This is a genomic window from Agrobacterium sp. SORGH_AS_0745, from assembly GCF_030818995.1.
Classification (GTDB): Bacteria; Pseudomonadota; Alphaproteobacteria; order Rhizobiales; family Rhizobiaceae; genus Agrobacterium; species Agrobacterium tumefaciens.
Genome location: NZ_JAUTBI010000001.1, coordinates 1,155,687 through 1,268,036, shown reverse-complemented (window position 1 = coordinate 1,268,036; position 112,350 = coordinate 1,155,687). Strand labels below are relative to the sequence as shown.

General features: G+C 58.0%; 121 protein-coding genes, 3 tRNA genes and 3 pseudogenes (2 of these 127 running past the window's edge). 54 read left to right on the top strand and 73 right to left on the bottom strand.

Translation table 11 applies throughout. The features are described from left to right. On the bottom strand, positions 1-643 hold the 5' portion of the coding sequence (locus tag QE432_RS05840; RefSeq protein ID WP_013761775.1) for a YihY/virulence factor BrkB family protein. Its footprint begins 275 nt before the window's first position; 643 of the gene's 918 nt are visible here — the first part of the coding sequence; the start codon lies at positions 641-643; its stop codon lies beyond the left edge, outside the window. Positions 644-825: 182 nt separating this feature from the next. Between QE432_RS05840 and QE432_RS05835 the strand changes: the two genes are divergently transcribed. The 7 genes from QE432_RS05835 to QE432_RS05805 all read left to right on the top strand — a co-directional run bounded on the left by QE432_RS05835 (position 826) and on the right by QE432_RS05805 (position 6,159). Next, complete coding sequence (locus tag QE432_RS05835) at positions 826-1,659, top strand: SDR family oxidoreductase (RefSeq protein WP_035199614.1); 834 nt, start codon at positions 826-828, stop codon at positions 1,657-1,659. 17 nt (positions 1,660-1,676) lie between these two features. After that, entirely contained in the window at positions 1,677-1,874 is a 198-nt protein-coding gene (locus QE432_RS05830; protein WP_003497428.1) for a twin transmembrane helix small protein, read from the top strand. Position 1,875: 1 nt separating this feature from the next. Further along, positions 1,876-2,469 (top strand): cob(I)yrinic acid a,c-diamide adenosyltransferase, encoded by a 594-nt coding sequence (locus QE432_RS05825; protein WP_065704414.1) that lies wholly within the window; start codon positions 1,876-1,878, stop codon positions 2,467-2,469. Between the two features lie 32 nt (positions 2,470-2,501). Further along, positions 2,502-3,275, top strand: a complete 774-nt coding sequence (locus QE432_RS05820) for a rhomboid family intramembrane serine protease (protein ID WP_003511318.1) — start codon at positions 2,502-2,504, stop codon at positions 3,273-3,275. Between the two features lie 183 nt (positions 3,276-3,458). Next, positions 3,459-4,205 carry an electron transfer flavoprotein subunit beta/FixA family protein gene (locus QE432_RS05815; RefSeq protein ID WP_013761780.1) on the top strand — a complete coding sequence of 249 codons (747 nt, stop codon included), beginning with the start codon at positions 3,459-3,461 and terminating at the stop codon, positions 4,203-4,205. A 25-nt stretch (positions 4,206-4,230) separates the two neighbouring features. Next, positions 4,231-5,160, top strand: a complete 930-nt coding sequence (locus QE432_RS05810) for an electron transfer flavoprotein subunit alpha/FixB family protein (RefSeq protein WP_003511321.1) — start codon at positions 4,231-4,233, stop codon at positions 5,158-5,160. Between the two features lie 117 nt (positions 5,161-5,277). Then, positions 5,278-6,159 (top strand): 3-hydroxybutyryl-CoA dehydrogenase, encoded by an 882-nt coding sequence (locus QE432_RS05805; protein WP_013761782.1) that lies wholly within the window; start codon positions 5,278-5,280, stop codon positions 6,157-6,159. A gap of 67 nt (positions 6,160-6,226) precedes the next feature. Here the strand turns inward: QE432_RS05805 and tlpA are convergent, their stop codons facing one another. Then, entirely contained in the window at positions 6,227-6,895 is a 669-nt protein-coding gene (gene tlpA, locus QE432_RS05800; protein WP_065704415.1) for a thiol:disulfide interchange protein TlpA, read from the bottom strand. Between the two features lie 24 nt (positions 6,896-6,919). Here tlpA and argH point away from each other — a divergent pair, with 24 nt between their 5' ends. The 4 genes from argH to QE432_RS05780 all read left to right on the top strand — a co-directional run bounded on the left by argH (position 6,920) and on the right by QE432_RS05780 (position 12,873). Further along, positions 6,920-8,320, top strand: a complete 1,401-nt coding sequence (gene argH, locus QE432_RS05795; RefSeq protein WP_025595424.1) for an argininosuccinate lyase — start codon at positions 6,920-6,922, stop codon at positions 8,318-8,320. Positions 8,321-8,515: 195 nt separating this feature from the next. Continuing rightward, the gene (lptM, locus tag QE432_RS05790; protein ID WP_035199619.1) at positions 8,516-8,719 is read left to right on the top strand and encodes an LPS translocon maturation chaperone LptM; all 204 of its coding nucleotides are present in this window, start codon (positions 8,516-8,518) and stop codon (positions 8,717-8,719) included. Positions 8,720-8,732: 13 nt separating this feature from the next. Beyond that, positions 8,733-10,001, top strand: a complete 1,269-nt coding sequence (lysA, locus tag QE432_RS05785; protein WP_019564865.1) for a diaminopimelate decarboxylase — start codon at positions 8,733-8,735, stop codon at positions 9,999-10,001. Between the two features lie 178 nt (positions 10,002-10,179). Further along, the gene (locus QE432_RS05780; protein ID WP_065704416.1) at positions 10,180-12,873 is read left to right on the top strand and encodes a TIGR02302 family protein; all 2,694 of its coding nucleotides are present in this window, start codon (positions 10,180-10,182) and stop codon (positions 12,871-12,873) included. Positions 12,874-13,066: 193 nt separating this feature from the next. On the opposite strand, the gene QE432_RS05775 is transcribed toward QE432_RS05780, so the two are convergent. The 3 genes from QE432_RS05775 to QE432_RS05765 all read right to left on the bottom strand — a co-directional run bounded on the left by QE432_RS05775 (position 13,067) and on the right by QE432_RS05765 (position 14,850). Beyond that, the gene (locus QE432_RS05775) at positions 13,067-13,426 is read right to left on the bottom strand and encodes a response regulator (RefSeq protein ID WP_003511329.1); all 360 of its coding nucleotides are present in this window, start codon (positions 13,424-13,426) and stop codon (positions 13,067-13,069) included. A 142-nt stretch (positions 13,427-13,568) separates the two neighbouring features. Continuing rightward, positions 13,569-14,111, bottom strand: a complete 543-nt coding sequence (hpt, locus tag QE432_RS05770; protein ID WP_003511330.1) for a hypoxanthine phosphoribosyltransferase — start codon at positions 14,109-14,111, stop codon at positions 13,569-13,571. 70 nt (positions 14,112-14,181) lie between these two features. Then, entirely contained in the window at positions 14,182-14,850 is a 669-nt protein-coding gene (locus QE432_RS05765) for a hypothetical protein (RefSeq protein ID WP_065704418.1), read from the bottom strand. Between the two features lie 200 nt (positions 14,851-15,050). Between QE432_RS05765 and ftsE the strand changes: the two genes are divergently transcribed. From ftsE to QE432_RS05745, 4 genes are all read left to right on the top strand, one after another. After that, the gene (gene ftsE, locus QE432_RS05760; RefSeq protein ID WP_003511334.1) at positions 15,051-15,710 is read left to right on the top strand and encodes a cell division ATP-binding protein FtsE; all 660 of its coding nucleotides are present in this window, start codon (positions 15,051-15,053) and stop codon (positions 15,708-15,710) included. Then, positions 15,703-16,710, top strand: coding sequence for a cell division protein FtsX (locus QE432_RS05755; protein WP_065687913.1), 1,008 nt, complete (start codon positions 15,703-15,705; stop codon positions 16,708-16,710). The genes ftsE and QE432_RS05755 overlap by 8 nt, the downstream gene beginning before the upstream one ends. Positions 16,711-16,823: 113 nt before the next feature. After that, positions 16,824-17,561 carry a YdcF family protein gene (locus QE432_RS05750; protein ID WP_003511336.1) on the top strand — a complete coding sequence of 246 codons (738 nt, stop codon included), beginning with the start codon at positions 16,824-16,826 and terminating at the stop codon, positions 17,559-17,561. 123 nt (positions 17,562-17,684) lie between these two features. Then, positions 17,685-18,482: a lysophospholipid acyltransferase family protein gene (locus QE432_RS05745; protein ID WP_025595414.1), complete on the top strand. Its 798-nt coding sequence runs from the start codon at positions 17,685-17,687 to the stop codon at positions 18,480-18,482. Here the strand turns inward: QE432_RS05745 and QE432_RS05740 are convergent. After that, a complete protein-coding gene (locus QE432_RS05740; protein WP_065704540.1) occupies positions 18,479-19,006 on the bottom strand; it encodes a gamma-glutamylcyclotransferase in 528 nt (175 codons plus the stop codon). The genes QE432_RS05745 and QE432_RS05740 overlap by 4 nt on opposite strands. Before the next feature lie 49 nt (positions 19,007-19,055). Here QE432_RS05740 and QE432_RS05735 point away from each other — a divergent pair, with 49 nt between their 5' ends. Beyond that, complete coding sequence (locus tag QE432_RS05735; protein WP_013761789.1) at positions 19,056-20,057, top strand: DUF2125 domain-containing protein; 1,002 nt, start codon at positions 19,056-19,058, stop codon at positions 20,055-20,057. Here the strand turns inward: QE432_RS05735 and QE432_RS05730 are convergent. The 4 genes from QE432_RS05730 to QE432_RS05715 form a co-directional block, all read right to left on the bottom strand. After that, a complete protein-coding gene (locus QE432_RS05730; RefSeq protein ID WP_013761790.1) occupies positions 20,054-20,473 on the bottom strand; it encodes a GNAT family N-acetyltransferase in 420 nt (139 codons plus the stop codon). The two genes, QE432_RS05735 and QE432_RS05730, sit on opposite strands and share 4 nt — an antisense overlap. A gap of 9 nt (positions 20,474-20,482) precedes the next feature. Continuing rightward, positions 20,483-21,412, bottom strand: a complete 930-nt coding sequence (locus tag QE432_RS05725; protein WP_003511341.1) for a prephenate/arogenate dehydrogenase family protein — start codon at positions 21,410-21,412, stop codon at positions 20,483-20,485. Further along, entirely contained in the window at positions 21,412-22,518 is a 1,107-nt protein-coding gene (gene hisC, locus QE432_RS05720; protein WP_003511343.1) for a histidinol-phosphate transaminase, read from the bottom strand. The genes QE432_RS05725 and hisC overlap by 1 nt, the downstream gene beginning before the upstream one ends. Before the next feature lie 84 nt (positions 22,519-22,602). Beyond that, positions 22,603-23,364, bottom strand: a complete 762-nt coding sequence (locus QE432_RS05715; protein ID WP_003511344.1) for a class I SAM-dependent methyltransferase — start codon at positions 23,362-23,364, stop codon at positions 22,603-22,605. A gap of 107 nt (positions 23,365-23,471) precedes the next feature. Here QE432_RS05715 and gloB point away from each other — a divergent pair, with 107 nt between their 5' ends. Further along, on the top strand, positions 23,472-24,242 hold the full coding sequence (gene gloB / locus QE432_RS05710; RefSeq protein WP_003511345.1) for a hydroxyacylglutathione hydrolase: 771 nt from the start codon (positions 23,472-23,474) through the stop codon (positions 24,240-24,242). After that, the gene (locus QE432_RS05705) at positions 24,242-24,682 is read left to right on the top strand and encodes a cupin domain-containing protein (RefSeq protein ID WP_065662475.1); all 441 of its coding nucleotides are present in this window, start codon (positions 24,242-24,244) and stop codon (positions 24,680-24,682) included. Before gloB ends, QE432_RS05705 begins: the two co-directional genes overlap by 1 nt. A 5-nt stretch (positions 24,683-24,687) precedes the next feature. Here the strand turns inward: QE432_RS05705 and QE432_RS05700 are convergent, their stop codons facing one another. Next, positions 24,688-25,461 (bottom strand): DUF3108 domain-containing protein, encoded by a 774-nt coding sequence (locus QE432_RS05700; RefSeq protein ID WP_013761795.1) that lies wholly within the window; start codon positions 25,459-25,461, stop codon positions 24,688-24,690. Between the two features lie 251 nt (positions 25,462-25,712). On the opposite strand from QE432_RS05700, the gene rpmB reads away from it, so the two are divergent. From rpmB to QE432_RS05685, 3 genes and pseudogenes are all read left to right on the top strand, one after another. Then, positions 25,713-26,003: a 50S ribosomal protein L28 gene (gene rpmB / locus QE432_RS05695; protein WP_003509888.1), complete on the top strand. Its 291-nt coding sequence runs from the start codon at positions 25,713-25,715 to the stop codon at positions 26,001-26,003. A 111-nt stretch (positions 26,004-26,114) separates the two neighbouring features. Beyond that, on the top strand, positions 26,115-26,753 hold the full coding sequence (locus QE432_RS05690) for a queuosine precursor transporter (RefSeq protein WP_003511348.1): 639 nt from the start codon (positions 26,115-26,117) through the stop codon (positions 26,751-26,753). Between the two features lie 116 nt (positions 26,754-26,869). Beyond that, positions 26,870-27,203, top strand: a pseudogene (locus QE432_RS05685) (pentapeptide repeat-containing protein). A 4-nt stretch (positions 27,204-27,207) separates the two neighbouring features. On the opposite strand, the gene QE432_RS05680 reads toward QE432_RS05685, so the two are convergent. The 4 genes from QE432_RS05680 to QE432_RS05665 all read right to left on the bottom strand — a co-directional run bounded on the left by QE432_RS05680 (position 27,208) and on the right by QE432_RS05665 (position 31,928). Next, positions 27,208-28,233, bottom strand: coding sequence for an esterase-like activity of phytase family protein (locus QE432_RS05680; protein WP_065704420.1), 1,026 nt, complete (start codon positions 28,231-28,233; stop codon positions 27,208-27,210). Continuing rightward, positions 28,223-30,124, bottom strand: coding sequence for a cobaltochelatase subunit CobT (gene cobT, locus QE432_RS05675; RefSeq protein WP_013761798.1), 1,902 nt, complete (start codon positions 30,122-30,124; stop codon positions 28,223-28,225). Before cobT ends, QE432_RS05680 begins: the two co-directional genes overlap by 11 nt. Positions 30,125-30,231: 107 nt before the next feature. Beyond that, positions 30,232-31,221, bottom strand: coding sequence for a cobaltochelatase subunit CobS (gene cobS, locus QE432_RS05670; protein ID WP_003511352.1), 990 nt, complete (start codon positions 31,219-31,221; stop codon positions 30,232-30,234). 68 nt (positions 31,222-31,289) lie between these two features. Further along, positions 31,290-31,928 carry a J domain-containing protein gene (locus QE432_RS05665; RefSeq protein ID WP_065704544.1) on the bottom strand — a complete coding sequence of 213 codons (639 nt, stop codon included), beginning with the start codon at positions 31,926-31,928 and terminating at the stop codon, positions 31,290-31,292. Positions 31,929-32,043: 115 nt separating this feature from the next. Here QE432_RS05665 and QE432_RS05660 point away from each other — a divergent pair, with 115 nt between their 5' ends. After that, positions 32,044-32,325: a BolA family protein gene (locus QE432_RS05660; RefSeq protein ID WP_065704422.1), complete on the top strand. Its 282-nt coding sequence runs from the start codon at positions 32,044-32,046 to the stop codon at positions 32,323-32,325. A 19-nt stretch (positions 32,326-32,344) separates the two neighbouring features. Here QE432_RS05660 and aroB read toward each other — a convergent pair whose 3' ends face one another. Further along, positions 32,345-33,478 (bottom strand): 3-dehydroquinate synthase, encoded by a 1,134-nt coding sequence (gene aroB / locus QE432_RS05655; RefSeq protein ID WP_003511355.1) that lies wholly within the window; start codon positions 33,476-33,478, stop codon positions 32,345-32,347. Between the two features lie 5 nt (positions 33,479-33,483). Continuing rightward, entirely contained in the window at positions 33,484-34,065 is a 582-nt protein-coding gene (locus QE432_RS05650) for a shikimate kinase (RefSeq protein ID WP_003511357.1), read from the bottom strand. 188 nt (positions 34,066-34,253) lie between these two features. Here QE432_RS05650 and QE432_RS05645 point away from each other — a divergent pair, with 188 nt between their 5' ends. From QE432_RS05645 to QE432_RS05625, 5 genes are all read left to right on the top strand, one after another. Then, positions 34,254-34,427 (top strand): hypothetical protein, encoded by a 174-nt coding sequence (locus tag QE432_RS05645; RefSeq protein WP_003511358.1) that lies wholly within the window; start codon positions 34,254-34,256, stop codon positions 34,425-34,427. Between the two features lie 11 nt (positions 34,428-34,438). After that, complete coding sequence (gene xerD, locus QE432_RS05640) at positions 34,439-35,419, top strand: site-specific tyrosine recombinase XerD (RefSeq protein WP_003511359.1); 981 nt, start codon at positions 34,439-34,441, stop codon at positions 35,417-35,419. Positions 35,420-35,482: 63 nt separating this feature from the next. Then, the gene (locus tag QE432_RS05635; RefSeq protein ID WP_003511360.1) at positions 35,483-36,436 is read left to right on the top strand and encodes an acetyl-CoA carboxylase carboxyltransferase subunit alpha; all 954 of its coding nucleotides are present in this window, start codon (positions 35,483-35,485) and stop codon (positions 36,434-36,436) included. 290 nt (positions 36,437-36,726) lie between these two features. Then, positions 36,727-38,025, top strand: a complete 1,299-nt coding sequence (locus QE432_RS05630) for a L,D-transpeptidase family protein (protein WP_025595405.1) — start codon at positions 36,727-36,729, stop codon at positions 38,023-38,025. Continuing rightward, positions 38,022-38,258: a sulfurtransferase TusA family protein gene (locus QE432_RS05625; protein WP_003511363.1), complete on the top strand. Its 237-nt coding sequence runs from the start codon at positions 38,022-38,024 to the stop codon at positions 38,256-38,258. The genes QE432_RS05630 and QE432_RS05625 overlap by 4 nt, the downstream gene beginning before the upstream one ends. A 107-nt stretch (positions 38,259-38,365) precedes the next feature. Here QE432_RS05625 and QE432_RS05620 read toward each other — a convergent pair whose 3' ends face one another. Next, a complete protein-coding gene (locus QE432_RS05620) occupies positions 38,366-39,505 on the bottom strand; it encodes a CobW family GTP-binding protein (protein ID WP_065704424.1) in 1,140 nt (379 codons plus the stop codon). 208 nt (positions 39,506-39,713) lie between these two features. Beyond that, positions 39,714-40,772, bottom strand: a complete 1,059-nt coding sequence (locus QE432_RS05615; protein WP_046205618.1) for a D-alanyl-D-alanine carboxypeptidase family protein — start codon at positions 40,770-40,772, stop codon at positions 39,714-39,716. Positions 40,773-40,996: 224 nt separating this feature from the next. Between QE432_RS05615 and QE432_RS05610 the strand changes: the two genes are divergently transcribed. From QE432_RS05610 to QE432_RS05585, 6 genes are all read left to right on the top strand, one after another. Beyond that, positions 40,997-42,160, top strand: a complete 1,164-nt coding sequence (locus QE432_RS05610; RefSeq protein ID WP_035199638.1) for a M20 aminoacylase family protein — start codon at positions 40,997-40,999, stop codon at positions 42,158-42,160. 711 nt (positions 42,161-42,871) lie between these two features. Next, a complete protein-coding gene (locus tag QE432_RS05605) occupies positions 42,872-43,714 on the top strand; it encodes a hypothetical protein (RefSeq protein WP_306623608.1) in 843 nt (280 codons plus the stop codon). A gap of 272 nt (positions 43,715-43,986) precedes the next feature. After that, a complete protein-coding gene (locus QE432_RS05600) occupies positions 43,987-44,211 on the top strand; it encodes a hypothetical protein (RefSeq protein ID WP_162694185.1) in 225 nt (74 codons plus the stop codon). Positions 44,212-44,530: 319 nt separating this feature from the next. Further along, complete coding sequence (locus QE432_RS05595; protein WP_306623606.1) at positions 44,531-45,628, top strand: DUF262 domain-containing protein; 1,098 nt, start codon at positions 44,531-44,533, stop codon at positions 45,626-45,628. After that, a complete protein-coding gene (locus QE432_RS05590; protein ID WP_306623604.1) occupies positions 45,628-46,242 on the top strand; it encodes an MAE_28990/MAE_18760 family HEPN-like nuclease in 615 nt (204 codons plus the stop codon). The genes QE432_RS05595 and QE432_RS05590 overlap by 1 nt, the downstream gene beginning before the upstream one ends. A gap of 233 nt (positions 46,243-46,475) precedes the next feature. Beyond that, on the top strand, positions 46,476-46,775 hold the full coding sequence (locus tag QE432_RS05585; protein WP_306623602.1) for a hypothetical protein: 300 nt from the start codon (positions 46,476-46,478) through the stop codon (positions 46,773-46,775). A gap of 117 nt (positions 46,776-46,892) precedes the next feature. Here QE432_RS05585 and QE432_RS05580 read toward each other — a convergent pair whose 3' ends face one another. The 3 genes from QE432_RS05580 to QE432_RS05570 form a co-directional block, all read right to left on the bottom strand. After that, entirely contained in the window at positions 46,893-47,321 is a 429-nt protein-coding gene (locus QE432_RS05580; protein WP_306623600.1) for a hypothetical protein, read from the bottom strand. A gap of 163 nt (positions 47,322-47,484) precedes the next feature. Continuing rightward, positions 47,485-47,739 (bottom strand): hypothetical protein, encoded by a 255-nt coding sequence (locus QE432_RS05575; protein WP_306623598.1) that lies wholly within the window; start codon positions 47,737-47,739, stop codon positions 47,485-47,487. Further along, positions 47,739-48,740 (bottom strand): glycoside hydrolase family 19 protein, encoded by a 1,002-nt coding sequence (locus tag QE432_RS05570; protein ID WP_306623596.1) that lies wholly within the window; start codon positions 48,738-48,740, stop codon positions 47,739-47,741. The genes QE432_RS05575 and QE432_RS05570 overlap by 1 nt, the downstream gene beginning before the upstream one ends. Positions 48,741-48,879: 139 nt before the next feature. Here QE432_RS05570 and QE432_RS05565 point away from each other — a divergent pair, with 139 nt between their 5' ends. Beyond that, positions 48,880-50,196: a glycosyltransferase family 61 protein gene (locus QE432_RS05565; RefSeq protein WP_306623594.1), complete on the top strand. Its 1,317-nt coding sequence runs from the start codon at positions 48,880-48,882 to the stop codon at positions 50,194-50,196. On the opposite strand, the gene QE432_RS05560 is transcribed toward QE432_RS05565, so the two are convergent. From QE432_RS05560 to QE432_RS05530, 7 genes are all read right to left on the bottom strand, one after another. After that, positions 50,193-53,174 carry a tail fiber domain-containing protein gene (locus QE432_RS05560; protein ID WP_306623592.1) on the bottom strand — a complete coding sequence of 994 codons (2,982 nt, stop codon included), beginning with the start codon at positions 53,172-53,174 and terminating at the stop codon, positions 50,193-50,195. The two genes, QE432_RS05565 and QE432_RS05560, sit on opposite strands and share 4 nt — an antisense overlap. A gap of 67 nt (positions 53,175-53,241) precedes the next feature. Continuing rightward, positions 53,242-55,362 carry a hypothetical protein gene (locus QE432_RS05555; protein ID WP_306623590.1) on the bottom strand — a complete coding sequence of 707 codons (2,121 nt, stop codon included), beginning with the start codon at positions 55,360-55,362 and terminating at the stop codon, positions 53,242-53,244. Next, positions 55,362-55,775, bottom strand: coding sequence for a DUF6950 family protein (locus tag QE432_RS05550; RefSeq protein WP_306623588.1), 414 nt, complete (start codon positions 55,773-55,775; stop codon positions 55,362-55,364). Before QE432_RS05550 ends, QE432_RS05555 begins: the two co-directional genes overlap by 1 nt. Beyond that, positions 55,760-56,326: a hypothetical protein gene (locus QE432_RS05545; protein WP_306623586.1), complete on the bottom strand. Its 567-nt coding sequence runs from the start codon at positions 56,324-56,326 to the stop codon at positions 55,760-55,762. Before QE432_RS05545 ends, QE432_RS05550 begins: the two co-directional genes overlap by 16 nt. After that, positions 56,326-57,039, bottom strand: a complete 714-nt coding sequence (locus QE432_RS05540; RefSeq protein ID WP_112392016.1) for a hypothetical protein — start codon at positions 57,037-57,039, stop codon at positions 56,326-56,328. Before QE432_RS05540 ends, QE432_RS05545 begins: the two co-directional genes overlap by 1 nt. Next, complete coding sequence (locus QE432_RS05535; RefSeq protein WP_306623584.1) at positions 57,032-57,505, bottom strand: hypothetical protein; 474 nt, start codon at positions 57,503-57,505, stop codon at positions 57,032-57,034. The genes QE432_RS05540 and QE432_RS05535 overlap by 8 nt, the downstream gene beginning before the upstream one ends. Next, positions 57,435-58,850, bottom strand: coding sequence for a hypothetical protein (locus QE432_RS05530; protein ID WP_306623582.1), 1,416 nt, complete (start codon positions 58,848-58,850; stop codon positions 57,435-57,437). The genes QE432_RS05535 and QE432_RS05530 overlap by 71 nt, the downstream gene beginning before the upstream one ends. Before the next feature lie 45 nt (positions 58,851-58,895). On the opposite strand from QE432_RS05530, the gene QE432_RS05525 reads away from it, so the two are divergent. Continuing rightward, complete coding sequence (locus tag QE432_RS05525; RefSeq protein ID WP_306623579.1) at positions 58,896-59,324, top strand: hypothetical protein; 429 nt, start codon at positions 58,896-58,898, stop codon at positions 59,322-59,324. A gap of 27 nt (positions 59,325-59,351) precedes the next feature. Here QE432_RS05525 and QE432_RS05520 read toward each other — a convergent pair whose 3' ends face one another. The 17 genes from QE432_RS05520 to QE432_RS05440 all read right to left on the bottom strand — a co-directional run bounded on the left by QE432_RS05520 (position 59,352) and on the right by QE432_RS05440 (position 70,679). Continuing rightward, positions 59,352-59,606: a hypothetical protein gene (locus tag QE432_RS05520; protein ID WP_306623577.1), complete on the bottom strand. Its 255-nt coding sequence runs from the start codon at positions 59,604-59,606 to the stop codon at positions 59,352-59,354. 62 nt (positions 59,607-59,668) lie between these two features. Further along, a complete protein-coding gene (locus tag QE432_RS05515) occupies positions 59,669-60,022 on the bottom strand; it encodes a hypothetical protein (protein WP_113138602.1) in 354 nt (117 codons plus the stop codon). Continuing rightward, entirely contained in the window at positions 60,022-60,459 is a 438-nt protein-coding gene (locus tag QE432_RS05510) for a phage tail tube protein (RefSeq protein ID WP_174027446.1), read from the bottom strand. Before QE432_RS05510 ends, QE432_RS05515 begins: the two co-directional genes overlap by 1 nt. Then, a complete protein-coding gene (gene gp17, locus QE432_RS05505) occupies positions 60,456-60,827 on the bottom strand; it encodes a tail completion protein gp17 (protein WP_113138601.1) in 372 nt (123 codons plus the stop codon). Before gp17 ends, QE432_RS05510 begins: the two co-directional genes overlap by 4 nt. Positions 60,828-60,836: 9 nt before the next feature. Next, positions 60,837-61,271 (bottom strand): HK97 gp10 family phage protein, encoded by a 435-nt coding sequence (locus QE432_RS05500; protein WP_111804356.1) that lies wholly within the window; start codon positions 61,269-61,271, stop codon positions 60,837-60,839. Then, positions 61,271-61,606 carry a phage head closure protein gene (locus tag QE432_RS05495; protein WP_111804355.1) on the bottom strand — a complete coding sequence of 112 codons (336 nt, stop codon included), beginning with the start codon at positions 61,604-61,606 and terminating at the stop codon, positions 61,271-61,273. The genes QE432_RS05500 and QE432_RS05495 overlap by 1 nt, the downstream gene beginning before the upstream one ends. Continuing rightward, on the bottom strand, positions 61,603-62,211 hold the full coding sequence (locus tag QE432_RS05490; protein ID WP_306623572.1) for a head-tail connector protein: 609 nt from the start codon (positions 62,209-62,211) through the stop codon (positions 61,603-61,605). The genes QE432_RS05495 and QE432_RS05490 overlap by 4 nt, the downstream gene beginning before the upstream one ends. A gap of 1 nt (position 62,212) precedes the next feature. After that, positions 62,213-62,416, bottom strand: a complete 204-nt coding sequence (locus QE432_RS05485; RefSeq protein ID WP_306623570.1) for a hypothetical protein — start codon at positions 62,414-62,416, stop codon at positions 62,213-62,215. Positions 62,417-62,484: 68 nt separating this feature from the next. Then, positions 62,485-63,798, bottom strand: a complete 1,314-nt coding sequence (locus QE432_RS05480; protein WP_306623568.1) for a phage major capsid protein — start codon at positions 63,796-63,798, stop codon at positions 62,485-62,487. 33 nt (positions 63,799-63,831) lie between these two features. Further along, positions 63,832-64,506, bottom strand: coding sequence for an HK97 family phage prohead protease (locus tag QE432_RS05475; RefSeq protein ID WP_306623566.1), 675 nt, complete (start codon positions 64,504-64,506; stop codon positions 63,832-63,834). Next, positions 64,478-65,758 carry a phage portal protein gene (locus QE432_RS05470; RefSeq protein WP_306623564.1) on the bottom strand — a complete coding sequence of 427 codons (1,281 nt, stop codon included), beginning with the start codon at positions 65,756-65,758 and terminating at the stop codon, positions 64,478-64,480. The genes QE432_RS05475 and QE432_RS05470 overlap by 29 nt, the downstream gene beginning before the upstream one ends. Next, the gene (locus tag QE432_RS05465; protein WP_306623562.1) at positions 65,755-66,351 is read right to left on the bottom strand and encodes a terminase TerL endonuclease subunit; all 597 of its coding nucleotides are present in this window, start codon (positions 66,349-66,351) and stop codon (positions 65,755-65,757) included. The genes QE432_RS05470 and QE432_RS05465 overlap by 4 nt, the downstream gene beginning before the upstream one ends. Before the next feature lie 163 nt (positions 66,352-66,514). Then, on the bottom strand, positions 66,515-67,465 hold the full coding sequence (locus QE432_RS05460) for a terminase large subunit domain-containing protein (protein WP_306623560.1): 951 nt from the start codon (positions 67,463-67,465) through the stop codon (positions 66,515-66,517). Continuing rightward, complete coding sequence (locus QE432_RS05455; protein ID WP_306623558.1) at positions 67,452-67,940, bottom strand: hypothetical protein; 489 nt, start codon at positions 67,938-67,940, stop codon at positions 67,452-67,454. Before QE432_RS05455 ends, QE432_RS05460 begins: the two co-directional genes overlap by 14 nt. A gap of 325 nt (positions 67,941-68,265) precedes the next feature. Continuing rightward, a complete protein-coding gene (locus QE432_RS05450; RefSeq protein WP_306623556.1) occupies positions 68,266-68,628 on the bottom strand; it encodes an HNH endonuclease in 363 nt (120 codons plus the stop codon). Between the two features lie 166 nt (positions 68,629-68,794). Further along, complete coding sequence (gene nusG / locus QE432_RS05445) at positions 68,795-69,448, bottom strand: transcription termination/antitermination protein NusG (protein ID WP_306623554.1); 654 nt, start codon at positions 69,446-69,448, stop codon at positions 68,795-68,797. Beyond that, positions 69,435-70,679 (bottom strand): helix-turn-helix domain-containing protein, encoded by a 1,245-nt coding sequence (locus tag QE432_RS05440; RefSeq protein WP_306623552.1) that lies wholly within the window; start codon positions 70,677-70,679, stop codon positions 69,435-69,437. The genes nusG and QE432_RS05440 overlap by 14 nt, the downstream gene beginning before the upstream one ends. Positions 70,680-71,017: 338 nt before the next feature. Here QE432_RS05440 and QE432_RS05435 point away from each other — a divergent pair, with 338 nt between their 5' ends. Next, positions 71,018-72,247 carry a hypothetical protein gene (locus QE432_RS05435; protein WP_306623550.1) on the top strand — a complete coding sequence of 410 codons (1,230 nt, stop codon included), beginning with the start codon at positions 71,018-71,020 and terminating at the stop codon, positions 72,245-72,247. A gap of 2 nt (positions 72,248-72,249) precedes the next feature. Here QE432_RS05435 and QE432_RS05430 read toward each other — a convergent pair whose 3' ends face one another. The 7 genes from QE432_RS05430 to QE432_RS05400 all read right to left on the bottom strand — a co-directional run bounded on the left by QE432_RS05430 (position 72,250) and on the right by QE432_RS05400 (position 75,617). Continuing rightward, the gene (locus QE432_RS05430; RefSeq protein ID WP_306623548.1) at positions 72,250-73,770 is read right to left on the bottom strand and encodes an MT-A70 family methyltransferase; all 1,521 of its coding nucleotides are present in this window, start codon (positions 73,768-73,770) and stop codon (positions 72,250-72,252) included. Then, positions 73,767-74,105, bottom strand: a complete 339-nt coding sequence (locus QE432_RS05425) for a DUF2312 domain-containing protein (RefSeq protein ID WP_373465097.1) — start codon at positions 74,103-74,105, stop codon at positions 73,767-73,769. The genes QE432_RS05430 and QE432_RS05425 overlap by 4 nt, the downstream gene beginning before the upstream one ends. After that, entirely contained in the window at positions 74,105-74,341 is a 237-nt protein-coding gene (locus tag QE432_RS05420) for a hypothetical protein (protein WP_306623546.1), read from the bottom strand. The genes QE432_RS05425 and QE432_RS05420 overlap by 1 nt, the downstream gene beginning before the upstream one ends. Further along, positions 74,338-74,493, bottom strand: a complete 156-nt coding sequence (locus QE432_RS05415; protein WP_306623544.1) for a hypothetical protein — start codon at positions 74,491-74,493, stop codon at positions 74,338-74,340. The genes QE432_RS05420 and QE432_RS05415 overlap by 4 nt, the downstream gene beginning before the upstream one ends. 8 nt (positions 74,494-74,501) lie before the next feature. After that, positions 74,502-74,978: a phage regulatory CII family protein gene (locus QE432_RS05410; protein WP_306623542.1), complete on the bottom strand. Its 477-nt coding sequence runs from the start codon at positions 74,976-74,978 to the stop codon at positions 74,502-74,504. Positions 74,979-75,302: 324 nt separating this feature from the next. Beyond that, a tRNA-Met gene (locus QE432_RS05405) sits at positions 75,303-75,378 on the bottom strand. 17 nt (positions 75,379-75,395) lie between these two features. Beyond that, on the bottom strand, positions 75,396-75,617 hold the full coding sequence (locus tag QE432_RS05400; protein ID WP_112494382.1) for a transcriptional regulator: 222 nt from the start codon (positions 75,615-75,617) through the stop codon (positions 75,396-75,398). Between the two features lie 85 nt (positions 75,618-75,702). Here QE432_RS05400 and QE432_RS05395 point away from each other — a divergent pair, with 85 nt between their 5' ends. After that, entirely contained in the window at positions 75,703-76,398 is a 696-nt protein-coding gene (locus tag QE432_RS05395; protein WP_306623942.1) for an XRE family transcriptional regulator, read from the top strand. Here QE432_RS05395 and QE432_RS05390 read toward each other — a convergent pair. Next, entirely contained in the window at positions 76,367-76,657 is a 291-nt protein-coding gene (locus tag QE432_RS05390) for a hypothetical protein (protein ID WP_306623540.1), read from the bottom strand. The two genes, QE432_RS05395 and QE432_RS05390, sit on opposite strands and share 32 nt — an antisense overlap. 231 nt (positions 76,658-76,888) lie before the next feature. On the opposite strand from QE432_RS05390, the gene QE432_RS05385 reads away from it, so the two are divergent. The 16 genes from QE432_RS05385 (at position 76,889) to QE432_RS05310 (ending at position 85,153) form a co-directional block, all read left to right on the top strand. Then, positions 76,889-77,071, top strand: a complete 183-nt coding sequence (locus QE432_RS05385; protein ID WP_045019072.1) for a hypothetical protein — start codon at positions 76,889-76,891, stop codon at positions 77,069-77,071. Positions 77,072-77,130: 59 nt separating this feature from the next. Further along, a complete protein-coding gene (locus QE432_RS05380; RefSeq protein ID WP_112494384.1) occupies positions 77,131-77,394 on the top strand; it encodes a hypothetical protein in 264 nt (87 codons plus the stop codon). A 58-nt stretch (positions 77,395-77,452) separates the two neighbouring features. Then, positions 77,453-77,653, top strand: a complete 201-nt coding sequence (locus QE432_RS05375) for a hypothetical protein (protein WP_162692406.1) — start codon at positions 77,453-77,455, stop codon at positions 77,651-77,653. Then, positions 77,650-77,811, top strand: coding sequence for a hypothetical protein (locus QE432_RS05370; protein WP_306623538.1), 162 nt, complete (start codon positions 77,650-77,652; stop codon positions 77,809-77,811). Before QE432_RS05375 ends, QE432_RS05370 begins: the two co-directional genes overlap by 4 nt. After that, entirely contained in the window at positions 77,808-78,158 is a 351-nt protein-coding gene (locus QE432_RS05365) for a hypothetical protein (RefSeq protein WP_306623535.1), read from the top strand. Before QE432_RS05370 ends, QE432_RS05365 begins: the two co-directional genes overlap by 4 nt. Before the next feature lie 98 nt (positions 78,159-78,256). Continuing rightward, positions 78,257-78,547 (top strand): hypothetical protein, encoded by a 291-nt coding sequence (locus QE432_RS05360; protein WP_306623533.1) that lies wholly within the window; start codon positions 78,257-78,259, stop codon positions 78,545-78,547. Further along, a complete protein-coding gene (locus QE432_RS05355) occupies positions 78,540-79,505 on the top strand; it encodes a DUF5131 family protein (RefSeq protein WP_306623531.1) in 966 nt (321 codons plus the stop codon). The genes QE432_RS05360 and QE432_RS05355 overlap by 8 nt, the downstream gene beginning before the upstream one ends. A 24-nt stretch (positions 79,506-79,529) precedes the next feature. Then, complete coding sequence (gene dnaN / locus QE432_RS05350; RefSeq protein ID WP_306623529.1) at positions 79,530-80,702, top strand: DNA polymerase III subunit beta; 1,173 nt, start codon at positions 79,530-79,532, stop codon at positions 80,700-80,702. A gap of 2 nt (positions 80,703-80,704) precedes the next feature. Beyond that, positions 80,705-81,181 (top strand): hypothetical protein, encoded by a 477-nt coding sequence (locus QE432_RS05345; RefSeq protein ID WP_306623527.1) that lies wholly within the window; start codon positions 80,705-80,707, stop codon positions 81,179-81,181. Between the two features lie 83 nt (positions 81,182-81,264). Continuing rightward, entirely contained in the window at positions 81,265-82,203 is a 939-nt protein-coding gene (locus QE432_RS05340; protein WP_306623525.1) for a hypothetical protein, read from the top strand. Beyond that, entirely contained in the window at positions 82,200-82,364 is a 165-nt protein-coding gene (locus tag QE432_RS05335; protein ID WP_162738415.1) for a hypothetical protein, read from the top strand. The genes QE432_RS05340 and QE432_RS05335 overlap by 4 nt, the downstream gene beginning before the upstream one ends. Then, complete coding sequence (locus QE432_RS05330) at positions 82,365-82,712, top strand: HNH endonuclease signature motif containing protein (RefSeq protein ID WP_113138585.1); 348 nt, start codon at positions 82,365-82,367, stop codon at positions 82,710-82,712. Continuing rightward, complete coding sequence (locus QE432_RS05325; protein WP_113138584.1) at positions 82,709-83,248, top strand: hypothetical protein; 540 nt, start codon at positions 82,709-82,711, stop codon at positions 83,246-83,248. Before QE432_RS05330 ends, QE432_RS05325 begins: the two co-directional genes overlap by 4 nt. A 34-nt stretch (positions 83,249-83,282) precedes the next feature. Continuing rightward, the gene (locus QE432_RS05320) at positions 83,283-83,453 is read left to right on the top strand and encodes a hypothetical protein (RefSeq protein ID WP_162632703.1); all 171 of its coding nucleotides are present in this window, start codon (positions 83,283-83,285) and stop codon (positions 83,451-83,453) included. 10 nt (positions 83,454-83,463) lie between these two features. Continuing rightward, the gene (locus tag QE432_RS05315; RefSeq protein ID WP_113138583.1) at positions 83,464-84,555 is read left to right on the top strand and encodes a tyrosine-type recombinase/integrase; all 1,092 of its coding nucleotides are present in this window, start codon (positions 83,464-83,466) and stop codon (positions 84,553-84,555) included. A 301-nt stretch (positions 84,556-84,856) separates the two neighbouring features. Continuing rightward, positions 84,857-85,153 carry a hypothetical protein gene (locus QE432_RS05310; RefSeq protein ID WP_013761805.1) on the top strand — a complete coding sequence of 99 codons (297 nt, stop codon included), beginning with the start codon at positions 84,857-84,859 and terminating at the stop codon, positions 85,151-85,153. Between the two features lie 115 nt (positions 85,154-85,268). On the opposite strand, the gene pbpC is transcribed toward QE432_RS05310, so the two are convergent. The 6 genes and pseudogenes from pbpC to QE432_RS05280 all read right to left on the bottom strand — a co-directional run bounded on the left by pbpC (position 85,269) and on the right by QE432_RS05280 (position 95,384). Then, entirely contained in the window at positions 85,269-87,347 is a 2,079-nt protein-coding gene (pbpC, locus tag QE432_RS05305) for a penicillin-binding protein 1C (protein WP_306623522.1), read from the bottom strand. Continuing rightward, entirely contained in the window at positions 87,344-92,788 is a 5,445-nt protein-coding gene (locus QE432_RS05300) for an alpha-2-macroglobulin family protein (protein ID WP_306623520.1), read from the bottom strand. Before QE432_RS05300 ends, pbpC begins: the two co-directional genes overlap by 4 nt. Positions 92,789-92,910: 122 nt before the next feature. Continuing rightward, positions 92,911-93,099 carry a Trm112 family protein gene (locus tag QE432_RS05295; protein ID WP_003511371.1) on the bottom strand — a complete coding sequence of 63 codons (189 nt, stop codon included), beginning with the start codon at positions 93,097-93,099 and terminating at the stop codon, positions 92,911-92,913. A 10-nt stretch (positions 93,100-93,109) separates the two neighbouring features. Beyond that, positions 93,110-93,782, bottom strand: a pseudogene (locus tag QE432_RS05290) (LON peptidase substrate-binding domain-containing protein). Positions 93,783-93,850: 68 nt separating this feature from the next. Continuing rightward, positions 93,851-94,820, bottom strand: a pseudogene (gene trxA, locus QE432_RS05285) (thioredoxin). A gap of 54 nt (positions 94,821-94,874) precedes the next feature. After that, a complete protein-coding gene (locus QE432_RS05280) occupies positions 94,875-95,384 on the bottom strand; it encodes a prolyl-tRNA synthetase associated domain-containing protein (protein WP_306623518.1) in 510 nt (169 codons plus the stop codon). A 256-nt stretch (positions 95,385-95,640) separates the two neighbouring features. Here QE432_RS05280 and QE432_RS05275 point away from each other — a divergent pair. After that, positions 95,641-95,715: transfer RNA gene (locus QE432_RS05275), tRNA-Gly, on the top strand. Positions 95,716-96,507: 792 nt separating this feature from the next. On the opposite strand, the gene QE432_RS05270 is transcribed toward QE432_RS05275, so the two are convergent. The 13 genes from QE432_RS05270 to tolB form a co-directional block, all read right to left on the bottom strand. Next, a tRNA-Met gene (locus QE432_RS05270) sits at positions 96,508-96,584 on the bottom strand. A gap of 135 nt (positions 96,585-96,719) precedes the next feature. After that, positions 96,720-97,916, bottom strand: coding sequence for a tRNA 2-thiouridine(34) synthase MnmA (gene mnmA, locus QE432_RS05265; RefSeq protein ID WP_035199644.1), 1,197 nt, complete (start codon positions 97,914-97,916; stop codon positions 96,720-96,722). A 205-nt stretch (positions 97,917-98,121) separates the two neighbouring features. After that, positions 98,122-99,312, bottom strand: coding sequence for an OpgC family protein (locus QE432_RS05260; RefSeq protein WP_035199646.1), 1,191 nt, complete (start codon positions 99,310-99,312; stop codon positions 98,122-98,124). A gap of 489 nt (positions 99,313-99,801) precedes the next feature. After that, a complete protein-coding gene (locus QE432_RS05255) occupies positions 99,802-100,884 on the bottom strand; it encodes a Tim44 domain-containing protein (RefSeq protein ID WP_003511377.1) in 1,083 nt (360 codons plus the stop codon). A gap of 225 nt (positions 100,885-101,109) precedes the next feature. After that, positions 101,110-102,705 carry a phosphoglycerate dehydrogenase gene (gene serA / locus QE432_RS05250; protein WP_003511378.1) on the bottom strand — a complete coding sequence of 532 codons (1,596 nt, stop codon included), beginning with the start codon at positions 102,703-102,705 and terminating at the stop codon, positions 101,110-101,112. Positions 102,706-102,788: 83 nt separating this feature from the next. Next, positions 102,789-103,967 carry a phosphoserine transaminase gene (locus tag QE432_RS05245; protein WP_003511379.1) on the bottom strand — a complete coding sequence of 393 codons (1,179 nt, stop codon included), beginning with the start codon at positions 103,965-103,967 and terminating at the stop codon, positions 102,789-102,791. A 215-nt stretch (positions 103,968-104,182) separates the two neighbouring features. Beyond that, a complete protein-coding gene (locus QE432_RS05240) occupies positions 104,183-105,028 on the bottom strand; it encodes an outer membrane protein (protein ID WP_003511380.1) in 846 nt (281 codons plus the stop codon). 188 nt (positions 105,029-105,216) lie between these two features. Next, entirely contained in the window at positions 105,217-106,569 is a 1,353-nt protein-coding gene (gene glmM, locus QE432_RS05235; RefSeq protein WP_003511381.1) for a phosphoglucosamine mutase, read from the bottom strand. 188 nt (positions 106,570-106,757) lie between these two features. After that, complete coding sequence (gene ftsH, locus QE432_RS05230; RefSeq protein WP_013761814.1) at positions 106,758-108,722, bottom strand: ATP-dependent zinc metalloprotease FtsH; 1,965 nt, start codon at positions 108,720-108,722, stop codon at positions 106,758-106,760. 154 nt (positions 108,723-108,876) lie between these two features. Then, the gene (tilS, locus tag QE432_RS05225; protein WP_035199648.1) at positions 108,877-110,214 is read right to left on the bottom strand and encodes a tRNA lysidine(34) synthetase TilS; all 1,338 of its coding nucleotides are present in this window, start codon (positions 110,212-110,214) and stop codon (positions 108,877-108,879) included. 30 nt (positions 110,215-110,244) lie between these two features. Further along, the gene (ybgF, locus tag QE432_RS05220; protein WP_003511385.1) at positions 110,245-111,237 is read right to left on the bottom strand and encodes a tol-pal system protein YbgF; all 993 of its coding nucleotides are present in this window, start codon (positions 111,235-111,237) and stop codon (positions 110,245-110,247) included. 158 nt (positions 111,238-111,395) lie between these two features. Next, positions 111,396-111,929 carry a peptidoglycan-associated lipoprotein Pal gene (gene pal / locus QE432_RS05215; RefSeq protein WP_003511386.1) on the bottom strand — a complete coding sequence of 178 codons (534 nt, stop codon included), beginning with the start codon at positions 111,927-111,929 and terminating at the stop codon, positions 111,396-111,398. 210 nt (positions 111,930-112,139) lie between these two features. Then, positions 112,140-112,350, bottom strand: the 3' portion of a protein-coding gene (gene tolB / locus QE432_RS05210; protein ID WP_003511387.1) for a Tol-Pal system beta propeller repeat protein TolB. It continues 1,097 nt past the right edge of the window; the window shows 211 of its 1,308 coding nt (coding positions 1,098-1,308); its start codon lies off the right edge, out of view; its stop codon occupies positions 112,140-112,142.

Genomic DNA, 112,350 nt, shown 5'->3' with positions numbered 1-112,350 from the left:
GAATGCCGGGCCAGACATCCCAGATGCGGCGTTTGCCGGCCGGAAGCCACAGATGCGCCGCCACCAGCCCGACCGTCAGAACGACGATGGTGCCGTAAAGTCCGAGGCTGGAAACCGTGTTCAGCGCATCCGTCAGCCAGGGAAACCGCTGTTCGGCAAAGGACGTTGCGACCGGCACCGCAACAAGTACGATACTGATGCCGGTAAAGACTACCACTGCGATCAATACATAAAGCAGACTGAGAAGACGGGTGATGTACCACCAGCGCGTTTCCGTGACGCGATAGGCGCGGTTGAGCGAGATTCTGAGCGCCTCGACGCCGTTGGAGGCAAAATATGCGGCCGCCAGCACCGAAATCGTCAGCAGTCCGCCGCGCGGAATGGTCAGGACCTGCTGCACCTGCGCAGCAAGCGGACCTGCGATCGCTTCCGGCCAGGTGTCAAAAATCAGATGCACCGCCGTCTCGGAAAACTGGTCAGCCCCCAGAAAACCGGCCAAAGCCGTGCCGAAAATCAGGAACGGGAACAGCGCCAGCAGGATGGAAAGCGCCATGTGGCTCGCCATCGCCCAGCCGTCATCCTCGGCAAAATGAGAATAGGCATCGAAGGCAACCTTGCCTGCCAGGCGCACTGCGGCAACCATGTCGCCTCCATTCATCGGCATTTCATTTGTAACTTCGCCCCGAATATGGGAAGTCAGCTCTACTTTGTACAGCGCACAAGCCCGCCTTTCGGTTCCCGCAGGCATACAGATTTTGCGCAATACAATTTTCACAGGCCGGACCATCGGGCCAGCGCAACATTCGGCTTTCCGGAGCGGCATAGATGCCTGAAAAACCCGTCATCATAATTACCGGATGTTCCTCGGGCATCGGAGCCCATTGTGCCGGCGCGCTTCACCGCGACGGCTGGAGAGTGTTTGCCACCGTGCGCCGCATCGTCGATATGGCCGCGCTCGAAAATGAGGGCATAGAAACCCTGATCATGGACTATACCAAGCCCGAAACCATCGCGGCTCTCGTGGATACGGTTGCGGCCAGAACCGGAGGCCGCATCGATGCGCTGTTCAACAACGGCGCCTATGGCCAGCCGGGTGCTGTGGAGGATCTGCCGGTGGAAGCACTGCGGCAGCAATTCGAAACCAACGTCTTCGGCTGGCACGATCTGACGCGGCGGGTCATTCCCTTCATGCGCCAGCACGGTTCAGGGCGCATCGTGCATTGCTCCTCCATTCTCGGCCTCGTTCCCTATCGTTATCGTGGTGCCTATACCGCATCGAAATTCGCGATCGAGGGCCTTGGCGTCACGCTGCGCATGGAACTTCAGGGCAGCGGCATCCATGTGAGCCTGATCGAACCGGGGCCGATCACGTCGAAATTCACCACGACGGCGCTTGCCCACGTCAGGGACAAGATCGATCTGGAAAACTCGGCCCATGCTGTGGAATACAAGCGTCAGCTGGCGCGGATGGATGGGTCCGGCCCGGTCAACCGCCACAAGCTTGGCCCCGATGCCGTTTATGCCGTGCTGAAACACGCCCTGACCGCCGCAAAGCCAAAACCGCATTATCCCGTCACCGTTCCCGCCAAACAGGGGCTGTTGCTGAAACGGCTCTTGCCTGCCGGACTGTTCTATCGTCTGCTGCGCAGATTCGATTGAGGAGGAGTACCCCCTAAATGTCCGGCTTCACCACTGTTCTGGCCCTTATCGTTATGGGCCTCGTTGTCATCGTGCTGATACGAGGCCTTTTCAACATGCTGAAGGGCCAAGACGCCAACCGCTCCAACAAGTTGATGCAGCTTCGCCTTCTGTTGCAGGCCATCGCCATCGTGCTCATCATGCTGACCCTTTGGCTCACCGGCGGTGGACGCTGACATGGTGAAGCTGAACAAGATCTACACCCGCACCGGCGACAAGGGCACGACGGCGCTGGTGTCCGGTCCCCGCCGCCTGAAGCACGATCTTCGCGTCGAGGCCTATGGCACGGTGGACGAAACGAATTCGGCGATCGGCGTGGCGCGGCTGCATACCGCCAACACTGATATTGCCAGCATGGAAAAGCTGGATTCCATGCTGTTCCGCATCCAGAACGACATGTTCGACCTCGGCGCGGATCTCGCGACCCCGGAAACCGACGAGCCGCCAGCCTACGAACCGCTGCGCATTATCGAGAGCCAGGTCACGCGGCTGGAAAACGAAATCGACGACCTCAACTCCGCAATTGAGCCGCTGACCTCCTTCGTGCTGCCGGGCGGCAATGCGGCGGCGGCCAATCTGCATCTGGCGCGCACGATCTGCCGACGCGCGGAACGGCTCATGGTGGAACTCTCGGTTGCTGAAAACGAGATCGTCAGCCCGGAAGCGCTGAAATATGTCAACCGCCTGTCCGACTTCCTGTTCGTTGCCGCCCGGTTTGCCAATGACATGGGCAAGGCTGACATATTGTGGGTTCCCGGCAAGAACCGCTAAAGCCTATCTCTCGCACAAACGAAGGGCATTCGATGTTCATACCGCTGCACGATGCGAATTCCCTCAAACATATCCGGCTGCAATATGTCACGATCGGCCTGATCGTGGTCAACGTGCTGGTATGGCTATTTACCGGCGTGCTTGCCAGTGACGTCCAGGCCAATGCCGCAGCGCTCGGCCTCGGTTTCATCCCGGCTGTGGTGTTCGACTACGCCTACCTGGAGCCCGCCTTGCAGGTGGTGCCGGATGACCTGACCGTCGTCACCTATGCGTTCCTGCATCTGGATTTCTGGCACATGGCAGGCAATATGCTGTTTCTGTGGGTCTTCGGCGACAACGTCGAGGACGCACTCGGCCACTTCCGTTTCCTTATCTTTTACATCGCCTGCGCCATAGCCGGCGCGCTGTTGCACGGCTTTGTCGCACCCATGTCAGAAGGGCCGCTTATCGGTGCATCAGGCGCTGTTTCCGGCGTCGTCGCGGCCTATTTTCTCCTGCATCCCAAGGTGCGCGTCTGGGTTCTGGTGTTCATGCGCATTCCGTTGCCCTTGCCTGCCTTCATTCCGCTGGCGCTATGGATCGGACAGCAATTTCTGATGCTGGCACTTGGCCTTGAGGAAAATGTTTCCTGGGGGGCACATGTGGGCGGCATATTGGCCGGGGCTGTGATGGTAATTTTCATGCGCCGGCCGGACGTTCCCCTGTTCGACCGCACGATTGTTCCGCCAAGGGCGGCGCAGTTCAAGAATCCGTCGCAAACGGCGGGGTTGTCGCAAATCGAACGGGGCTATGACGGGAGCAGATGAGCCGTTGACGAAGAGATAAATTATTTACGTTAACGTCAACGTAAGGTATGCCTTGCGTGCATGTGATAATGAACATTGCTCCGTTGTATTTGCGGGAAAAATGCTTATCCATGTCGCCAACCTGTTTTTGGAGGTCCGCGCGGTCTTGTCGCCTCGCGGACAGGAGTTTGAGGAAAACCGCCGATGAAGATCCTTGTCCCTGTCAAACGAGTTGTTGATTACAACGTCAAGATCCGCGTGAAGTCGGATGGTTCGGGCGTTGAACTCGCGAATGTGAAGATGTCGATGAACCCGTTCGACGAAATCTCGGTGGAAGAGGCTCTGCGGCTGAAAGAAGCCGGCAAGGCCGAAGAAGTCGTGGTCGTGTCGATCGGCCCTGCCAAGGCGGAAGAGACGCTGCGCACGGCGCTCGCCATGGGTGCCGACCGCGCCATCCTTATCGAGACCGACGAGACGGTCGAACCGCTAGCCGTCGCCAAGCTTTTGAAGGGCGTGGCGGAAGCCGAGCAGCCCGGCCTCGTCATCGTCGGCAAGCAGGCGATTGACGACGACAGTAACCAGACCGGTCAGATGCTGGCCGCCCTTCTCGGCTGGGGCCAGGGCACCTTCGCCTCCAAGGTCGTACCGTCTGATGGCAAGGTCGCTGTGACGCGTGAAGTCGATGGCGGCCTGCAGACGGTCGAACTGAAACTTCCCGCTGTCGTGACCACCGATCTTCGTCTGAACGAGCCGCGTTACGCCTCGCTGCCGAACATCATGAAGGCAAAGAAGAAGCCACTCGACAAGAAGACCCCGGCCGATTTCGGCGTCGATGTCACGCCGCGTCTGAAGGTGTTGAAGACCGAGGAGCCCGCAGGCCGCAAGGCCGGCATCAGGGTCGGCTCGGTGGCTGAGCTGGTCGAAAAGCTCAAAGCCGACGGCGTCCTCTAAGGTTTCGGAAAAGGGAGATTACAACATGGCCATTCTTCTTCTGGCAGAACACGACAACGCAACCCTTTCCGACCTGACGGCGAAGACGCTGACGGCGGCAACGCAGATTGGCGGCGACGTCCACGTGCTCGTTGCCGGCTCCGGTGCGAAGGGTGCCGCCGACGCGGCGGCGAAACTGTCCGGCGTTGCCAAGGTACTGCTTGCCGACGACGCATCCTATGCCAACGCGCTTGCCGAGCCGCTGGCGGCGCTGATCGTCTCGCTGAGCCCTTCCTATGATGTCATCATCGCACCGGCGACCGCTTCGGCCAAGAATGTCGCCCCACGCGTCGCAGCCCTTCTCGATGTGGCCCAGGTCTCGGAAATCATTGAGGTCGTCAGCCCGGATACTTTCAAACGTCCAATCTATGCCGGCAACGCCATCCAGACGGTGCAGGCAAGCGACGCCAAGAAGGTCATCACCGTGCGCCCCACCGCGTTTGCGGCAGCCGCTGAAGGCGGTTCGGCACCGGTGGAAACCATCGGCGCTGCCGAGAACCCCGGCGTTTCTGTCTTTGTGTCCGACGCGCTCGCCTCTTCCGATCGTCCGGAACTGACCTCTGCGAAGATCATCATCTCGGGCGGTCGCGCACTCGGCTCCTCGGAAAAGTTCCGCGAAGTGATCCTGCCGGTTGCCGACAAGCTCGGTGCAGCCGTCGGCGCATCGCGCGCAGCCGTCGATGCGGGTTATGCACCGAACGACTGGCAGGTCGGTCAGACCGGCAAGGTCGTGGCACCGCAGCTTTACATCGCTGCCGGCATTTCGGGCGCCATCCAGCATCTGGCCGGCATGAAGGACTCGAAGGTCATCGTAGCCATCAACAAGGACGAGGAAGCGCCGATCTTCCAGGTTGCCGATTACGGCCTCGTCGCAGACCTGTTCGAGGCTCTGCCGGAACTCCAGAAGGCTCTGTGATTTTAAGCCTTTAGCCAAAGGCGGCGCGTTTTTTGAACGCGCCGCCTTCTCTTTTTCGGCGATATGCGTAACATCGCCGCAAATGACGCAGATGAAATCCCATGAGGAGACCAGCATATGACCGCCCCCTTTAAAAACATCGGTATCATCGGAGCCGGTCAAATGGGTTGCGGCATCGCGCATGTTTCCGCCTTGGCCGGTTACAAGGTGCACATTTACGATCTTTCCAAGGACGGAATCGAAGCCGGCCTTGCCACGATCAACGGCAATCTTGCCCGTCAGGTCACCAACGGCAAGCTCTCCGACGACGCCCGCAAAGATGCACTCGCGCTCATCAGCGGTTCGACTGACGTCAACGATCTGGCGCCCATGGATCTGGTCATTGAGGCTGCTACCGAAAACGAGGAAATCAAACGCAAGATCTATGCGCAGATTTGCCCGGTACTGAAGCCCGAAGCGCTTTTGGCCACCAACACGTCTTCCCTCTCCATCACCCGCCTTGCGTCCGCGACCGATCGTCCCGAACAGTTCATGGGCATCCACTTCATGAACCCGGTGCCTGTGATGAAGCTGGTGGAGCTGGTGCGCGGTATCGCCACCAACGAAAAGACCTTCGATGCGGCGAAGGACTATGTGCGGACGCTGGAAAAGGCGATCACCGTCGCCGAGGATTTCCCGGCCTTCATCGTCAACCGCATCCTGCTGCCGATGATCAACGAGGCGATCTACACGCTCTATGAGGGCGTCGGTTCGGTGGAAGCAATCGACACCGCCATGCGGCTCGGCGCCAACCATCCGATGGGACCGTTGCAGCTTGCCGACTTCATCGGTCTCGACACCTGTTTGTCGATCATGCAGGTGCTGCATGACGGGCTGGCCGACAGCAAATACCGCCCCTGCCCGCTGCTGGTGAAATATGTCGAGGCCGGCTGGCTCGGCCGCAAATCTGGTCGCGGTTTTTACGATTACCGTGGCGAGACACCTGTTCCGACGCGCTAAGGCGCAAGAGATATTCCTCTGAAATCATTCGAGATGACGGGAGGTAAGTCCCTCCCGCACTGGACAATTATTTAGCCTTCACTGCCGATACCAACGCCTTGGCATCTTCGCTGTCCCAGGCTGCCGGACCGTTCATGGCGGCAATCAGGCAGCCTTTTTCGTCCAGCAGAAGAGTTGCGGGAAGGCCGAAAGCCAGCCCTTCCTTTTTCAGAACATTGAAGACGCCCATGGAGCTGTCGCGATAAAGTTTCAGCGCGTCGATCTTGTATTCGTCAATGAAGGCTTTCGGTTTTTCGTCCGCGCCGGTGTCGATATTGACCGCAACAACCTCAAAGCCATCGCTGCCCTTTTCCTTCTCGAGTGCGTTCAGCGCAGGCATTTCCTCCCGGCATGGCACGCACCAGGTGGCCCACAGATTGAGGAGAACCGCCTTGCCCTTGAGATCGGCAAGCGACATGTCCGACCCTTGCGGACCCTTGAAGGACAGCGGGATGCCGCGCGGCGTATCCGTGGCCGACATGGCCGCCACCTGGCCCTTCAGGAGGGGTTTCAGCGAGGCGATGCGGTTTGCCGCACCTTCACATAAACCGGCCTCGGCAACCGCTGCCCCTTGAACCGGGCTCTCAGACCCAATATGCCTGAACCAGACCGCACCCGCGCCGAACACGACACCGGCAACGGCAGCAATTGCAACCAATCTGGCGGAAGGAAGCCTGAACGGCCTTTTTTCTGTCATCGAATACTCCAGGGCACGCAGAACATGGCTGACGGCACAGATCAGAAATCCTCCAACCAGATGTGGGGCGGACGTTTCGCTTCCGGGCCATCAGCCATCATGGAAGAGATAAATGCCTCCATCGGCTTCGACAAGAAGCTTTATGCCCAGGACATCCGCGGCTCTATAGCGCATGCCACCATGCTGGCGGAAAAAGGCATTATTTCGCAGGAAGATAAAGACAAGATCGTTCACGGCCTGAACACGATCCTGTCAGAAATCGAGGCTGGCAGCTTCGAATTCTCGCGCAAGCTCGAAGACATTCACATGAACATCGAGGCGCGACTTGCCACCCTCATCGGCACGGCGGCAGGGCGTCTGCACACCGCCCGCTCGCGCAACGACCAGGTGGCGCTCGATTTCCGCCTCTGGGTCAAGGAAGAGCTGCAGAAGACGGAAGGCATGCTGACCGCGCTCATCGCCGCCTTCCTCGACCGCGCCGAGGAAAATGCCGATACGGTCATGCCCGGCTTCACCCATCTGCAGACGGCCCAGCCCGTCACCTTCGGCCATCATTGCATGGCCTATGTGGAAATGTTCGGCCGTGACCGCGCCCGCGTGCGTCACGCAATCGAACATCTGGATGAAAGCCCGATCGGTGCAGCAGCGCTGGCCGGCACCGGTTATCCTATCGACCGCCACATGACGGCAAAGGCGCTCGGCTTCCGCGAGCCGACCCGCAACTCCATCGACACCGTTTCCGACCGCGATTTCGCGCTGGAGTTCCTGTCGATCGCCTCGATCTGCGCCACGCATCTGTCGCGCCTCGCCGAAGAAATCGTCATCTGGTCGACGCCGCAATTCGGCTTTATCCGCCTGTCCGATGCCTTTTCCACCGGCTCGTCGATCATGCCGCAGAAGAAGAACCCCGACGCCGCCGAACTGGTGCGAGCCAAGACCGGCCGCATCAACGGCTCGCTGGTGGCGCTTTTGACTGTGATGAAGGGCCTGCCACTCGCCTATTCCAAGGACATGCAGGAAGACAAGGAACAGGTTTTCGATGCCGCCGAAAGCCTGGAACTGGCCATCGCCGCCATGACCGGCATGATCCGCGACCTTGAGGTGCGCAAGGACCGCATGCGTGCGGCCGCCGGTTCGGGCTATTCCACCGCCACCGATCTTGCTGACTGGCTGGTGCGCGAGGCAGGCCTGCCCTTCCGCGACGCCCACCATGTGACCGGAAATGCGGTGGCACTGGCGGAAAAGAAAGGCTGCGATCTGGCCGATCTTTCGCTGGAAGACCTGCAGGCGATCCATCCGGCCATTACAAGCGGCGTTTTCGACGTTCTTTCAGTCGAGGCATCGGTTGCCAGCCGCACCAGCTTCGGCGGAACGGCTCCTTCCGAGGTCAAGAAGCAGATCGCCTGGTGGCGTGGACGCAACTAACGCATCGGACCGATAAGTGTGAAGCGGTTTTCGGAAAATCCGATGCGCAGACAAATTAAAATGGGCGGCGGAAACGATTCCATTTTTCTCCGCCGCCCTCATAAATCTGCGTTACGCTGCGATCACAAGAAACAGGGTGCACAAGCGCCCTGTTTTTCGTTATCAGAGAAGCACATATTTCCTTTGGACAGGCTCATGCTTTCAAAAACCGCGCGCAATCTCATCGTTCCCATCGGCATGGCGCTCGCCGTCAGTCTTGCTCTCAGTGCCTGCGGGCGAAAAGGCGATATCGATCCGCCGAGCACGCCGGTCGAAATGCGCAACAAGCGCAATGCCGACGGAACCGAGACGAAGCCGGCAACGGCGGAGCGGCCGTTCATCCTCGACAAGCTTCTCTGACGGGAAAAAGCCTGTGAACCATTTTGGCTATATCGACGGCGTGCTTCACGCCGAAAACGTGCCCGTGCCTGAGATCGCCAAGGCGGTCGGCACGCCGTTCTATGTCTATTCGACCGCGACGCTGGAGCGCCACTACAAGGTGTTCTCAGGCGCTTTCGCCGATGTGGACGCCATGGTCTGTTACGCCATGAAGGCCAATTCCAACCAGGCCGTTCTGAAGACGCTGGCAAAGCTTGGCGCGGGTATCGACGTGGTATCCGGCGGCGAATTGCGCCGCGCGCTTGGCGCCGGTGTACCGGCAAACCGCATCATGTTCTCCGGCGTCGGCAAGACGGTGGCGGAAATGGATTACGCGCTGGAAGCCGGCATCTACTGCTTCAACATCGAATCCGAGCCGGAGCTTGAGGTCCTCAACCTGCGCGCCGTCAAGGCCGGAAAAAGGGCGCATGTGTCCTTCCGCATCAATCCGGATGTGGATGCGCGCACTCATGCCAAGATTTCCACCGGCAAAAAAGAAAACAAGTTCGGCATTTCCTATGAGCGGGCGCGTGCGGTCTATGCCCACGCCGCCACCCTGCCCGGCATCGAAGTCACCGGCATCGATATGCATATCGGCAGCCAGATCACAGAATTGCAGCCCTTCGAGGATGCGTTCCGCTTGCTGCGCGAACTGGTGGAATCCCTGCGCACGGACGGGCACACGATCAGCCACGTCGATATCGGCGGCGGTCTCGGCATTCCCTACCGCGAGGACAATAATCCGCCGCCGCTGCCGGATGCCTATGCGCATATCGTCAAGAACGAGCTAAAGAGCCTCAACTGCAAGATCATCACCGAACCGGGACGCCTGATCGTCGGCAATGCCGGCATTCTGGTGACGGAAGTGATCTATGTGAAGGATGGCGGCGAAAAGAACTTCGTGATTGTCGATGGCGCGATGAACGACCTCATCCGCCCGACGCTTTACGAGGCCTATCACGGCATCCGCCCTGTCGTGCAGCCCGCGGTAGACGCCCCTCGCATCAAGGCCGATATCGTTGGCCCCGTCTGCGAAACGGGTGACTATCTGGCGCTGGACCGCGAGATGGCCGCACCGCAGCCGGGTGATCTGATTGCCGTCAGCTCCGCCGGTGCTTACGGCGCCGTGCAGGCAGGCACCTATAATTCGCGCCTGTTGGTGCCGGAAGTGCTGGTAAAGGGTGACAAGTTCCACGTCATCCGCCCGCGCGGAACCTATGAAGAGCTGATCGCTCTCGATTCAGTACCCGCCTGGCTCGATTGATCCGCCATACATCCGGCTTGGTCGATCACAATTGAGCGAAGCTGCCTAAAAAATGGGGGTGAGCATCCACTTGCCCTCGTCTTCGCCACAAAGAATGTTATCCTTGCTTCTCATAATACAAGCAGCTCGCCGTTCCGGGAATGGCGTTTGACGTGGCCAGAACCGGGAGAACGGATTGATGACCACAGCCGGAGAGGACAGGACAGGCAGAAAGCGCCCTACCGGCGCATTCGCGCAGCGGCCGGATCTTGCCCGCCGGGTTGCGGCTAAACGCTTCTTCGCAAAAATCGTGTTGTTTTCGGAAAGAGTAGCACCGAAGACGCTGTGGCCGCTTTCCATCGCCGCCGCGTTTCTAGCGCTCGCATGGTTCGGCCTCTACCGGCAAATGCCTGACTTCGTGCGGCTGGGCATCGTTTTCCTGCTGGTTTTCGGTTTCATCAGCACCATCCTGCCAATCGTCCGGCTGAAATGGCCGACAGACAACGACGCGTCCCGCCTTCTGGAAGAACGCAATGGTCTCGCTCACCAGCCAGTCGGCGTGCAGGAAGACGAACCGGCGTTGGACACCCCCATTTCCCGCGCCTTGTGGAAAGAACACCAGATCCGTATGGCGGAACGCATCGCCGCGCTGAATGCCGGCCTGCCGAAACCAGATATCGCCCGTTACGACCGCTCGGCACTACGCGCCATTCCCGCCCTTTTTCTGGTTGTCGCCTTCGGTTTTTCCTATTCCAATGGTGCAGGCACGATTGCAGATGCCTTCCGTAGCCGGCCGGCAGCCGGTCCGCTCAATCCCGATATCCGTCTCGACGCCTGGGTCACGCCGCCCGCCTATACCGGCCGCGCCCCGATTTTTCTGACAGGGCGCGATGCGACTGGCCACGACGCGGTGTCCGTGCCGCAATCCTCCAAACTGACGATCCGCATGACCGGTGGCGATGGCGGCGAGGAAGTGACCTTCGAGCCTGAGACCGCCGGCGCCCTGCAGAAGCTTGCCCCCGAAGCGGCGCGCGCCGACAGCGCAAGTGGCGATGTGGCGGCACAGACAGAAAAACGCGCGCCGGATCAACCTGTCACACCGCGCACCTTTGCAATGGATGTGACCGAAAGCGGCATGATCACCGCCAATGGCGAACAATGGGTGTTCAACGTCATTCCTGACCAGCCACCGACCATCGGCTTCGACAACATGCCGCGCCGCGCCGTCAATGGTGCGCTGGAGGTGGGTTTCACCGCCAAGGACGACTATGGCATCAAGGAAGCCCACGCCATCATCGAGCCGCTTGGCGTTGCGGAGGGTGCAACAGCACTTTACCCGCCGCCGGAATTCAAGCTCGACCTGCCGCGGCAGAACAACCGCGAGATCAAGGGGCTGACCAGCCGCAACCTGACCGAACATCCCATGGCAGGTAAGCGCGTGCGCATCACGCTGGTGGCAACAGATGGTGCCGGCCAGACCGGCCGCAGCCCCGCGCATGAAATGGTGCTGCCGGGCCGCAATTTCTCTGAACCGCTGGCGGCTTCGGTTGCCGAACAGCGGCAGATATTCTCGCTCGACACGCGCCAGATGCCAAAGGCGATCGCCTATAACGAGGCGGTTGGTCTGCGTCCGGATGAAACCATTCCCAACACCACGCACTATCTCCTGCTGCAATCGGCGCAGACCCGCATGCGGCTCGCCTATAATGAGGAGATGCTGAAGAACACCGCCGATTATCTCTGGGAGATCGCGCTCGGCATCGAGGATGGTGATCTTTCGCAGGCGGAAAAACGCCTGCGTGATGCGCAGACAGCGCTTTCCGAGGCGCTTCAGCGCAATGCCTCCGATGAGGAAGTCGCCAAGCTGATGCAGGAACTGCGTGAGGCGATGCAGCAGTTCATGAGCGAGCTTGCACAGCGCATGCAGAATGCGCCGCAAGCCAACATGAACCAGCAGGCACAAAACGTCTTGCGGCAGCGCGATCTCGAAAACATGATGAACCAGATCGAAAACCTCGCGCGCTCCGGCAACCGTGACGCAGCACAGGAAATGCTCTCGCAGCTGCAACGCATGATGAACAACCTGCAGGCGGGACGGCCGCAACGTCAGGGCCAGCAGGGGCAGCAGCAAAGCAGCAAGATGCGCCAGCAGATCGACAAGCTGGGGGAAATTCTGCAACAGCAGCAGAAGCTGATGGACGAGACCTTCAAGCTCGATCAGGCGCTGCGTGACCGCATGCAGCGCGGCGACCCGCAGGATGGCGGCGAAGGTCAGGACCCGCAGACGGGTGAAAACGGTGAATCACCGCAACAGGGCCAGCAGGGCCAGCAGGGCGAGAACGGCCAGCAAGGCGGACAGCCGAGCGAGCAGATGACCGCCGAACAATTGCGCGAGGCGCTGAAAAATCTGAGGGCGCAGCAGGACGCGCTGGGCAAGCAGCTGGGCGAATTGCAGCAGGGCCTTCGTGATCTCGGCATGGAGCCGGGCGAAAACTTCGGCAAGGCGCAGCAGGAAATGGAAGGCGCCGGCGAAGCACTCGGCAAAAGCCAGGGCGAACAGGCGGTCGAAGGTCAGGGCAATGCGCTGAACGCGCTGCGACAGGGCGCGCAGGATATGATGGGCCAGATCATGCAGGCCATGCGCCAGCAGGGACAGCAGCCCGGACAGGGGCAGGAAGGCATGGCGGGCCAAGGCGGACAGAACGGCCGCGATCCACTCGGCCGTCCGCGCAGCACAACCGGCCCCGATTTCGGCGACCAGGTGAAGGTGCCTGATGAGATCGACGTGCAGCGCGCCCGCGAAATTCTCGAGGCTATCCGGGAAAAGCTCGGCAACAACCCGCCGGGTGAAATCGAGCGGCGTTATCTGGAGCGGTTGCTGGATATACGGTGAGGATGGAGGCCGCCATTCCTAGCGATCGGGCGTGTTTAACCTCGCGCATTTTTTAGGAAAGGCCAGCTTATCAAACACTCCACGTCATCCTCGGCCTTGTCCCGAGCATGACGGCGGAGAGAGTTGATAACTCCGCAACAAAAAAAGGCGGCCCAAAGGGCCGCCCTTTCTCAAATCTCTGTAGCCTTATCGCTCAGGCCGCAAGCGCCCGCGCAACAGCCTTGCGGATATCCGGAAGCGCAAAAGGTTTTGAAACCACGTCCACGATCTTTTCTGCCAGATCATCAGCGCGTTCGCGCTGTTCGGCATAACCCGTCATCAACAGGATGCGCATGGCCGGGAAGCGTTCGGCGGCGCGGTGCGCCAGCTCGATGCCATCCATGACCGGCATGCGGATATCCGAAAGAAGGAGATCGAAATTGGTTTCCTGAAGCTTTTCCAGCCCCTGCTCGCCGTCTGCCGCCTCGTGGGTCTCGTGACCGTCGAGACGCAGCGCACGGGCAACGAAAGCCCGCAATGCATCCTCATCTTCGGTAATCAGAATCTTCGCCATTAATCATTGCTCCTGGGCATCATTTCCAGCCGTGAGCAACATCGCAGGCTCCTCTTTTCAAGAGGTAAACACCCAGGGTTTCGCTGGGTGAATGGTTAATGAGGCGTCTCCGGCATGTCCCATCCCGGCACGGCAGAAATCGTCAGGCGTCGCCCGTGACGACGCCTACGAAGGGCAGTTCGCGGAAGGCGTAAGCCACATCCATGCCGTAACCCACGACGAAATAATCGGGACATTCGAAACCGACATAGTCGGCCTCCAGATCTTCCTTGCGCTTGACCTTCTTGTCGAGCAGCACGGCGATGGTGACGTGACGGGCGCCACGTTCGTAAAGCAGTTCCTTGGCGAAACGCAGCGTGCGGCCGGATTCGAGAATATCGTCGATCAGAAGAACATCGCGGTCCTTCACGTCGCTGTCGATATCCTTGACGATCTTCACCCCTTGCGAAACGGTGCCGGCACCGTAGCTCGAAAGCGTGATGAATTCGACTTCGGGGGCAAGGCCGCTGTCATGCAGCGCGCGGATGAGATCGGCCGCGAAAATGAACGATCCCTTGAGCACGGCGATGACCAGCAAATCCTTGGTCGGGCCGCTCGCTATATGCTTGGCCATGTCGCGATTGCGCTCGGCAATCTGCTCGGCGGTGTAAAGCGGCTCAATGTTTTTTCCACGGACGACGGGCATTCTTTCTCCTGTGCTGCGCCTTGCCGATTTTACCTTTCAGTAAAAATACGAAGACCACGCGTTAGCACAGTCAACGTTCGGAAGCACCCGCTTCGACGAAGGAAAGCTTGATCTCAGGCGTTTTTCCACCGGGATGGCGCAACTTTGCCGAAAATCCGTGGCTGAAACCGGGCTGCATCTGCCTGACCGGCGGTTCGATGACCATGCTGGCGACCAGTTGCCCCTTGGCAACGAAGAGGTCGGCGCGAAGTGCCGGCACCTCTTCCAGAGCGGCACCGTTGTTCTCCACAATACCGTTGATGAGCAGGACATCCATGCCGCCAGCCTCCTGCGGCGTGATGGTGACATGGGAAATGGCAAGCGGGTTTGCGGCCGCAACGATCGGCTTTTCCGGCACGACCACCGACAGGCCGCCTGAGCAGATGAAAACAAAAATGACGAGCGCCGCAACCAGCGCCGAATAGGCATCCACAGACAGGCGCGACAATTTGCGGTCCACCCAGCCGATGAACGCGTAACCAAGAGCACTGGCGGTGACGGGCGGTTTTTCCATCTGACGGCGCATCGCGCCGCGATTATCGTTTCCGGGCTGACGGACACGGTTTTCCTTGATGGTGACAAATTCCGCGTCTACCACATCGGGGCCGGTGTGGGTTGCCCGCGCCGTACGGCGCACTGGCGCTTCCGGCATCAGGAGGTCGAAATCGAATGCCGCTTGCCGGCGAGATGAACGGAACATAGCCATAGAATTCCTTGGGTGAGGTTTTCCGGCCCGCAAAACTGGGCATTGCAACGAATCCTGCCAAGTTTTAAATTTAATTGGTTAATGCTTCGCAAAAACGGCTCGCATAGGCTACCGGAACCGGGTTAAACGGCGCATCCGGGCCTCACGCGCCAGCGGTTTGCGAACCACCACGAAACGAAGAGACTGGAAGTCCGTTGATCCATTTCGAAAATGTCGGGTTGCGTTACGGCATGGGCCCCGAAATCCTGAGGGACATGACCTTCGACATTCCCAAGGGTTCGTTCCAGTTTCTGACCGGCCCTTCCGGTGCCGGCAAAACCACGTTCCTGCGCCTGCTGCTGATGTCGCTGCAGCCCACACGCGGCAATATCCGCATGTTCAACCGCGATGTGTCGCGCATTCCGCGCAGCGAGCTGCCCATGCTGCGCCGCCGCGTCGGGATCGTCTTTCAGGATTTCCGGCTGCTCGATCATCTGACGACCTATGAGAATGTCGCCCTGCCGCTGCGTGTGCGCGGCAAGGAAGAAAGCGCCTACCGCAACGACGTTATCGAGCTTCTGAAATGGGTCGGGCTTGGCGAGCGCATCAATGTGCTTCCGGCCATCCTCTCCGGTGGGGAAAAGCAACGCGCCGCCATTGCCCGCGCATTGATGGACCAGCCGGAAATTTTGCTGGCCGACGAGCCGACCGGCAACGTCGACCCGCCGATGGCCAAGCGCCTTCTCAACCTCTTTCTGGAGCTCAACCGGCTGGGTACCGCTGTGGTCATCGCCACCCATGATTTCGGCCTGATGGACCAGATCGACGCACGCCGGATGATCCTCACCGAAGGGCGGCTCGACATCTATGAATGAGATCAACCGCAAACAGTTAAGACCAGAGGCGACCGCACCGAAGCGGCCGCCGATGCGTATCCGCCCGATGGCACCCATTCTGCCGCCCTCCAACATTCAGGGCAACGCGCTGATGGTGGTGATCGCCATCATGGCCTTTCTCGCCTGCCTGACGCTTGGTGCCGTTTCCATGGTGCGTGCCACCGCCGCCACCTGGCAGAGCCAGATTTCCCGCGAAATCACCATTCAGATCAAACCCGAGGACGGGCTGGACATGAATGCAGCGCTCACCAAGGCACGTTCTCTGGCGCTCACTTTCGTCGGCACGCGGGATGGCACGATCCTCGATGACGCCGCCACCGCGCGTCTTCTGGAGCCGTGGCTCGGCAGTGGCCTCGATCTTTCCGAACTGCCGGTGCCGCGCCTCGTCGTGATTACCATCGATGAAAACCACCCGCCCGATTTTCAGGCCATGCGCGATATGCTGAAGGCTGAAATTCCACAGGCGTTTCTGGATGACCACCGTACATGGGTCGACAGGCTCGTCTCCATGGCCAGGACCACCGTCATGATCGGCGTCGGGGTCCTGATCCTCGTCTTCACCGCCATGGTGCTGACGGTGGTGTTTGCAACGCGCGGCGCGCTTTCCGGCAACCGGCACATCGTCGAGGTGCTGCATTTCGTCGGCGCCGAAAGCAGCTTCGTCGCGCGGGAATTCCAGAAGCACTTCCTGAAGATCAGCCTGAAAGGTGCGGCAGCGGGCAGCGCCCTCGCAGCGGCAGTTTTCCTTGCCGCCGGTTTCTGGCAATCGAGCACGGTTGCAACGCCGCAAAGCGATCAGGCAAGTGCGCTTTTCGGCTCCTTTTCCGTTGGCCTCAGTGGTTATATCGGCATCGCCACGACGATGATCATCATCGCGCTGCTCACCACCATCACCGCGCGTGTGACGGTCATCCGCACGATCGATGATATCGACCGCGTCCGCTCCGATCCGTCTAAAAGCGACGGTGTCGCATCGTGACGCCGTCTCCCGGATCTCGCGAGGAAACTGCACCCTTCACACGCCGGATGTAACTTGCGGACGGTGGACAAAAATGCCTGTTCCTTGCCTTAATCGGCGAGTATTCAGGAGGAATGTTTGTGAGTCGGACGGACCATGATCAGGAGCAGACGACCACGCGACAGGCAAAAAAGGGCCTGTTGTCGCGGCGAAGTCGCCTGCGCCGTTTTATTCGCGGTCTCATCCTGCTTTGCGTCATTACTCTCGGGGCTTTTTCCGGCGGTTTTTTGTGGTTCGCAGATTCAGTCGCCTCCATGCGCCCGCCCGAAGGCGCCAAGGGCGACGCGATCATCGTTCTGACCGGCGGTTACCAGCGCATCGAACAGGCGGTCGGCCTGCTGCGGGACGGCGTTGGCAAGCGCCTTCTGATTTCCGGCGTCAACCCGGCCACCACCCGCACGCAAATCCGCAAGATGACGCAAGGCTCTTCGGACATGTTTTCCTGCTGCGTGGACATGGGCTACAAGGCCATAGACACCATCGGCAACGCCAATGAGGCGGCGAGCTGGATACGCGACCACGGTTATTCCTCCATCGTCGTCGTCACCAACAATTACCATATGCATCGCAGCCTGCATGAACTGCACAATGCCAGCCCGCAGACCCAATTCATCGCCTATCCCGTTATCAGCGCCGACCTTGCCCGCACCAACTGGTTCGCGGAGCCGGATGTGGTCCGGACCATGCTCTACGAATACATGAAATTCGTGATTGCAGCAGGACGCGACCTGACCGGGCTCGGCAAGGGCGACGGGTTGCGCAAGGCGGGCGCCGATCACCCCACGATCAAGGCGGCAACCTCTTCCCCGTGAATGGAAAGAACGGAGAGAACACGCTTGCTGCGGAGCCTTGTTTTCGTGTAGGCGTCTGGCATCGGCATCCGGCATCGAGGCGCGCCTGAGCTTCGGAACGGCTGCAACCCGGGAATTCTGTCGATGCTCAAGCTGCGCTCTTTTCTTTTCAATACGCTGTTTTATCTCAATCTGATTGTCCGCATGATCGTGCTCACGCCGATCTATTTCATCCTGCCGCGCAGAATAGCCTATGAAATCCCCAAGAACTGGGCGCGATCCAACCATTGGCTGATGAAGACCATTGTCGGCACCACCTTCGAGATCGAGGGGCTGGAAAACATTCCCGAAACCGGCTGTATCTTCGCCCCCAAACACCAGTCCTTCTGGGACACCTATGCGCTGCTGCCCAACCTTCCCGATCCGGTCTATATTCTGAAGCGCGAGCTTTTGTGGATCCCGCTGTTCGGCTGGTATGCGATGAAGCAGCGCATGATCCCGGTCAACCGCGCCGCGCGCGGCAAGGTGATGCTAAAGGTCATGGAGCGGGCGAGAGAGGAGATGGCGGCTGGCCGCGAACTCATAATCTATCCCGAAGGCACACGCCGGCCACCGGGCGCTGAGCCCGAATATCGTTATGGCATCGCACGTCTTTACCGCGACCTCAAAGTCCCCGTCATTCCGGTCGCCATGCATCCCGGCCTCTTCTGGCCACGCCGCTCGACAATGCGTTATCCCGGCCATTTCAAGGTGCGGATCTTGCCGGCCATCGAGCCGGGACTGGACCCGGACGTGTTTTTCAAGACATTGATCGAGGTGACGGAAAAGGCGAGCGACGAGTTGCTGCTGGAGACCGCGCGCAACAATCCGCACCTGCCGCTGCCACCGACCGCCGTGAAGCGTATCGCAGAACTTCAGGGGCAAGACACTCCCGCCGGCTAAACCGCGATCGTGCCGACACTGGCGGCAATGCTTTCCAGCAGCGTGTCGCGAATACCCATATCCTGCAGATGCTGCACGGTATTGAAGACGTAATCGGCATTCGGGCCGGACCGGCCCGATGCGGCAGCCACGATTGTAGCCGCTTCCGCGACACCCAGACCACCAATATACTGCTCGTGGGCGGGATCGGCCACATAGGTCACGGCACTGCCGCGCGTGCCATCGGCGAGCGCAATGGCAACGACGCGTTCCTTGTAGACATTCGTTACCAGCTCGCGCTCGCGCAGATAGGCCATGACCGGACCATGGTCCGCTCCGCGCACGCGAAAGGCAACGCCGAGGCAGGAGCCGCCGCGCTCCAGACCGAGAACAAGGCCGGGCTTCTCCTCAGTGCCGCGGTACACATTTGAACTGATGCAGAGGGAGCGTCGATAACCGTGCAGCCGCGCCTGCTGCCTTTCCTCAAAGGCAAAGCCCGGGTTCCACATCAACGAACCGTAGCCAAAGACCCAAAAATCGTCCATATCCCAAGCCAAATCGAATTTATCTGAAGTCTGTTCATCGGAGATCAATATGGCATCGTCAAGCCAATCCGGCACGGTCAAAAAATTCCTCTGGCTTGGTATCGCCGTCGTGCTGGTTATCGGACTTTACACGGCCGGGTGGTTTTATGCCGCCGACAAGCTGAAGCAGACAGTTCTGAACGTCATCTCGCCTTCGCAGGCCAGAAACGTCAGCGGCGAATGCGGCGACATTGCGTTCAAGGGTTATCCGTTCCGCATCGGCCTTTTCTGCTCCAAGGTAACGGTGGACGACAAGCAGAATGGCGTTTCAGCCTCGTTCGGAGAATTGCGTTCCGCAGCGCAAGTCTACAATCCCGGCCACATTGTCTGGGAACTGGATGCACCGGCTGAAATCCGTACCGCGCACGGCCTGACGGTTTCAGCCCTCTGGCAGAACATGCAGTCGAGCATCGTCACCAAGCTTAGGGGTATCGACCGTACCTCGCTTGTCATCGACGGCCTGAAGGCTCAGGCGGTTTCCACCGTTACCGGCCAGACGATCGATTTCGATGCCGCCAAGACGGAAATGCATCTGCGCCAGAACGGCGCCGATCTAGACGGCGCGATAACGTTGACCGACTCGTCAACCGTCATCAAGGATTGGCCGCAACTTCTGCCGCGCCTCAACGCCATCGCCGATGTCACCCTTGCCGGCAAGGCGGGTATGGTAGACGGCAGCGATACGGCCGGGCTTTACGGTGCGAGCGGCGAGCTTCGCCGGCTGGTCGCTGATATCGGCGAAGGCCGCACCATGCGTATCAGCGGCCCTTTCTCCTTCGATAATGAGGGCTATCTCTCCGGCCAGTTCAAGCTGGAGATCGAAAAGCTCGACGCCTGGTCGGACAATGCCAAGCAGGCGTTTCCGCAGCTGCAATCCACCATCGATACCGCCCGCAAAATGCTCCGCGCACTCGCCGGCGGCGGCGACAGGGCGTCCGTCGACCTCGTGGTGGATCGCGGCCGCGCCACCGTCAGCGGTTTCATTCCGCTGGGGAAGATCCCGCCGATTTAACAGAGAGCTTTTGTAAAAAACACCTCAGCGGCATCCTGAATTTTTGAAAGATGCAGGATGCCGGCTTCTTTGTATCCATTGCGACGATGCCACATCTGCGGTTCCCGCTCGTCCTGCTGGCTGGACGTCATCACCAGTGAGGCACCCTGCTCACGCATCAGAGTTTCCCAAAAAACTGTAAGCGTTGCGCCGACGCCATGTCCCCGAAACTCGGGAACGACGCGGATCATGTCCATGTAGGGGATCTTACCCCAGAACATCGAGAACCGCAGAAAACCGACTAGAATCGTATCTTCTTTCGCGACGAGATATTCGCGGCGTCCGACGCAACGCCGCAACCAATCCTCATCGATCCATTTGTCTTCCCGCAGCAGCCATTCGATATCGTCATCCGTCGCCGCCGATATCAATATCACTTCAGCGCCCTACTTCTTCTGATCCAGCGCGTGACGCCCAAAGTCAGGCGTATCGACGTCCTGACCGGCCTCGATGATGGAGCGGCGGATGGAGCGTGTGCGGGAAAACAGTTCGAACAACTTGTCGCCCTCCCCCCAGCGGATCGCCCTTTGCAGCGAAGCAAGGTCTTCCGAGAACCGTGCCAGCATTTCGAGGATGGCATCCTTGTTGTGCAGGCAGACATCGCGCCACATGGTGGGGTCCGAGGCGGCGAGACGCGTGAAATCTCGGAAGCCGGAAGCGGAATATTTGATGACTTCCGACTCGGTTACCGTCTCCAGATCGTCCGCCGTGCCGACGATGTTGTAGGCGATGATGTGCGGCAGATGCGAGACGATCGCCAGAACCTTGTCGTGGTGTTCGGCATCCATTTCATCCACACGCGAGCCGAGCGCCCGCCAGAAATCCTTGAGCCTTTCCAGCGCCTCCGCATCCGTGCCCGGCAGCGGCGTGAAGATGCACCAGCGCTCGCGGAAAAGACCGGAAAAACCGGCATCCGGGCCAGATTTTTCCGTACCCGCCAGCGGATGTCCAGGAATGAAATGCACATTGTCAGGCATATGCGGCGCCATCTGCGCGATGACAGAGGCCTTGGTAGAGCCGACATCGGTGACGATGGCGCCGGGCTTCAGATGCGGCGCGATCTGCTCGGCAACCGCCCCGGATGAACCGACCGGCACTGAAACGATCACAAGATCAGCATCCCTGACCGCCTGCGCGGCGGATGTCGTATACTCGCTTCCAAGCGCCAGTTCCTCTGCCCGCTTCAGCGTTTCCGCGCTGCGGGTGGAAATCGTGACATGCCGGGCAAGACCCAGTTCCTTGATGTCGCGCGCAATGGACGAGCCGATCAGGCCGATGCCAACAAGCGCGATGCGCTCAAACATGATCTCGCCCATTACGCCTGCCCCATGAACTCGGTGAGCGCGGCGATGACGCCAAGATTGGCTTCTTCCGAACCAACCGTCATACGCAAGGCATTGGGGAAACCGTAACCGCGCACGGCACGCAGGATATAACCGCGGCGGCTCAGGAACTCGTCCGCATCTGGTGCACGCTTGCCATCCTGGTCCGGGAAATGGATCAGGACAAAGTTGGTGACTGATGGCGTGACCTTGAGGCCGAGACCGGTGAAGACCGTCGTGAGTTTCTCCAGCCAGAGCGTGTTGTGAGAGATCGCCTTTTCCAGGAATGCCTGATCGCGGATGGCCGCGGCACCCGCTGCGATCGCCGGCGCGCTCATGTTGAACGGACCACGCACCCGGTTCAGCGCATCGATGATGGCGGCCGGACCATACATCCAGCCGACGCGCAGTGCGGCCAGACCGTAAACCTTGGAGAAGGTGCGCGTCATCACCACGTTGCGGTTCCCAGACACCAGCTCGAGACCGGCCTCGTAGTCGTTCTTGCGTACATATTCGGCATAAGCCGCATCAAGCACGAGCACGACATGTTTCGGCAGACCAGCCTGAAGGCGGCGGATTTCCGCGACCGGAACATAGGTGCCGGTGGGATTGCCGGGATTGGCGATGAAAACCATCTTCGTCCTTGGCGTGACGGCGGCAAGAATGGCGTCCACATCGACGGCGCAATCCTTTTCCTTCACCGTCACCGGCGTTGCGCCCGCACCCATGATCTGGATCTTGTAGACGAGGAAACCGTGTTCGGTGATGATCGCCTCATCGCCCGTACCCAGATAGACGTGGCAGAGCAGGCCAAGAAGCTCATCCGAGCCGTTACCGCACATGATATTCGCTATGTTGAGGCCATGCACGTCTGCAATCGCCTGACGCAGCGCAATCGCCTGTCCGTCGGGATAGATTTCCAGATGGCTGGCGGTGGCGGCGAATGCCTCGATCGCCTTCGGGCTTGGCCCGAGCGGCGTTTCGTTGGAGGAGAGCTTATAAACCTTCGCGACGCCATCCACATGTTCCTTGCCGGGAACATAAGCGGCGATATCCAGAATACCCGGACGCGGAAGAGGTTGGCTAAGCTCTGCACTCATTTGATCGACCTTCGGAAATGCGCCGGGGAGCCCGGCAAAAGCAATGCCGGAGGCATTAGACCGGAATGGCCCCTTTGTCGAGGGTCAGCGCGGCTTTCCGTGCTTTGCGGCGGTGCGGGTGGTGGGCACACCCTGAGGCGCAAGGACCGGCACGAAAACCCGGCGTGAGGCGCGCTGGGTAACGGGCAATCCCTGATAGAGACGTTTCTGTGCCTCAACCACGATAACGCCGGAAAACAGCGGCCAGAGCCTGCGGCCGGTAAGCTCAAGGTATCGGCGGAATTTCAGTACCGGGCGGCTGGTGGTGGGCGGAAAGAAAAGCGCTTCGGCGCTTGCCCCCGGCGTAAAATTGGTCTCGCGCAGAAGCGCCGTCAACTGCCCGCGCGAATAGGGCCGGCCCGAGCCGAAAGGTGTGTGTTCCATGCGTGCCCAGACCCCACGCCTGTTCGGCACCACGATCACCAGACGCCCGCCGGGCGCCAGCACCCGCCAGAGTTCTTTCAGGGTTTCGCGCGGATTTTCGGCAAATTCCAGAGCATGCACCATCAACACCCGGTCTATCGACGAATCGGGTAGCGGCAGTTCCTCGTCAAACACCAGCGCCGTGGAGGAAAGCTCGCCTGCCGGCCAGTTCACCGCTCCCTGCCCCGCCGGCATGAAGGCAAAGGTGCGCTCCGTGTCATGACGGAACCGCTCCAGAAACGGCACGGCGTAACCGAGGCCGACCAGCCTTTCCTCCGGCAAAGGCGGCCAGAGCGATGAAAGCGCCATGGTGATCGCCTGCTCGGCCGAGCGGCCAAGCGGGGAATGATAGAATTCGCGCAGATCGACGATATCGGTGTTCATGGGCGAGAATGTAGCATCAGGCGGTTGGACTTCAAGGCGTCTGCGCCTACATTGAAATTCAGGCGGACAAATGCGCCGGCTAAGGCCGGCAAATGGAGAGGACCACGATGAAACCTTTGGAAATAGACGTCTTTCTTTGCCGCAGTGATAATTTTGGCGTTCTGCTGCACGATCCAGAAAGCGGGGCGACCGCCGCGATCGATGCGCCGGAGGAAGGCCCCATCCTGCAGGCTCTTCATGGGCATGGCTGGAAGCTCACGCATATCTTTACCACTCACCACCATCAGGACCATGTGGAAGCCAATCTGGCGCTGAAGGACAAATTCCAGTGCGAAATACATGGCCCACATGATGAGGCGATTGCGATCCCCGGTCTCGACCGGTCCCAGGCCGATGGCGACGAGTTCGAATTTGCCGGACGGCGCGTTCAGGTCATTGCCACACCCGGTCATACGGCGGGGCATATCTGCTACTACCTTCCCGATGACGGCCTGCTGTTTGCCGCCGATACGCTTTTCGCCATGGGTTGCGGTCGCCTGTTCGAACGTACGGCAACAGATATGTGGCACTCTTTCCAGAAGTTAATGGCGCTGCCGGATGACACGAAAGTCTATTTCGGCCACGAATATACACTTTCGAATGCCCGTTTCGCGCTCACCGTCGATCCTGATAACGCGGCTCTAATCGAGCGCGCCGAAAGCGTCGAAAAGGCGCGGCAGGCGAATGAATTCACCATTCCCACCACCATCGGGCTGGAAAAACAGACCAACCCTTATATGCGGGTGGCCGATGCCGGCATCCGCAGTCATCTTGGCCTTGAAGGGGCAACCGATGCCGAAGTCTTTGCCGAAATCCGCACACGCAAGGACAATTTCTGATGGGCGCCGATCTGTCTTCGGCAGCGATCATTCGCGAACTGGAACTGGAGCCGCACCCCGAGGGCGGCTTTTACCACCAGACATTTCGCGACAAGGCAGGTGGTGAGCGCGGCCATTCAACGGCGATCTATTATCTTCTGGAAAAGGGGACGCTCTCTCACTGGCATCGCGTCACCGATGCGGTGGAGGTCTGGCACTATTATGCCGGCGCTCCGATCACCCTGCATCTTTCCGAAGATGGCAGGGAGGTACAGACCTTTACCCTCGGCCCCGACATTCTGGAAGGCGAGCGCCCGCAGGTGATCGTACCTGCCAATTGCTGGCAATCGGCAGAAAGCCTCGGCGACTTCACCCTCGTCGGCTGCACCGTCTCGCCGGGTTTCGCCTTTTCAAGCTTCGTGATGGCCGAACCCGGATGGTCGCCGGGCGATACCCCGTAACTACATCAACCGCCATATTTGGTGGCGGTGATGTAGACTTGGCCTACCCGCGTCGGAATGACGGCGTAGACCGGGGCATAGACATCCATATTGTCGGATTTGGCGAACCATATCTCCATGGAAATGGATTTCAGGTATTCGATATCCTTGCGGCCCTGGCGATAACCCGACTTCGGCACGTAACGCGCCTTGCAGACCACGGCATCGCCGCTGAAGCCATTCGTCTTGAAGGGCTTGGTGCCGCTGGGGCTCAACACCAGATCCAGCCGCGATTCGCCGTCATAGATCGGCAGGCGCGACGGGCAGATGCGGCCGCCGGCGGGAATGATGAGGCCAGAGATTGGATCGAGGACGGAGCGCAGGTCGCCGTCCTTCACATTCACCCAATTGTCCGGCCGCGCCTTCGGCTCCGGTTTCACCGTCGTCGATGTGACGTTGCCGTTACGATAGACCACATCATAGGTCCGCACCCGCTTGCCGTCCTTGTAAACAAGCGAATATGTATTCGCCTGCAGCCGATGGCCGCGTTTGGCACCCGAAATCGTCGTCTTGCCGGAAATATCCGCCAGAACGCTTGCAAGCCCTGCTGAGCTGAAGGAACCGGAAATCGAATAGTTCGGGCCGTTCATGCGAGTCGAAAAACTCGCCTTGGCAATTGGTAGAATACCGAGATTGATGCTGTATTCGCTTGTATGGCGGGCTTCGGCGGCGAGCGAGGGAGATACGCCTGCAAACGCCATTGTCACAGCCATGAAAATGCTTTTTCCTCTGGCAATCATTTGGATATCACCTTAAAAGAGGCGCGGAAGCGGCCTTATGGGGCGATCATATACGCCGACTTGTGGCAATAAAAAAGCGGATGCCGGTTGAAAACGCCGGAATTTCCTTTCATTTGCTCGCGAGCGGCTTGACTGTTAAGTCCCGTCTGACTATAGAACCGCAACTTTCCAATCATGGCCAGTTGGATTGCCACCACGGTTTTGCCGGTGGCGAGCCAGTGGTGAAACAGACAAACGAAATAGGTGTACCCATGTCCCGTGTATGCGAATTGACCGGCAAGGGCGTCCAGACGGGCAACAACGTCAGCCACGCCAACAACAAGACCAAGCGCCGGTTCCTTCCGAACCTCTGCCAGGTTACGTTGATCTCCGATGCTCTCGGCCAGCGTTTCCGCCTGCGTGTTTCCGCAGCAGCTCTGCGCTCCGTTGAACATCGTGGCGGCCTCGATGCCTTCCTTCTGAAGTCCGGCGAAAACGAACTGAGCATGCGCGCTCGTCTCCTGCGCCGCCAGATCGCCAAGAAGACGGCCGAAGCTGCTTAATTAGCGGTTTCGACATCACTGATATTCAGAAGGCTTGAATGGCTTTTGCCGCTCAAGCCTTTTGCTTGTTCTAATTCGGCTCCAACTGGTGGCATCACCCAGGATAAAAAAATGCCCTACCTGCGCTACACGCTCATTTACGTTCTGCTGATGACACTGGTGGTCGTCGCGTCCAATATTCTGGTGCAATACCCGCTTTCCGGATCGCTGTTCGGCGTCAATCTCGGCGATCTTTTGACCTGGGGTGCCTTTACCTATCCGGTCGCCTTCCTCGTCACAGACCTTACAAACCGCCAGTTCGGCCCGTCAGTCGCGCGCCGCGTCGTACTTGCCGGTTTTATTGTTGGTGTCACACTGTCCTTCTGGACCTCGATCCCGCGTATCGCCGTTGCCTCCGGCACCGCCTATCTGATTGGCCAGCTGCTCGATATTTCCGTATTCAACCGCCTGCGCCGCCAGCGCTGGTGGCACGCACCTCTTGCCGGCTCGATGCTGGGTTCGGTGCTGGATACCGCGCTGTTCTTCTCCATCGCCTTTGCTGCGAGTTTCTCCTTCGTCGGTCCCAACGATGCCTTCGCCATTGAAAATGCCCCCGTGCTCGGCATCTTCGCTCTGGAGGCACCGCGCTGGATTTCCTGGGCGCTCGGCGACCTCTCGGTGAAGATCCTCGTCGGCCTCGTGATGCTACTGCCCTACGGCGCACTGATGAACACGCTGAAGCCGATGCCAAAGGTCGCCAAATCGGGCTGACACCATTGTCATCCAAGGTTTAAGGCTGGGGTGAGAGCGTGGATCGAATCGCGCTTGCAAACCAGCCGACTGCGTTGCAGTCTGCGGTCCGTGGCACAGATCAGAGGCAGGCAGATATGCAGATCAATGACGTTATCGATATTGTGGAGGCCGCCAGCGCCACGCTTTCAGGCTCCAGCTTCAACGACGTCAATCTGTCGGGTACGGTGTTCAACGACGTCAATCTCGCCGGAACCAGCTTCAACCAGATCAACTTTTCCGGCGCGGTCATTTACCGACAGCAACATGTCCGGCTGGTCGATCGACGACGTTAATCTTTCCGGTCTGAAACTGAGCAACGCCAACCTGTCCGGCGCGCAGATAACAGGATACCGAATGACAGGGATGAAGATCGACGGCATTCCCGTCGAGGATCTGATGGCTGCCTACAAGGCGGCGCAGCAGGTGTGAACCTTCACTCCACCAGCTTGAATTCCAACATCAGATTGCGCTGGAGAAATGAGTGATTGTCATCGGAAACGATGATGAGGCGTGTGGAACCATCAGGCCCCTTCACCACATCCATGCCTTCCATATTATCGATCTGGTAGACCATGCCCGCTTCCAGCAGGATTTCGCCATCCACCACCGCGCCCGGCCTGATATCGGCAGCCTTGATGCGGCGGATGCGCATCCCCACCCCTTCAGCGAAATTGAAGCGGCGCTCCAGAAGCAGCAGGTCGCCATTGGGCAGGAAAGCACCGTCCGTCACGTCGAATGAGGGGTGATGGGTGACCGCGAATGTGCCCTTCAACGGGCCTTCCAGTATGGCGGCGAGAAGATTGCCGTCGGCATCGATGCTTTTCTCAGCCACCACGACAAGGGCACCGGCAAGCGGCGAATCGGCCGGCGAGACCGCAAGGGCCTCCATGCCGCCATTGTGGCGCAGTTCGCTGTTGGGAATGAGATGAGGCAGGCGGCTGAGCGGCTTTGAGGTCTCGAACCCCGGATCGGGATAGGCGTCGATCCTGTGCCGCTGCTCGTAGCTGACGAATACCTTGCCATCCCGCAGCGCCAGACCTTCCGCATCCATTTCCATCTTGCGGGAGGGTTCACCGCCGCTGGCATCCAGCATGGCAGTGATACGCACGTCAGCCAACCCGGACAGCGCGCCCGACGGGCCGCGTGCGATCTTGCCCGTGAGCCAGTGGCCGGTATCCAGCACAGCAACGAATTCCTGCCCGTTTGGGCGAAAGCGGATGGAGGATATGGCACCGAATAGTTTTTCCGGCGTGCTCATCACCATGCCGCCGATAAATTCCAGCTTGCCGAAACGCCTGGCGCTGGTGCCGACCTCGAAGCCTGACAACAGACGGACGCTGACCGGAACATCGATGGTCGACGCGCCGATGGGAACCGGAACGAGCGCTGCGACCGCAAGAACTGCAGCTACCGCCAGCGATTTACAGGAAAGAAAAGCCCGGCCCCGCTTATCCCGCACGGCGAACCTTGCGGGACGAGCTGGCGGTATTGGTATCCTCGAAGAGAGCAGCAAGCTGTTCGGTCATCGCGCCAGCCAGTTCGTCCGCATCCACGATCGTCACGGCGCGACGGTAATAACGCGTCACATCATGGCCGATACCGATCGCCAGAAGCTCCACCGGCGAACGTGTCTCGATCTGTTCGATAACGGCGCGCAGGTGCCGCTCCAGATAGTTACCCGCATTGACCGACAGCGTCGAATCGTCCACCGGCGCACCGTCCGAAATCATCATCATGATCTTGCGCTGCTCGGGGCGGCCGATGAGGCGGTTATGCGCCCACATCAGCGCTTCGCCGTCAATGTTTTCCTTCAGCAGGCCTTCACGCATCATTAGGCCAAGATTGCGCCGTGCACGCCGCCAGGGTGCATCCGCCGACTTGTAGATGATATGGCGCAAATCATTGAGCCGACCCGGCGAGCCGGGTTTGCCGCTGGCCAGCCATTGCTCGCGCGACTGACCGCCCTTCCACGCCTTGGTGGTGAAGCCGAGAATCTCCACCTTCACACCCGACCGTTCCAGCGTACGCGCAAGAATATCGGCGCAGGTGGCCGCAACCGTGATCGGGCGGCCACGCATCGAACCCGAATTGTCGATGACGAGCGAAACCACCGTGTCGCGGAACTTGGTGTCGCGCTCCTTCTTGAAGGAGAGCGGCTGCATGGGATCGATGATAAGCCGCACGAGGCGAGCCGGATCGAGATAGCCCTCTTCCAGATCGAAATCCCACGAACGGTTCTGCTGCGCCATCAGGCGGCGTTGCAGCCGGTTCGCCAGACGTCCGACGGCGCCCTGAAGATGGGCGAGCTGTTTGTCGAGAAACGCGCGCAGGCGGTCAAGCTCCGCCTCGTCGCACAGTTCCTCGGCGTGGATTTCCTCGTCGAATTCCTGGGTGAATATGCGGTAGTCGACCTTCTCGTTGAAATCGTCGAAGGGGCTGTTGGGGCGGCGGGTCTCGCCGGGCGTCTCGGAATCCTCATCGAGATCGTCGGACATTTCCTCGTCCGACATCTCGGCGCCGTCCATCTCGCCTTCTTCCATCTCCTCCTGCGAGGCCTCGCTTTCATCAGCGGGCGTCGCATCGGAACCGGCTTCTTCCTCGACCTGTTCTTCTTCGGTCTCGTTAGTGCGCGGCTGCTCCTCGTCGGATTCTGCCTCCTGGCTTTCCGGCTCGTTATCGTCGTCGCCGAATTCCTCCGCCATCTGCATGGAGGTCAGCATCTTGCGCACCAGCCGCGAAAAAGCCTTCTGGTCGCCAATCACCTTGGAAAGGTCGCTCAGGTCGCCGGCGGCCTTGTCCTCGATGAAGTCGCGCCACAGGTCGAGAACCTTGCCGGCACTGGCCGGTGGCTTTTCGCCGGTCAGCTTCTCGCGCACCAAAAGGGCGACGGCTTCGGCAAGCGGTGCATCGTCCTTCGTGTTGATGCCCGAAAAATTCGCCTTGGCATATTTTTCCGTGTTCATGGCCTGAATGTTGGAGGCCATGCCCGGCATGCGCAGTGCACCGATGGATTCCACCCGCGCCTGCTCAACAGCGTCAAAGATCAACCGCGCCTCGGCACCCTGCGGCGACATCACCGCATGGGTGTCAGCGTCATGGCAGGCAAGGCGAAGCGCCATGGAATCGCCAAGGCCACGGGTGACGGCGATTTCCTGCGCGGTGGGTTTCTTGGAAATTTCCGGCAGGCGCATGCGCTCTCCGGCAAGGCCAGGCCGCTCATTGGCGAAAACGACCTCAACCTCTGCATCGCCGGCAACCGATCGCACACATCCGGCAATCGCCTGACGCAACGGTTCGGTATCGACCGCCGTACCCGGTTTTGCTCTGGAATTGTCGCCGCGCGCTGCCATTGTCTTTCCTGTCAGTTGTCGACGCTTCGGAGCCGCCCATCCAAGGATGCGCGGCCCGCCGGCGTCTTCAAGTCATCGGTGATGTTCTCCGGACAAGCCGGGGAAGATCAGGCGCTGAGAACGATGTTCGCAGCACTTTCCTTCAGCTCGACGCCGAAAGCCCGCTGATATTGTTCGGCAACCAGCGTGCGCTCCAGTTCGTCGCACTTGTTGAGGAAGGTCACGCGGAACGCAAAGGCGAGATCGCCAAAGATTTCCGCATTTTCCGCCCAGGTAATGACGGTACGCGGGCTCATGACCGTGGAAAGGTCGCCATTGACGAAGGCCGAACGGGTAAGATCGGCCACACGCACCATCTTGGAGACGGTTTCGCGACCCTTCGGATTGTTGAGGCTCTTTACCTTTGCGGCAATGATGTTCACTTCCTGCTCATGCGGCAGGTAGTTCAGCGTGGTGACGATGGACCAGCGGTCCATCTGCGCCTGGTTGATCTGCTGCGTGCCGTGGTAAAGGCCCGTCGTGTCGCCGAGGCCGACCGTGTTGGCGGTCGCAAAAATGCGGAAGGCGGGGTGAGGACGGATAACGCGGCTCTGGTCGAGCAGCGTCAGGCGGCCCGAGGATTCCAGCACGCGCTGGATGACGAACATCACGTCCGGGCGACCGGCATCGTATTCGTCGAAGACAAGCGCGACATTGTGCTGGTAGGCCCAGGGCAAAATGCCGTCCTTGAATTCGGTGACCTGCTTGCCGTCTTTGAGGACGATGGCGTCCTTGCCGACGAGGTCGATACGGCTGACGTGGCTGTCAAGATTGACGCGCACGCAGGGCCAGTTCAGGCGGGCAGCTACCTGCTCAATATGGGTGGACTTGCCCGTGCCGTGAAAGCCGGAAACCATGACGCGTCGGTTGTGAGCAAAACCGGCAAGAATAGCGAGCGTCGTATCGCGGTCGAAAAGATAGTCGGGATCAAGGTCGGGCACATAGGCGTCGCCCTGCGAATAGGCGGGAACCCGCAGATCCGTATCAATGCCGAAAACCTCCCGCACGGACACCGTCGTGTCGGGCAGGTTGGAAATATCAAGGTCGATTTTGCTCATCACGTCTCCAAGGCGGGCGGCGGCCACCCGGCCACATCATCAATCAGGCGGTAAACACGAACGTTGGCTTAGCAGAAACCTGACTGCTTTAACAATTGATATGCTTGAACAACAGCCCGAAAACGTTCTTCAGAGCCGCGATCGCCACCATTAGCATCAGGATGGTGCTTTTTGACAAGCTCCTTATAGCGCCTTTTTATCTCTTCCTGCTTTGCACCCGCAGAAAGGCCGAGCGTATCGAAGGCTTTCGCCTCCAGCGTCTTCAACTTGCGGTCCTGCTGCAGGCGCTGGCCGCCGGCCTTTGCCCCGTTTGCATAACCATTCGTGAAGCCAAAAGGATCGCGGATGCGGGCATTGGCCGCGCCCGCCGCGCCGGAACGCAGCGTGGAGTGCAGCGGGCTGTCGCGCGCAGTCTTGTTCACGCCAACCGTCCAGGTGGGACGATGGCCGGTGATCGCTTCCTTCTGGTAACGGGCGATCTCGGTGTCAGACAGCCCGGAGAAATAATTATAGCCCTTATTGTATTCCTTCACATGCTCGAAACAGAACAGGAAGAATTGCCCCTCGGCATTGCGGCCGACAGGTGCACGGTGAGCGCCCGGCTTGTCGCATCCGTCCCACTGGCAGGTCGGGGCCTGAACCTCAGGTTCCCTGTCCCTTTTTCTGCGTGTACGGATGCGGTCGAAATATTTCGAATCCAGTTTCATGATGCCCTGATTATGGGGTGCGAAAAGGCGCACAACAAGAATTGACAAAGCGGAATGTTGCAGGCTTTTAGGTAGCCCCTTTTAAAGACCAGCCAACAGGATTGGAGCCCATCGCATGTCCCTGCGAGAACGCATAGAAACAAAGCTTCGGCAAAGCTTTTCGCCGGAACGCCTGGTGGTGATCGATGAAAGCCAGATGCATGCCGGCCATCAGCCGGACATAACCGGCACCGGCGAGACGCATATGCGTGTTCAGATAGTGTCTGAAAGCTTCGCAGGCAAGTCACGCATTGACCGCCACCGGGCGATCAATGCACTTTTGAAACAGGAACTCGACGCCGGGCTGCATGCCCTCGCCATCGAGGCGGCGGCGCCGGGGGAGCCGACGCGGTTCTAGGTAACGCGCGCCTTAAGCCTCAGCCGGGATGCTTTTCCGACAGGAAAGACTGCACCTCGGACGTCGCGACATCGTCGGCCACGAAGGACTGGCCGATGCCGTGGGTGAGGATGAAGGTGAGCTTGCCGCCCTTGACCTTCTTGTCCTGCGCAATTGCCGCCATCAGCATCTCGACCGGCGGCAGTTCACCTGGAATATCCTTCATTGACACTGGCAGACCAACCGCCTTGAGGTGCGCTTCGACGCGCGCGGCATCATCAGGGCTTGCAAGGTTGAGGCGGGCGGAAAACTGGTGCGCCAGCACCATGCCGATGGCGACACCTTCGCCGTGCACCAGCCGCTTGCTGTCATAATTCGTTGCTGCCTCCAGCGCGTGGCCGAATGTGTGGCCGAGGTTCAGAAGGGCGCGTACGCCGTTTTCCTTCTCGTCGGCCACCACCACATCGGCCTTCGCCTGGCAGCTTGTGGCAATCGCCTGGATGCGGGCGGGACCGCCGGTGCGGATTTCATCCCAGTTCTTTTCCAGCCAGAAGAAGAAGTCCGGCTTGTCGATCAAGCCATATTTCACCACCTCGGCGTAACCGGCGCGGAATTCGCGCTCGCTCAGCGTATCGAGCACCGCCGTATCGGCCAGCACCAGATCGGGCTGATGGAAAACGCCGACAAGGTTCTTGCCTTGGCGGGTATTGATGCCCGTCTTGCCGCCGACGGAGGAATCCACCTGCGACAGAAGCGAGGTCGGTATCTGCACGAAACGCACGCCGCGACGCACGATGCCCGCCGCAAAACCGGCGAGATCGCCGATAACACCGCCGCCAAGCGCAATCACCGCATCGTTGCGCTCCACCCGTGCGGAGAGAACGGCATCGCAAACAGTGACCAGATGTTCGAAGCTCTTGGTCTTCTCGCCCGCAGGCAAGGTCAGCGAAACGGCCTCGATGCCATCCGTCTGCAGGCCGTCCATCAGGCCTTCGAGGTAAAGCGGTGCAACATGCTCGTCAGTGATGATAGCGGCACGCCTGCCCTTCAGCCGCGACGAAATCTCGCCGCCCGCCCTGCCGATCAGGCCCGGTCCGATCAGAATGTCGTAAGCGCGCTCACCGAGCGGCACATGGACAAGACGTTCGTCGGTGTGGATTTCGGAAGGCGTCATGATGCTCAGTCTTTCTGTTCAAGGCCGGCGATGGCGGCCAGCACTTCGGTCACGATGATCTCCTTGCGGACATCGCGGGATTCGATGGTCAGATCCGCTTCCGCATAGATCGGATAACGTTTCTCCATCAGAGCCGCCAGCGTGGCCTTGGGGTTTTCGGTCTTGAGAAGCGGGCGATGATCACGCTTGTTGACCCTTTCCCACAAAACCTCGATATCGGCCTTCAGCCACAGCGACACACTGCCGCGCGTGATGTGCCGGCGGGTATTGTCGTTGATGAAAGCGCCGCCGCCGGTAGAAATGACCTTGGGGCCACCGCGCAGCAGCCGCTTGACGACCCGCGTTTCCAGCGCCCGGAACTCCTCCTCGCCATAGGTGGCGAAAAGTTCGGCTATCGTCATGCGGGAAACACGCTCGATTTCGACATCCGTGTCGATGAAGGAGACCTTGAGCTGCTGGGCGACCATGCGACCGATCGCGGACTTTCCAGCCCCCATCAGTCCGACAAAGACGACGTTGCGCCCGGCGAGCTTGGCCCGCGCTTGCTCCCCGAGTGTGACCGGGACAGATAAATTCTTTTCATTCATAAAATTGAAAGCCCGTTTGGCATGGATATCTGCAAATGTTTACGAAGCGTCAAGCCAAATTGCTGACTGAATTGCGTTGAATCACATTCATCGCCGCATGCGGCAGCGGCGGACTACCGCTTTTTGATCTTGTCGCCGCTTTCGCTGCACCGCATATACCTTCAGACAGCCACCCTCACGGAGCCGCCATGCCAACCCTCTTCCGCTTCACGATGATACTGGCAACCATCGCGGGGCTGATCTATGGCGGCATGGTGCTGCTGGTCATGTTCGTCAAGCCCAATGATCGCGAGGTGACGGTGCGCATTCCTTCCGAGCGGCTGAACCCGCCGTCGGCGGAGCCGGCAAGGCGCACCCCATGAGTAGCAAAGAGATGAGCGGGCGGGACGGCGCGCGGCTCGAAAGTTTTCTGGAAATGATGAGCGCCGAACGGGGTGCCGCCGCCAATACGCTCTCTTCTTACGAACGCGACCTTTCCGATCTGCGTGAATTTCTCGGTGGCCGAGGCCAGTCCTTGATGGAAGCCGCCACGGCAGACCTGTCGGCCTATCTGACCCATCTTTCCACTCAGGGCTTTGCAGCCACGTCGCAGGCAAGACGCCTGTCTTCCATGCGGCAATTCTACCGGTTCCTCTATTCTGAAGGACTTCGCGGCGACGACCCGACCGGTACCATCGATGCACCCAAGAAGGGCCTCACCTTGCCCAAGACGATGAGCGTCGCGGACGTGACAAAACTTCTTGGCATCGCTGCTGAAGAGGCCGCCTTAACCGGCCCCGGCCAGCTTGCCCGCATCCGCATGCATCTCCTGCTCGAACTTCTCTACGCGACCGGCATGCGCGTCAGCGAACTCGTTTCGCTGCCGGTCAAGGTTTTGCGCCAGGAGGGACGCTTCCTGATGATCCGCGGCAAGGGCAACAAGGACCGCATGGTGTTGCTGTCTCGCGCGGCCATCGAGGCGATGGAAAAATACGACGCGGCCAGGAAGTCGCTCGTACCTGAGAAAAGCAGGACGCCCGCGTCCCCCAAAAAGGCTGACAGTCCGGAAAGTCCGTGGCTGTTTCCTTCAAACAGCAAGGAAGGGCATCTGCCGCGACAGGTTTTCGCCCGCGACCTGAAGGACATTGCCATTCGCGCGGGCCTCAATCCCTCGGCGGTGTCACCGCATGTCCTGCGCCACGCCTTTGCCAGCCACCTTCTGCAGAACGGCGCCGACCTGCGCGCCGTGCAGGAACTGCTCGGCCATTCCGACATTTCCACGACACAAATCTATACACATGTGCTGGAAGAACGCCTGCAAGAGCTGGTACAAACACATCACCCCCTTGCCAAACAGGGCAAAAACCTTGATTAGAGCGACCGGAACCGCCGGATAATCCGGCTCAAACCTTGCGCAAAACGATCGGAAACGGATCTCATGCACAATTATCTCGACTTCGAAAAACCTATCTCGGACCTTGAAGGCAAGATCATCGAGCTGAAGAAGCTTGCCGATGAAGACGAGAGCATAGACACCTCGGAGGAGATCAATCGCCTGGAATCACGCGTCAATGACGCGATGCAGGATATCTATTCCAAGCTGAACGCGTGGCAGAAAACGCAGGTCGCGCGCCATCCGCAGCGCCCGCATTTCGTCGATTACGCCAAGGCGCTGTTCACGGATTTCACGCCACTTGCAGGCGACCGCAAATTTTCCGAAGACGCTGCCATCCAGGCGGGCCTTGCCCGCTTTAATGGCCAGCCCGTCGCCATTATCGGCCAGGAAAAGGGCAATGACACCAAAAGCCGCCTGAAGCACAATTTCGGCAGCCCGCGTCCGGAAGGTTACCGCAAGGCGATCCGCGTGCTGGAACTGGCTGACCGCTTCTCGCTGCCGGTCGTGACCCTTATCGATACCGCTGGTGCCTATCCCGGTGTCGGCGCAGAAGAGCGCGGTCAGGCAGAAGCCATCGCCCGCTCGACGGAAATGTGCCTCAACGTCAAGGTGCCGATCGTCTCCGTCGTCATCGGCGAAGGCGGCTCGGGCGGCGCAATCGCGATCGCCACGGGCAACCGCGTCTACATGCTCGAACATGCGATCTATTCGGTGATTTCGCCGGAAGGTGCCGCTTCCATTCTCTGGCGCGATTCGACCCGTGCCAAGGAAGCCGCGACCAACATGAAAATCACCTCGGAAGATCTGAAGTCGCTTGGCGTCATCGACGGCATCATTCCCGAGCCGATGGGCGGCGCGCATCGTGATCCGGCGGCCGTGATTGGTGCCACCGGCGACGTTATCGCCAAGGCGCTCGCCGATCTTTCGCAGCGCTCGGGCACGCAGCTGCGCGCCGAACGCCGCCAGAAATTCCTGGATATCGGCAGAAACCTTTAGAGCGTTTCCAGTAAAAGTGCGCAGCGGTTTACGTGCGGAAATGCGCAAAAAGAGGCAGTTAGATTTTTTGGTGGATCAAAAAGAAGCCAAAACAATCTAGCTCCAGCCTTATTTTCCTTGAATCTCGCCCCAACTCGGCCATAGTCCGGTCACATCAACAGATGTATCGGCGGCCGCAGGGGCGGGTCCGATTTGAGTTAAGAAGATGTAAACGGTTAATACCGTATTTAAAATACACGCGGGACGGTGTAGAACTCCGTCGCCCGTGCCATCGTCTTTCGGATCAGATCATGCGTTTGACACATTTTGCACTTCTTGCCTGCACCGCGCTCATTCTCAGCGGCTGCAACGATACGCTCGAAACCGTCGAACGCGACGTCTCCCACGTTAAAAACAAGGTTGATTACCCGCTTTCTCCGTCCATTCTTGCCGAGATCGACAAGAAGAACATGGATCGCACCTCGCCGATCATGATCCGCATCTTCAAGGAAGAAGGCGCGTTGGAAATCTGGAAGGCCAAGCGCGACAACCGCTTCGACAAGATTGCCGAATACCAGATTTGCGCCTGGTCCGGCAAACTCGGCCCCAAGGTGAAAGAGGGCGACCGGCAGGCGCCGGAAGGTTTCTACAACCTGACGCCCGCGCACCTCAATCCCAACTCTAAATATTACCTTGCCATCAACACCGGCTTTCCGAACCGCTACGATGCCGCCAACGGCCGCAACGGCACCAACCTGATGATCCATGGCGCCTGCTCGTCATCCGGCTGCTATTCGATGACGGACGCGCAGATCCTTGAAATCTACGGTTTCGCCCGCGACGCCTTCAAGGGTGGCCAGAAGACCGTTCAGCTGCAGGCCTTTCCCTTCCGCATGACCGCGGAAAACATGGCCCGCCACCGCCAGAGCGAGCATCTCGATTTCTGGAAGATGCTGAAGGTCGGTTACGACAATTTCGAAGTCACGAAACGCCCGCCGGAAGTGAATGTCTGCGAGAAGAAATATGTCTTCAACCAGCAGACCGAAGGCGGCACGTTCAACGCATCTGCGCAATGCCCGGCCATGAGCACGCCGCCGGCACTGGTGAGCGCGCTTTCGAGCTACGAAAAGACCTATGATCTCGCCTATGAAAAGGCGATGAAGAAATATGACGGCATGGCCTGGTACGACCCGAGCGAGGCGGAGCGCAAAGCGCTGGTTGCCGAAAAGCGCAAGGGCCGCGAACCCGCTTATGCTCCGACCGGCTCGGCGCTGAAGGCCGGCAAGCTGATGAAGGAAACGGAATATGCCGCGCTGATGGAGAAGAAGGCGCAGCAGGTGACCTCGTCTTCGCCGGCGACCACCGCAACCGCGTCTTCTCTGCGGACCCCGCATCCTTCGGCAACCCAGCCCGCAGCTCCGCAATCGAACCCTGCCCCGGCGGCCCCGACAATGGTTGCCGCTGCTACGCCTGCGGCTTCGGGGCCTGGTCAGAACGGAACTGCCGCCCAGGTCCCTGTACCGGCCATGAACCCGCTCGCTTTTTCCGCAGCACCGCCAGCGGAAGCACCGGAAAAGAAGCCGTTCTGGAAGTTCTGGGCCAAGGAATGACCGACACGGCTGACATAGTTTTCGACTTGAGGGGGCTTAAATGCCCCCTTCCGGTTTTAAGAAGCCGTAAAAAACTCGCTGGCCTGCAGGCGGGCGATGTTCTTGTTGTAGAGACGACCGACCCGCTGGCGGTTATCGATATTGCCCATATGTGCAACCAGGATGGGCATAGCCTGGTTGAAACTACGACGTTGACCAAAGGACACCGATTCAGGATCGTGAAGGGAGCGTAATTACCCTCGCTGCCGAGAATACTCCACTCGATCTCCCCCTTGAGGGTGAGATACTCGACAAGGTAAAGGGGTGCCCCGCCCGCGGGTTTCAACCACCGTTTTGCGACCTAAAACCTCAACCCCGAAACCGCCAGCGGATTGTCCGTCATCGCCTGCCTGTCCGGACGGTCGATGCCCGGCGTGCCGGTGAAAGCAGCAAACAGGTCCTGCACGAACGCCTCCGGCAAATCCTTGGTAATCAGCACCATGCGCGTGCGCTGGTCAGACGGGTCCGGCCATGCCGCGAGGCGCTCGGGTGTGTGGAAAATGTTCTGTACCCCGTGCAGCACAAGGGGTCGGTCCGGATTGTCCGACAGCTTGACGACGGCCTTCATCCGCAACAACTTTTCCCCATGCGCCGAACGCAGCAAGTCCACGAACATGTCGATTGCCATCGGGGCTATCGGCTGGTCGTGAATGATCGAGAAGGAACGGATCGACGCGTCGTGCCGGTTCACATCGTGGTGGTGATGGTGGCCATCGTGGTCGCCATGATGGTGGTGGTCATGATCGTGGTCGTGGTCGTGGTGATCGTGTTCCGCCTCTTCCCCCAGCCAGCGGCCGACATCGGCATTTTTGCTGCCGGGATCGTAAAGACCGTTATCCAGCAGTGCGGCAGCACTCCAGTCGGCCCGGTCACCATCCTCGATCGTCGCGCGCGGGTTTAGCGCCTGAAGGCGGGCCGACAGCGTGGAAATTGTGGAAGCATCGGCAAGCGCGCGCTTCGTCATCACCAGCCGATCGGCCACCGCCGCCTGCTTCACCGCTTCCTCGTGATTATCGAGTGTGGACAGGCCGTTCACGGCATCCACAACCGTAATGATGCCGTTCAGAACGAAATTCTGCGCAATCACCGGGTTGCCCATGACAGACTGCATGACGGGAGCGGGATCAGCAAGACCAGTGGTTTCGATCACGACACGCTTCACCGGCTTCAGCTTGCCGGTCTGGATGCCGTCCATCAGTTCCGCTAGAGTATCCACCAGCTCGCCGCGAACGGTGCAGCAAAGGCAGCCTTCCGCCAGTTCGATGATGCCCTCGCCTGCACTTTCAACCAGCATATGGTCGATGCTGACATCGCCGAATTCATTGATGATGATCGCGGCGTCGCTCATATCGGGGTCTTTGAGAAGCCGGTTGAGCAGCGTCGATTTTCCGGCGCCGAGAAATCCGGTGATGATTGAAACCGGTATGCGATCGCGAGACATGTCTTGCCTGTATGTTGATGGCCGCTCCGGCAGATCGTTGGCCGATATTAGATCCGGAACCGCGCAATAATCACAAAAAATCGCCCGGGGCCTGAAGGCCACGAGCGACACTGTAATATCATAACAAACCGAAGCTGCGAATACAGATTCCGCGCAGCGTTCAGGCTTCGCGCGCGCCCTCATCCATAAAGAGTGCGGTTAGGCGAAATCAGAATGTCGGACGCGGGATCGGAATCGGCACGTTGGCCACTTGTCCCTTGGCGCTCGCACCCTTGGCGGTGTTGACCGCCACCGTCTCACTGCCGGGAATGAGACCCGCGAAAGAATATTCCGGCGGACGGGTCATTTCCGTAACGTAGGGCGAATGGATGACCATGCGGCCGGTCTCGTCGCGGCTTTCGCTGCGCACCTTGGCCGCCTTCGGATTGCAGATTTCGGCACTGACGTCGTTTACCTCGGCGGTATCGCCATAGGGTGCCAGCGAGGCGAGTGAAACGCCTTGGCCCGAGGGCGCCGTCAGTCCCATCTGCAGCAGATCAGCGGACTGGTCGGTTCGCCCGGCAAGGCTATCTGCCCCCAGCACCACAGTTATGACCGAACGGCCGTTGCGCACGGCGGAGGACACCTGGTTGAAACCGGATGCGCAGATGAAGCCGGTCTTCATGCCATCTGCGCCATCAAAGCGGCCAACGAGCATATTGAAGTTGGCGTAGTCCTTCTTGCCGGTGGTGACACCTTCCAGCGAGAAATAATGGGCATATTCCGGGAATTCCCGCTTGATGATCAACGCCAGAAGCGCAAGGTCACGCGCCGTCGTATATTGGCCCTTGCCGGGCAGGCCGTTGGCGTTGATGTAACGGGTGGAGCTCATGCCCAGCCGCTGCGCCTGCGCATTCATCTGCGCCACGAAATTATCGCTGGTGCCGCCGATGGTTTCGGCAATCGCCACAGCGATATCATTGGCGGATTTGATGAGCAGCAGCTTCAGCGCGCTGTCCATCGTCAGCTTCTGGCCGGGCTTGAAATACATTTTCGAGGCCGGCTGGTCGGCGGCCTTCTTGCTCATCACCACTTCCGTCTGCGGGCTGAGCTTGCCGGCCTTCATCTGCGAAAAGGCGATATAGGCGGTCATCAGCTTGGTCAGCGAGGCCGGATACCACTTGCGGAACGCTTCCTGGTGGGAAATCACCTTGCCGGTTTTGACATCGACCACCATTTTTGGATTGGCATTCGCCACGGGTGCAGCGGCAACAAGGCCGGCGGTCATGATGGCAATGGCTGCGGAGAGCCGTCGGGCGGCGTTTGGCGATTTAAGATTCTGTGGCAAGGCTTATCCTCGAATTCCCGTCTTCAGTCAGGGAATGGCAATATTCACCATATATGTCCTAGCAATGGCAAAGTACATTGATTACGTCAATTATGCGGCGCACTATCCACCGCGGAGGATAGGCTTTTACGCCATGCCGCACCGATGAACCCAGGAATGAACGAATGCCGATTTTGAACAGAGCCGCCGAACTTCAGCAGGAAGTCAGCGAATGGCGGCGTCACCTGCATGAAAATCCCGAGATTTTGTATGATGTCGACAACACCGCAGCTTTCGTTGCGGACAAGCTGAAATCTTTCGGCGTTGACGAAATCGTGACCGGTCTTGGCCGCACGGGCGTGGTCGGCATCATCAGAGGCAATATTCCAGGCAATCGCACCATCGGCTTTCGGGCGGATATGGATGCTCTTCCCATCCTTGAGGAAACCGGCAAACCCTGGGCTTCCAAAACCGCAGGCGCCATGCATGCCTGCGGCCACGACGGCCACACCGCCATGCTGCTTGGCGCCGCCAAATATCTCGCGGAAACCCGCAATTTCGCCGGGTCCATCGCGGTCATCTTCCAGCCCGCCGAAGAAGGCGGTGCGGGTGCGCTCGCCATGGTCGAGGACGGCCTGATGGAGCGGTTCGGCATCGATGAGGTCTACGGCATGCACAATATGCCGGGTATTCCGCTCGGCTCGTTCGCCATCCGCAAGGGCGGTATCATGGCGGCACCGGACAAGTTCTCGATCACTGTCAAAGGTCGTGGCGGCCATGCGGCCCAGCCGCACCGCACGATCGACCCGATCACGATCGGCGCACAGATCGTCGGCAATCTGCAGATGATCGCCTCGCGCAATGCCGATCCGATCCGATCCGTGGTCGTGTCCGTCACCCGCTTTCACGCCGGCTCCAGCCACAACATCATTCCCAACGACGCGCTGATTGCCGGCACGGTGCGTAGTCTGGACGAGACGGTGCGCGATCTCGCGCAGGATCGCATCAAGCAGATGGCGGAAGGCATAGCGCTTGCCAATGGAGCGGAAGCCGAGGTCGTCTATGAACGTTATTGCCCGGTGACCTTCAACCATGCGGACGAGACCGACCACGCCATCCACGTCGCCCGCGATGTGGCTGGTGAAAACAACGTCGACCCCGATGTCGACCCTTCCATGGCGGGCGAGGATTTTTCCTTCATGTTGAAGGAAAGGCCGGGTGCCTTCATCTTCATCGGCAACGGCGATTCGGCCGGCCTTCACAACCCTGGATACGATTTCAACGACGACGCCATCGCCTACGGCATTTCCTATTGGGTGAAACTTGCCGAGCAACGCCTGACGAACTGACTACCGGGACGCAAAGAAAGCAGAGGAACAGGTCAACCGCGATAAAGAACGCGGTTGATCCGCCGGCTACGGCAGGTTAAAGAGCAATTCAGTGTCCACGTAGCTCAGCAGGATAGAGCACAGGATTCCTAAGACAAATTGGGGGTTGCGCCCGGAAACGACGCAATCGATCTGCTCAAAGTCGGGGAAAGCTTCGCTGGTCTTCCAGCATGCCAATCCCGAGCCAAGCTCTGGAGAAATCCGGTGAAGGTGTAGAGACTGGATGGGCAGCACCTAAAAGCCGAAAGGCTCATGGTGAAGGGACAGTCCAGACCACGAACGTCCTATCCAATGGAGATGGGCGGCGGCTAAAGCCGAAGTGGTATGAATCCTGGGGTCGGAGGTTCGAATCCTCTCGTGGACACCAAAATCCTGCTTACATGCGCAGCTATGTAATTGTTTTTAAAGCAAATTGTTATTTATTTTTAGAAAAACGCCCCCTCACCTAGTCGCCCTTTGCAGCCATTGATTTTATTATGCAACCTGAAAAGAACCCCTCACCTTAGCGGCAAGTTATTTAAAAGCTGTGCGGCCGTCTTACTACTGCGATGACTTTGATCGCGGTCCGAGCTAAATAGAGAAACCTTTGTTCTTGGCTCGATAATTTTGCTCAGATATCGAAAATCTATACGCATATTCTTCGTCTCACTCCTATGCGGAGCGGCTGTGACGATGTCTTTTGTCGTGGCGTTCCTCGTCTTTGAAAGCGTATCTTCTGAGGGCGTGAAAGTCTCTGACATTACCACCTTGGTCGCCGGCGTCGTCGGCGCGGCAATTGGTGGGGCCATTTCATGGGCTCAATCCCGGCAGTCATCGAAGGAGACGTTACAACGTGACCAAGATACTCGTATGTCAATCATCGAAAACAATGCGTTATCAGCGCTCCTAAAAGTCCAAAGAATTGCGAATAGCTATCACACACATAAGATGTATTTCTGGACACAGTTGAGAGAAGCCAACGCGAGAAAGACGCTAGACCCGCAGTTGTGGCAGATTTTAAAATCTCAAGTCGGAGGCGCAGAAACGGTCATAACCTTTTCAGCTGAAGAATTTATTCCGCTTCATCTTGCTGGGAAAACCGATCTTATTAATGAATGTGGATTGTTGGCCGAGAGGCTCCAAGTCGTTGAGCGGGGCATGATCGAGTACACTCGCTTACGCAGAGAATTGGAATCGATTTTAATCGATCACACGACAAAGTTGCCAGATGGTCGGTTTCTCACCGAGGTGCCGCAAGATCTGCTGCGCCAAGTTTCCATGAAAACCGAGATGCTAGAGAACTTTATCCGCGGCCTTTACGCCGACATAAAAGCTGATGATGCGAACGCAAAAGCACTCTGCCTAAACGTCTCAGAAGCTTTCTCAGAGCATTTCGAAAAAGGATTGCGGTTCAAGATGAAATTCGTGGAAGAAGACCAAATCAATGGCCATGTACCAGACGACGGTCGCTTACCAAAGATCCACCTTATGCGGGACATCCACGGTCATCGTTTCATTCTTCGTTCCTACGAATGAGAGTGAAACCGCCTGCGATATTTCCGCGTCCCTATGTTCGCCTTCATGGACTCGCTAGCCGGTCAGTATTGGTCCCGGAGAGACTGACAAAAGAAGGCCTTTTCAGTGGGATAACCGATCGGTTAGCCATCAAATTTCTCGTTTCGTTCCACGAGGTTTGGCTAACCACTTTGAGCAAAGCGTCGCTAACGCACGCTCATTTGAGGGAAGCCTTATGGGCTACTGCAGATTTGCAGATTGACGCCGACCGGCCTGTAAATGACCTTACCGCCATGGACACCATCATTCACGCCGGATTTGAATCCGAGAATTTTACCATTGTGCGCGACATGACCGTTGGCGAACTGATAGACATCATCGTCAAGCACGTCGACAGTTTTCAGGAAGCTATGGCAGCGGCTGGCATACTCGATCCGCTTTGGACTGCCGCCAGCTACGAGGGCACCGGATGGCGCGTGTGGTACGTCAAGCGCCACCATTACCGCACACTGCATTAGGGTGTCTTTGCTGGCATATCCACGATGTAAGTAGCGCTGACCACCTGATTACAAATCCCATCGCACTTCTAATGATCTCAGGCGCGTGGGAAGGCGCAGCTTGTAAAATGTAGCTCGAATTCTCTTAACGTTTCCAGTTTTGTTAGCATCAAATTGTAAAATGAAATCCACAGAAAACGATCTCTGTGGATATCTCAGATGACGGCGTAAGGGTCGTGAATTTACCTTGCTGCGAACTTGCTCTGCAGCTGGCTGTTTAGCGGTTGAAATTTTAATTATGTTCAACCATTGTGCGACAAATTGATTTGGAGAAATGCTTGTGGCACCCAAGAAAAACCTAGAGGCCATACTCGACGAAGCTCGGCAAGTCGTAAAGACTGACTCTTATCCGATGTCTATCGGAGAACTTGCGAGCATGTACGCAAACGGCGAAATCATACTTCGACCGGAATATCAGCGCTTTTTTCGGTGGACAGCAGAACAGAAGTCAAAGCTTATAGAGTCAATTTTGATTGGTCTTCCCCTTCCCTCAGTTTTCGTTGCTCAAGACGAAAAGGGGAACTGGGAGGTGGTTGACGGTATGCAACGCCTTTCGACGATCCTTGATTTCATGGGAGAATTAAAGCGCAACGCGCAGGTCAACCAGTACTATACCCCGTTCGAAAATCTATCAAATGATCTCTTTTATCTGTCAGAATTTGAAGGGCACAGTTGGAAAGACCTGAGTCGGCGAATTCAGCTGGATTTCAAGCGCACAAAGATTCAGCTGACAATCTTGCTTCGTGAGACCGACCTAGACGCAAAGTTCGAACTATTTCAGCGCCTAAACTCCGGGGGGACAGCGATCTCTGGGCAAGAATTGCGCAACGCAATCATGGCCGGAAAGAACAAAGGGACACTTGACTGGTTTGAGAGGATGGCGGGATACGACAAGTTCCTCCTCGCATGCGGGTTGGCAGAAAGAGATGTTGCGGTGAGAATGGATGTAGAACTTGTTCTGCGCTTCATCGTCTTCCTCACAGACTCCATAAACGACCTGCCTAAAGCAAAAAGCGTTGACGTCTTCCTCACGAGTGCACTGCGAAAGATTTTGGCAGATGAAGACTTCGACTACGATCACTATGAGAAAGTCTTTAAACGGACGTTCGATGCCATTCACAGGGCTTGGGGAGCAAACGCGCTGCGGTATAAGACAAGCCCTGGTACCGGCAAGTTCTCAATTTCGTTCTTTGAAGCGGTCGCGTTGGGGATTGCCCAGAACATTGACAAGCTCCCTGCCAACGGCGAGATCAAGTCGCGGATCGATACCGTCGGGGGTCAAAGAGTCTTTAAGTCGGCATCTGGAAGCGGCAAGAACGCTCAACGCCGAATTCCAGAACTGATCGAGTTCGGTAAACGGTATTTTAGGGCTAAATAATGGAGGTGGAACAACTTCAGACAAGGCTGGACGAGATCCGAGCCTGGCGGAAGCTTGAGCTTTCTCATGCGAGAAGTCTAGCAGAGCGGCACCGCGGCAGCGCTGAATTTCCCTACCTTTGCAGAGTATGGACAATGATGATCTATGCCCACTGCGATCAGGCGGTTAAGCTAATTTCGAAGGAGTATCTTAGTTTTCTAAAAGCAACACCTCGCCAGTCTTACGATTACAAGACCGTGTGGCTCGCATTCTTCGGCAAAGAAGCTTTACGCGAGGTCGCAGACCACAGATATTTGCTTTGCCGCACGAACGACCGCAACTCCAATGACGTGATGTTGAATAACATTACGGCCGGCAAAGAGGTCTTCGACTCAAAAAACTTTAGCTTTCCATTGCTTCGGTTTTTCACAGAGTGGATCATTCAAGCAGACTTTGATTACGAGCGATTTCGCGGCTTCTGCTTTACCCTTAAGAATGAGCGGGATAAAATTGCGCACGGAGAAATGGCTGTGATCGAAGATGTGGAACGGTGCCTCGCTTGGCATGATCCTGCAATCGAGCTGCTGGACGCGATCACCGATGCAGCGATTAATGCAGCGCTGGAACATCAATAACAAACCATAAGCGGTTGCCGTCTCTCCCTGCCCGCACTGCGGCTCCAGCGCAGGCCGATCACCCCGTCCCGAACAGCGCTTTCTTCCTGAAAACCCGCCTTTTGCGGGGCAGAAGCAAGGATTTGTTCCAATTTCGCTCCAATGAATTCAACTGAAACGGTCCACAATCGGTCCGCGTGCGCGATCCGTTCCCGCACGATTGACTCTTACGCGAACAAGAACATAATAAGAACATGCTGAAAAGTGAGATCGATCAAAATTTCGAAAATTGGTGGAAGACATTAAGGGGCGCAACCGATCAAGACAAAGCGAGGATGCGCCTTGCTTTCGTCGCGGGGTGCCAATTCGTCGACAGCGCCAAGCCCAAGACCTACCGTTTTCAATCCGGCCGGTGGGTCGTGAGCGTTCAAGCGACATCGAAACGAGAGGCGAAGCTAATCGCCGCAACGAAGCTGACACAGCGCGCCGCGAAGTTGGAGTCCTCTCCGCCGCCGAGAGGCTGGCGACTGCGGGAACTGGAGGCCGATCAATGAGCGACCAGAGCAACAAGGCCGGCGGATATTCAGTTTGGGAAGCTTCGAGAACAACAAGGAGAAACAATGCGACGTGTCACTTTGTTTGGCTTGTGTCGAGTAACTCTGGCGGCCTATTTAAGGCCTCTGCCCCTTCTCCATTCGCTGCAAGATGACCTTAATCTCGCGAAGGTCGCCGGATTGCTGCGACAGCTGCGCCTGAATGTCCTTGACCGTGGAAGCCATGCCGCTGACAGCTTGCTCGCTGCTCGTCATCCGGTAATCGAGATTGTCAGCTTTACCAGAGAGACGACGCACATCAGCCTCCAGGTTCTTAAATCGCTCATCAGCTCTGGCCTCGATCGACTTGACCTCAACCAGTCGCTCCTTGTGAAGCTGCTCGTGATTGGCACGCCAACCCTGAAGCTCTTCGATGTCCCGACTTTTATCAACCCAGATAGCCAGTCCGCCGCCAATCATCCCCGCAAGCGTAAATAGCTGGATAATGGTGTTGAGGTTCCACTCCATTTTGGGCGCGCGACTTATCATGTTCGTGTTCTCCGCCATTCGGCCAGCCTGCCCTCTTATGCGCTGCAATTATTTTCGACACGCAGCATCAGCTGCGCATTGCCGATTATTCGAGTAAATTGCCGGCCCCGCCCTTTCATCCTGCGATGCCAAGCGCGCGGCCTGCGGATCCGCAAATTGGATAAACTGGTATCCAGAGCCGCTAGTCGCAGGCGCTGTCTGACAAGCCGCTATCGCGCATGAAAACAAGGCAACGATGGCGATCCGACATAGTACGGAAGGAGGCATTGTTTTTCTCCAGCGTGTTGATCCGATTGAGTGCGGCCTTTGCCGCCTCGATCTGGGCGGCGGACTTTCCCTCGCGCTTACCAATCTGAAATGAGGCAACGGAAAGAAGGGCGGTGACAGCAACAGCCGCCAAGCCAATCTTTAGCCAGCCGGGGACTAGCTTCCACATTAAGCCATCCCCCTGACCTGTTCGGATACTGCCTTAGCGTCCCCCTTCTTGCGCCAAAGAAGGAAAGCGCCAACGATGCCGAACGCTAGAAGAACAAGTGCGAGATTTTGCCATGGCATTGAGCCAACCGCTGCCAGAACAGAAGAAAGGCCCGTTCCGGTTACGGCGGGTACGATAACTTCCTTCGATTTCCACCAGGGCGCATCAAGGCTAGGCGGGGTGACAGCGACCGGCTTTTCCTCTGTCACTGGCGCAGCCTTGATCTCAACCAGCGCAACCTGCCCTTTCGGCGCGAGATCTACAAGCATTAGGTGAATGGCGGCTCGTGTCTGCTGGCCATCCAGTCCATCCAGATTGCCTTTGTAATACCCTGCGCGCTTCGCTGCACCTTGGAAGCCCCGCAAATCTTTGACATCGAAACCCAACACCACGAGACCGAGGCGGGTGTAATAGTCGAGCCGGTCGGCATAGCCGTTTAGGCCGCCATTGATGCGGCGAGTGATCATTTCGGCGTCGTTGCGATCAGCATAGCGATTAAGGCTTTTTCGGTCAGGATTGCCTTCGTCCCAGTACCAGATTGCGGAAAGCCCTTCCCACGGATCTGTATTTATCAGATCCGGATTGGAAACGAAGTCCGGCGGATTGAGATCCTTACGTCTGCACCATTCATAAAAGGCCCGAATGTTGTATCCGCCGGTCACCTGGATAGGACCGCGCCCACGGTTTTTGTAGCCGTCGCCATCTTTTGCCGGCGTGTTCCCGAGATCTGTTCGGGTGTCATATCGCTCCTGCGCCGGCGTCGGACCCCAGATCTCGCGATCGTATTTGAACGAACCGCTTTCGTGCATCAGCTGCGCGAGAAAAGCGACGATGCGGTGAGGCAGATCGAGGCCGAATGCGGACCCATACTTGCCTAGCACCATCATCACCGAGTTGAGGTTGCTTTCATTCACGCGCGTTTTTGCAGCCGCGCGCACCTGCGCGGCGGTTACAGCCGTCATTGAGGCTTCTCCTGATTGTGTTGATTGAGATCTCAAGAAATCGACAATTCGAGGTGGCGAATCATGGCAATTCCACCTGTACGAAATCGTCAATAAGTTGTATCCGATCACGACGCGGCCCATTTTAGACCGAGGTAATATGTCTCTTCAGACTCAGCTTTCGGAAGCAGTTTATCGATACATCTCTGATAAATCAGTAGCGGGCGTGGATCTGGAGCGAGAGTTGCGGATAGGTATGGCGACCTGCTCTGGTTTGACTGACCAGTATGGAGATCAGATCTTCAAGAAAGAACTCATCAGATACTTGCTTAGAACTGGCGATGTGGCCCAAGCAGAACAGATCGCTGATGGCGAGGCATTCTTCTACGTTCTGTTGGCGAGGCATTATCAAAACAGAAAGCAGAACGAACTCGCGCAGAGCGCTTGGTGGAAATTATTTTCGATAGACCCACACCATAAAGAAGCCCTAACCGCACTCTCTCCCGGATTCTCGGAGGACCTGATTGACCCGGCGCTACTTTCGTCGCACTCCGACCTGTGGTCCGATATTGGCGTCTATTCGCTAAAGAATGTGCGGGTATCTGGGGTGGGCTGTGTGCAGATGCTAGGAGGGGTCGACCACGGGTTTATGCTGTCGCCCCAGATCATACCGCCGTACTGGGCAAAAATTATACAAACCGAAAAACACCTCAAGTATGTCAGCTGCTCGCTAAAGCAGCCAATATACTTTCCGGGAAAGTCCGTCGTTCCTTTCTCCTTTGGTTGGGGTCATTATGGCCATTTCCTAGTAGAAGGCATAGCACGTTTGCTATTGCTTCGACGCCTCGAAAAAACCGGCGTACTGCCGTCAAGTACTCAAATCATTGTTCCTGACAACACGCCTCGATGGTTATTGGGAATCTTAGACCGACACTTAGGTATTGATATCGGTCGCATCGTTAGGTTCTCGCCAGAAACAAACTCTGTCGAACTCGAGGAAGGGCTATATCCATCCTTAATAGACATAGGGGATGAGCGGATCATCGATCTCCTAGACGACATCGATATTTTTCAGGAAGTCATCGAGAAGCGGCAGAAGATTTATATCTCGCGTTCTGGCGTGAAATCCGCGCGCAATGCAACTCCAGAGAATGAGATGGCATTATGCGAGATCGCAGATGGCTGTGGATACATAGTTGTCAGGCCAGAAACCATGGCGTGGGAAGAGCAAGTACGACTATTTCGTTCGGCTGCAGTTATCGCAGGCCTGTCAGGATCAGGCCTGCACAACTCTTTATATTGCGGAAGCAACGTTCATGTCATCAGCGTTGGAGACGTTGGTAATCGCGTACAGGAAAGGATCGCGCAGATCACAGGGCAAAAACTTTCCTTCTTACAGAAGGATCTCAACGTATCGCGTCAATTCTACGTTGATGAAGATACCTTCGCTTTCGCCTTACGTAATGCCACCCATTAGTCCAGGAATGCTGCCTCCAGCTTGGTCAGGCGGCTTTCGTGAGCGGAAATCATCAGCATCGCGAGTTGATCATATCTTATTGAGAGGGCTTTCCGACCGGTTGGAACCCGTTTGATGTCAACCACTCTTTTCTTTGTCATGACAGGCACTTCGACCTCTTCGAGGATCTCCCACCGCTTTACAATCCTCCCTGAGGACTCGCTCGCATCTTCATCAACGATCTCGTGCAACACAGGACTGCCATCTTCATTGCTGATTGGCTTCTTGACCGTCTTAAGGCGATGAACCTCTTTCATGGTCTTCATCACCACAACCCGATCCTCGCGCTCTTCGTGTTCCAACGTTTCTACGACGACAATTTCCACGTCCTGCACATCAATAAAGCTCTCTACTTCAACTGTCTCCATCTCTTCGTCTTCGCAGAAAACACCGAAGCGACGTGGGTCCAAACCTTCTGCCGCGAAAGCCTCCTCAACTTCCCTAGCAGATATCCCAATGTGAATGCGGGCGTCGTCACCTTTCAGCGCCACAGCGGCGAGCCATTGGTAAAGCCGTATCGGAATGCGCCGCGCCACCCTGGTCAGGATTTCCATCGTCTCATCATCGTGAATGAAGTGCTTCAACGCCGGATCAGAGGGCGAGATGACAGATACACCATAGATATTTGCCCATCTGTTGCTCGATCCGCCCAGATTAGAGACATTATCAGCTGCGGGCAGGTGATGCCTCGTGTAGAAGGTGGAAGCGTCAACGAGCATATTGCCACTGCCGGTCGCCCCTGTCCCTCCAGTGCTGTAGAGACGAGCAGTATAATCGGGGGCACCATCCCCATTCCGGAAATCAAGCGCAGGAACATTGGCGGCAGCAGCATTTCCGAGATCGATAACACCACCGTTCACCGCAAAGGTTTGAACGCCAGCGCCTGTATTTGCTCGAAAACCCGTTCCACCTCCCTCGTACAGGAACCCCATAGAAGGTGCGCCGTAACCAGAACCTAGCGCCGCTGCCTTGAAGGCAACATCCATACCGGCGGCACGATAGCCAGTCAAACCGCTGCCACGGGCCATAAAGTAAGCAGCAACTTTATAGAGGCCTAGATTGACTGCATCAATCCCCCAGAAGCGCCCCATTTCGTCAGTTTCGGCAACTGGAGCAACCTTGTTGTTAATGATGCCATATTCGTGAGCAGCACCTTGATAGCTGTACCCAGCCGTGGTCGCATATATGTTGGTATTCTGCCCCCAAACCTTGTGAAAAACGTTGAAGTCAAGGATTGGCGAACCAGTACTGTCTGGCGTCCCAGCAATAGTGCTCCCGATTGGATACCAACCCTCGACGGTGACCGTTTTGTAGTCAGCGCTTATGCTGGTCACGATGCCTCGATAAGCTGTCGCATGCCGCGTCTGAACGACCATGCCGACGCGGTATCGGTCTTTGGGGAGGGCGTCCGTGAAGGTGGCTGTTGTAGCTGTGTATGTAGCTGCGCTGGAGTGGGCTAGAGGCTGCCCGCTCACATCTGTATAGCGCCCAACAAGATCAACGGTTTGCATGCTGATATTTTGAGGCAACGTTATCCCGGTTACCTGTGGTTCGTTGTCGTAAGAGCTATTCCCGATCGTGACGGTGTCGCCCGTCGCATGAGTCATCAAGCCAAATGGGAACCCGTGTCCTTTCTTGCCTCCCCGCACAATACGACCACGGAGTCCATTTACGCTGCCCCCAGCGAAAACTGTACCCTCATCCAGGTGATAAGTAACAGATATACCTTTTGTATCGACTCCTCGGCTCAGAAAATAAGGCAGGGGAGCCGCCGGTATCCTGATCGAGACATCTGCGGCGTAAGGGACGGTACTGTAAGATGGAATATTGTTGCGGTTTGCATAAGAAGCTTGGATTGCGATCTCGACGAAATCGGCAATGTCACTTACGCCATCAGCAACGGCCCCAAACATTGCCGGAGTAACGTCAACCTCGGCTATAGCCCATCTTTTCGCCCCAGCGTTTGACAACCTATCCCAAGGGCTATCCGGCTCACCAGCCGCTTTTAATCGATAATGAGCAGAGCCGATGCCATTAGGCACAGAGAAACCGTTCGTGCGAAGGAAGTTGATGCCATCAGGGATAGACAGACCGGCAAGGCCAATTGCGGTTCCATAAATTGGGACATTCCCTTGGGATACGGCATCAGATGCGTAGCCTAAAGCAATATCACGAGCGGCCTCCGATCCCGCACGCGCAGTCTCAGACCTGTCGGCATCCTCATCGGCTTTTGCAGCCCAATGCTTCGCAGAAAAAGTCGTCGCTCCGTTGCCTCCGAGGTCGGTAGGAACTGGTACGTCTTCATCGTTGTTCGCCCACGCCTTGGCAGACCGAAAGTTACGAAGGGAGTTTAGGTCCGAAATCAGACGGTATGTCCCGCCAGACACAAAGCCAGCAACAACGTCATTTTGCTGAAGTTCGCCAGCATCAGGGTCTTCTCCCGTCCGCGTCTTGATCGTCAGAACGTCTCCGTCATCAAACCGCACGGTAACGGGCGTTGCGGTATTGGTTGCCGGAATAGCCAGCGTGACAAGCGCAACGCCGTCGCCAGACGGAAGGCGTGGCGAGGTCAATGCAACAATAGCATTGGCCGTGCTCTCACCTGTCGGAGATGCGGTGACGAACTGATATCCCGGAAGGAAAGACGTCAGTTGGGTCCAGGCACCAGCACCTGAAGCGCCGGACTTAATGTAGAGGCCGTTATTCGCGGCCGTTGGATCATTGTAGACGACGGCAATGGTGTTCGCTACGTATCCCAGCGTCATTGCTGCCTTAGTGGCAAACCACGGGCCGGAAGACAGAACACCGGATGTGACGAGGCTTTCAAGCCAGCTAGACCAAGCACGAGCATCGGACTTTTTCGGATTGTTGTTGCCGGAAGACGGAATGCCGTCCGTGACGTAATCTCTCCAGACTTCCGAACCGCGAGGTGCAGCCATCTTATTTCTCCATGCGAAAGCGGCCCGCAATTGCAGGCGCTGATCTGATCTGTTTGTTGCGAGGCCGTCAGGAGACGGTGAAAACGCCAGTCGGGACTGCGCTTGCTGGCCGTCCTGATGGGTTGATGGCGACGAGCCAGGCGTAGTAATCGCCGTCGTCGAGACCAATAATGGTACGCTGGTCTATGGCGCTCGGCGGGCCGTACTCGGTCGCGACCAGCGACGCCCCGGAGAAGCTGCTCACTGTGTTGAGATACAACCGGCAGGCGAAGTAATTGCTGCTGTTTGGCGCGGTCCATCGGAATAGCGCCTGCCCTGCGCCCTCCGTGACAGTCACGTCGGTCACAGGACCGGGTGGCGTTGGGTCAGCAACCGCCGTCAGCAGCTGATAATCCGTCCATTGCGACTTCGTGCCGCCGCCCCAGGTGCGCAGCCGCGTGCGATAATGTTTGCCATCGACCAGGTACGGCGTCCTGACATCGGTATCGCCGGCCTTCGAATAGACCGACTGCGCGGCAGCAGAACCGTCGACCGGCTCAAACTCCATCTCGTAATTGATAATGAGCGCCTGAAACGTCCATTCGCCAACAATGAGCGCCGCAGACGCACCACCGGAAACCACCTCCGTTTGCACAGAGGCGACGAAGCCCGAAGGCATTGGAACGCCGCCGGGAGCGACCGGCGTGATCGTGTTGCCCGGAGAGCCCTCCTCTGTTGCCGCATTGAAAGCGAAGATGTCGGAAGACACCACGATACCGGAGAACGATACCCGCATGTTGCGGAGATCCAGCGTCACCGTCGACGTGATTTCAATAACGGCATTCACAAGCCCGCGGCTGGGATAGTGTACGCGGATGAACCGGCGATAAGCGCAGTTCTTTGCATCACTGTAGTTCGCGGTAATCGAAACCTTGCGGGCATTTGCCCGAATGTAGGTCAGTTTCTGTTTGCGCTGACAATGGTTGTGCGACTGGATGGCCGCATTGTCGAAGGTCTTGGTTCGCTCCGTCTCGTCAAACTCGCCGTAGGGGTCGCCGTAGATCGCAGCGTCTTCCGTGACGAAATGATTGTCCGTATTCACATAGCGTCCGCGCACGGCAAGAACGGTAGCCGAAAGACGCTTGTTCTTGTCGACGCGGATGGCAAAGATATGGTCCTGATCGAGCGTGATATCAGGCTCTACAAACTGGCCAGCGTGAACGCCGATCTTTCCGTCTGCCCGCTCGTAAACAACAAGTTCCGCCGCTTCATCGAGAATGCGCCCGACTTCAATCTGATCATTGTTTGCGCGGAACCACATACCTCCATGATAACGAAGCTCAATCCCGCCGATGCGGTTTGTCACGATCTGATCGCAGACGTTGGCGGCATTCATCCAGTCCGGCATATACATCCGGTCATAGCTCATCTTACCGCCCCAAGGACTACAAAGATGACGAAGTCGCATCAGCGCCAGATTGGTGCTGAAAGACCAACTGTTGTGGTTGCTGGTCCGCTGTCCACCCGAGCCACCGGGAACGGTGGAGTCCAGGCGCGGATCATAAAGCAGCGCTCCCTCCAGAACGCAGGAATGCTCCGGCATCTGGTTTGGGTAGATTTCGAGATAGTCTTCCTGGGTGACGGTCGAGCAGGACATGCGGATGGTGGCAAGACCGTCGCCGCGATGATCATTCGTCCAGACGCCGGGAAACGCGGAGACCACATCTGAATAGGCCGTTTCGGCATCGAGGCCGGCATGCCACTGGATGAGCACCCAGTTACCGGAGCCGCGATACGGCTTTGCGAAATGCTCGGGCGCCGTTACCCATCCATTGTTTCCCGCACTCAGCGTTACGGCCTCGTCATGCAGGTAGTGTTGCAGCACACCGTTGATGCGGTGACCGGCAACGCAGGTGATGTGATAGGCGGTTCCGCTGGCCTCTTCCAGGAAGAGATAATCTCCACCCTTCTTAACGTGGCCGAAGACGATCGAGAGCGACGGAACGTTCTGCTTGAGATTGTAAGAGCCGTCCTCAGGCTTTGGCACGGCTGGCTTCTGCGCAAACGCGCCCTGCAATGCCGCGGCGCCATAGGCGATACCGCCATAGAGTGCCGCCATGGTGCCAAGGTAAAGCAGGTTGGATGCGAGAACGCTGGTCGGACCGATGAAGGCGACGACCATCAGCGCGAAGGATTCAAGGATGCCCACTATAGTCTCCAGGCCGCCAAGGTCTTTGCGGCTACGCGTGCAAATCCTTGGGGCGTTCTGGTCAGCCAGCCCGCACCGTCGTGGATGACGCCAAATTGTCTCGTGATGTTATGGCAGCTACCGACCACACCGATATCGCCCGCCTGAGGCGCATGCGTGCGGGAAAGCCCCAATCTGTCCGCGCAGCCCGCCACAAGCTGGACGGCGCCGCCGCTCTTGGCGAGAACGTCTATCTGCCCCTGCCCCGGCTGGTACGAGCCGCGCAGGTGCGCCGCAGGATCGGGATAACCGAGCCAGATCGCCCACTCGGCGAGAACAAGGCAGCAATCGACCCTGTCTCCCGGCGTCCACTGTTCGCGCACGTTAGACGCCATAAAGGCCGCCAGATGATGAGCCTTCACCAGTTCGGCCATCTGATCGTCTTGTCCCGGAGACCGGGTATGCGTTCGTTTGAGCAATCGGCCGGCGCGCCAGGGTTCAGCCGGGCGGACCTTGCCCTCTGATCAACGTCAGAAAGAACACCGCCATGCGTGCTGGTCCGCAGGGTGAATGCGTTCACAACCTCAATTGTCACGACAGACGTGGACTCTTCTGCTGCCGCCTGGTCAATAACATCGAGGTTGTCGATCGTGCCCGTGAACTTGATCTCCGGGCTGCCAACAGGCTGCTCAGCATCATCCATTTCCTGAAGCTTCAGGATAAAGGGGGATCCGGAGATGCTACTGGTCTCGTCATACTCCCAGATTGCGTCACCCGCCGACGCGCTAACATTCGTCAGGGAAAGAGACAGTGTAAACGCTTCGCCGTTGATGGCGGCCTCGATTGATTGCAGTGCATCGTCGGTGAATTGCGCTGCCCGATAGATCTCACCTTCATCATCGACATACAGGCCGCCCGACCCGTCCCAGAGGCGCACCGTGTCATTCGGCAGCATGATGTCGCAAAGAATTCGCAAGGAAGCCATCAGATCAGGCCTTTCGCAAGGCGATACCAGTAGTCCGTCGCTTCCACGAACTGCACTGATCGCCGCTCGAACTGGATAGGATCGACCCCGGCCCCCATCTGGTCGTCGGATGCAAGATGGCAAAGACATGTTGGCCGATCGAATTCCAGCTCCGCATCAGCCGGTATCGTCGCGCGTATGGTTGGCCATATCGAAACAGTTGCAATCTCCCCGTCGAGATCAATCAACGGACCGGTTTCATAGAGAGCATGACCATAGGAGAACCGCACACCCGACAGATCGAGGGCGCCGTGAATGACGCGGAGCCGAATAACGGTCTGTCCGATGCCTGTCACGCCGACGCTTTTAATCGAGATCGCTCCCTGCACATACTCACTCCCATCCGAGAATGGTGTCGCGTCCGCATGCAGCGACAAAATCTGCGGTTCAAACGCGCCGGAAGCGAACGGCGCAACGTCCTGAGACCATGCCGGCACAACAACAAGACCAGGACGCCCGCCGAGCGCCTTCCTCATCGCCAGCCATGTCCGCCTTTGCGCGACGGAATGGACAGGCACCTCCGTTAGCTCGATCGACCAGAACCCTAGATCTGTTCGGGTTGCTGTTTCAATTCCGCCCAACGTGCGCCCACCTGAGCGCGTAAATGGCACGATGTTCGGGTAACAGGCCAGAGGCGTCAGCAAGTCCTGAGGCCAGACCAGAATATCAGCCATTGCGCCAATCTCCTCCACCTCTGGTCGCCTGATATGCAGCAACCGCACCAGGCGCCATCCGGTTCGCTTGTCCTACCGCGCCCGACTGTATGCCGGGTGCGGCCTGCTGGATGCTGGTATCGACGTAAGGCTGGATGCTGCCGTTCTTCGGATCGACGCCAACCACCACTCTCGTCAGGCCACCAGAATTTGCAGCGAGAGTTTGGCCGGGCTTGGTGATATCGACGCGCTCATTTGGCGATTTGCGAAACATCACAAGCTGGCTGTCTATACCGCCAGCGCCGCCGGGCAAAATCGTGCCGCCTCGCGCGAAACCGAAGATTTTTCCGAGACCTGCAAACAAACCGCCGAACAGCCCGCCCCCACCTTTGCCGCCCCCACCGCCACCGAGAATACTATTTGCGGAAAACAACGCATCCACGAACTGGGTCTGGATCTTGTCGATGATCTTGTTCAGAACGTTCATCGCCGCATTCCCCGAACGACTTCCAGACACCCTCCCCATTGGCCAATCCCTGCCTGAAATCGGACAGGAAGCCGTTGGTCGCATCCTTGGCAAAATCCAGCGCATCGCGCATTTTCTCAGTCGCAACCTCAATCGAGGCCATCGCCTGGGCGAGGCCCGAGATTTCTGTTTTCTGAGCGGCAGAAAGCTGGATACCGCGCTGCTGTGCCTGGTTGAGAAGATCAGTTTCGTATTCGAGCGCAGCCGCCGCCTCCTCGGTCAAGCCAAGGGCTTGCTGTTCCGCCTTGAGGCTGGCGATGCGCCGGTTGGCTCTATCGATGATTTCCGAGTACTTGTCCGCCTCGGATTTACCGCCCTTCGACTTCCCACCACCCCCAGAACCTGCGGCAAGTTCCTTGTTCACTCCACCGACCGCGTTACCAAAATTGACGGCAGCAGGCGTCGCTCCCTCGAAAGCCTTGCCGAGCTGACCGATGTAGTCACGGTTCAGCGCAGCGCTCACCGATGCATTGCGTTGATCGACTGCGCCAGACAGCGCTTCGGAGAATGGATTGGCAATCTCGTCGACCGCCTTAGCGCCCGTATCAAGCGCGCCGATGTTGATGCCGGGAATATTGTTAATTGCGGAAATGAGATCGTTCACGGACATCTTCGCGCCGTTAACCATCTCATTGACCACTTTAATCACAAGGTTGGCAGCACCAATGACGGCAGCACCGATGATGTTCGGAAAAGCCTGCCAGACGAACTTGATGTCCTCGAATGCGGCAACAAAGGATCCGATGACGAAGTTGGCCGCATCCTTGGCGATCTGCACAACGTCCGTGCCCATCGCTTTCTGAATTTCATCACGGAAATGATAGACGGCGACAACAGCAGCTGTCAGGCCTATTGCGAGCGCGCCGATGGGATTGGCGACGATCGCAGCCGTCAACAGCTGGACAGCCCCAACGAGGCCCGATCCGATCGCGATAATGAGGCTGCCGACTGCCGACAAAATTGCAGGAGCAAACATCAGAGCCAACGCGCCGCCGGCCACTGCCGCATATTCCGCAACAGTTGGTAAATACTGGATCAAGCCACGGATCGCGTTTGAAAAGGCGTTTAGGCCATTTCCGATGACGACAAGAGCGGGGGCCAACGACGCCACAGCAGCAAGGGCAACATCACTGATAGCCTGCCCAACGTTTCGCATTGCCTGATTGAAGCCGCGCAGCTTGTCGCCGGTTTCCTTGGAGATGACTGAGGCACCCTCGCCAAGCTTGCGGAAACCTTCGCCACCTTTTTCAAGTAGTGGAATGAGTGCCGTTGCATCAGACGCCATGGCTTCGAGATAGAAGGTCATCTGCTGCTGGCTGGCGCCTGCTTTTTTCAGGCTGTCATAATAGAGTTGCAGCGCCTGCGGACCGGACAGGTTCTTGAACGCATCTGCGGTCAAGCCAACCTTGGGTGCGATATTTTCGAAGAAGTCTTTCATCGGACCGCCGCCGGTCTGGTTGAAATCACCAATCCGGTCATTCACATCCTTGAAGATATCAGCGAGCTTGTCTCCCTCAATGCCGACCGAGCGAGCAGCAAAAGCAAGCCGCTGGAAATCTTCAAACGTCGTGTTGGAAATCTGGGCGCGCTTTGCGATATCGTCGACTGCGCCGAGAGTACTTCCAAGAGCAACAGCGAGACCGGACAAGGCTCCGGCCGCCGCCGCGGCTGCTGCAACAAACGCCGTCTTGATTGCCGAGCCAAACTTGCCGGACTGAGCCTGGGCGCGTTTAACACCGTCCTCGAATTCAGCAGTGTTGAGACCAAGGTTGACGCGTAGGGCGCCGATGACAGCGTTTGCCATGATTTACCTGTTTTTTCGATGGCGAGAGCCAAGCCACGAGCGCATGACCGCTTCAATTTGCTCCGGCGTCATGTGTCGCCCGGTTGGGATTGGGGGCTCGCCGAGCAGCTTTTCAAGCTTTATGAACTTGCTGGATTTTTCAGGTGCATAGGCGGTCAGATAAGCCGTATGCCAAGCGAGGAAGAGGTATTCGTCTCGCTCCCGTTTGCGGGCGTTCGTGACGCCCGCTATGACGAGGCTGACCTCATAGAGCGTCAAATCCCAAAACAGATCGTACGGTTGCCCCGCCTCAATCCATGCTTCTATCAGCGACGGCCAGTTTACCCAGCCGTCGCCGTCTTGGGGCGGGCATCACCGCCCTTCGGTGCCTTCGGCTGCATCAGTTCAAACGCCTTGCCGATCAGCGTTCCCGCTTCCTCGTGGCCGATCTCGTCAATGATGTCGTCACAGTTCTCGATCGTCGCATCAGGGTGATGACGGACGAGCGAAGCGTGGAACACTTGCGTCAGGAGTGAGATCGACGCCGTGCCTTCGTTGGAAAGCTCCTTGCCGATCTGCGGGAACGTTTTCCCGGTCTCGTTTTCGACATGGCGAACAGCGCCGTTTCCGAGCTTCATCGTCCAGTCTTTGCCGAGGGCCTTGAAGCCAACTTCGCCTTTGATGTCGTTTGCCATTACGCAACCGTCCCCCACGTTTCAGCGCCGGAAACAGCGACCGTGATGGTTGCGGTCATACGGTCGTCGATCGGGATCGCCTTCGAAAAGCCGATGATGCTGGCCTCGTAAGTGACAGTGACGCGTGGCGCAGCGCCGGGAAACGTGATGCGATGATCGACGTTCTCGCCAGACTCGAAGAGTTCGCGCAACATCACGTCGGTATCGCTGCCCGGAACCCAGTTGATTTCGAACGACGCTTCGCCGTTGTCGATAAGGCCAGAGATATATTCGCGACGACGGTTCGGACTCTGCATATGGGTCGCGTCGACACGATCAGCGGTTGCCTCACCGGGCGTCACGTTGATGACTTCGGCGACCTCGACAAAGGCCGGAACGCCCAAGCTCTTGTCCCAGATTTCATAAATTGTCCCATAGCCAATGCGGGCGTCGGTCATGATGGTTCTCCATAGTGGATGGTAACGTCGATGGAATTGCGAAAGAGATTGTTGACGTCTCCCGCATCTGCGGCAGGAAGGTCTCTTTCGCTTTCGATAAAGACCGCCTGAATCGGACCCGAGGAATGGCCGGAGAGTATCCCCTTGATCTGCCGTGAAATGGCAGTCACCTCGGTATAGGTGTTTGCGTAGACGTCGATCTGGACGCGGATTGGAACGTAACCGGACGCGCCTCGCATATGATAATTCGGAGGCGCGCTGATCACCTGAAGCAGGACGTAAGGCCGCGCAGCTTTCTGGGGAGCGCGCAGCCAATATCGCCTTCCGCCAGCGACAGGCGCCAGCAGGCTCGTCAATAGTTCCTGCATGGGAATTCCCTACTTCTTTCGGGCCAGTCGGCGCGCCGCCTTCTCGATGTGAAACCAGAGAGAGTTGGCGATGCGGTTCAACGTCGGCGTTTTCTCCGCATCCCACGCGGGACGCATAAACGGTTGAGCACCATGGCGCTCGTTTCCGAACTCTTGCTGAACGCCGGCTGGATTATTTGTGCCGACAAACATTTCCTGAAACGTCGGCGTCGCCTCTTCACGATGCAGCGAGCGCTGACGAGAATTAAGCCGCGTCGAGACGTCGATGCTATCATAAAGGTGATACTCATCACGGGGCGCGAGCTGTCTGGCAGTCCGCGCCATTGGCTCGGCAGCATCCCGCAAAACATCACGGGCAACCTTTTTACCGACCGACCGAGGCAAAGCAGAAAGGGCCTGATCAAGGTCCTTCAGGCCATCAATCGTGACTGTTTGTTTTGCCATCAATCCAGACTCGTGATTGCTGTGATTTCGATGAAGCGGTTACGGCCTTCGTCGGCCTGCTTGATACCGATGATGTTCCAGATTTTATCGTCGTGGTGGATGCGATCGGTTGGAGCTACGTTGCGAGCGGCAATGCTGGACCGAATGACGAAGCGGCTCATGAGCGTAGCACCTGCCTGACCGGCTGCAACCTTTTCTCCATCGCTTGCATCGCGGCGCTTCGCCCTGACTTTTACAAGCACGGCCCATGTCTCAACAGGCTCGTTTAACTCGTTGCTCGTTTCGGTGAACCGCTCGACGGTTATCGAACGGTCGAGATCCTGCGCTGTCGTCATAACGAAAACCTGCGATATTTGCCGATCAGGGCATCTTCGACCCGGCTGAGATTTTCCGCTCCAGCGCGCGCACTCTCGTCATAGGCAAGCTGAACGCGGATCTTGATTGCCGTCTTGATATCGGCAGGGACTGTGCTTCTGCCATCAACCACCGGCCAGCCGGCCACGTAATCGACCTGCAAGGCCGCACGCTCATAGAGATCAGACGGGCGCTGATAAGCGTTTCGAAACCGGATAGAGGCCTCGCCCGACGCGCTGACATCGAGTGCGTATTCGCTTGCAGCGATCGTGGATATTTGCCCCGCGGCATTTTGATACCGTGCCGCCGCAATAGAGGAAACCGGCCCTAGCGGCAGCTTCAGGCAACCTGAAAAGCCGTCGAAAGACTGGCGCCACGTTTGCTCCGAAAGCACCATGCCAAGAATGCCCGTCCAGCCCTCGTAGTGATCCACTGCCGACTGGATTTCATTTTCGATCAGGCCGTCATCCTCGTGCGGCAGAATATTTTCATCCGCATCTCGCTCGGCGATACGAAGGGCCACCTTCATCTCGTCGAGCGTAACAGGAAGCACGGCTGGTGTCGTCACGAGGACCGGACGATGCATATCAGTCTGCCTTGTCACTCGGAACCTGTTCAGCCTTATTGGCGACAACAGGTGCCTTCTTGTTCTTCACTGCCGGAGCAGCTTTTGTTGCCGCCCGACGTACCGCGCCGAATGCCTCCAGACGCTTGAAATCTTCGGCGCTAAAATCTTGCTCTGTGCCCGGAGGCAGGCCATCCAAGGGCTTCACAAAAACTGCCTTCACCATTTTCTTTCTCCTTCGGTTCATGAAACCGGTGCTTTGGAAGAAGCACCGGTCGATATGAGCCGAAATCGTCAGGCGACACGCCCAAGATCACCATAGACGATTGCCTGAGGACGATAGATTGCCATGGCAAGCCGCTCTTCGGCACGGATCGTGACCTTGTTCTTGATGAAGTTGTCCTGATCTTCAGTCGACACGTCGACAGTGGCGTCCTGCCGGTCAAAAATCTGGGCAGCAAGATTGAAGGCACCGACAAGCGCCTTGTCGACACCCATGGCCTGCGTTTCAACAACGGGGAGGCCCCAGAGGGTTTTCTGAATGGTCCCCTGCGGATTGCCGATGATGTAGTTACCGTTATCATCCTTGGCCATCTCGATCGCGGCCATGTCGATCGGGTTCATAACGATCCCGTTCGGCGGATACTCTGCAAGCGCCGCCTGCAGGATCATTAGGCGTACCGTGTCGAGCTGAGTAGCCGCGATGAGTCCACCAGGCGCCGCGTAGGCCGTTGCTGCGGTTACGAGGCCCAGCAAGTTCTGCCCGGTCCCGGAACCATTGAGGAGCTGGTTTTCCTCGACGTAGGACAGCCCGTAACGAAGTCGCTGGTCGATGATCGAACGAAGGCCGGGAGCATCGGCCAGGATCTGGACCGATGTCCTCATCCAGTGAGCGATAGTGCGCACATTCGCGACCTTGTCTTCAAATTGAAGTTCGGATTGCGGCTTTGCGGCACCTTCCGCAACAGGCGCCGCGTTGTTTGTGAAGAGCTTCTCCTGCTCGTACTCTATGGAATTGCTGGAAGTCTGCCCCGGCATCAACAATGCACGAACCGTCATGCGACGCTGGGGTATTTCGACCTGCATGCCGCGTCTGTCGGACGGCACAAGCGCACCCGCCGAACCAGGTGCGTCTGTCGTCAACGAGGTAATATCTTTGACCTCAACGAGTACACGTCCGCGTGGGCGGTTCTGCCCGGCGAAAGCTTTGAAGTCCTCATTTTCCACAAAGCGCTCGCCTGCTGTGCGGAAATCGCCGTCCTCACCGCCACCACGATGAGCCATCTTCTGGTCGATTTCATCAAGGCGCGCCTTGGCATCATTCATGCCTTTGATGGCCTCATCTGCCAATTCCTTGGCAGTGGTGGCGAGAGGAGTGCCCTTTTCAGCCTCGGCCAAGGCTTTTTCCGCGATTTCCTTGACCTTGTCGTGCTTACTTTCAAAGTCACGCTTGAATTCAGCGGCGAGCTCCGCTGCGGTTTTTCCGCCACCGCCAGACCGATCGGGGGCATCGAAAACGATGCGGGGGCCAAAGGGTAGTGCCGACATGCAGGCAATAGCGTATGCGATCGATCCGCCAGTCACGACGGCCAACTTGTTTCCCGACATGGGAATCTCCTGATTTTGGGTTGAAAAGGATGGTTAGCCCATCAAGGCGCGCAGAAACGCGACGCCGTCATCAGCCGCGTCACCAGGTTCCCCCTGGCCTTTCAGGTGAATGCGCGCGGCGCGCTCCGCCTGCGAGTTGGAAAAACCGGCATCAAGACCCTTGAGCCACGTTTCGAACTCTCTTTCCGTCAGCCGGTCCCCGGCCTTCAGCTTTTCTGTCAGTTCGTGGACTGCCTTTGCAGCTTTCACACTCTGAACGACAGCATTCTCGTTAGCGCCGACCGAAACGACGCTGACCTCGATTAGATCTAGGCTTTCCAACGTCCACACACCGGTTTCATGATCAACACTGTGCTTTTTGATGCGATATCCGATCGACAATCCGTCAATGTCACCCGCTTTCAGCAGCGCGTAAGCTTCTCGCCCCCGCTGCACATCCATATTGAGCCTTCCGTGCATGAGGAGACCGTGATCGTCTTCCTCCGCCTTCAGCCACTTGCCAATCGGTTCGTCCCGGTTGTGCTGCCAGAACAGCTTTGGCATCGTGCCTTTCGCCTTATGCAGCGCCAGGCTTTCGGAATAGGCTCCTACGGCGATCACATCACCATAAACATCAGGTTCGCCACCGAAAGTGGAACCATAGCCCTCGAATTCGCCGCTATCCTTAAGCGACTTGATCTCAAGTATCGGAGCCGTTTTCTTGTCCATTTCGATCTCCGTTGATGGCGTTAACAAGGGGAATATCCTGCATCTGCACGGTTATGACGTCGCCACCTTCGACAGGCGGTAGATTTTCCAGCGCACGGCACTCGTTCCTTGTCGCGAGGCCCATTCTGATCGCTTTTTCGTAAGCTTCGTATCGGCTGGCGGTATCGCCGCGCAGCAATCCTTCGAAATTGAATTCGATCGTTATGCCTTGTTGGCGGCGCTCTGCCAAAGGGACTAGCTGCTTAAGAACCGACTGCTCCATCCGCTTCAATCGCTTTCGCAGCGTGAATTTTTGGAAGCCGAGGACATCAGCCTCCTTGCCGGTCCCCCAATTCGACGCCTTGTCGCCATATCCAACCATGGCCGGAGGTACTCCGAAAATCCGGCAGATCTGTTCACCGCTGAATTTACGGCTCTCAAGCATCTGCGCGTCTTGCGGATCGATAGATATCTGCTCCCAACTAAGGCCGTTATCGAGAAGCATAGGGCGACCCTGCCGGATCGACCCCATGTACTTCTCCTGCAGGTGCCTCTCCAGCTCAACGCGCTGCTCTCGCGACAACTGCGTTTCAGGCTTGGTCGACAGAACCCCACTCGGATTGACGCCGTTCTGAAAAATCGCGCCTGCCGCCTCTTCTGCCGACATTGCATCCGAAAAGACGGAGCGACAGACGGACAGCGTGGAGGATCCTGAAACTCCGTCACCAAGCGGCCCGCGAATATGGAGAACATCCGCGCTCCTTTTGATGTAACGGCGACCATTTTCCGTCCATGCATACTCAAGGTCGCCGCTCGATCTTCTCCGAACAGTCATACGCTCCGGTGGAATGGGGTACAACGCGGTAATGATACCACCCTGCCGGCGCTCTATAGATGCGTAGGCATTGCCGTGAAGCTCTATGCTGGCCGCAATTACTTCCCAGAAATCAACTGCGGTCTGGTCGAAGTTGGGACTATCATGCAGGACGAAATACAAAGGATGGTCTTTCGCCACCCTGCGAATCCCGTTTTCCGTCCGATAGATCATTAAGGGCAAAGAAGCGATCGTGCCCGCGATTAACTGAACGCACGCCCATGTGGCAGACAACCCAACAACGGCATTGCCTTGACCGTACCGGCCATCCCGCCAGTCAGCGAGCGTAACCTGATTTGTGGTGAAGTTATCGCCGTTTTCCGTCGAGGCAGCACCGCTGCGCCACGGCTCGATATCTTTCACACCATCGCGGCCCAAGATGCGGGTAAACCAATTCATGTGTAGCTCGCTATCCACGCCTCGGCATCGAAAGCCGCTGCAGCCTCAGGATTTTGGAACATCAGCATTGCTGCATTGAAAAGAGCCATGAGAAGGTCGATTTTCGCGGCACCTGAAACTTCCTTTGTGACAACATAATTGCTGCCGCGCAGTGTCTGCTTAGCATTCCCAACAGACCAAGCCATCATAGGCTGATCACCATGGACAAAACGACCATCCTCAAGCTTGAGAGGTACCGATGACACTGCGGTCTGAAGCTTCCAGCCTTGCGCGACAGCCTGAACCAGCGGTTGCTTCAGATCGACAGCCTCAAGTGCGTCTAGAAGCAGCGCCACACCTGCCGCATCGAGTCCAATCCCCCCCTGCTCTGGCAGAAGTCCGCTTTTAAATACACGAAGGCAAACTTCCGCAGCGGCCTCGGCTTGCTGTTCGCCGGATTCGGCGATTTCGAGATCCCCCACTTCTTCGAATTGCCGAAGGCGTGGTGCTATACTCTTACGCTGCTCAAAAACCGTCTTTCGCGCCCAGGCTTTTCCCCAACCCAGCCAACGTTTGGTATGCTTTTCCCTACCGATCACATAAAGACCGGCCAAGTCGTCTGCGCCGCCCCAGTCAATTCCGATGGTGCAAACCTCTGAACGCCTCAAAAGCGCGTCGAGCCCAGTCAGTTTCGGATCTACACAACCCTGCCAATGCAGCGCACCTGACCAACCATCGCCGCCTAAGCCGACACCGATCTCAATATTGAGGTGCTGACTACGCCCAGATTTGCTCTGCTTCTTTGGTGACCTTGCCGTTATTCTCGTAGTCTTCGACAAGGGCCTGCGGATCAATCGAGCGCCCCATGTTCGGAAGGATCAAACCCCAGTTTTTTGGGTTTTTCCAATACTCTTGGTCAAGTTGTTTTTCGACCGGATACTCATAGAGCACCGGTAGCATGATCGGAGAACGACCACCTTTTCCATCTCGGATCTTGCGGGCCTTATCCAGCTCGGTGCGCCAGATCCCAGCTGGCGGCTCATCAGACTGCGTGGTAATCATCAGCAGTCTGCCACGTTGCTTGGTAATTCCGCCTCCCCTGATCTGCTGCATGACAGCTGCAGCTTTTGCTTTCTTCCCGAGTTCGTGCACCTCGTCGATGATGGTCATAATCGGGATTTCGCCCGTTACGATCGATGTGTCGAATGTCTTCACATCCAGAGACGTACCCGTCTTGTAACGAGTTATCGTCTTTGTGTGATCTTGAACTTTGAATATCTCCTGAAGCTTCGGATCAAGGCGGATCATCCCTTGCGCCTGGTCGAAACAGCGTTCCGAGATATTCTGGCTCGGGCCTACTAACAGCATCTGCCGGTTTGGAGCCTCAATAATATAAAGTGCTGTCAGCGCCAGACCAGCAACATATGTGGTCTTCGAGTTTTTCTTTGGCACCATGCAGAGCAACTCCCACACGGTAGGGAGCAGCGTCTCCGGATCCTCGCTAGCCAGAAAAACGGCCAGCATGTCCCTAAACCATTCGCCACAAGCTTCGGATAACGGTGGGTTGCCGGGCACGTCTGGGAGCTTCAGACGATTGAAGAAAGCGATTGCCTTCCCGGCCTTGATTTTGTCGTACGGGACATCTGCCATTGGCGTTTGTCCAGCAAGCAACCTCTCCCACCAATCGGGGCAGGCAAATCTTGGTAAATCTTCCTCAATGTCGAGCATTCTGTGAAGCTTCCTGCTCCAGCTCCGCCATCAAGTCCGCGTCAGCATCCCGCGCACGTATTTCGTCGAGCTGTTTTTTACCGAGCCGCTCAGATGACGGCTGCTTTTCGTCTTTCTTCGGAGTAGAACCGAGCTCCCGCTCAACCTCCATACGGTCGTTTCGCTCCAAGAGGCGGCCAAACTCTTTGAACGCTCCGACGTTGCCGCCTTCCGCAAGCTCCCAAGCCAGCTCAAAGCGACGGGCATCAAGTTGATCACGAGCGGCGTCACGAGCCTTAAGCTCCTGAAAATAATTCTTCCGCAAAGTCGGCAAAGAGATCGCAAGAGCATTAGCAATCCGAGGATTTGCCCAACCGAGAGCAACCAACATCTTGACTCTATTGCGATTTTTTGTGGTCACTTCGTGCGGTGGTCGACCGGCCCCTTTTCGGGTGTCAACAATCGGGTTGCCGAAGAGGTCAATTTCTTGATCCACGAGAAAAAAATCTCCGAATGAGTGGGGCGCGGGTGCGGAGGGAGGCGACCTTCCAGACTTTCGACCGCCCCCCCTATCGAACTGAAGGTGCCGCTTGCTTCCTCCGCCCACGTTGATCCCGTGTCCCTAGTCGCTCTCGCAAGGTTGACCGCGCTTCCCGCGCTTCCGGCGTGTCCCTGCCACCCAACGCAAGCGGTCAGCAGGCCTAAGTGTGCCTTGCCCAAGGGCTGCTCAATCCTGCCATGGCGATGGCGACCGTTGACTGTTAGGTTCAAACCATCGGTCATTCACAGGCATCTGCCCAGAGCGAGGCGGGCTGGTAATCCTAGAAGCGGCGTTGCGACCGCTCCTCACGTTGCTTCAATGTGTCATGGCATGGCTTGCACAGCGTCTGAAGGTTCTGCGCATCGAAGAACAAATCTTCGTCACCCTTGTGAGGCGTTACATGGTCGCAGATGAGTTTCGATGTGTTGCCTTCGATCTTGCCGCAGCCAGCCATCTGGCAGGTGAAATGATCTCGGGTGAATGTCTGGATACGCAGCCGCTTCCATCGCACCAACTGATACCACTTGCGCCAAGGCTCTGCCGTCTGCCGATGCTTGTTGCGATCCTGCTCATCACCAGGTGCGGGACCCAGCCGAGGAGGCAACGTGCCGAGCGTCGGCTTGAGTGTCGTAAGTCTGGCCATACCTACAATGCAAAAAGGCGACCGTCTGGCCGCCTTGTGGTTCGTCGTCGCATAGCTGTAGCACTGACCCTGAATCGATGTCTCACTGGGGAGACTGTCAGGACTGGGTGCGGGCGTGAAACGTAATCGCCACTAAGAACCGCATCGACCGTGGGCAGATTTGTACTCACACTTTCTCAAGCATTGCAAGCGGCATGTTGAACACGGTCGGCTTTCCAAAGATGACGATGGTCACGACTGCGTCGCCGTATCCATCCTCGCCAAAAGCCTCAACCGCCACCTCGAACCCAATGAATGGACCGCTGGTGATCCTGACCTTGTCGCCCTTCCTGATCGCATCCGAGCGGCGCACGTAATCATATGCTCCGTCTTCGGCCAATTCCTTGAACTGATTGATGGTTTCGACGCTGATCTTAACCGCTTTCTCATCACTCATTACGATGTTCTTGACGCCGTCGAATGACAGAATGCCACGCAGGGCGTGGTTGTCTGGAAGGCAATAGACGAACACAATTCCGTTGAAGACTGGCAGTCTGGACGCTGGCAGTCGCCTTCCATGGCGCTTCCTTTCAGGCCCCAATCGCATGATGACGCACGCCTCGATACCGACTTCAATCATGGCGTTTTCAACAGCCTTTTCGCGTCCGTACTCGACGCGCGCTATCACCCAAGCCGAATCAGAGACACCATGCGCCCTCTCTTTCGACGCCGAGAACCGCTCCTCGGCGACCCTCGCCGCCTCCTGGGCGATGCGATCAAGCTTCGCAAAACCCTTCGGGGAGACGTAACCGCAAATGTCTTTGAACCTATGCTGCATCATCGTTCCGTCCCTCGTTCAGTCTGTCTTTGAAGTTTTCGATTGCGACGAACACGGCCTCGTCGAGGTCGGTGACATCAGCAGGCAACGGTGGGAACTGGGAAAATTCCAACACCTCAGGAGCAACCGGCCATGGCCAGCAACGCTCCGCATAGGCGCGCTTCCACGCATCCCATACCTCGCCGCCAACTGCTACCTTCTCGAAATCCTTGCTGATCTCTACGATCCGGTTCACGACAGTGAAGCGCCGACGCTCGATGAGCTGCACAGCCTCTGGCCAACCCTGCTTTTCCTTCTTGTCACGCCAAATCAGGTCGTGCTTTTCAGGGTTCGCATCGACGATATGCTGCTCCAACGGAGTGAGCGACAATGCCCGAACAGGCTGTAGCAGCTTGGACATCAGCATGGCGCGACCAGCTCGCGAGAACACGGTGAAGGTTTCCGAGCTTTCTGCCTGCGGAGATATCGGCTTCGGCTGCGAAAGCTTCGTCCAGCGCTGTTCCTTCAGGTATCTCGCTGCCGAGCAAAGATGCTTGCGACCAATCGAGAGCGCGGCAGCCTGGTACGCCTCGGAATGCTCCAGCGCCAAGGCGCGCTCATCAGGCAAAAGCGCGGCCCATTCCCGTCGAGCTTCCGGCTCGCTGTCGCTGATCGCTGTTTTCCAGCCGATAAAGAACCGTTTGAACGCAGCCTCCACGGCTTTCGGATTTTCTTCCTCAATCCTTCCAACCGCGCCGGCAGGCGTCTCTCTCTCTTTTCGTTCAACAGGAGGCGTTAAAGGAGAGGCGTTAATAGGTGCCGGTCCAGAACAGGCAGGGGGTGCCGACTCTGGGCAGGCAGGGGGTGCCGATATACCGGCAGGGGGTGCCTCGTTTGCGAACCCGGAAGTAGGATCAAATTCCTTTTCATCTTCCTCATCCCATGCGTCAAACGCAGAGCTTGCGACGGCAGAATCGTAGATCACGCGATACCAATGGGCACTGTCGCGTCCATTCGGGCTGACGACTTCACGCCGTTCGACCGCGCCGATTTCCACCAGCCGCGTGATTGCCGATTGTACTGTTGAGCGAGAGCAGTTGAGCGCCTGCGCAAGCTTCACCTGGCTTCGCCTGCACCATCCGTGACGCGTATTGGCGTTGCGACCGAGCATGCACAGCACTTGGAGGTCTTTCCCCTTCAGGCGCGGATCTGCGATGATCCAGCCGGGAATGATTGATAGTCTTGGCTCGTTCATCTGCCCCTTCCCTGTGATAGTGCGCAGCCGGAAGCCCCAGCGCGCTGCGTTCCATACGCCCACGAGCCGCGCCCACTTCGATGCGCATTGATTTTTCGCCGTCCGAGCCCCGGGCCCATCAGTTCTATTTCGAGATAGCCGAGGCCACCTCGAACCGGGGAAGTAAGCAGCCGTACAATTCGCTTCTGCTCGGTCCTCGCCTTCCCAAACCGCTCCACAGGATGAGAAAGGGAGCTCACTATCGCCGTCGCAGACGCAAGCTCAGCGCAGGGTTGCGTAAGTAGCTTCTCTACAACAATCGCCTGCCGGGAGGCGAATTTAAAAGCTAGCGGTGACCTATGAACTACAGCCAGTACTTGTTTATCAGTAAGCTTTTTAAATTTAGCAAAGGAGAAACTAAGGAAGTTATTGACGAGTGCATCGCGTCGCACCAGCGGCTGATCGATATAGCAAACGAAATGTTTTCCGAGAACACCCTTTTCATTCAAGAACTCCGATCCGCGGCGGAGAGGGCCATCGATTCGCAGCGAAATCCGCAGCGGATAAATAAACACTTCTACGGAAGAGCCCTGGCTACAGAGGAATTGGACAAGCTTTCGTCTATGGAGCAATATCAGTTCAACAGCTATGTCTCCCCTATACTTGCCGGATATCGCCATATATTCAGCGATTTCTCTGTTTCCGTGAATATGAGGGTGTTTGATGAGGTCATCAGCCTGATAAGCTGGGAGACGATGAGCGCTGGCCCGGAATCCATACACTCCATAATTCAGCCAAAACTCGAGATTTTTGAAAGCGACGCAGTTAAGCGCGCGCGGGAGTTGGCGGATATAGTGTTGGAGCACCGGAAACTGTTTGACGACCAACAGCTCCTGCATGCTCAAGCGTCTGAGGCCACAGCAAAGGCGCAAGTGGAACTTACAGCAGCCGGCCACATTTTCGAGCAAAAGGCTACGGAACTCGAAGATCGCAGCCAAGAGATCGATGCAAACATACGGCAGTTGCGGGCTGACCTTGACGCGCAAGTAGCGAGATTTGGTACGGAGGCGGCGCGAAAGCTCTGGGGAGAACGCGAAAAACAAAGCCGTTTCGCGCTGATTGCATCGTCGGTCGCTATTTTCCTTATGATCGCTGCTCCAATCGTGTTGGCGATTTGCATGACCCCTCAGGTTCTCCACTACCTCGCGCAGATCGTCGCGGCCTCTTCCTTGCCAGCGCTTGATGCGAGTGGGCATCCGCTTCCAACGCCCAGCGACGCTCAAGTTACAATTGCTGCAATCGGAAGGCTCGTGATCGTGACCGTGCCAATCTTCCTTTACATCTGGGCGATCCGCCTGGTCGTCAGGTTTAATTCGCGCTCTCTGATGCTGCTGGATGACGCACGATTGCGGCTCACAATGCTCGATACCTTCTTCCATCTGATTGAGAAGGAAGGTGCAGTAAAAGAAGATCGAGCACTGGTGCTGAATGCTTTGTTTAGGCCCGCTCCTGGGCACGGCGACAACGTGGAACCGCCGAATTTTACGGAACTCGTAACTAAGGCTATCGGGCAAAGTTCGGGTAAGTGAGTTCATAGATCGTCACCGCCTTCCGGTGCGCCTGCCTGATTTCCCCAAAACTCCCACGTTCCATTCAAGCGCACGTCGCCGTTCGCGAGGCTTTCACGGCGCTGGAACATTTCGAGTTTGGGCAATGATGGGTAGAGACGATCAATCTGTTCCGCAAACCAGACCGGCTTGCGACTGTGCTGCGTTTTCTTCTCGGCGTAGAGGCTGGGAGGTTGCGTACCCATTTCCGGCGCAAGCGAGATCTTGCCGCGCTTGCCAATCAGTAGCAGTTCGGCACGATCGCGGACCCACCGGCCCATGCCGATATCGATCTTGTCCCAGACGATAGCGGAAACGAACTCAAAGCCCCATGCCCGCATTACGGCAATCCCGTCGTCGAGCCGGTTCATTGGGACCCAGAAGAAAAGAACAGCATCAGGCGTGAATGGAGATTTATCCCCGGCGCACAAAGCCATAATTTCTTCCAGTGGCATCGAGGGATACATTAGCCCCTTGTCTTGCCCGGTTTCGTCGGACCACGCCTCCTGTTGCCATGGCGCATCGGCGTACCCGACAGGGAAAGCAGCGCGCGGCAACTCACCCGCCGAAACGCGCCCCTTGGATGCAATGGCGCTAACCAGCTCGTTGCGCACAGTCCGATTGATCTTCATCGTTTCCGTGCGGATCTGCTTTGCTTCATCCTGCACCCGCCGACGCTCACGCAGCGCCCCGTCGATCCAGACGATTTGTTCCTCCGGGGAAAGCCGCTTCAAGCGGTCCAAAGTCGCGCCGGTATTCAGCGGTGTGCCGGACAGCATACGCAACGCGCGCTCGCATACCTTCTCGCCGCGCTCCGCGTCGCGCTGGATTGACCGCTCCGATTGGCCGGTCGCCTCCGCCGTCGCCACTGTGAAACGCTTTGCTTCACTGGATTTCAGTTCGCCAACTTGGCGATCTGATCGACGGTCACCACCGTTTGCCGTCTCTGGATGCTTCAGCAGATAGATTTCCTTGCGCCGAAACACGAACAGCGCTCGATCGGCTGGCGTCAGGTCGCTGCGGATCAGATTTTCGTCGATTTCCCAAAGCTCGCGGTCAAGAGCGTCACCCTGATAGTGAACGCAAGGCACTGTCTCTTTGCCTAGGCGACGCATGGCCTCAAGCCGGTGTTCGCCGGCGGATAGCTCGACGGTTTCGTCAGATTCCAGCCCATAGACGGAAACCGGATTGCGCAGACCATGCTCCGGTATCGACGCCATCAGCGCCGCAACTTTGTCTTCGTCGAGCGTGCGCAGGCGCTTTCCCACGATGATGGACGAGATCTTACGCTCTATTCCGGCAGTCGCCTTTAGCGCCACGCCCGCCTCATCATATGCGGCAGTTGTCGGATAGAAGCGCCCGGACACCTTTGGATCTCGCGCCAAGTATCCCGCCATATGCAGGATTGTTGCGGATTTTCGTTCGGCTTCGCTGGCAACATCAAACTTGCCGCTGCTGCACGCCTCCGTAAGAATCGCCTGCTTTCTTTCTCCTTGAATCGTCATCGCAGCCCCTCATCCATGCCGAGGGCCACGAGATAGACGTCCAGAATCGAAAGCTCCTCGGCAAGCTTTTGCGGATCCTTCTTGCGAATGCGGAGGATGGTGCGGATCGCCTTGTTGTCGAAACCCATGGCTTTCGCTTCGGCCATCACCGCCTTTTCGTCATCCGTAATGACTTCTTTTTCTTCAGCCAGGCGCTCCATGCGCTCGATGAACGATCGCAGATGCGACGCCGCGACCGGCTCGCTTTCAAGCTTGTCGCCCGGACGATCGCCTGCGCGCTTCGGCTCCTCTGATGTGCGCCCGTGGATTGCGTAGGGATCAAACTCATCCGCCATCAGTGCGCCCTCATCAAGCGGTCGAGATACGCCTGCCCCATGCCGGTCAGCCGAAGGTCGTATCCGCTCGCGCCGATCTGGACGTAACCGGCCTTCTTCAATTCCAGCGCAAGGCTGCGCGCCTTGAACGATGCCGGTATAATCAGATTGCCGCCCGCCGCACGGACCTCGCGAAGCTGCGCCCTTGCAGCGTCGGAAATCGGCGTGAGGTTCAGTGCGCTTTCACTGGTTTTCAATGTCCTGCCTCCTCGACAATGCGGCAAACCTCGATCTCGTCGAGGCCAAGCTCCGCAGCGATTTCATGGGTGGATTTTCCAACATGCCAAAGGTCGAGAACCCGCGCGGTGCGGGCCTCTCTGACGAGTTTGGAGCGGCTGGTTTCGGCCATGCAGAGCGTCATCGGTCCGGCCTCTGCGGCGCGTTGACCATCAGATCTTTCAGTTCACGGATCAGCTCGTGCACTTCCTTTGTGATGCGCTTCGTGACGGCGGCAGTGCCAAGCGTTCCGGTCTGTTTGGCTTCCTGGACAACCTTGATCACATCGGCGAACTCCGACATCAGGTCCATCATGTCGGACTCATCAATTGGCCGCGCTTCGGGCTGGCGCTCGTCATCAACGACAAGTTTGAAACCGAGTTTGCGCGCCATGGCGCCGACGATGACGGGGCTTTTCGCGCGGCGGTCGGCCTCGACGGCAACATCGATCGGGATCAGGGCTTCGCCGTTTTCCTCGTTGAAGCTGGCATACTTGGAAAGCGTCGAGACGTTGACGCGTGTCAGCAGCGGGAAATCAGTCACGCCACCGCCGAGCTTGTAGCTGGCCTCTGTTGCACCCTTCAGGCTGCGGATTTCTTCTTCGGAAATTGTGCGCACGAAAACACCCCTGAAAACGCGTCAAGGAAAGAAAATCGGAAAAGGATTCGGTGAAGCCCGCGCGGGCGCGGCCTATTCGTTGTCCATCAGATCAACCACAGCCCCGCCACATCAGCGGCGGCGCGAACAGGAGATAAAACGATGACGACAACGAAAGAAAAAAGCCGCCGGAGCCGGGAGGAGAGGCGTCACGGCGGGTGCGCAAAAGGGAGAGGACAAACCCCTGCGCAACACGAAAGACGTTCCGGACGGAAGGGTCCGCAGGCGTGCAAAGCCTCTTCCGTCCGGTTTCCCGCTCGTCGCCTGGCCGTTGAACGGCGGGATTGGTTGCAGCGGCAGGATTTGAACCTGCGACATCGTGGGTATGAACCACGCGGGATGACCGCTTCCCTACGCTGCGGAAAAACTGGAGCGCCATCATTCTGCGGCCTCCACATCAGGAGGCCCGAACACGTCAGGCCTTTGAACATGTCTCGAAACCCCGAACGCCTTCTCAAGCCGGAGAACATATTCAGCAGGAATCGCTTTCCACTGCGCCACGGCCTGAGGTGTTACGCCTACAATCCGGGACACAGCACTGGCGCCACCAGCGTGCTGCTTGACAGCTTCCAATCCGAGTGAGTTGGGGTTCTGTTCCATGGGCGAGATTAAAAGCACAGCTTTAAATTCTATGCAAGCGATACTTAAATGGACGCGAGATGAAAGTTTGCCTTTCATCCCAAGCATGGAACAAGAAGCACTTCCCAAAAAAATTGGCCGAGCCATTCAGACTGCACGTAAGCAGAGGGGCCTCGTCATGCGCCAACTCGCCGCCGCTGCGAAAGTTTCAACTGGCGCAGTTGGCAACTGGGAGCGAGGCGCAAACGTACTCTCGATGGAGAACCTACAGGCGATCGCTGCCTACCTGAAAATAGATCCGCTTGCGCTGTCGAAGGGAGAACTACGCTACCTCGACAGCGTAGATGATCTGGGAGATGCTGAAATTATCAGCGACGCCGGTCCGGCGCCTCAAGGACCGATGGATGTTGAGGTCCTTGGCGTCGCCGTCGGCGGTGACGATGGCGACTTCACGCTCAATGGCGAGGTATCAGGTTACGTCCGGCGCCCGCCTGGTATCGCGAACTTGAGAAAAGTTTTTGCTCTGCACATACTTAGCGACAGCATGGTGCCCAGGTATGATCCCGGCGAACTCATCTATTGCGGCGGGAGAGACGCCGTGCCCGGCGACCATGTAGTGATTGAATTATTCCCAACTGATGGCGAGCCTGCCGGAAAAGCTTACGTTAAAAAGCTGAAAAGCCGGACCAAAAGCATCATTACCTGTGAGCAATACAATCCCCCGAAAGACCTTGAATTTGATCGTTACGCGATCAAAAACATGTGGCGCATCATCCCGCTACGCGAACTTCTTGGCTTCTGAGCCTCCAGGCAGCAGCACGCTCACGATCTAGATCAAAAGAGAACGCGGCCTGCACCACGATGTTTTTGCCCTGAGCCCCAGCATCCACACAACTTGAGCAAGACAACCTCTCTCCGATTCTGGAGAGGGGCGTCGATGCATCGATGCCGCGAAAGCGATACAGCTCCTCCGGCTTCCGCCAACGCATACGGCCGCAATCGGCGCATTCAATCGACAGCGAAACCACCTGCATCAGCGTCGGCTCAACCACCCTGCTCATCCCTGCTTTCTCCTGTTTGTTCTTCTTACGTTCTTATATTTGATTCTTTTAATTCGCTTGTCGAATCATTTTTGGCGCAATGGCATTTTAAAGTATCGCTTGCATTTGCTTTAAAGCCGTGCTTAACATCCGCCCATCCGAGCAAACCACATGGCTTGGAAAAGACCGGACGGCACCCTTATCCCCGCCTCGATGCCGTCCGGTCGCCCCCTTCAACGGATGGAGACCGACATGAACGTCAGTGCGATGAACGACAATGAGAAGATCGAAGCCATGGCCGCCGCAATGCGCAGGTTTGGCGAGGGCTGCACTCGTGAGCAGCTGAACCTCTATTTCCCGAACGCCGATATCGACCGCCTGCACGAACAGGCGCGCATGAAGGCGAACGACGAAGCGCTCATGGAAGCCGCCTGACGCATCCGTTCCGGTTTCCGCCTCTACGGAGGCGGTTTCCCGAATGGATGGAGACAGATATGGCAAAACCCTCACCAGCGCAGCGCCGAAAGGCAACTTGCGGACCCGCATTCAGGCAATCGTACATTGATGACGGCTGGAGAGCTGGCGCCGCTCACATCATTTCCGCCTTCGGTCGGCTGAAGGCAGCTTCGGAGATCCGCAAGGGTTACGTCGCCGGTCGAATGGCTGCGAACGACGCGCTGCGCCTTTCCTATCTCACTCTTCTCCACGCTCGTAAGGATCTGCGTATCGGACGACGGATGACGCCATTGCCAGCCTGACGATCCGCTTTGGTTTTCGCCTCTGAGGAGGCGGTTTCCAGAACGGATGGAGGCAAAGATGACCCAGATATCCCCCGCTTACCCCTTGGCCTGCAAGAACCTCGGCACCTTTCACAAGGTCGAGCCACTCCCATATTGCCGCATGATCGTCGTCAGCATGACAGCTGTCGCCTTTCTGGCGCTGTTCATGGCCGTATCGATCTGTGGTGCCCGCGTCGTCGAGGTGGAACGTAAGCTCCAGCAGGACGCGCGCATATGATCCGCCTCGTCCTTTTCCGAATCCGTATGGAAGAAGCGGCGGACGCGATGCGCGACGACATGGTCGAGCTTTTCAAGATCGACGTAATCGTCATCACCCTGAACGCGTTTCGCGCGCCGCAGATTGATCTGCGCGAGCAGGAAGGGATCTGGCAATGAGCGCCGAGATCTTCACCCTGCCCGTTCGCAAGCCGCCCGTGCGTCTCGTCTTTTCCGCCGGCGGTCCGCGCAAAACGGAAAGCGACGTGTTCGTCGAGCGCCAGCTCGCTGACGCAAACTCGCATCTGATCGGCGCGCAGTCCGACATTGCCCACGCCTTCAAGGTCATGACCAACGGCAGGACACTGCCGGAACACGACGCGACGATGATGGGCGACACGCTGGAATCAGTCCTGCGCGCCGCCGTTCCCCTTCTCAATCTTTCCGGAGCCAGCAACCGCGACCGCGATCTTTCGCGCGCCATTCGTCAATGGCTTCAGGTCAACGGGAGCCTAAACCATGACTAAATCCGCCCTCGTGCACGAAGCGCGCATCCTTCAGACGTTTGTCGGCCTCACCTTTGCCGTCACAATGGTGATGGGCATGCTGGCCGGAGTGCTCTGACATGCGCCAGAACAACAAGCTTGGCGCCGCAAAGCTTCCATCTGCCGTTATGCTCATTCGCTGCGCGCAGATGGGCATGGGCCGCACCCAGATCGCCGACCATTACGGCGCCAGCATCAAGCGCGTCACCACGCGGCTGCGAGAGTTGGGCGTCGTCGCTCCGCTTTACGGCAAGACCTGGCGCGAGGCGCGGTTCAGATTTGACACCGTCGTTGTGCGCCGTTTCAGCAGCAGCATCACCCTGCCCTGCCCTGCGATCTACGCCGCCGCGCTGGAGAATCCCCATGGCTGACACGACGGCAATATCGTGGACGGACTACACCTGGTCGCCTTGGACCGGTTGCGCCCGGATCAGCCCCGCCTGCGACGGCTGCTACGCGGCGCAGCTGATGGACACCCGCATGCATCGCGCCGAGTGGGGCGCACCGGGATCCGGTGAAGGCACCCGCAGCCTGATGTCCGAGGACTACTGGAAAAAGCCGCTCGCGTGGAACCGCAAGGCAGCCAAAGCGAACGCTGCCCGTCCGCCTTTCGTGTTCCCGTCTCTCTGCGATCCGTTTGATAATGCCGTGCCGGCGGAATGGCGCGAGCGCTTTTTCCAGCTGATTGACGACACGCCTTTTCTCATCTGGCTTTTGCTGACGAAGCGCATCGGCAACATCGAGAAGATGACGAGCGGAAAGACCCTGCCGCGCAACATCGCAATCGGCGGCACGTTCTGTAATCAGATCGAATGGAGTCGCGACTGGCTGAAGCTGCAGCGCGCGAAGGAAGCAACTGGCGCGATCTTCTCATTCGGCAGCTACGAACCGCTGCTCGGCGCAATCAGGTTCGACGGCACCACATTGCCGGACTGGCTGATTACCGGCGGCGAGACTGACCAGGGCGCGCACAAGGCACGACCCACGCATCCGGAATGGTTTCGCATGATCCGCGATGCCGCAGCAGCCGCCGAAAAGCATTTCCACCATAAGCAGAACGGCGAATGGGCAACTGGCTTCTTTGAAGATCTCGGAGACGTGGCCGTGTTCAAGCCAGACGAACCGGGCGTGAAAGTGCCTGCGCTCGCGAAGGCAGACACACACTGGTTTGACGAGCGCGAATGGCCGGACGGTTGCGGCGCTGTCCGCGTCGGCAAACGCAAATCCGGCCGCACGCTCGATGGTGTCGAGCACAATGCAATCCCTGAAATTGAAGTTGCGACAGTCAGCGTTCGGCAGAGCCGCGCGCCGTCTGCGCTTGCCCCCTAACGTCCAAAACGAAAGGCTACGGGAATGATCAGCCAAACGACGGCATCAAAATACGTCTCCGTTGAAGCCAAGGAACTGGCTTCGGCGCTCAAGCTGGCGAACTCGATTATCGAGGTGCGGAACACCATCCCGATATTGAATGATATCCGCCTCAACTACGGAAAAAAGGGATTGTCGGTCGAGGCAACCGACCTCGACTTGCACGCAACAATCCACGTTGACGAGATCGAGGGCGCGGGCACATGGTCGCTGTGCGTCCCTGCACGTTTCCTCGCAGCCGTGGCATCTGCCGCAGGAACCGGGTGGGTTCATATTGAGCCCGCTCAGGTCGAGACGAAGAACGAGAAGACAGGCGCGACGTCGGTCCGGCATAGCGCCGAAATCCGTGTTGGTGTCGCATCCTACACAGTCGAGGCGCATGCGCCTGAGGACTACCCAACCATCGCAGGCGAAAAGGCTGGCATGGTCGAGCGCTTCACCAACGGTCATTTCGCGCTTGCGCTGAAAAAGGTGTCCGGCTGCATCTGCACGGAGGAGACGCGCTACTACCTGAACGGCGTCAACTGGGCGTCCACACCCAACGGCAGACGGATGGCCGCGACGGACGGCCACCGCCTGGCGCTCTGCAGGTACGCAGCGAACGAAGACGAAACCGCCTTTAACTACATCATCCCGCGCAAGACCGTGGGCGTGATCTCGCAGTTCCTTGCCAATGCAGACGTCGAGATTTTCTCCGTCAGCAACGGCAACAAGATCATCGATACCGTCCTCGAATTCAAAGGCCCCGGTCTGGTTCTTCGGAGCAAGCTCATTGACGGCACGTTTCCTGATATCGAGCGGGTGATACCGAAAGAGTTTGCCCACCGTCTTGAGATCCGGACCGACGAGATGCTTCCGGCGATCCGGCAAGCTACCGCTATCGGCGGCTGGCGCGGTTCTGCCATTCGGCTGCACGGCGTTTCGGGCAAGCTTCATGTCGAGGTGAAGAACGAGGAGCTTGGCACGGCGAAGGTGTCCACCTCGTGCGATTGGCCGGAAGACCTCCAGCCGATCGGCGTCAACAGCCGATACATGGCCGACATGGTCAAGCGCTGCCAAGGCTCCGTTGCCATGCAGCTGAATGGCGATGGCGGCCCGATTGCCCTTGCTGATCAGGATCCAGAAATGACCCGGCTCCTCATGCCGATGAGGGTTTAGTCATGAACCAGCAAGCGTCAGCAGACAGCCGTATAGACTTCGTCGCTCTCGCGGATCGAGTTGCCGCGGGGCAGGTCAAGGCTTTGAGCATCAAGCAGCCGTATCCGCATCACATCTTTCATGACGGCAAAGACGTTGAAAACCGGGATTGGCCAACGAAAGGGCGCGGCTGGTTCATCGTTCATGCCGGCGTCTCGAAATCTGAAATCGACAAGGACGATGACGACCAGATGGCAATGCCACGTGGCGGCGTCGTGGGAATGGCTCGAATTGTCGACTGCGTTCGTGAAATGGACAGCCGATGGTTCTTTGGCAAATTCGGCTTCGTCCTTCGCGACGCATTCCCCCTGCCACTCATACCCTGCCGAGGCCAACTCTCATTTTTCAAGCTTGAGCCTGATGTGAACCAGCTTTTGGCCGATGCAATCCGCCAGCGTGCGGGCATCACGGCGGATCACTTGCGAGGAACCGAACAATGACCGGATCTAGTCAACGCCGAAGGGAGGCTGCGTTCCGGGCAGGCCGGGAAGATGGTTTGGCCGCAGCAGAGGCCGAGCGGAACGTGTTCAAGGGCAAGTATCGGTCGATTGTCACGCTCCTCAACACTACCCGCCAGCAGCTCCAGGAGATCTTCGACCACGTCGACGACGAGGGAGACAGACGGTATTTCGGCAGCACCAACCACGTCGATTGGTTGCGGGATCTCCTCGACGACATGGACGGATGGTCGATCGACGCCATACTGCCAAAGGGCGACATCAACAAGATGGAGGCAGATCCTTACGCAGAGATTCGCGCGCAGCGTGCCCGCGCCGAGGCGGCGGAGGAAGCTCGCGCCGAACAATGGCGTCTGCGCCGTGATGCGGAAGGTAGCCGGGATACAGCCCGGGCGACTGCGGACACGCTTCGTAGAGAGCGTGATGAAGTTCGTTCCGCTCTGAAACTGGCGATCGATCACATTGAACATATGGCCGCATGGTTATCCGGCAAGGGGACCGGCTACTCTTTCGAGAGCCTGGGCGAAGACATGCCGGGGATCAAAGCCGCCCTCTCCGCACAGGTGCAGGACGCCCGCAGCGACGATGACGAGGAAATTTACGAGATCGGCGTCCGCGAAGGATATGAGCGGGCCGTTCAAGAGATCGACACGAAAACAGGCGGCGACGGCGAATACCGCTATTGCACCGACCATGATCCAGAGCGCCACACGCCGGGACCGGCTGAAATGATCCAGCGCATCGTTGATCGGTTCGAAACTCTCAACCTGATCGATGATGCCGGAAGGCGCGGAGATTTTTGGGATGCTCCCGGTTCCGCACAGGTGCAGGACCTGGCGGGGTTGTTGGACGAGACTTGGAATGCTGCCGTTGAGAAAGCTGCGGCGATCGCCAACGATTGTGTCCACCTGACGCCAGATCCCGGCACGGCGATCCGGACAATGTTGAACGGTCGCACTAAGCTTCACCCCGCAGCACCCGCAAAGCAGGAGGGCGGCGAATGAGCGATCCTCTATCTCCGGAAATGATCGATGCGGCCGAGGCGAATATACGCGCTGATTATCGGTCGGGGAAAATATCCAGAGAGCAGTTCCAGAAGGAAATGCTGATCGTCGCGCGGTCTAGGCGGGATATGATTACCGACAATCAGGAGGGCGGTCAGTAAATGTCTCGCCGCCAGTCTATCCGCGAAAAGATCATGAGCCGTGTCAGCATCGACCCGGTCACAGGCTGCTGGCTATGGACAGGCCCAACGTCGGGCACCAGCGGACGTGGCCACGGCTACCCTCGCATGTCACTCGGCGGTCAGACCGTGGCGGTCCACATCGCGATGTGGACCAACGAGCACGGATATATCCCCGGCAAAAAAGAGCTGGACCACAAATGCCGGAACCGGCTCTGCGTCAATCCGGATCCCGATCATCTGGAGATGGTCACGCGCAAACGCAACGCAATGCGCCGTGAAGAGGCACGTCGGATGCGATGCGAGGAAGTCGAGGCAGGCAATCAATGAATCTCGACGAAGCCAAGCGCACGTACCGCGAAGTGAGAGAGCTTTTGCCACTCGTTTCCGATGAATGGGAGCGCACCTATAATCCCGCAACCAGCCAGGCCGAAATATGCCAGCGTGATGACATGACCGGCGAGATCTTTCCGATCGTCATCATCCGCCCGGACTGCCCATACCACGACGGCCAGCTCGTCGAAAAATCGCTGACGTATTTCCGCGCGCTGATGATGGTGATTGATGAAGCCTTCGCGAAGATCCGCAGGCTTGAGGCGCAAGAGCGACCACATCAACCACCGCAACAGACCAAGAAAAAGGACTTAGCCGCGGAATGCGCGATGCTGTGCGGAAAGCAGGATTTCCGCCGCTACCTCATGCAGTGCCACGATCTCGCAGACGCGGCAGACGACGAGCGCGTCAACACCCGCGTGCGACATATTCTCAACATCCGGTCTCGGGCCGAGCTGAACACGGACCACCAGGCCGCAGCGCGCTGGAAGCGCCTGCGCCGGGATTACTACGCATGGAAGGACGGCCGATGACACTCAATCACGCTTCGGCAAAGGGATACATTTAATGACCCAGCCAGCAATTTTGAGAAAGCAGGACATGATGAGGGCCGCCGAGGTTGCCAACGATTCCGGCTGCCGGATCGAGATAAAGGTGGGCGATACCGTCATCACCGTTATCCCAAGTTCCGAGAACGAGAAGGTGAAGGGAATTGACTACTCGCGCCCCGTACTGTGATATCTCGGGCATGCCCAGAAAACTCTACCCACATGTGCACAAGCAGAAGACCCGCCATGACAAGTGGGTCTTTTATTTTCGCCTTGGCAAAGGAAAGCGTATCCGCTTGCCGAACCCCAACGATCCGGGGTTCAAGGCGGCGTACATGGCCGCGCTTAACGGTTCGCCGGTTAAAGTCGAGACGGCGCACGAAGGTACTCTGGGTTGGCTGTGGGAGCGATATACTACGGAGAGCGCGAAGTGGGCGGGATACAGCGCCGCTACCCAAAAGCAGCAACGGCTGATCATGGCGAAGGTGCTCAAAACCGCTTCAAAGTCATCGCTAAAAGTCGTCACCCAGGACGTCATCCAGGAGGGCGTTGATAAGCGCCACGAGACGCCGGCGCAAGCCGGGAATTTCCTCAAGGTTATGCGCGGCATGTTTGGCTGGGCAAAAAAAATGCGGCTGGTGGCCGTGGATCCATCGCTTGGCGTGGAAGCCCCCGACTATAAGAAGGGTGGATTTCCGGCCTGGACCATGGACGAGGTGAAGGCGTTCCGTCAGAAATACGAAATTGGGACAACTGCGCGACTGGCAATGGAGCTTATGCTTTTGGCGGGCCTACGCCGATCGGATCTTGTAAGGGCCGGTCGCCAGCATATCAGCGGCAAGATTCTTTCAATGGATACAGAGAAGACAGGCGCGCGGATCACGGTCGAACTTTCCGACGATCTGATCATGGTCATCAATGCCACGCCACGCAAAGGCCTGCACTTGGTCGAGACTTCACGCGGGAAGCCTTTCGTTAAGGAAAGCTTTGGAAATTGGTTTCGGGACCAATGCAACGAAGCGAAGGTCTATAAATCTGCACACGGGCTGCGAAAGCTCAGTGCGACGCTTGCCGCCGAAGGTGGAGCGGCCTCACATCACCTGCTCGCCCAGTATGGCTGGACCAACCTCGCCACGGCAGAAATCTACACCCGTGGCATCGACAGGCGCCGTCTTGGGATCGAGACAAGCCGCATCGTGGCGGATCAGATCGGGAACATAACCGCCCCTCACCCTGTTTTAGGTGAGGGAATGAGCGCAGAAAGCGAAACAAAATCAAATACTAAGAAATAGGGTGGCGCACCTCTCGTGGACACCATTTTCCTGTAAATTCAGTTTAAAACAATAATATAAAAAAGAGCGGAATGTCGTGACCCGCTTCACTGCTGGCCATGCGGCTCTAGTCCTAGACAAACATAATAGCTGTCCCGTTTCGCTCAGCGTGCACACCGGCATGTTCGAACGGCGAAGCATCGATTGGTCACGTTCGTTTTACCAATTAGCTCCGGTCTTTTGCGCGTTTGATCGCAAACACATATCGTGCATCCACAAACAGCACCTATCTAAGATGCTCACACCCGATGAAGGAGACAGAATGATCAACGAATATGGCCCATACGTACAGATGGGAACGCTTGCAGAGCAGATGGCCACCCGATACCGGATGGACCCAAATCTCGCACTGGAACCGCACCTGTTGCACTATATGGAAGAAGTCGAGGTAAATATCGCCGCCGACAGCTTCGATCATGTTGGGTTCATGGACAAGATCCGCAGCCGGCTGGAAATGACACTGGCGAAGACCGTCGACCCTCGATGCAGAGAATTCCTGCATGCGGTTGTGGTCGCACTTCAGGAGCGTATCGATCGTCATTCACTCGACGTTGCGTGATCGCCGTTCCTCCTTCCACGTTGCATCAGGTCTCTGCAAATGAACTTCTATGACGCGGGCAAGAAGCTGCCTGCGACGCGGCGTTCAGCCGCGTGGTGCGCAAGCCGTAAAAAACTCACTCGATGAAAACGCGCACGCTCGAAGCGCGGCCATCGGCGTCGATCACGGTCAGCGTTGAAAACCCCTGCCCTTCCGGTCGCCATTCGCTGTTGCGGCGGAGCGAAGAATCCGGGAGCGGCCTGCCGTTGGCGAGCCAGCGGAAGGGCGCGCGGCCGCCTTGCAGCTTCAGCACTAGCGGCGAAATGCCTGACTGGCTGGAGAGCTCCACCCTAGCCCCTTCCGGTGGATAGACGATGCGCGGCGCGCTTTCGCGCCTTGAGGCCGAAAGCAGGCCGCTTGCGGTCAATGTGAAACGCCGCTGGTTGGCGGGAAGGTCGCTCACGGCCACCCGCGCGACGCCAGAGGGTGCAGCAGGCATTGGCGTGATCGCTACGCCGGATTTCTCGAAAGCCTCGAAGAGGATCGGGGCTGCCGTCGCATAACCGGCAATGCCCGGGACGGCGCCGTTATCGGCACGACCGACCCACACGCCGATGACATGCCGCCCGTCATAACCTACCGACCAGGCATCACGGTAACCGTAGCTGGTGCCGGTCTTGTAGGCGATGCCGCGCTGCTTCATGCCGAGTGGCGGCAGCACACCGGACAGGATGTCGGAGACGTTCCAGATCGCAGCGTCGGCAAACAGCCGATCTCCGGCAAGCGGTTGCGGCGCGGAGCGCACACCGTCCCCCAGCCGCACAGAGTCGCCGCCGCCGGCAAGGCCCGCATAAAGCTGCACCAGATCAACCAGCGAAATACCAGCACCTCCCAGCGCAATGGCAAGCCCAGGCGCCTCGGTGGTGGGAAGCACGAGCTTCACGCCCGCGCGGCGAAAACGCACCATCAGCGCAGACGGGCTGACAGCATCCAGAAGCTTTACGGCGGGCACATTGAGCGACAGTTGCAGTGCCTGCCTGATGCTGACATCACCCTGATAATGCATATCGAAATTACGCGGGCGGTAACCGGAAAAATCCGCCGGGCGATCCTCGATGATGGTTTCCTGCCCGATGAGACCATTTTCAAAGGCAAGGCCATAGATGAACGGCTTGAGGGTGGAGCCCGGCGAGCGCACGGCGCGGCTCATCTCCACGAAACCGCGCCTTGCAGTATCGAGATAATCAGCGGAACCAACTTCAGCCAGAATATCACCGGTCTGCGCGTCGGCCATGACGATGGCGACGGAGACCTTTTCTGTCAGTTTTTCCGCTGCATGGCGGGCAACGGCTTCCAGTTCCCGCTGGATCGGCAATCTGAGCGTCGAGTGCGCCTCGGTGGCATTGGCAAACTTCACGCGTGCGGCAGCCGCCATATGCGGTGCATAGGCCGGCAGATCACGCCGGTTGGCGGGAACGGCTGCAAGGGTCGCCCGCTCTGCTTCCCCTTCACCCACCACGCGTTCTACGGCAAGGCGCTGCAAAACCCTCTCCCGCGCCTGCCTTGCCGCATCCGGAAAGCGGTCCGGTCGGCGTTTCTCCGGCAATTGCGGCAGCGCCACCAGAAGAGCCGCCTCTGCCGTGTCGAGCCGGGCGGGCTCCTTGCCAAACCAGGCGAGGCTTGCGGCACGAACACCCTCAAGATTGCCGCCATAAGGCGCGATATTCAGATAAAGATCGAGGATTTCCGCCTTGTCGAGCCGTCTTTCGATCTGGAGCGCTCGCAATCCCTGCAGAAATTTCGCCGAAAACGACCGGTCGGTGCGCGGTTCGATCAGCCGCGCCACCTGCATGGAAAGCGTCGAGGCGCCGGAGACGATCCGGCCGTTGCTTGCCAATTGCCAGGCGGAGCGCAGCAGCGCCCAAGGGTCAATGCCGTGATGGTCGTAAAAACGCTGGTCCTCATAAGCGATCAGCATGCGCAGGAACTGCGGATCGACTTCTGCAGCGCTGGTTTCCAGCCGCCAGCGGCCATCAGGTGTCGCAAATGCGCGCAGCAACCGCCCGTCTCTATCCAGCACCTCGAAGGACCGCTGCTGCGCAGCCTCCAGCGGTGGCGGATAGGCGTTGTCCAGCGCATCGAGACCGAAGGCCGCACCGCCTACAAGCAGAGCGGCCGACACGATGCCGACGATGATCGCCTTTTTTCGCCTCATGGGGTTGCCGAACGCACCTCCATGCGGCCCGTTGCCGTGCGGGCGGAAAATTGCGGCCGGTACATATCCTCGACCGAGGCCGCCGGATGATCATAAGTGCCCGGGGTGACGGCCCGGACCACATAGGCCAGCGTGATTTCCGAACTGTCGCCAGCCGTGCGGTCGAAGGCCGCAACGAACCGGTCGTAGCGGAATTCGGTATGCGCAGCTTCGGTTTCCGGCAACCAGTCGAAATTCGAAAGGGCGGCAGAATTGACGAGGCTCGGATTGTCGATCTCGAAACCGGAAGGCAGAAGGTCAGTCACGAGAATGCGTGCTTGCCAGTCATTTTTAGGCGTGACATTCAGCACCGCCACGTAACGCTCGTTCTGCACCACCTCGCTCGCGTTCACCTCCTCGCCATCCATGGAATAATAGGTACGGGTAATGGTGAAGCCCTCGCCACCGGCGGCAAGCGGTTGTGCCGGGGGCGCGACCGTGGTGACCACCGCCGTGACCGGATCAGCCGACGCGTTGGCGATCTTCAAGGGTGCCGCCAGCAATTCGTCGCCGGTCATCCGTTTGCCGAACCCGCCGGTCTGCAAATCGCCGTTCACATCAAGACGGATATCCTTGTCCTCACCTTTGACGGCGCGGGCGGCGAGCAGCATCCATGCCTGTTCCTGGGTGCTGGTATAGGGTTTCTTTTCCCATTCCTTCGCCACGGCACCTGCAAGTTGCGGCACGACGGCAGGAACCGGACGGCTTTCCGCCGCAAGCGCCAGCGTCGCTGCGCCATCACGCAGGGCGGAACCGTAATCCGCCCTTGCGAAACTAACCTTGGTGGCACGGCTCGCCATATCGAGCGAGGCACCGAACACAGTCTTCGCGCGTGCCTGATCTCCATAAAGCGAAAGGGCTGCGGCAACCTGCGCCTTGGCAAGCGGTGTGGGGAAATCGGCAAGCGCCGTATCCGCATAATATCTGAGATCGTTGATCGCCGCCTTGCGGTTGCGCGCCAGAACGTAAAGCGAATAGGCGATCTCGTTGCCGCGATCCTTGACGTTGCTATCGTAGGAAAGACCGTTTTGCAGGTTGCTCAAAGCCTGCACCATCGCCTGTTCGGGAACATCGTAACCCTGCTCGCGCGCACGGGTCAGGAAGTCGCTGATATAGGCATCCAGCCACAGATCTCCGTAACCGGGAGACCAGAGGCCGAAACTGCCGGAACTCGACTGGAAGGACAGCACCCGGTAGATCGCCTCCTGCACGCGGCGGCGGGTATCCGGGTCCTCGGCGATGCCGCTATCCTTGGTCATTTCCGAGAGATAAAGCAGCGGCAAAGCGCGGCTCGTCGTCTGCTCGGCGCAGCCGTAAGGATATTTGTCGAGCATCATCACCAGCGCCGGAATATCGAAGGCTGGCGAGCGTGTGACGTTGACGGCGACGGACGAACCGAGAAGCATGCTATCGGCCAGAAGGTCGCCATTTATCGTCAAGCTGCTATTGGGCGCGATCTTGATTTCACGCCGCGTCGTGACCGGCAGAACGGCTGGACGCACGGGAACATTCAATACCTGCTCCAGCGAAAGACCGGCGGCATTGGAGACCTTGATGGTGATTGCGCCATTGCCCGGCTGTTCGCCTGTCAACGGCACGGTCAGCGACGACTTCCCGCCCTTTTGCAGTGCCAGGGTCTGCGACATCTCACCCTGATCGACTGTAAGCGCCGTGTTGCTGGTCACATCCAGCCGGTAGTCGCCGGCCTCGCCATCGGTATTGGCGATATCGAGCCGCAATTGCGAGACATCTCCGGGCGCGAGGAACTTCGGTGCACTGGCCGTCACCACCACGGGATCTCGAATGACGGCGTCGGAGACCACATGTCCCACGCCAGTCTTCGTCCAGGCGACAGCCATGATGCGGGCCGTGCCGTTGAACTGAGGAATATCGAAGCTCACCGTCGCCTTGCCGTCTGCGTCAAGTTCGACAGGTCCCGAGAAGAAGGCCACGAGCTTTTCGGTGGGCGGGCTGCCCTGCAGTGCTGCGCCCCCGCCATCACCGCCCGTTCTAAGGCGGCCGGTGGCGCCAAGCGAACCGTCGATCAGGCGGCCATAGAGGTCGCGGATTTCCAGCCCCAGCCGTCGCTGACCGAAATACCATTCATCCGGCTTCGGCGGTTCATAGCGGGTGAGGTTCAATATGCCGACATCCACAGCCGCGACGATGACATAGGCCTTTTCGCCCACGCCCGCGCCGGCGACACTGATCGGAATTTCAAGCGGCTGACGCGGCAGCGTCTTCTGCGGCGCGCCTAGCGTTACCGCAAGCTTGCGCTCGGCGGGATCGACGGCAAGCCACTTGATGCCTATGGCGCGCATCGGCATGCGGCTTTCCTGCGCATCGCCCGGACGGAACAGCGTGGCCGTCACATACGCCCCCGGGCCCCATTCCTCGGTAACGGGAATGTCGATCTCGCCGCCATCCTCACCGATCTCAGCATTCTGCACGGAAATCAGCTTTTCCGAACCTGACGTGACCATCAGCTGACCGGCAAAACGCGACGATACCTTGAGTTTTGCGGTATCGCCGATCTTGTAGTTTTGTTTGTCCAGCGCGATTTCCAGCGCATCCGGCGTCTCTGTCGAGCTTGCCTCGACGTAGAAACCAGCATCAAATTCGACGCTCGAAACCGGTGCGCCATTGCCGACACCTTCCACTTCCAGCCTGTAGCGGCCCCAGGTGACAGGCACGGAAATCTCACCGCCATTGGCATCGACGGAAACCGTGCCGGTTTCGGTCTGTTTGGTATATTCCACCGGTTCGTACCGCCAGGAGTTACCCTGACGATACCATTGATAGTTTCGCTCTACCTTGATGAGCTTCCAGTTAAGGCCACTCATCGCCTGTTTCGCGCCATCAGCTGTCACACCGATAATGTGGAAACGGCCAACGGAATTCTGGGCGAGATCACCCGAAAACTGCGGTTTGATGCCGATGACAGGTGCTTGCGCCTTCACCGGCAGCGTCAGAGATCGTTCGACGGCGCGGCCACCGGCCTCGCGCATCCGAACGGTGATGTTGGCGGAAAGCAGCTGCGTGGTGGAAGGCAAATCCGTCAGATCGACATTGAAGCTTGCCTTGCCTTCTTCGTCCAGCGCCGGCAGATCGGCAAGCGCGGTGCGATTTTCTTCTTCACTTTCCTCATCGGCCAGACCGAAGAAATAACCCTCGAAGTCGGTACTCGTGCGGGTCGGCTTGACGGCGACCTCACCTTCCAGCGTCAGGCCGGCTGCGGGCGCGCCGTAGAGATAACGGCCATCGACGTCGATTGGCGTTTCCGCGCCCGGCTCGATCTGTTTCACCTTGCTGGAAAGATCAAACTCGGTGCGATCAGGCACGAAATCATCGACCAGAAAGCTCTTTTCGCTGATCGCAGCCGTTTTCGGATCAGTATGAATGCGCAGCGTCCAGGTGCCGCGCATGGCATTCGCCTGCAAGGGCAGATCGACCGCATGGCCGCCGAGCGCCTTGCCGTCACTCACGAAACGCCGGTCCTCGACGCCATCAGGACGCGAGAAGATGAAGGTCAGCGGCAGATCCTCGATCGCCTTGCCGTCAACATCACGGGCCAGCGCTGCCGCGTGCACGGTCTCGCCGGCGCGGTAGATGCCGCGCTCTGTCCAGCTGAACACGTCGATGGCGCCGGGGGCCGCGCGGCCAGTCACACCACGGTCGGAAAGATCGAAACCGGCGCGCGTCATGTCCAGAAAGACGTAGTCCTTGTCGCCGTTGCGCGCTGTGAGGATGGCTGGCGCCTGCGCCGCTGTGCCACGCATCAGGCCTGCCGAAAATACTGCCCTGCCGTCTGCATCCGTCTTTGCCGTGCCGAGCACTTCGTTGTTCTTGGCGAGCAATTGCAAGTCCACCCCGCCAAGCGGTGCGGCGCTGCCGAGCGAGCGCACGAATACGTTCAGGCCATCGGTGCCGGCATAGGTGGTGATGCCCGTATCGGAAACGAGGAACCACTGCGTGGCGCGCGAATCCCATGTCTCCGGTGCGGTGCCGGGCGGTACGGCGGTCAGCACATAGATGCCGGGCTTCCGCTCCGGCAAGGCTTCGTCCACCGGAAAGCTCGTCACTACGTCCTTGTTGAGGTCCGGCTGAATGTCTATCGAACCTTGCCAGACCAGCTCGCCGATCTCGTTTTCAATACGGTCGGCGTTGTAACCGTCCATCTGCGTCAAAAACTGCGAGTTTGCCAAGACCGACGTGATGTTACGGTCGCCAATACGGTAAAGCTTCAGATCGGCCTTTTCGGCATTGACCGAAACGATGGGAATGCCGCGCCGCGCCGTGCCCGGCAGCACGAAGTTCTCGCCGGTGAAGCGGACGCTCGCTGCACGGTCACGCACGTAGATATCGAGATCGACCTGCTTTTCCAGCGGTTCTTCCACCGAGGACGGCAGGCCGGCGCGGAACGCAATCTTGTAACGCTGACCATGGGTCAGCCCCTCGACGCAAATCTCACTGCCCTTCGCCTCGATCGCCTTGGGTGCAGCACCATCCAATGTGACGAAAGAGGAATAATCGACACCGTTCTTCACCAGCGGTTCGGAAAACTGCACGCATGCGCGCGGGCTGACACTATCCGTATCAATCGTATTGTTGATGACGCGGAATCCCTGGCGCGTGCGCAGATCGGCATAGGCCGCCTTCGTCTGCGCATTATCGGAAAGTGTGAGGCTCTCCTTATAGGCATTAAGCGCCGCACGATAATTCTGGGTCTTTTCGAAAGCCTGGGCCAGCCGGTTCAACGCCTCGGTGCGGGCACTGACCGTGCGGCTCAACTGATAGGCATTGATGGCAGCGGAAGCGGCCTGGCCCGCAATCGCGTAATTGTCGGTAACCTGCGCCGCCCTTTGCGAAAATTCGGCCCAGAGAGCACCGTCATCGGGCGAAATCGCAAGAGCCGCCTTGTAGGTTTCGATCGCGTCGGCTGCCGCCTGCTGCCTTGCCGTTTGCAGCAGGTTCTCCAGTCCCTGGCTCTGCTGCTCCGCGCTTGCCGCAAGGCCCGATTTCAGCCGACGCGCTTCCTGCTGCAGGCTATCAGTCACGAAAGAAAGACGCTGCGGTGCACCGATATCGGCTTCAGCGACAACCTGCACGATCTTGCCGGCGACGGCACCGGGGAAGGCATTGAGCTGATTGAAATCCGATTTAAGGAAACACCATTGCACCTTGGGATTGTAGGTGAACGCCTTGCAGGCGGTATCGCCGACGCAAATCTCGCCGCACTGCTCAAGCGAGACATTCTGCTCGGTTCTGAGATCGAACCCGAAATAATCGCCATTTTTGGTGGTAACCACCTTGCGGGAAGGTTCCGCCGCCACAGCTGGAATAAAAGTAATGGCGGTTGAGACCGCAATCAACGAGATCCGGACGAGCGCGCGCAACGACATCAGTTTTCTCCCCGCAACAGACATGTCGGGCGGGACTCTGGTCAAATCCACGCACGGTTGTCAACGCATCATCGTCAATTTGCGACGTGACACTGTGGAGAGAGCGGCAGGCAGGGCTAACGCTAGTCTTCTAATTTGCGCGCTTCGGAAATCAGCATGATCGGCACCCCGTCGCGGATCGGGTAGGCGAGCCCTGCGCTTTCGGACACCAGCTCGTTGCGGGCGCGATCGTAGGAAAGACGTCCCTTCGTCAAGGGGCAGACCAGCAGCTCAAGCAGCTTGGGATCGGCATTGCTCATCCTGTCGTCCATGGCGGCGATCCTACTGCAGCACAGTACCGGCCTCGCCCGAGCCCTGGGCAAGAACGATCTCGGTGATGGCGATCAATGTTTCGGCCCGCGTCCTCAGGTCAGGCGCTTCCAGCAGCGCCTGCTTTTCGGCGGGACCAAAGGGAGACATCATGGAAAGCGAATTGACGAGGACACGATTGCCTGCGCGCTCCACGCTTTCCCAATCGGCTTCCAGCTGGTTCGCATCTAGAAACGCACGGAATACCCGCAGCAGATTTTCGCGGTCCACAGCGTCCTCATCATACTCGCCGGAAAGATCGGCGATGAAGGGCGCGTGCCGGAAACTGCGATAGGGTTTGCCCACATCCACCTCTTCCAGCAGGCGGAAGCGGCAGATGCCGGTGAGCGAAATGACATAACGCCCATCCCCGGTCTCCGAAAAAGGAAGTGATGCGACCAAGACATCCGACAGCGCTCAAAGGACCACCATCATGCCCCCCCTCAATGACGTGAAGGGCCGGCTGCACCATGCCGATGACCCGGTGGCCGGCCAGTGCCATATCAATCATGGCGAGGTATCTAGGCTCGAAGACATTGAGCGGCAGGTGGCCTTCCGGCAAAAGCAACGCGCCCGACAATGGAAATACCGGCACAGTTTCCGGCAAATCATTGTTCTTCACATATCTCGCATTTCCGACATGCATGGGATCAAGCCCCCTGTTCACCGCTGCCCGGCCGGCGGATCAACCGCCATGGCCGGGATATGCCCGCATTACGAAAACAAGATCGACGAAAGCTTCCGGCGCCCGGCCACACTTGCCGGATCCTTGAAGCCCCAGGCCTCGAAAAACTCCAGAAGCTGGCGGCGCGCGCCGTCATCATCAAAGGTTCTGTCCTTGCGCATGACATAGAGCAGATGATCCGCTGCCTCATCCCGCCCGCCCTTGAGCGTTGAGGACCTTGGCAAGCTTCACACGAGCCTCGTAATTATCGGGATCGAGCGCGAGATCACGTTCCAGCACCACCGGGTCGCCAATCTTGCGGGCTTCTTCATATTGCGCGATCTTTTTCGAGACGAGCTGAATGCCAGCATCTGCGGCCACTTCCGCCGGCAGGGACGAGAGGAGTTCGCTTGCCCGTTCATATTGTCCAACGGCAATCATGCATTCGGCAATACCAGCGATTGCGGCGGCGTTTTCGGGATCGGCCTGCATAACCGCGCCGAACAATTGTGCCGCGCCATTATGATCGCCATCCGCCAGAAGCTGCTTTGCCTCTGCCAAAACCGCTTCGATCTCAGCCTTCGGATCACCCGCATCAGGTCCGGCGATCTTGTCGATGAACTGCTTGATCTGGCTTTCCGGTACCGCGCCCATGAAGCCATCCACCGGCCTGCCATCCAGGAAAGCGACGATAGCGGGAATGGACTGGATGCCGAGTTGTCCCGGAATAGACGGGTGATCGTCGATATTCAGTTTCACAAGCTTCACGCGGCCATTCGCCTCGTTTACTGCCTTTTCGAGAACCGGCGTCAGCTGCTTGCACGGGCCGCACCACGGTGCCCAGAAATCCACCAGAACCGGCTGGTGGCGCGATTCCTCGAGAACATCCTTGGAGAAGGCCGCTGTTGTGGTGTCCTTGATGTGACCGGAAGACGCGCCGTTCAGCTCCCCGCTATATTGCGCGTTGCCGGACATCTGCCCGCCATAGGAACTGCCGTAAGGATTGTTCGTGCCGCTCATGCCGGTCTCCCGTAATCTCTGTCGTATTGTCTTGGTTGAAGCAAAGATCGTATCTCACTCGCTGACTTTCAAGACAAGCGGCGTGTGGCCGGTCGCCTCCAGGAAGCGAATGAGGTCTTTGTTTCCTATCGTCGTCGTCTGGTCGTTGGAAAGCGGGTGACCGTTGATAAGCTCGTTTTCCAGAAGATCGCTGTCGAGTACGAAGGTGACCTGCCCACCCGTGTCGTTGATGGCGCCGAAAACCGTGACAGATCCCGGCGCGACACCCAGATATTCAAGCATTTTTTCCGGCCTGCCGAAGGATACGCGGCTTGCCGCGCCAATCGTCTTGTGAACGCTTTTCAGATCGACGACCGCGTTCTCCTCAACGGTCAGAACGAAATATTGATCCTTCTTGTCCTTCACAAAAAGGTTCTTCGTGTGGCCGCCCGGGATTAGATCACGCAACGACTGGGATTCAGCAACGGTGTAGACCGGCTCATGCTGTTTTGTCTTATGCTCGATGGCGAGCCCGTCCAGAAACGCGAACAAGTCCGCTGCCGTCTTCGGAGAATTTTCCGCCATATCCTGCCGCCTGCCTTTGCCGATTCCGATATCCTCTCCGTCATGATTAAGGGGGCAACCGCGGCTTGGCAACGCGTGAAAAAGCGACGGCGCGAAAATTCCCAATCATTTCCGCCGCTTGTCGCATTTCTCAAAGAAATTTTCGCGTTTTTGTCATTTCCCTGTTGCATTCCAAAATCGATTGAGCGATATAGCGCCCGTCGCCGCATTGCGGTGGCCCACGGTTCAGCGTACTACCCCGGACCGATGGATTTGAGCGGGTGTAGCTCAGGGGTAGAGCACAACCTTGCCAAGGTTGGGGTCGAGGGTTCAAATCCCTTCGCCCGCTCCAAATTTCCCAGAACACAGTTATTTGCGTTATTTCGATTGCTTATGAAGACGCCGCTCCCGGTCTGTCGGCTTGGCGTGCATGATTTTTATCGGGCGACGTGTAATCAGGCGGAACTTATGGCGAGGATATCCGTTCTTGACGCGAGGCTCCTAACCTCAGTTCCCCTCTGAATTGCCCGCCGCGAGCGGGCATTTTTTTGTCACCCCGTGAAAATACCATTTGGCACAGGGAACAGCTCCCGGGCGCATCGCGTTTTCCTGCGTTGGTCAACACGAGGGGATAGCTCATGTCCATAAATCTCAGACGAACTTGTGTGGTTGCCGTATTTGCCGTCCTGTCCATCCCGGCTGCCTCTTTCGCTGCCGACATGATCACTTACGGAAGGGAAACGGCCCCGAAATACAGAGTGCACCATCATCCACGTGCCGTTGCAAATGTCTATGCTGCCGGCGCGCCCTTACGCTGCAACGATAATATCGTGTCTTACCGCTCCCCTTACGAGCGGCATACGGAAGTGGTTACTCTCTGCCATCCGCCGCTAAACTGGCAAACAGAGTCTTCTACCGCAACAATATGGTCGCCTTGATCTTGTCATAATTCATTTGATGTGCTTTTGTTCGCTCGCCCTTGTGGGAGGGGGTAAAGGTTGAGACCCGCTGGCTGTTTCGATACGGCAAGCGGGTTTCCCTTTTTTTGGCGTCCGGCCAGCCACAGGCAGTGCGAGGAATGCCGCAAATTCTCAACGTACGTCCAGAAGACGACGCAAACTTTGCTTTTCTCATTGAAGATGAATGGTAGCGGGAGAGGGACTTGAACCCCCGACACGCGGATTATGATTCCGCTGCTCTAACCACCTGAGCTACCCCGCCACAGGGAAAACGTGACAGCCATGTGACCGTCCGCTCCATCAGGATGAGCGGCTTATAAGGTGCCGCTCCCCAAAGTGTCAAGCGCATGACGCGCAAAAAATTCGCTTTCCACACGGCGGTGAAAACCGAATTGTTTCAGGCAGCAACCGGCTTTTCCAAAAGCGCCTTCAGCGAAGCCTCGGCGTCCACCGAGCGTTCCGAACGTTCGATGAAACCACCACCGTAAACGCGGGCATCAGCGCCCGGTGCAGAATAGAGCACGCAGGCCTGACCGGGAGCGACACCCGCCTCGCCGGTCATCAAATCCACGTAGATGCCGTTTTCATCGGCATGCAACATCGCTTCGGTTGGCGGGCGGGTAGAGCGCACCTTGGCGAAGCATGCAAAGCCCTGCCCGGCCTCGTCCGCAAGCGCGCCATCGCCAAGCCAGTTCATGTCTCGCAGATAGACACGGCGGGTCTCCAGCGCCTCCCGCGGACCGACGATAACCCTGCGGCCACGCGCATCGAGATGCACGACGTACAGCGGCTCTCCAGTCGCGACACCAATACCCCGGCGCTGACCGATGGTATAATGCACGATACCGTCATGGCGGCCGAGTACACGCCCGTCCAGATGGACGATATCGCCCGCCAACGCCGCATTTGGCTTCAGCTTGTTGATGATATCGGTATATTTGCCCTGCGGCACGAAACAGATGTCCTGACTGTCGGCCTTCTTGGCGACGACGAGACCCATGTCTTCCGCCAGCGCGCGTGTTTCGGCCTTTGAGAGGCCGCCGAGCGGAAACCGCAGATAGTCGATCTGCTCCTGCGTCGTTGCAAACAGGAACCAGCTCTGGTCACGATCACTGTCGATCGGGCGATAGAGCGCGCGGCGTCCCGGTTGGCCGGCAACGGGATTAGGACGCGAGCGGATGTAGTGGCCGGTCGCCAGCGCATCTGCGCCGAGTTCCTGAGCAGTGGCGAGCAGATCGGCGAATTTTACCGTCTGGTTGCAGGCAACGCAGGGGATCGGTGTTTCACCCATCGCATAGGCTTCGGCAAAGGGATTGATGACGGTTTCGCGGAACCGCGCTTCATAATCCAGCACATAATGGGGAATGCCGAGCGTTTCGCAGACCCTGCGCGCATCGTCAATATCCTGTCCCGCACAGCAGGAGCCGGCGCGGTGCACAGCCGCACCGTGGTCGTAAAGCTGGAGAGTTATGCCGAGGACGTCATAGCCCTCGCGCTTGAGGATACCGGCCACAACCGAAGAATCGACGCCACCGGACATGGCGACAACGATCCGGGTGTCTTCCGGCCTCTTGTCAAAATCGAGCGTATTCACGTTTTTTCCCATCGTCAGTCATAACGGGGGTAAAGGCCCCGCCGCCTGTCGGTCATCCGCTGCGGGAAGCCTCAGTCGAAAAAGACTGTCCGGCCTCGCCACCATGCGGATTTAAGGGCTGCATATAGAAAGGAATGGCCGCGCACGCAAGTACGGGGCGGAAAACCGCCCCGTAAAGCAATCAGAGTGAAGTGGTGACCGGTTGTTAAGCGCCCGCCGTCTTCTGGCCGCTGCTGCCAATCCACTTGTCGCGCTCCCTCCACAGGGCCGGCAAAGCCAGCAAGCCTATTGCGGTAAGGGCGATCAGCGTCTTGCTGACCTGCGAAAGTTCGGCCGTACGGCCATCCAGATAATAGACGCCATAGACGATAGCCACGTGCCAGACATAGACCTGAAGCGAATGGCGGCCGAGCAGCTGCAGGAATTTCAGCGAGAGCACCCAGATCACGCCCTGCGCAATCGAGCGGACGATCGGGCGGTGATGCTTCGGACCGGCGATCACCAGCCAAGTGAGACCCACACCAACAGCAAGGAAATTGATGAGGTAGACCGGGCCGAAATCGGCACGGATCTCCATCGTGGAGAACTTGCCCATCACGAATTCCGGCATCAGGCCCCAGGCGGTTGCAATACGAAGCGGCATGAAAAACAGGCAGATGAGAAGTGCCGCCTTCGGAAGCCATGTCTGTTGCGGTGAGAAGATCGCCTTCCACGGAATGCGGTTCTGCGCCGTCATCGCGCCCAGCACCAGCGCCGAGTAGAATACAAGCTGCCAACCGAGAAGGTTGAAGCTGACACGGATACCCTGCTCGTCGGCACCCTTGACGAGTTCATTGAGAGGCGTCGTCACGATCTGCTGAAGACCGAGCTGGCCGGCCATCCAGACCAGCAGCGAGCCTGCCATGACATAAGCCCATTTGCCGTCGAGGCAGAGTTTAACGAGGACGGGTGCGAACAGCATGTAAACAATGTACTGCGGCAGAATATCCATGAATGTCGGCTGGAAGAGGAATGTGGCGATCGCCGCCAGACGCAGCGGATCGTCGAACGAAGTCATGCCCAGCCAGTTGTACCAGATGTACGGCGCATGCGGGATGACCATGCGGAAGAACAGCACGGCGATGACGAGACCCATCGCATAGCGATAGAGCTCCATCGCCCGGTTCCAGATCATCTGTTTTCCGGCGTCATAGCCATATTTCATCATCTTGCGGGCATAGACCATGCCGATCAGCAGACCAGACAGAAAGACGAAACCCTGCGCGTCTTCCACGAAGGCAAACTGGCGGTGATTGATTTCCACCAGCCAGAAACCGCCTGCAAACACCAGATGGTTGATCAGCATGAAGACGAGGAAGTAACCACGCATCCCGTCGATCAGGTCAAAGCGTTTCATCTCGATAGCTCTCCGTTCTCGCGGGCCGTGCATTGCCCGGCCACCCAGCCCGGCTTGCGGGAGGCGGGCCGGGAATTGGATTGTCAACGCTGTTTTGCGCCTGTGGTTCCCTTCCCAAAGCGGTTTAGAACCGGCGCGAAAAGTAACATTGACGTGTACGCATGCTGGTTAGGATGCGCGGACTGAACACCGGATGAATGAAAAACGGCAATTCCGTGGAGCAAAAGAGCTATGCGTCAGCGCCAAACCTCGACGAAGAGGGCGCAAACCCCTGCATGGCAGGGAAAACGCGGACAGCCACTCGCGGGACGATACAGATATCACCCGTTAGATTTATCAGTCATTTTTTTGGAGAGTTGTGATCTGCCACCGCGATCACTGAATTATCGACGAAAGACAATGTCGCGGCATCACGCATCGCGGCACGCAGAAGCCCGGAGGTTGGTAAAACCTCCGGGCTGTTTCATTCAGACAAGACTACGCGTCGTCTCAGGCAGCGGCCTGAATGGCGGCGACCTGCCAGTTGTCGTTACCGCCACGGCGCACGAAGGTCCACATTTCCACCGCTTCGGACGGATGCTGCTCGTCCCCTTCGATCACCTTGCCGGAGGTGCGGTCGCGCATAATGTCGATGGCGGAGTAGCGCATGGCTACCGTTGCATAGTCCTGGCCCTCTTCGTGCCAGGCTTCGGCAACATCGCCCTGCAGCAGCGTTACGTCGCGCACGTCGTTTTTCACGCCGCTCGTCGCGTTGTCGCTCAGTTCCTCAGCAAGATAGGACATGGCTTCCGGCGTCGTCAGCTTGCGCAACGTGCCGTAATCTTCAGCCCCATAGGCAGCCTGAACATCCTGCAGCATTTTCTGGAAGACTTCGAGATCGCTCTGGGTAATGCCAATTTCGTCACCTTCGGACATAGCATTGGCATGTGCCACCGGCTTTGCGGTTGCGGCAGTGGCCGCGGCTGCGCCGCCCGCAGCACCGGCAAGCGCGCCGATCTTCGGAATCTTGAACGAGGATGCGGAAGGACCTGCCTGCGGGCCGCCATTAAAGGAGGAGCCGGAATGATCCGTGCGCTGCGATCCGCCTGCGCCACCGAAAGCCGGCTGGCCCTGACGGCGCGATGCGAAGAAACGCATGGCGAACATGACCAGAAGGCCAATCAGCGCCACCTGCAGCAACATACCGAAGAAACCGGCCATACCGCCGAAACCGCCACCCATGAGCATGCCGAACAGGCCACCCATCAGCAGTCCGCCCATCAAGCCACCCATCATGCCGCCAAACAGGCCACGGCTCTGCTGCGGTGCCTGCGCACCGGGACGCGCCGGCTGTGCAGCACCGGGCGTCGCCTGGTTTTGCTGGGTGTTAGGAGTCATGCTGCGGTTGATCGGCGCGGTCTGGCCGGGGGCGGTGCTGGTCGACGGCGGCGCGGAAAACGTCCTTGTGCCGCGGCTACCGAAACCGCCGCTCGCACGGCGTGCTTCCGCCATATCGACGGCTACGAAAGATACCGCGATACCAAGCGCGGCGACTGCGAACAAACCTTTGAAGCGCCGAAAGGCAGCAAACATCACTATCTCCTGTTGGCCACCCTCCCATGAGCGGCATATCAGCACGCGATATAGCAACTCATGATCATCATTTTTAGTATGCCCGCCTTAAATTTTTCGTGATATGCAACCAGAGAGAGAAACACGCACACATTTCGGTGAAACCGGCGGTTCAGAAACAAAAAAACCGGCACAGGGTTTCCCCTGCACCGGCCCTTATTGTCCCCTTGGGAGGAACGATAGGTATCAGTCGATGTTGAATGTCAGCGGCCTGACCTGGCGGATTGCCGGGTTGGCGCGCAGCTTGTCCAGCACGTCTTCGGAAACCGGACCATCGACATAAAGAAGCGCGATGGCGTCGCCGCCTTCCTTTTCACGACCGAGCTGGAAGTTGGCAATGTTGACGCCAGCCTCACCAAGCGTGGTGCCCATGAAGCCGATCATGCCGGGAACGTCGGTGTTGGTGATGTAGATCATGTGCGATCCAACATCCGCATCCATGTTGATGTTCTTGATCTGGATGAAGCGCGGCTTGCCATCCGAGAACACCGTACCAGCAACCGAGCGAACCTGGTTTTCAGTCTTGACCGTCAACTTGATGTAACCGTCGTAAACGCCGGTCTTGTCACGCTTGACCTCGGACAGGATAACACCCTTTTCCTTGATCATAACAGGCGCGGAAACCATGTTCACATCCGCAACCTGGCTGCGGATAAGGCCCGCCAGCAACGCGCTGGTCAGCGCCTTGGTGTTCATGTTGGCGGTTGCGCCATCATAAAGGATTTCGATTTCCTTGGTGGCGCTTTCCTGCACCTGACCGACGAAGGAGCCGAGAACATCCGCCAGACGGATGAAAGGCTTCAGGCGCGGTGCTTCTTCCGCCGTGATCGATGGCATGTTGATGGCGTTGGAGACGGCACCCTTGACCAGATAATCCGACATCTGCTCGGCAACCTGAAGTGCAACGTTTTCCTGTGCTTCCGTGGTCGAAGCACCGAGATGCGGCGTGCAGACGACATTGGGAAGACCAAAAAGCGGGCTCTCGGTGGCGGGCTCGACTTCGAAAACGTCAAAGCCTGCACCGGCGACATGGCCGGACTTGATGGCGTCGGCAAGAGCCGCCTCATCCACCAGACCGCCACGGGCGCAATTGACGATGCGTACGCCCTTCTTGGTCTTGGCAAGGTTTTCGGCATTGAGGATGCCGCGTGTCTTGTCGGTCATCGGCACATGCAGGGTGATGAAATCGGCCTGCGCCAACAGCTCATCCAGCTCAACCTTCGTCACGCCCATTTCCTGCGCGCGCTCCGGCGACAGGAAGGGATCGTAGGCCAGAACGTGCATCTTCAGGCCAAGTGCGCGCGAGCAGACGATGGAGCCGATGTTGCCGGCACCGATGACACCGAGCGTCTTGCCGGTGATTTCGACACCCATGAATTTCGACTTTTCCCACTTACCCGCCTGCGTGGAGCTATCGGCAGCCGGAAGCTGACGCGCGACGGCGAACATCAGCGCAATCGCATGTTCGGCAGTGGTGATAGAGTTGCCGAACGGCGTGTTCATGACGATGATACCGCGGCGCGAAGCGGCCGGGATATCGACGTTATCGACGCCGATGCCGGCGCGGCCGATGACCTTGAGATTGGTCGCCGCTTCGATCAGCTTTTCGGTCGCCTTCGTGGCGGAACGAATGGCAAGACCATCGTAATTGCCGATGATTTCAGCCAGCTTGTCCTTGTCCTTGCCGAGTTTCGGCTGGAAATCGACTTCGACGCCACGATCACGGAAAATCTGGACGGCGGTTTCCGACAGTTCGTCGGATACGAGTACGCGAGGTGCCATGGTTCAGGGGCTCCTTGAAAAACGGTGCAGTTTTAAAAGCGGGAAATCGGCGGCCCTGCATCAACGCAGGGCCGGTATCAAAATCAGGCGGCAGCCTTGGAAAGTGTTGCCTTCTGCGTCTGGTAGGCCCAGGCGAGCCAGGGCATGACGGCTTCCATATCGGCCGTCTCGATGGTTGCGCCGGCCCAGATGCGCAGACCGGACGGTGCGTCACGGTAAGCGCCGATATCGAGGGCGACATTTTCCTTTTCAAGCAGGGCAACGATGCCCTTGGCGAAATCCGCCTGCGCAGCAGCATCCAGCGCCTGTACGTCGGGATCGACGATCTTCAGGCAGACGGAGGTGTTGGAGCGGGTTTCCGGCTTGACGGCCAGGTTGGCGATCCAGTCGTTCTTCTCGATAAAGTCGTAGATGACCTTGGCATTGGCATCAGCACGGCCAATCAGCGCCTTCAGGCCACCAAGGTTCTTCGCCCACAGCAGCGCGTCGATATAATCCTCAACGCAGAGCATGGACGGGGTGTTGATGGTTTCGCCAGTGAAGATGCCTTCGATGAGCTTGCCGCCGGAGACCATGCGGAAGATTTTCGGCAGCGGCCATGCCGGCGCGTAGCTCAGCAGACGCTCGACAGCGCGCGGCGAAAGGATGATGACGCCGTGGCCACCCTCGCCGCCCAGAACCTTCTGCCAGGAGAAGGTTACGACGTCGAGCTTTGCAAAGTCCATATCCTGCGCGAAGGCCGCCGAGGTGGCATCGCAGATCGTCAGACCCTTGCGGTCAGCAGGAATGAAATCGGCATTGGGAACGCGGACACCGGAGGTGGTGCCGTTCCAGGTGAAAACCACATCGCGGTCGAAATCGACTTCCGCCAGGTTCGGCAGCAGGCCGTAATCGGCCTCCAACTTGCGTACGTCCTTCAGCTTCAGCTGCTTGACGACATCGGTAACCCAGCCGGCACCGAAGCTTTCCCAGGCAAGCATATCGACGCCGCGTTCACCAAGCAGCGACCAAAGGGCCATTTCAACGGCGCCGGTGTCAGACGCGGGAACGATACCGATGCGATAATCGGCGGGAACATTGAGAATTTCACGGGTGAGATCGATGGCCTGCTTCAGCTTGGCTTTGCCAACCTTGGCGCGATGCGAGCGACCGAGCGGTGCATCGGAGAGAGCATCTAGCGACCAACCGGGACGCTTCGAGCAGGGACCAGAAGAAAAATGCGTATTGCCCGGACGGAGGTCCGGCTTCACTATATCTGTCATTTGACTACCCTTTCAGATAGGCGCCTCTCGTTAGGGAGAGGTGTCCTGACGCCGTTGCTATTCCTCTCACCGGCCTCCGTCAAGCGGAATATGTCGCTACGCATGAGAATTTTAGTCCATATGCGTCATGCGACGAACTGGATACCGCTGAAAACAAAAACCGCCCGCACCGGAGGAGGATGCGAACGGCTGAAGCTAACAGTCGGGCGTGACGTTTATTTATAAACGGCAGGCTGCAGCGGAATATCGGCAGGCGGCATGTATTGCGCGGTATCGCAGCCGTTAAAGACATAACGGCCACCGACGCGAACCTCATGCGAATACAGACCCTTGTCGCGGCCAGGACCGCCACCATTCGCAAAATCGAACATGTCGCCCTTGTTGATCTGGCGGAAGCGGTAACCGACATCTGCCTTCAGATTACAGGTAACATCGATCGACGCACCGGCCATCAGGGCATAGGCGAAGCGCCACTTGCCTCTGCCGCCGTGTTCGGTGGTCGGGTCGCAGCCAAGGCCATTGGTGCTGCACGAAGTATTGCGCAGCTTATCCCATTTGACGTAGGAGCCGCCGATACCGCCGCCAACATAAGGCGTGATGCGGCCATAGGTACCAAGGTCGACATAGGCGTTTGCCATCAGCGTGTATGCTCTAAGCGAGCTGAGATCCGCTGAAACGCAGGGACCGGGCACGGAACCACAGCCGCCGATGGTAGACCCGCGGAAATCCGATTTACCCATGTAATCGAAGGTTACGTCACTGCGGAAATAGTTGTTGAACTGATAACCGACACCGGCGCCGACGATGTAGCTATCCTTGACATTAGCCGTATCGAAATCGGCGAGATAACCACCCGGTCCACCCTGATAATAGTTGGCGCCGCGAAGCTTGTTGAAGGAATAACCGACGTCGCCGCGCAGATACCAACCACTTGCCTGCGTGATCTGCACTTCGGGTGCCTCTACATAGGCAGGTGCAGGTTCAGCTTGATAAAGATCGGCAGCGAAGGCGCTCGTGCCGGTCATCAGAACGGCCAGAATGCCGGCCAAAGCGTTTTTCATGACTTCCACTCCAGAAGAGGCACCTGCCGTTGCGGCAGCAAATGCCAGTGAACTGTTCAGTCACGGAGATTGGCGTAAAATGGTTAAGTCCCGATTAACCACGATCATTCACTATATTTATTAGGCAATACTCAAAGAAAAAGCCGACTCGAAAGCCGGCTTTTTCTTTTCACATTTGGTGGCGCAATTTATGCAGCCGAGCGGGCATTGGTGATGACCCCGACGAGATCGTTGACGATCTGCTCCACCTTCGCACTATCGTCGCCCTCCGCCATGACGCGGATCAAAGGCTCCGTACCGGAAGGGCGGATGACGAGGCGGCCATTATTGGCCAATGCGCTTTCCGCATCCGCGATCGCCTGCTGCACGATCGGATTCTCCAGTGGCTTGCCGCCGGAAATACGGACGTTCTTCAAAAGCTGCGGCACCGGCTCGAACTTGCGGCAAACCTCGCTGACGGTGAGGCCCGAACGTTTGACCTTGGCGAGAACCTGCAAAGCTGCCACCAGCCCATCGCCAGTCGTGCCGTAATCCGACAAGACGATGTGGCCGGACTGCTCACCGCCGACGTTGAAATTGTGGTTGCGCATATGTTCGACAACATAACGGTCGCCCACCTTGGTGCGGGCAAGGGTGAGACCCTTGTCGCCAAGGAAACGCTCAAGACCGAGATTGGACATCACGGTTGCGACGATGCCGCCACCACGCAGGGTATTGTCGGAAGCCCAGCTGTCGGCAATCACCGCCATGAGCTGGTCGCCATCGACGATCTCGCCGCGTTCGTCGACGATGATGACACGGTCCGCATCGCCATCGAGCGCGATGCCGATATCGGCCCGCACCTCATGCACCTTTTTCTGCAGGGCTTCCGGGTGGGTGGAGCCGCATTCGAGATTGATATTGATGCCGTTCGGCTCGTTGCCGATGGTAACGACTTCGGCGCCCAGTTCCCAGAGCGCTGCGGGAGCCACCTTGTAGGCAGCGCCATTGGCACAGTCGATGGCAATCCTGAGCCCGCTCAGCGTCACATCACGCGGCAGGGTACGTTTGACGAATTCGATATAGCGGTAGATATCGCCATCCACGCGCTTGGCGCGTCCGATCTCGCTCGGCTTGGCGAGCTGGGCATAGAGATCCTTGTCGAGAAGATCTTCGATTTCCAGCTCAAGCTCGTCGGAAAGCTTGTATCCGTCGGGTCCGAAAAGCTTGATTCCATTATCGGAAAATGGGTTGTGCGACGCCGAGATCATTACGCCGATATCGGCCCGCAGCGAGCGGGTCAGCATGGCAACAGCGGGGGTTGGAATGGGCCCGAGCAGGAAGACATCAAGGCCGGCCGCGGTGAAACCTGCGACCAGCGCGTTTTCCAGCATGTAGCCCGAAAGCCGGGTATCCTTGCCGATCACGACACGATGGCGATGATGGCCCCGGCGGAAGATCGTTCCGACCGCAATGCCCACACGCATCGCCAGATCCGGCGTCATGGGGAAGACGTTCGATTGTCCGCGGATACCATCGGTTCCGAAATAACGGCGTGCCATTTGAACTCCAAATCTTTCGGGCATTCCGGCATAGCATAAAACTACCGGAAGCGTTTTTGGCTAAATGCCACAAACCACGATAAACAGCACGTAAATTACCGCAAAAATGGCTTATATCTTGTTACCAAACTGAAAAGGCCACCCGGAAAACCGGATGACCTTTTTCAATAGTCGTCTTGGCCAGGCAATCAGTGCGGCTGTGGCTCCATGCCGCCTTCAGCCTCGCCGTCGCCCTTGGCTTCGCCGTCACCCTTGACTTCGCTTGGGCCGTCCTTCTTGGTGCCTGCTTTCGGAACAGCCGAGCCACGGCTGCCAGGAGAATCGTCACCCAGATCGCGTGCCGGCTTCTCGCCCCTCAGCAAAGCCTTGATCTCGTCGCCCGTGAGGGTTTCGTATTCCAGAAGACCCTCGGCAATAGCAACGAACCCGTCGTGATTGTCCGTCAGGATACGACGTGCCTCTGTATAGGCCTCGTCGATCAGACGGCGGACTTCGGTGTCGATCGTCTGAGCCGTTGCCTCGGAGACATTCTTGGACTGCGAGACGGAATGGCCAAGGAAGACCTCCTGCTGGTTTTCACCATAGGCGACCTGGCCGAGAGCGTCGGAGAAGCCCCATTGCGTTACCATGGCGCGGGCAAGCTTGGTGGCCTGCTCGATATCCGAAGATGCGCCGGAGGTGATGTTTTCCTTGCCGAAGGTCAACTCCTCGGCAACGCGGCCACCCATCATGATCACCAGACGCGACACCATCCATTTGTAACTCATGGAGTAGCGGTCACCTTCAGGCAACTGCATGACCATGCCGAGTGCACGGCCACGCGGAATAATTGTCGCCTTGTGCAGCGGATCAGCCAAAGCAACCTTCAGCGCGGTAATCGCATGCCCCGCCTCGTGGTAAGCGGTCAGTTTCTTTTCCGCTTCGGTCATGGCGGAGGAGCGGCGTTCCGCACCCATCATGATCTTGTCCTTGGCGTCCTCGAACTCCTGCATGGTAACCACGCGCTTGTTACGGCGAGCAGCCATCAGGGCGGCTTCGTTGACGAGGTTCATCAAGTCAGCGCCCGAGAAACCGGGGGTGCCACGGGCCAGAACCTTGAGATCGACATTCGGAGCCAGCGGCACGTTGCGAACGTGAACCTTGAGAATGCGCTCACGGCCGACGATATCCGGGTTCGGCACGACGACCTGACGGTCGAAGCGGCCGGGACGCAGAAGTGCGGGATCGAGAACGTCCGGACGGTTGGTGGCGGCGATGAGGATGATACCTTCATTCGCCTCGAAGCCGTCCATCTCGACCAGCAGCTGGTTGAGCGTCTGTTCGCGTTCGTCATTGCCACCGCCGAGACCGGCGCCGCGATGTCGACCGACAGCGTCGATTTCGTCGATGAAGATGATGCACGGCGCATTCTTCTTGGCCTGCTCGAACATGTCACGCACACGGCTTGCGCCGACGCCGACGAACATTTCCACGAAGTCAGAACCGGAAATGGTGAAGAACGGCACATTAGCTTCACCCGCGACGGAGCGCGCCAGTAGCGTCTTACCAGTACCTGGAGGGCCGACCAGCAGCACGCCGCGCGGGATCTTGCCGCCGAGTCGCTGGAACTTCTGCGGATCGCGCAGGAATTCCACGATTTCCTCAAGGTCTTGCTTGGCTTCGTCCACACCTGCGACGTCGTCAAACGTCACGCGGCCGTGCGCTTCCGTCAAAAGCTTGGCCTTTGACTTGCCAAAGCCCATCGCGCCGCGCGAACCGCCCTGCATCTGCCGCATGAAGAACAGCCAGACGCCGAGGATGAGGAACATCGGCAAAAGCGTGCCGAGATAGCTCAAAAAACCGGAAGAACCGTCGCTCTCGGGACGCGCGACGATGGTGACGTTCTTGCTCTGCAAGCGCTCCATCAAGCTGTCGTCGATTACTGGGGAATAGGTCTGAAAGGCCGTGCCGTTCTCGGTATAGGTTCCGAGAACCCGGTTACCGGTGACGGTCACGTCGCGAACTCGCCCGGAATCCACATCGCGGAGAAACTGGGAATACGGAATTTCCCGCGAACCCGTTTGCGTCGGCGAAGTCTGGAACATGCTGAACAAAGCGATCAGCAAGAGGGCAATCACGGCCCACAAGGCGAAATTTCTGAAATTTGGGTTCATCGAACTCCCCGAACTCACACGGACATGTTTGCTGCCCGCTATTACTCGACCCTAACATAAGGACGACATCTGCCGTTGCCAAGGCAAAGGGCGTTATCTGATGCGTTTTGGTGTAAAAACTATTCCAAGGCAATTCACGAAAAAGAGGCCGGATTTAAACCGGCGGCTGTGGATAGGCCGCACGGCCGAATGAAACCGCGATGGCATTCGCCAACTCAAGGTCGAAGCGCGGCAGAAAAAGATCGAAGGGGGCAAGCCTCGGCACGATACTGATGGCACCTTCCGGAGAGGCTCGACCGGGAACCAACGCGGCAATTTGCGGCAGGATCGCCATCGCCTGTTTTGCAATCCCTGGCGGCACCGCTGGAAAAAGCGCTGCCGCATCCGCAATGCCACCCGTCCTGCCCGCCGCAATATTGACCGGAAAAGCCGATGTGTTTTTCACAAAGAAACGATCGTCCCAGAGGCCCTGCCCGCCAGCCTCGACTTGCAGTTCCGGCATATTCCGATGCTCGCGGAAAAGATAAAGCCCGTCCTTTCGGCGATCGAAAAGAACGCGGCCAACCGTTATCCGTCCGTTCTCGCTGGTTTTGAGAAACTGCAACACCCGATCCATGCTGCTGGCCGCCGGGAAATAGGCCCTTCCACCGAGATTAGCGATGAGCACCGCTAGCCCGTGCCGAAATTCGGGAAGATCGGGCATCAGGCCTTCAATCGACAATCTGGCGAGCGTGGCGTGAAAGACTTCTACGTTTTGTTGGAGAAAAAAGGCGGTTTTCTCGGAATATGCCTGTCGTTTGACGGCGGCCTGCGCATCAAACGGCGGCGGAGAGTCGGAAAGCGACTGCCGCACACGAACCCGCTCGTAGCGCGCGTTGTCATTACTAGGGTCGTCAGACCAGCCACGCGAGCGAGATAATACGAAATCGCGGATCTCCTGTCTTTCACAGGTCAGAAACGGCCGCATGATCCAGTGGCGTCCACCGTATAATACAGCATCCGCCATGCCGGCGAGGCCGAGATTTTCGCTGCTGCCGCTTCTGGCGGCACGCATCGCCACGGTTTCCCGCTGGTCGCCAAGAGTATGCCCTGTCACGATGAGATCGGCGCCAATGTCGCTCGCAACGTCGGCGATCAGACTATATCGGGCAAGACGAGAGGCTTCGGAAATGCCGGAAGCGGGTTTGGGATCATCCCATCGGCGCACGGTATGCGGGATACCGAGTTCCGCGCAGAGCAGGGAGACCTTGTGAGCCTCATCAGCGGATTCCGCCCTTAGGGCATGGTCAACCGTGACGGCGGAAAGCCGCACCCGGTCGGGGTCTGCCTCCGCCCTCGCCTCATGCATTGCCAGCAACAGACCGGTGGAATCGCTACCGCCGGAGATTGCGATGAGAATATGGACGGGTTTGCGAAGATTTTCGACGAAGGACCTAGCCGCAGCGAGCGGCGCAACCGTCTTTTCGTTCAAAATGCGGACATCAACCGGCATGGAAAGACCGCCGCCATGGCAGGAGCAAGATCAGCAGCTCAGCCGCTTCTGTTCGCTGGCAACCTTGTTCAGCACAGTCTTTGAAGCACTGGGATAACGCTTCGGCACTTCGCGCAGCGTGGCGCAGGCGGTCTCGGTGTTGTCCAGAGCTGCAAGCGACATGCCGAGCTTCATCAGCATTTCCGGTGCTTTCGGAGACTTGCCATAGGTCTGATGGCCGTTCAGGAAAGTTTTTGCGGCCTCGTTGAACTTGCCCTGCGAATATTGTGCCTCGCCCAGCCAGAAGCTGGCATCGGCGGCCTTGGTGCCTTTCGGGTAACCCTGGAGATATTGCTGGAACCCCTGCTCCGCAAGCTTGTAATCGCCGGAAAGAACATGACCGTAAGCAGCCTGATAGATATCGCCCTCGCTGGTGAGTGCTGCGGTGTTGACCGGATCGGTCTTGCGCGAACCGTTGCCGGTGGTAACGCCCGGAAGACTACCGGAAGAATTGTTGGCACCCTGGTTCAATGAGCCACCGATCGGCATGCCCTTGGAATCAAGCTCGATGGAGCCAAGCGTCGTCTCTCCCGGTGCACTCGTCGGCGCGTTCGCGGAAGAGGACGGCGAAACGGAAGCGCCACCCTGAGGTGGCGTTTCGATGATCGTTGCAACGTCGTCGCTCGGCGGAGCGGCCGGAGTGGCCTCCGCCTTCTTTTTCGGCGCGGTGGTACTCGCGCCTTTGCCGCCTTCCAGTTCCTGGAAGCGGAATTCATTGTCTTCCTGCGCCTTGCGGATCGTTTCCTGCATCTGCAAAAGCTGGAAGCTCATTTCTTCGATACGGCCGTTGAGCTGCCGGATCTGTTCTTCAAGCTGCTGAACCTTATAGGCTTCATTGGCCTGAACCCGCACAATTGGGACCTGCTGAGAGTTGATCGTGCCGAAGCTACCCCCCGCACCGAACAGCGGACCCGAAACGGCTGTGCCGCTCAAGCCGGTGCAGGCTGCAAGCCCCAGCATTCCCGCCACGACAAGTTTCTTCATCTCATTTGCCCTGCCTTAACTGATTTGCACCGGAATGGCGCAAGCCGGATTTTTTCCATATCAACCGAAAAAGCAACTTAACTTCGGCCAAACTATGAAAAAAACGAAAGGCGGCCCATAGACCGCCTTCCATTCGAGATCACAAAAGCGTCAGGCGATTACATGCCTGCGCCACCGAGAACCGTCACAGCGCGGCGGTTCTGCGACCAGCAGGAAATGTCATCGCAGACGGCGACCGGCTTTTCCTTGCCGTAGGAGATCGTCTTCATGCGGCTTGCCGGAACGCCCTGGGACGCCAGGAAGTCACGGGTTGCAGCGGCACGACGGGCGCCGAGCGCCAGGTTGTATTCACGCGTACCGCGCTCGTCGGCATGGCCTTCGACGGTGATGGCGTATTTCGGGTAACGGGCAAGCCACTGTGCCTGGCGCTGCAGCGTCTGCTGCGCGTCTGCACGGATGGACGTCGAGTCCGTATCAAAGAAGATGCGGTCGCCAACATTAACCGTGAAGTCCTGCTGGGAGCCGGGCGTCGCAGAACCCGCACCGCCGAGACCGAGCTCACCGGCGCTGTTCGGCATGTTCTTCTTGTTCGCGCAGCCTGCGAGAGCAAGAGCGAGCGTCATGGCGATAACAGCCGGATTACGGGCCAGTTTCTGCATCGGGCTGAGTGCCGAAGTGTGTGTACGGCTCATCGCCGGTCTCTCCTTGGGATTGCAATAACGTTGCCAGACACTAACGGATCGAGGTTAATAGCCGACAAACGCTTATGGTTAACAGAAAGGAAACGTCCCACTTTTTTGCTCCCTCACAACACTTTGCGGCAAGAAAGAGGCAGTTTCCCGTACGGCATATGTAAAAACATGACGGCGCCGGTTGGGCCGGCGCCGTCATGGCAGTCAATATCAGTCCAGAAGCGGCGACCAGGCCGGGTCTGAAGCGAAGGTGGGAGTCTTGATCAGCTGTTCGTTGTAGCCGGTCAAGTCGATCGAATAGAGCTGCGGACCGCCAGCACCAGCGTTCTGGCGGAAGAACATCAGCACACGGCCGTTCGGCGCCCATGTTGGGCCTTCATTATGAAAGCCGCTGGTCAGAATGCGCTCACCCGAACCGTCG

Coding starts and splice junctions, on each gene's coding strand:
- QE432_RS05435 (WP_306623550.1), top strand. CDS start 71,018: ATGAACTACAGCCAGTACTTGTTTATCAGTAAGCTTTTTAAATTTAGC.
- QE432_RS05775 (WP_003511329.1), bottom strand. CDS start 13,426: ATGGCGAAGATTCTGATTACCGAAGATGAGGATGCATTGCGGGCTTTC.
- QE432_RS05635 (WP_003511360.1), top strand. CDS start 35,483: ATGCACAATTATCTCGACTTCGAAAAACCTATCTCGGACCTTGAAGGC.
- gloB (WP_003511345.1), top strand. CDS start 23,472: ATGAAACCTTTGGAAATAGACGTCTTTCTTTGCCGCAGTGATAATTTT.
- QE432_RS05360 (WP_306623533.1), top strand. CDS start 78,257: ATGCGCCAGAACAACAAGCTTGGCGCCGCAAAGCTTCCATCTGCCGTT.
- QE432_RS05735 (WP_013761789.1), top strand. CDS start 19,056: ATGGCATCGTCAAGCCAATCCGGCACGGTCAAAAAATTCCTCTGGCTT.
- QE432_RS05325 (WP_113138584.1), top strand. CDS start 82,709: ATGAATCTCGACGAAGCCAAGCGCACGTACCGCGAAGTGAGAGAGCTT.
- QE432_RS05330 (WP_113138585.1), top strand. CDS start 82,365: ATGTCTCGCCGCCAGTCTATCCGCGAAAAGATCATGAGCCGTGTCAGC.
- QE432_RS05810 (WP_003511321.1), top strand. CDS start 4,231: ATGGCCATTCTTCTTCTGGCAGAACACGACAACGCAACCCTTTCCGAC.
- QE432_RS05510 (WP_174027446.1), bottom strand. CDS start 60,459: ATGACCGACGCCCGCATTGGCTATGGGACAATTTATGAAATCTGGGAC.
- QE432_RS05280 (WP_306623518.1), bottom strand. CDS start 95,384: ATGGCGGAAAATTCTCCGAAGACGGCAGCGGACTTGTTCGCGTTTCTG.
- QE432_RS05805 (WP_013761782.1), top strand. CDS start 5,278: ATGACCGCCCCCTTTAAAAACATCGGTATCATCGGAGCCGGTCAAATG.
- QE432_RS05240 (WP_003511380.1), bottom strand. CDS start 105,028: ATGAAAAACGCTTTGGCCGGCATTCTGGCCGTTCTGATGACCGGCACG.
- QE432_RS05450 (WP_306623556.1), bottom strand. CDS start 68,628: ATGGCCAGACTTACGACACTCAAGCCGACGCTCGGCACGTTGCCTCCT.
- QE432_RS05395 (WP_306623942.1), top strand. CDS start 75,703: ATGGAACAAGAAGCACTTCCCAAAAAAATTGGCCGAGCCATTCAGACT.
- QE432_RS05400 (WP_112494382.1), bottom strand. CDS start 75,617: ATGGAACAGAACCCCAACTCACTCGGATTGGAAGCTGTCAAGCAGCAC.
- ftsH (WP_013761814.1), bottom strand. CDS start 108,722: ATGAACCCAAATTTCAGAAATTTCGCCTTGTGGGCCGTGATTGCCCTC.
- QE432_RS05725 (WP_003511341.1), bottom strand. CDS start 21,412: ATGGGCGAGATCATGTTTGAGCGCATCGCGCTTGTTGGCATCGGCCTG.
- ybgF (WP_003511385.1), bottom strand. CDS start 111,237: ATGAAGAAACTTGTCGTGGCGGGAATGCTGGGGCTTGCAGCCTGCACC.
- rpmB (WP_003509888.1), top strand. CDS start 25,713: ATGTCCCGTGTATGCGAATTGACCGGCAAGGGCGTCCAGACGGGCAAC.
- QE432_RS05295 (WP_003511371.1), bottom strand. CDS start 93,099: ATGGACGACAGGATGAGCAATGCCGATCCCAAGCTGCTTGAGCTGCTG.
- cobS (WP_003511352.1), bottom strand. CDS start 31,221: ATGAGCAAAATCGACCTTGATATTTCCAACCTGCCCGACACGACGGTG.
- QE432_RS05705 (WP_065662475.1), top strand. CDS start 24,242: ATGGGCGCCGATCTGTCTTCGGCAGCGATCATTCGCGAACTGGAACTG.
- QE432_RS05600 (WP_162694185.1), top strand. CDS start 43,987: ATGGACACCATCATTCACGCCGGATTTGAATCCGAGAATTTTACCATT.
- pbpC (WP_306623522.1), bottom strand. CDS start 87,347: ATGAGGCGAAAAAAGGCGATCATCGTCGGCATCGTGTCGGCCGCTCTG.
- QE432_RS05645 (WP_003511358.1), top strand. CDS start 34,254: ATGCCAACCCTCTTCCGCTTCACGATGATACTGGCAACCATCGCGGGG.
- QE432_RS05515 (WP_113138602.1), bottom strand. CDS start 60,022: ATGGCAAACGACATCAAAGGCGAAGTTGGCTTCAAGGCCCTCGGCAAA.
- QE432_RS05425 (WP_373465097.1), bottom strand. CDS start 74,105: ATGGCGGATGAGTTTGATCCCTACGCAATCCACGGGCGCACATCAGAG.
- QE432_RS05385 (WP_045019072.1), top strand. CDS start 76,889: ATGAACGTCAGTGCGATGAACGACAATGAGAAGATCGAAGCCATGGCC.
- QE432_RS05830 (WP_003497428.1), top strand. CDS start 1,677: ATGTCCGGCTTCACCACTGTTCTGGCCCTTATCGTTATGGGCCTCGTT.
- QE432_RS05580 (WP_306623600.1), bottom strand. CDS start 47,321: ATGGCGGAGAACACGAACATGATAAGTCGCGCGCCCAAAATGGAGTGG.
- QE432_RS05545 (WP_306623586.1), bottom strand. CDS start 56,326: ATGGCTTCCTTGCGAATTCTTTGCGACATCATGCTGCCGAATGACACG.
- QE432_RS05610 (WP_035199638.1), top strand. CDS start 40,997: ATGCCGATTTTGAACAGAGCCGCCGAACTTCAGCAGGAAGTCAGCGAA.
- QE432_RS05615 (WP_046205618.1), bottom strand. CDS start 40,772: ATGACCGCCGGCCTTGTTGCCGCTGCACCCGTGGCGAATGCCAATCCA.
- QE432_RS05255 (WP_003511377.1), bottom strand. CDS start 100,884: ATGTTTGCTGCCTTTCGGCGCTTCAAAGGTTTGTTCGCAGTCGCCGCG.
- hisC (WP_003511343.1), bottom strand. CDS start 22,518: ATGAGTGCAGAGCTTAGCCAACCTCTTCCGCGTCCGGGTATTCTGGAT.
- QE432_RS05700 (WP_013761795.1), bottom strand. CDS start 25,461: ATGATTGCCAGAGGAAAAAGCATTTTCATGGCTGTGACAATGGCGTTT.
- QE432_RS05565 (WP_306623594.1), top strand. CDS start 48,880: ATGTCTCTTCAGACTCAGCTTTCGGAAGCAGTTTATCGATACATCTCT.
- QE432_RS05590 (WP_306623604.1), top strand. CDS start 45,628: ATGGAGGTGGAACAACTTCAGACAAGGCTGGACGAGATCCGAGCCTGG.
- nusG (WP_306623554.1), bottom strand. CDS start 69,448: ATGATGCAGCATAGGTTCAAAGACATTTGCGGTTACGTCTCCCCGAAG.
- QE432_RS05365 (WP_306623535.1), top strand. CDS start 77,808: ATGAGCGCCGAGATCTTCACCCTGCCCGTTCGCAAGCCGCCCGTGCGT.
- QE432_RS05370 (WP_306623538.1), top strand. CDS start 77,650: ATGATCCGCCTCGTCCTTTTCCGAATCCGTATGGAAGAAGCGGCGGAC.
- QE432_RS05650 (WP_003511357.1), bottom strand. CDS start 34,065: ATGAATGAAAAGAATTTATCTGTCCCGGTCACACTCGGGGAGCAAGCG.
- lptM (WP_035199619.1), top strand. CDS start 8,516: ATGCTTTCAAAAACCGCGCGCAATCTCATCGTTCCCATCGGCATGGCG.
- QE432_RS05780 (WP_065704416.1), top strand. CDS start 10,180: ATGACCACAGCCGGAGAGGACAGGACAGGCAGAAAGCGCCCTACCGGC.
- QE432_RS05620 (WP_065704424.1), bottom strand. CDS start 39,505: ATGTCTCGCGATCGCATACCGGTTTCAATCATCACCGGATTTCTCGGC.
- QE432_RS05750 (WP_003511336.1), top strand. CDS start 16,824: ATGTTTGTGAGTCGGACGGACCATGATCAGGAGCAGACGACCACGCGA.
- QE432_RS05300 (WP_306623520.1), bottom strand. CDS start 92,788: ATGTCGTTGCGCGCGCTCGTCCGGATCTCGTTGATTGCGGTCTCAACC.
- QE432_RS05740 (WP_065704540.1), bottom strand. CDS start 19,006: ATGGACGATTTTTGGGTCTTTGGCTACGGTTCGTTGATGTGGAACCCG.
- xerD (WP_003511359.1), top strand. CDS start 34,439: ATGAGCGGGCGGGACGGCGCGCGGCTCGAAAGTTTTCTGGAAATGATG.
- QE432_RS05835 (WP_035199614.1), top strand. CDS start 826: ATGCCTGAAAAACCCGTCATCATAATTACCGGATGTTCCTCGGGCATC.
- QE432_RS05535 (WP_306623584.1), bottom strand. CDS start 57,505: ATGAACGTTCTGAACAAGATCATCGACAAGATCCAGACCCAGTTCGTG.
- argH (WP_025595424.1), top strand. CDS start 6,920: ATGGCTGACGGCACAGATCAGAAATCCTCCAACCAGATGTGGGGCGGA.
- QE432_RS05470 (WP_306623564.1), bottom strand. CDS start 65,758: ATGAATTGGTTTACCCGCATCTTGGGCCGCGATGGTGTGAAAGATATC.
- QE432_RS05745 (WP_025595414.1), top strand. CDS start 17,685: ATGCTCAAGCTGCGCTCTTTTCTTTTCAATACGCTGTTTTATCTCAAT.
- QE432_RS05570 (WP_306623596.1), bottom strand. CDS start 48,740: ATGACGGCTGTAACCGCCGCGCAGGTGCGCGCGGCTGCAAAAACGCGC.
- QE432_RS05715 (WP_003511344.1), bottom strand. CDS start 23,364: ATGAACACCGATATCGTCGATCTGCGCGAATTCTATCATTCCCCGCTT.
- glmM (WP_003511381.1), bottom strand. CDS start 106,569: ATGGCACGCCGTTATTTCGGAACCGATGGTATCCGCGGACAATCGAAC.
- QE432_RS05490 (WP_306623572.1), bottom strand. CDS start 62,211: ATGCATCGTCCGGTCCTCGTGACGACACCAGCCGTGCTTCCTGTTACG.
- QE432_RS05310 (WP_013761805.1), top strand. CDS start 84,857: ATGATCAACGAATATGGCCCATACGTACAGATGGGAACGCTTGCAGAG.
- QE432_RS05335 (WP_162738415.1), top strand. CDS start 82,200: ATGAGCGATCCTCTATCTCCGGAAATGATCGATGCGGCCGAGGCGAAT.
- aroB (WP_003511355.1), bottom strand. CDS start 33,478: ATGACGCCTTCCGAAATCCACACCGACGAACGTCTTGTCCATGTGCCG.
- QE432_RS05475 (WP_306623566.1), bottom strand. CDS start 64,506: ATGGACAAGAAAACGGCTCCGATACTTGAGATCAAGTCGCTTAAGGAT.
- QE432_RS05815 (WP_013761780.1), top strand. CDS start 3,459: ATGAAGATCCTTGTCCCTGTCAAACGAGTTGTTGATTACAACGTCAAG.
- QE432_RS05485 (WP_306623570.1), bottom strand. CDS start 62,416: ATGGTGAAGGCAGTTTTTGTGAAGCCCTTGGATGGCCTGCCTCCGGGC.
- QE432_RS05540 (WP_112392016.1), bottom strand. CDS start 57,039: ATGGCTGATATTCTGGTCTGGCCTCAGGACTTGCTGACGCCTCTGGCC.
- QE432_RS05495 (WP_111804355.1), bottom strand. CDS start 61,606: ATGACGACAGCGCAGGATCTCGACCGTTCGATAACCGTCGAGCGGTTC.
- gp17 (WP_113138601.1), bottom strand. CDS start 60,827: ATGCAGGAACTATTGACGAGCCTGCTGGCGCCTGTCGCTGGCGGAAGG.
- QE432_RS05380 (WP_112494384.1), top strand. CDS start 77,131: ATGGCAAAACCCTCACCAGCGCAGCGCCGAAAGGCAACTTGCGGACCC.
- QE432_RS05390 (WP_306623540.1), bottom strand. CDS start 76,657: ATGAGCAGGGTGGTTGAGCCGACGCTGATGCAGGTGGTTTCGCTGTCG.
- QE432_RS05820 (WP_003511318.1), top strand. CDS start 2,502: ATGTTCATACCGCTGCACGATGCGAATTCCCTCAAACATATCCGGCTG.
- QE432_RS05550 (WP_306623588.1), bottom strand. CDS start 55,775: ATGGCCGAACTGGTGAAGGCTCATCATCTGGCGGCCTTTATGGCGTCT.
- QE432_RS05260 (WP_035199646.1), bottom strand. CDS start 99,312: ATGAAACGCTTTGACCTGATCGACGGGATGCGTGGTTACTTCCTCGTC.
- tilS (WP_035199648.1), bottom strand. CDS start 110,214: ATGCCGGTTGATGTCCGCATTTTGAACGAAAAGACGGTTGCGCCGCTC.
- cobT (WP_013761798.1), bottom strand. CDS start 30,124: ATGGCAGCGCGCGGCGACAATTCCAGAGCAAAACCGGGTACGGCGGTC.
- QE432_RS05560 (WP_306623592.1), bottom strand. CDS start 53,174: ATGGCTGCACCTCGCGGTTCGGAAGTCTGGAGAGATTACGTCACGGAC.
- QE432_RS05440 (WP_306623552.1), bottom strand. CDS start 70,679: ATGAACGAGCCAAGACTATCAATCATTCCCGGCTGGATCATCGCAGAT.
- hpt (WP_003511330.1), bottom strand. CDS start 14,111: ATGCCCGTCGTCCGTGGAAAAAACATTGAGCCGCTTTACACCGCCGAG.
- dnaN (WP_306623529.1), top strand. CDS start 79,530: ATGATCAGCCAAACGACGGCATCAAAATACGTCTCCGTTGAAGCCAAG.
- QE432_RS05605 (WP_306623608.1), top strand. CDS start 42,872: ATGTCTTTTGTCGTGGCGTTCCTCGTCTTTGAAAGCGTATCTTCTGAG.
- QE432_RS05625 (WP_003511363.1), top strand. CDS start 38,022: ATGACCGACACGGCTGACATAGTTTTCGACTTGAGGGGGCTTAAATGC.
- QE432_RS05665 (WP_065704544.1), bottom strand. CDS start 31,928: ATGAAACTGGATTCGAAATATTTCGACCGCATCCGTACACGCAGAAAA.
- QE432_RS05355 (WP_306623531.1), top strand. CDS start 78,540: ATGGCTGACACGACGGCAATATCGTGGACGGACTACACCTGGTCGCCT.
- pal (WP_003511386.1), bottom strand. CDS start 111,929: ATGAGCCGTACACACACTTCGGCACTCAGCCCGATGCAGAAACTGGCC.
- QE432_RS05430 (WP_306623548.1), bottom strand. CDS start 73,770: ATGACGATTCAAGGAGAAAGAAAGCAGGCGATTCTTACGGAGGCGTGC.
- QE432_RS05585 (WP_306623602.1), top strand. CDS start 46,476: ATGCTGAAAAGTGAGATCGATCAAAATTTCGAAAATTGGTGGAAGACA.
- QE432_RS05630 (WP_025595405.1), top strand. CDS start 36,727: ATGCGTTTGACACATTTTGCACTTCTTGCCTGCACCGCGCTCATTCTC.
- QE432_RS05575 (WP_306623598.1), bottom strand. CDS start 47,739: ATGTGGAAGCTAGTCCCCGGCTGGCTAAAGATTGGCTTGGCGGCTGTT.
- QE432_RS05375 (WP_162692406.1), top strand. CDS start 77,453: ATGACCCAGATATCCCCCGCTTACCCCTTGGCCTGCAAGAACCTCGGC.
- QE432_RS05245 (WP_003511379.1), bottom strand. CDS start 103,967: ATGACAGATATAGTGAAGCCGGACCTCCGTCCGGGCAATACGCATTTT.
- QE432_RS05755 (WP_065687913.1), top strand. CDS start 15,703: ATGAATGAGATCAACCGCAAACAGTTAAGACCAGAGGCGACCGCACCG.
- QE432_RS05530 (WP_306623582.1), bottom strand. CDS start 58,850: ATGACCTTCTATCTCGAAGCCATGGCGTCTGATGCAACGGCACTCATT.
- QE432_RS05315 (WP_113138583.1), top strand. CDS start 83,464: ATGCCCAGAAAACTCTACCCACATGTGCACAAGCAGAAGACCCGCCAT.
- QE432_RS05660 (WP_065704422.1), top strand. CDS start 32,044: ATGTCCCTGCGAGAACGCATAGAAACAAAGCTTCGGCAAAGCTTTTCG.
- QE432_RS05765 (WP_065704418.1), bottom strand. CDS start 14,850: ATGTTCCGTTCATCTCGCCGGCAAGCGGCATTCGATTTCGACCTCCTG.
- QE432_RS05415 (WP_306623544.1), bottom strand. CDS start 74,493: ATGGCCGAAACCAGCCGCTCCAAACTCGTCAGAGAGGCCCGCACCGCG.
- QE432_RS05690 (WP_003511348.1), top strand. CDS start 26,115: ATGCCCTACCTGCGCTACACGCTCATTTACGTTCTGCTGATGACACTG.
- QE432_RS05825 (WP_065704414.1), top strand. CDS start 1,876: ATGGTGAAGCTGAACAAGATCTACACCCGCACCGGCGACAAGGGCACG.
- QE432_RS05480 (WP_306623568.1), bottom strand. CDS start 63,798: ATGTCGGGAAACAAGTTGGCCGTCGTGACTGGCGGATCGATCGCATAC.
- tlpA (WP_065704415.1), bottom strand. CDS start 6,895: ATGACAGAAAAAAGGCCGTTCAGGCTTCCTTCCGCCAGATTGGTTGCA.
- QE432_RS05345 (WP_306623527.1), top strand. CDS start 80,705: ATGAACCAGCAAGCGTCAGCAGACAGCCGTATAGACTTCGTCGCTCTC.
- QE432_RS05460 (WP_306623560.1), bottom strand. CDS start 67,465: ATGCTCGACATTGAGGAAGATTTACCAAGATTTGCCTGCCCCGATTGG.
- QE432_RS05500 (WP_111804356.1), bottom strand. CDS start 61,271: ATGGCAAAACAAACAGTCACGATTGATGGCCTGAAGGACCTTGATCAG.
- serA (WP_003511378.1), bottom strand. CDS start 102,705: ATGGCACCTCGCGTACTCGTATCCGACGAACTGTCGGAAACCGCCGTC.
- QE432_RS05320 (WP_162632703.1), top strand. CDS start 83,283: ATGACCCAGCCAGCAATTTTGAGAAAGCAGGACATGATGAGGGCCGCC.